Origin of the sequence: Pseudoalteromonas sp. SCSIO 43201 (assembly GCF_023716725.1) — a bacterium.
GTDB classification, from domain to species: Bacteria; Pseudomonadota; Gammaproteobacteria; order Enterobacterales; family Alteromonadaceae; genus Pseudoalteromonas; species Pseudoalteromonas peptidolytica.
Map to the genome: position 1 here is coordinate 831,544 of NZ_CP072684.1, position 115,343 is coordinate 946,886.

At 42.0% G+C, this 115,343-nt stretch carries 84 protein-coding genes and 2 pseudogenes (2 of these 86 only partly in view); 39 read left to right on the forward strand and 47 right to left on the reverse strand.

What is annotated here, in order from left to right; genetic code table 11:
* A protein-coding gene (locus J8Z24_RS20210; RefSeq protein ID WP_252095741.1) for a TonB-dependent receptor domain-containing protein crosses the window boundary here: on the forward strand, positions 1–2,106 show its 3' portion. The gene continues 930 nt to the left of window position 1, outside the view; the window shows 2,106 of its 3,036 coding nt (coding positions 931–3,036); the start codon falls outside the window, past its left edge; its stop codon occupies positions 2,104–2,106.
* A 220-nt stretch (positions 2,107–2,326) separates the two neighbouring features.
* Here the strand turns inward: J8Z24_RS20210 and J8Z24_RS20215 are convergent, their stop codons facing one another.
* The gene (locus J8Z24_RS20215) at positions 2,327–4,336 is read right to left on the reverse strand and encodes a beta-propeller domain-containing protein (protein WP_176033677.1); all 2,010 of its coding nucleotides are present in this window, start codon (positions 4,334–4,336) and stop codon (positions 2,327–2,329) included.
* Positions 4,337–4,706: 370 nt separating this feature from the next.
* On the opposite strand from J8Z24_RS20215, the gene J8Z24_RS20220 reads away from it, so the two are divergent.
* From J8Z24_RS20220 to J8Z24_RS20245, 6 genes and pseudogenes are all read left to right on the forward strand, one after another.
* Positions 4,707–5,582: a MipA/OmpV family protein gene (locus J8Z24_RS20220; protein ID WP_217704717.1), complete on the forward strand. Its 876-nt coding sequence runs from the start codon at positions 4,707–4,709 to the stop codon at positions 5,580–5,582.
* 22 nt (positions 5,583–5,604) lie between these two features.
* Entirely contained in the window at positions 5,605–5,961 is a 357-nt protein-coding gene (locus J8Z24_RS20225) for a DUF3019 domain-containing protein (protein WP_241651713.1), read from the forward strand.
* Positions 5,961–6,650 (forward strand): response regulator, encoded by a 690-nt coding sequence (locus J8Z24_RS20230; RefSeq protein ID WP_128732428.1) that lies wholly within the window; start codon positions 5,961–5,963, stop codon positions 6,648–6,650. Before J8Z24_RS20225 ends, J8Z24_RS20230 begins: the two co-directional genes overlap by 1 nt.
* Before the next feature lie 7 nt (positions 6,651–6,657).
* On the forward strand, positions 6,658–7,935 hold the full coding sequence (locus tag J8Z24_RS20235) for an ATP-binding protein (RefSeq protein ID WP_147389926.1): 1,278 nt from the start codon (positions 6,658–6,660) through the stop codon (positions 7,933–7,935).
* Positions 7,923–8,210 (forward strand): annotated as a pseudogene (locus J8Z24_RS20240) (transposase); the annotation flags it as partial. The gene J8Z24_RS20235 and the pseudogene J8Z24_RS20240, both read left to right, overlap by 13 nt.
* 25 nt (positions 8,211–8,235) lie before the next feature.
* A complete protein-coding gene (locus J8Z24_RS20245) occupies positions 8,236–8,673 on the forward strand; it encodes a nuclear transport factor 2 family protein (protein ID WP_252095742.1) in 438 nt (145 codons plus the stop codon).
* 106 nt (positions 8,674–8,779) lie between these two features.
* Here J8Z24_RS20245 and J8Z24_RS20250 read toward each other — a convergent pair.
* Positions 8,780–9,466 (reverse strand): annotated as a pseudogene (locus J8Z24_RS20250) (transposase); the annotation flags it as partial.
* Between the two features lie 810 nt (positions 9,467–10,276).
* On the opposite strand from J8Z24_RS20250, the gene J8Z24_RS20255 reads away from it, so the two are divergent.
* A complete protein-coding gene (locus tag J8Z24_RS20255; RefSeq protein ID WP_252095743.1) occupies positions 10,277–19,813 on the forward strand; it encodes a tandem-95 repeat protein in 9,537 nt (3,178 codons plus the stop codon).
* Between the two features lie 336 nt (positions 19,814–20,149).
* Here the strand turns inward: J8Z24_RS20255 and J8Z24_RS20260 are convergent, their stop codons facing one another.
* The 15 genes from J8Z24_RS20260 to J8Z24_RS20330 all read right to left on the reverse strand — a co-directional run bounded on the left by J8Z24_RS20260 (position 20,150) and on the right by J8Z24_RS20330 (position 39,971).
* Positions 20,150–21,049 carry an SMP-30/gluconolactonase/LRE family protein gene (locus J8Z24_RS20260; RefSeq protein WP_176032677.1) on the reverse strand — a complete coding sequence of 300 codons (900 nt, stop codon included), beginning with the start codon at positions 21,047–21,049 and terminating at the stop codon, positions 20,150–20,152.
* Between the two features lie 11 nt (positions 21,050–21,060).
* Positions 21,061–23,451, reverse strand: coding sequence for a family 20 glycosylhydrolase (locus J8Z24_RS20265; RefSeq protein ID WP_252095744.1), 2,391 nt, complete (start codon positions 23,449–23,451; stop codon positions 21,061–21,063).
* Positions 23,435–24,415 carry a sugar kinase gene (locus tag J8Z24_RS20270; protein ID WP_252095745.1) on the reverse strand — a complete coding sequence of 327 codons (981 nt, stop codon included), beginning with the start codon at positions 24,413–24,415 and terminating at the stop codon, positions 23,435–23,437. The genes J8Z24_RS20265 and J8Z24_RS20270 overlap by 17 nt, the downstream gene beginning before the upstream one ends.
* A complete protein-coding gene (locus J8Z24_RS20275; RefSeq protein WP_252095746.1) occupies positions 24,412–25,839 on the reverse strand; it encodes a sodium:solute symporter family protein in 1,428 nt (475 codons plus the stop codon). Before J8Z24_RS20275 ends, J8Z24_RS20270 begins: the two co-directional genes overlap by 4 nt.
* Before the next feature lie 31 nt (positions 25,840–25,870).
* Positions 25,871–26,263, reverse strand: a complete 393-nt coding sequence (locus J8Z24_RS20280) for a RidA family protein (protein ID WP_252095747.1) — start codon at positions 26,261–26,263, stop codon at positions 25,871–25,873.
* A 28-nt stretch (positions 26,264–26,291) separates the two neighbouring features.
* Complete coding sequence (locus tag J8Z24_RS20285; protein WP_252095748.1) at positions 26,292–27,752, reverse strand: N-acyl-D-amino-acid deacylase family protein; 1,461 nt, start codon at positions 27,750–27,752, stop codon at positions 26,292–26,294.
* A complete protein-coding gene (locus J8Z24_RS20290) occupies positions 27,752–28,624 on the reverse strand; it encodes a MurR/RpiR family transcriptional regulator (protein WP_176032672.1) in 873 nt (290 codons plus the stop codon). Before J8Z24_RS20290 ends, J8Z24_RS20285 begins: the two co-directional genes overlap by 1 nt.
* 62 nt (positions 28,625–28,686) lie before the next feature.
* Positions 28,687–29,904, reverse strand: coding sequence for an alanine racemase (locus J8Z24_RS20295; RefSeq protein WP_252095749.1), 1,218 nt, complete (start codon positions 29,902–29,904; stop codon positions 28,687–28,689).
* A 56-nt stretch (positions 29,905–29,960) separates the two neighbouring features.
* A complete protein-coding gene (locus tag J8Z24_RS20300; protein WP_252095750.1) occupies positions 29,961–33,179 on the reverse strand; it encodes a TonB-dependent receptor in 3,219 nt (1,072 codons plus the stop codon).
* Positions 33,180–33,906: 727 nt separating this feature from the next.
* Positions 33,907–34,320 (reverse strand): alternative ribosome rescue aminoacyl-tRNA hydrolase ArfB, encoded by a 414-nt coding sequence (arfB, locus tag J8Z24_RS20305; RefSeq protein WP_125252563.1) that lies wholly within the window; start codon positions 34,318–34,320, stop codon positions 33,907–33,909.
* A gap of 88 nt (positions 34,321–34,408) precedes the next feature.
* Positions 34,409–35,617, reverse strand: a complete 1,209-nt coding sequence (locus J8Z24_RS20310) for an ABC transporter permease (protein WP_252095751.1) — start codon at positions 35,615–35,617, stop codon at positions 34,409–34,411.
* 10 nt (positions 35,618–35,627) lie between these two features.
* Positions 35,628–36,959 (reverse strand): ABC transporter permease, encoded by a 1,332-nt coding sequence (locus tag J8Z24_RS20315; RefSeq protein ID WP_176032669.1) that lies wholly within the window; start codon positions 36,957–36,959, stop codon positions 35,628–35,630.
* A 9-nt stretch (positions 36,960–36,968) separates the two neighbouring features.
* Positions 36,969–37,658 carry an ABC transporter ATP-binding protein gene (locus J8Z24_RS20320; RefSeq protein WP_125252560.1) on the reverse strand — a complete coding sequence of 230 codons (690 nt, stop codon included), beginning with the start codon at positions 37,656–37,658 and terminating at the stop codon, positions 36,969–36,971.
* Between the two features lie 12 nt (positions 37,659–37,670).
* Entirely contained in the window at positions 37,671–38,942 is a 1,272-nt protein-coding gene (locus J8Z24_RS20325; RefSeq protein ID WP_128731473.1) for an efflux RND transporter periplasmic adaptor subunit, read from the reverse strand.
* A 222-nt stretch (positions 38,943–39,164) separates the two neighbouring features.
* On the reverse strand, positions 39,165–39,971 hold the full coding sequence (locus tag J8Z24_RS20330; protein WP_176032668.1) for a chromosome partitioning protein ParA: 807 nt from the start codon (positions 39,969–39,971) through the stop codon (positions 39,165–39,167).
* A gap of 92 nt (positions 39,972–40,063) precedes the next feature.
* On the opposite strand from J8Z24_RS20330, the gene J8Z24_RS20335 reads away from it, so the two are divergent.
* Positions 40,064–40,963, forward strand: a complete 900-nt coding sequence (locus tag J8Z24_RS20335; protein WP_128731475.1) for a response regulator — start codon at positions 40,064–40,066, stop codon at positions 40,961–40,963.
* Here the strand turns inward: J8Z24_RS20335 and J8Z24_RS20340 are convergent.
* Both J8Z24_RS20340 and J8Z24_RS20345 read right to left on the reverse strand, forming a co-directional pair.
* Positions 40,955–41,398, reverse strand: a complete 444-nt coding sequence (locus J8Z24_RS20340; protein WP_128731476.1) for a hypothetical protein — start codon at positions 41,396–41,398, stop codon at positions 40,955–40,957. The genes J8Z24_RS20335 and J8Z24_RS20340 overlap by 9 nt on opposite strands.
* Before the next feature lie 345 nt (positions 41,399–41,743).
* Positions 41,744–41,983 carry a hypothetical protein gene (locus J8Z24_RS20345; RefSeq protein WP_241651649.1) on the reverse strand — a complete coding sequence of 80 codons (240 nt, stop codon included), beginning with the start codon at positions 41,981–41,983 and terminating at the stop codon, positions 41,744–41,746.
* 207 nt (positions 41,984–42,190) lie between these two features.
* Here J8Z24_RS20345 and nhaR point away from each other — a divergent pair, with 207 nt between their 5' ends.
* Positions 42,191–43,081, forward strand: coding sequence for a transcriptional activator NhaR (nhaR, locus tag J8Z24_RS20350; RefSeq protein WP_128731477.1), 891 nt, complete (start codon positions 42,191–42,193; stop codon positions 43,079–43,081).
* A gap of 12 nt (positions 43,082–43,093) precedes the next feature.
* On the opposite strand, the gene J8Z24_RS20355 is transcribed toward nhaR, so the two are convergent.
* Positions 43,094–43,807, reverse strand: coding sequence for a LytR/AlgR family response regulator transcription factor (locus J8Z24_RS20355; protein ID WP_147390719.1), 714 nt, complete (start codon positions 43,805–43,807; stop codon positions 43,094–43,096).
* A gap of 286 nt (positions 43,808–44,093) precedes the next feature.
* On the opposite strand from J8Z24_RS20355, the gene J8Z24_RS20360 reads away from it, so the two are divergent.
* From J8Z24_RS20360 to J8Z24_RS20375, 4 genes are all read left to right on the forward strand, one after another.
* A complete protein-coding gene (locus tag J8Z24_RS20360; protein ID WP_128731479.1) occupies positions 44,094–46,937 on the forward strand; it encodes a TonB-dependent receptor plug domain-containing protein in 2,844 nt (947 codons plus the stop codon).
* A 353-nt stretch (positions 46,938–47,290) separates the two neighbouring features.
* The gene (locus J8Z24_RS20365; protein WP_252095752.1) at positions 47,291–49,090 is read left to right on the forward strand and encodes a tetratricopeptide repeat protein; all 1,800 of its coding nucleotides are present in this window, start codon (positions 47,291–47,293) and stop codon (positions 49,088–49,090) included.
* Between the two features lie 18 nt (positions 49,091–49,108).
* Positions 49,109–50,269 (forward strand): aspartyl/asparaginyl beta-hydroxylase domain-containing protein, encoded by a 1,161-nt coding sequence (locus J8Z24_RS20370; RefSeq protein ID WP_252095753.1) that lies wholly within the window; start codon positions 49,109–49,111, stop codon positions 50,267–50,269.
* A 385-nt stretch (positions 50,270–50,654) separates the two neighbouring features.
* Positions 50,655–50,933: an Rdx family protein gene (locus J8Z24_RS20375; protein ID WP_125252550.1), complete on the forward strand. Its 279-nt coding sequence runs from the start codon at positions 50,655–50,657 to the stop codon at positions 50,931–50,933.
* A gap of 526 nt (positions 50,934–51,459) precedes the next feature.
* On the opposite strand, the gene J8Z24_RS20380 is transcribed toward J8Z24_RS20375, so the two are convergent.
* Complete coding sequence (locus J8Z24_RS20380) at positions 51,460–51,942, reverse strand: GNAT family N-acetyltransferase (protein WP_176032664.1); 483 nt, start codon at positions 51,940–51,942, stop codon at positions 51,460–51,462.
* 133 nt (positions 51,943–52,075) lie between these two features.
* Here J8Z24_RS20380 and J8Z24_RS20385 point away from each other — a divergent pair, with 133 nt between their 5' ends.
* Both J8Z24_RS20385 and J8Z24_RS20390 read left to right on the forward strand, forming a co-directional pair.
* Positions 52,076–52,597 (forward strand): chalcone isomerase family protein, encoded by a 522-nt coding sequence (locus tag J8Z24_RS20385; RefSeq protein ID WP_176032663.1) that lies wholly within the window; start codon positions 52,076–52,078, stop codon positions 52,595–52,597.
* A gap of 2 nt (positions 52,598–52,599) precedes the next feature.
* Positions 52,600–53,136, forward strand: coding sequence for a DUF3833 domain-containing protein (locus J8Z24_RS20390; RefSeq protein WP_147391280.1), 537 nt, complete (start codon positions 52,600–52,602; stop codon positions 53,134–53,136).
* An 88-nt stretch (positions 53,137–53,224) separates the two neighbouring features.
* Here J8Z24_RS20390 and J8Z24_RS20395 read toward each other — a convergent pair whose 3' ends face one another.
* Entirely contained in the window at positions 53,225–53,692 is a 468-nt protein-coding gene (locus J8Z24_RS20395; protein ID WP_125252546.1) for a GNAT family N-acetyltransferase, read from the reverse strand.
* A 1,282-nt stretch (positions 53,693–54,974) separates the two neighbouring features.
* Positions 54,975–56,726, reverse strand: a complete 1,752-nt coding sequence (locus J8Z24_RS20400) for an ABC transporter ATP-binding protein (protein ID WP_252095754.1) — start codon at positions 56,724–56,726, stop codon at positions 54,975–54,977.
* A 125-nt stretch (positions 56,727–56,851) separates the two neighbouring features.
* Here J8Z24_RS20400 and J8Z24_RS20405 point away from each other — a divergent pair, with 125 nt between their 5' ends.
* The gene (locus J8Z24_RS20405; protein ID WP_176032661.1) at positions 56,852–57,742 is read left to right on the forward strand and encodes a TetR/AcrR family transcriptional regulator; all 891 of its coding nucleotides are present in this window, start codon (positions 56,852–56,854) and stop codon (positions 57,740–57,742) included.
* Between the two features lie 152 nt (positions 57,743–57,894).
* Here the strand turns inward: J8Z24_RS20405 and J8Z24_RS20410 are convergent, their stop codons facing one another.
* Positions 57,895–58,965: a LamG domain-containing protein gene (locus tag J8Z24_RS20410; RefSeq protein ID WP_176032660.1), complete on the reverse strand. Its 1,071-nt coding sequence runs from the start codon at positions 58,963–58,965 to the stop codon at positions 57,895–57,897.
* 193 nt (positions 58,966–59,158) lie between these two features.
* Here J8Z24_RS20410 and J8Z24_RS20415 point away from each other — a divergent pair, with 193 nt between their 5' ends.
* Together J8Z24_RS20415 and J8Z24_RS20420 are read left to right on the forward strand one after the other, a co-directional pair.
* Positions 59,159–61,903: an ATP-binding protein gene (locus tag J8Z24_RS20415; RefSeq protein ID WP_176032659.1), complete on the forward strand. Its 2,745-nt coding sequence runs from the start codon at positions 59,159–59,161 to the stop codon at positions 61,901–61,903.
* Positions 61,900–62,256: an Hpt domain-containing protein gene (locus tag J8Z24_RS20420; protein WP_125252541.1), complete on the forward strand. Its 357-nt coding sequence runs from the start codon at positions 61,900–61,902 to the stop codon at positions 62,254–62,256. Before J8Z24_RS20415 ends, J8Z24_RS20420 begins: the two co-directional genes overlap by 4 nt.
* A gap of 531 nt (positions 62,257–62,787) precedes the next feature.
* On the opposite strand, the gene J8Z24_RS20425 is transcribed toward J8Z24_RS20420, so the two are convergent.
* The gene (locus J8Z24_RS20425; RefSeq protein WP_176032658.1) at positions 62,788–63,312 is read right to left on the reverse strand and encodes a DinB family protein; all 525 of its coding nucleotides are present in this window, start codon (positions 63,310–63,312) and stop codon (positions 62,788–62,790) included.
* 299 nt (positions 63,313–63,611) lie between these two features.
* Between J8Z24_RS20425 and J8Z24_RS20430 the strand changes: the two genes are divergently transcribed.
* Entirely contained in the window at positions 63,612–64,340 is a 729-nt protein-coding gene (locus tag J8Z24_RS20430) for a glutathione peroxidase (RefSeq protein ID WP_125252539.1), read from the forward strand.
* A gap of 139 nt (positions 64,341–64,479) precedes the next feature.
* Positions 64,480–65,940: a dihydrolipoyl dehydrogenase gene (locus J8Z24_RS20435; protein WP_176032657.1), complete on the forward strand. Its 1,461-nt coding sequence runs from the start codon at positions 64,480–64,482 to the stop codon at positions 65,938–65,940.
* Positions 65,941–65,998: 58 nt separating this feature from the next.
* Here J8Z24_RS20435 and J8Z24_RS20440 read toward each other — a convergent pair whose 3' ends face one another.
* The 4 genes from J8Z24_RS20440 to J8Z24_RS20450 are packed head-to-tail and all read right to left on the reverse strand — an operon-like array spanning position 65,999 to position 69,262.
* Positions 65,999–67,732, reverse strand: a complete 1,734-nt coding sequence (locus J8Z24_RS20440; protein WP_252095755.1) for an EAL domain-containing response regulator — start codon at positions 67,730–67,732, stop codon at positions 65,999–66,001.
* Between the two features lie 11 nt (positions 67,733–67,743).
* Entirely contained in the window at positions 67,744–67,974 is a 231-nt protein-coding gene (locus J8Z24_RS21930) for a response regulator (RefSeq protein ID WP_353507002.1), read from the reverse strand.
* A gap of 2 nt (positions 67,975–67,976) precedes the next feature.
* A complete protein-coding gene (locus J8Z24_RS21935; protein WP_318671595.1) occupies positions 67,977–68,162 on the reverse strand; it encodes a hypothetical protein in 186 nt (61 codons plus the stop codon).
* Positions 68,163–68,173: 11 nt separating this feature from the next.
* A complete protein-coding gene (locus J8Z24_RS20450) occupies positions 68,174–69,262 on the reverse strand; it encodes a PAS domain-containing sensor histidine kinase (protein ID WP_176032655.1) in 1,089 nt (362 codons plus the stop codon).
* Positions 69,263–69,488: 226 nt separating this feature from the next.
* Here J8Z24_RS20450 and J8Z24_RS20455 point away from each other — a divergent pair, with 226 nt between their 5' ends.
* Entirely contained in the window at positions 69,489–70,412 is a 924-nt protein-coding gene (locus tag J8Z24_RS20455) for a GGDEF domain-containing response regulator (protein ID WP_176032654.1), read from the forward strand.
* 32 nt (positions 70,413–70,444) lie between these two features.
* Here the strand turns inward: J8Z24_RS20455 and J8Z24_RS20460 are convergent, their stop codons facing one another.
* The 3 genes from J8Z24_RS20460 to J8Z24_RS20470 are packed head-to-tail and all read right to left on the reverse strand — an operon-like array spanning position 70,445 to position 74,847.
* A complete protein-coding gene (locus J8Z24_RS20460) occupies positions 70,445–72,871 on the reverse strand; it encodes an ABC transporter permease (RefSeq protein WP_176032653.1) in 2,427 nt (808 codons plus the stop codon).
* Positions 72,864–73,553, reverse strand: a complete 690-nt coding sequence (locus J8Z24_RS20465; protein WP_147390666.1) for an ABC transporter ATP-binding protein — start codon at positions 73,551–73,553, stop codon at positions 72,864–72,866. The genes J8Z24_RS20460 and J8Z24_RS20465 overlap by 8 nt, the downstream gene beginning before the upstream one ends.
* A 46-nt stretch (positions 73,554–73,599) precedes the next feature.
* Positions 73,600–74,847, reverse strand: a complete 1,248-nt coding sequence (locus J8Z24_RS20470; protein WP_176032652.1) for an efflux RND transporter periplasmic adaptor subunit — start codon at positions 74,845–74,847, stop codon at positions 73,600–73,602.
* A 175-nt stretch (positions 74,848–75,022) separates the two neighbouring features.
* On the opposite strand from J8Z24_RS20470, the gene J8Z24_RS20475 reads away from it, so the two are divergent.
* From J8Z24_RS20475 to J8Z24_RS20485, 3 genes are all read left to right on the forward strand, one after another.
* Complete coding sequence (locus J8Z24_RS20475) at positions 75,023–76,396, forward strand: sigma-54-dependent transcriptional regulator (RefSeq protein ID WP_252095756.1); 1,374 nt, start codon at positions 75,023–75,025, stop codon at positions 76,394–76,396.
* On the forward strand, positions 76,386–77,690 hold the full coding sequence (locus J8Z24_RS20480; protein ID WP_176032650.1) for a sensor histidine kinase: 1,305 nt from the start codon (positions 76,386–76,388) through the stop codon (positions 77,688–77,690). Before J8Z24_RS20475 ends, J8Z24_RS20480 begins: the two co-directional genes overlap by 11 nt.
* 757 nt (positions 77,691–78,447) lie before the next feature.
* Complete coding sequence (locus J8Z24_RS20485; RefSeq protein ID WP_252095757.1) at positions 78,448–79,125, forward strand: LiaF domain-containing protein; 678 nt, start codon at positions 78,448–78,450, stop codon at positions 79,123–79,125.
* A gap of 53 nt (positions 79,126–79,178) precedes the next feature.
* On the opposite strand, the gene J8Z24_RS20490 is transcribed toward J8Z24_RS20485, so the two are convergent.
* Positions 79,179–81,344, reverse strand: a complete 2,166-nt coding sequence (locus J8Z24_RS20490) for a M3 family metallopeptidase (RefSeq protein ID WP_176032648.1) — start codon at positions 81,342–81,344, stop codon at positions 79,179–79,181.
* A 275-nt stretch (positions 81,345–81,619) separates the two neighbouring features.
* On the opposite strand from J8Z24_RS20490, the gene J8Z24_RS20495 reads away from it, so the two are divergent.
* On the forward strand, positions 81,620–82,204 hold the full coding sequence (locus tag J8Z24_RS20495) for a DJ-1/PfpI family protein (protein WP_147390969.1): 585 nt from the start codon (positions 81,620–81,622) through the stop codon (positions 82,202–82,204).
* Positions 82,205–82,388: 184 nt separating this feature from the next.
* On the opposite strand, the gene J8Z24_RS20500 is transcribed toward J8Z24_RS20495, so the two are convergent.
* The 3 genes from J8Z24_RS20500 to J8Z24_RS20510 form a co-directional block, all read right to left on the reverse strand.
* On the reverse strand, positions 82,389–85,796 hold the full coding sequence (locus tag J8Z24_RS20500; RefSeq protein WP_176032647.1) for an ATP-binding protein: 3,408 nt from the start codon (positions 85,794–85,796) through the stop codon (positions 82,389–82,391).
* Positions 85,797–86,292: 496 nt separating this feature from the next.
* Entirely contained in the window at positions 86,293–87,276 is a 984-nt protein-coding gene (locus J8Z24_RS20505; RefSeq protein ID WP_147390971.1) for a glutathione S-transferase family protein, read from the reverse strand.
* A gap of 9 nt (positions 87,277–87,285) precedes the next feature.
* Positions 87,286–88,113, reverse strand: coding sequence for a pirin family protein (locus tag J8Z24_RS20510; protein WP_147390972.1), 828 nt, complete (start codon positions 88,111–88,113; stop codon positions 87,286–87,288).
* 255 nt (positions 88,114–88,368) lie between these two features.
* Here J8Z24_RS20510 and J8Z24_RS20515 point away from each other — a divergent pair, with 255 nt between their 5' ends.
* The 3 genes from J8Z24_RS20515 (at position 88,369) to J8Z24_RS20525 (ending at position 90,645) form a co-directional block, all read left to right on the forward strand.
* Positions 88,369–88,878, forward strand: coding sequence for a DUF2141 domain-containing protein (locus J8Z24_RS20515; RefSeq protein WP_125252522.1), 510 nt, complete (start codon positions 88,369–88,371; stop codon positions 88,876–88,878).
* A gap of 152 nt (positions 88,879–89,030) precedes the next feature.
* Positions 89,031–89,918 (forward strand): ABC transporter ATP-binding protein, encoded by an 888-nt coding sequence (locus tag J8Z24_RS20520; RefSeq protein WP_176032646.1) that lies wholly within the window; start codon positions 89,031–89,033, stop codon positions 89,916–89,918.
* 1 nt (position 89,919) lies between these two features.
* Positions 89,920–90,645: an ABC transporter permease gene (locus J8Z24_RS20525; protein ID WP_125252520.1), complete on the forward strand. Its 726-nt coding sequence runs from the start codon at positions 89,920–89,922 to the stop codon at positions 90,643–90,645.
* Positions 90,646–90,730: 85 nt separating this feature from the next.
* On the opposite strand, the gene J8Z24_RS20530 is transcribed toward J8Z24_RS20525, so the two are convergent.
* The 3 genes from J8Z24_RS20530 to J8Z24_RS20540 form a co-directional block, all read right to left on the reverse strand.
* Positions 90,731–91,174, reverse strand: coding sequence for a DoxX family protein (locus J8Z24_RS20530; protein ID WP_252095758.1), 444 nt, complete (start codon positions 91,172–91,174; stop codon positions 90,731–90,733).
* Positions 91,175–91,463: 289 nt separating this feature from the next.
* On the reverse strand, positions 91,464–91,817 hold the full coding sequence (locus J8Z24_RS20535) for a hypothetical protein (RefSeq protein WP_128730577.1): 354 nt from the start codon (positions 91,815–91,817) through the stop codon (positions 91,464–91,466).
* Positions 91,818–92,113: 296 nt separating this feature from the next.
* The gene (locus J8Z24_RS20540; protein WP_252095759.1) at positions 92,114–92,707 is read right to left on the reverse strand and encodes a uracil-DNA glycosylase family protein; all 594 of its coding nucleotides are present in this window, start codon (positions 92,705–92,707) and stop codon (positions 92,114–92,116) included.
* A gap of 606 nt (positions 92,708–93,313) precedes the next feature.
* Between J8Z24_RS20540 and J8Z24_RS20545 the strand changes: the two genes are divergently transcribed.
* Entirely contained in the window at positions 93,314–94,897 is a 1,584-nt protein-coding gene (locus J8Z24_RS20545) for a PepSY-associated TM helix domain-containing protein (RefSeq protein ID WP_252095760.1), read from the forward strand.
* The gene (locus J8Z24_RS20550; RefSeq protein ID WP_128730573.1) at positions 94,897–95,229 is read left to right on the forward strand and encodes a DUF3325 family protein; all 333 of its coding nucleotides are present in this window, start codon (positions 94,897–94,899) and stop codon (positions 95,227–95,229) included. Before J8Z24_RS20545 ends, J8Z24_RS20550 begins: the two co-directional genes overlap by 1 nt.
* Positions 95,230–95,817: 588 nt before the next feature.
* On the opposite strand, the gene J8Z24_RS20555 is transcribed toward J8Z24_RS20550, so the two are convergent.
* The 3 genes from J8Z24_RS20555 to J8Z24_RS20565 all read right to left on the reverse strand — a co-directional run bounded on the left by J8Z24_RS20555 (position 95,818) and on the right by J8Z24_RS20565 (position 100,183).
* A complete protein-coding gene (locus J8Z24_RS20555; RefSeq protein ID WP_252095761.1) occupies positions 95,818–97,488 on the reverse strand; it encodes an Aq_1262 family (lipo)protein in 1,671 nt (556 codons plus the stop codon).
* Between the two features lie 62 nt (positions 97,489–97,550).
* Positions 97,551–99,464, reverse strand: a complete 1,914-nt coding sequence (locus J8Z24_RS20560; RefSeq protein WP_125251221.1) for an alkaline phosphatase PhoX — start codon at positions 99,462–99,464, stop codon at positions 97,551–97,553.
* Between the two features lie 182 nt (positions 99,465–99,646).
* Entirely contained in the window at positions 99,647–100,183 is a 537-nt protein-coding gene (locus J8Z24_RS20565) for a lipocalin family protein (RefSeq protein WP_176032641.1), read from the reverse strand.
* A gap of 168 nt (positions 100,184–100,351) precedes the next feature.
* Between J8Z24_RS20565 and J8Z24_RS20570 the strand changes: the two genes are divergently transcribed.
* Positions 100,352–100,894, forward strand: coding sequence for a DUF6942 family protein (locus tag J8Z24_RS20570; RefSeq protein ID WP_176032640.1), 543 nt, complete (start codon positions 100,352–100,354; stop codon positions 100,892–100,894).
* Positions 100,895–101,183: 289 nt separating this feature from the next.
* Here the strand turns inward: J8Z24_RS20570 and J8Z24_RS20575 are convergent, their stop codons facing one another.
* The 4 genes from J8Z24_RS20575 to J8Z24_RS20590 all read right to left on the reverse strand — a co-directional run bounded on the left by J8Z24_RS20575 (position 101,184) and on the right by J8Z24_RS20590 (position 107,038).
* The gene (locus J8Z24_RS20575; RefSeq protein ID WP_147390537.1) at positions 101,184–101,849 is read right to left on the reverse strand and encodes a class I SAM-dependent methyltransferase; all 666 of its coding nucleotides are present in this window, start codon (positions 101,847–101,849) and stop codon (positions 101,184–101,186) included.
* Between the two features lie 10 nt (positions 101,850–101,859).
* Positions 101,860–105,513: an SbcC/MukB-like Walker B domain-containing protein gene (locus J8Z24_RS20580; RefSeq protein ID WP_176032639.1), complete on the reverse strand. Its 3,654-nt coding sequence runs from the start codon at positions 105,511–105,513 to the stop codon at positions 101,860–101,862.
* Positions 105,503–106,717: an exonuclease SbcCD subunit D gene (locus J8Z24_RS20585; RefSeq protein WP_176032638.1), complete on the reverse strand. Its 1,215-nt coding sequence runs from the start codon at positions 106,715–106,717 to the stop codon at positions 105,503–105,505. The genes J8Z24_RS20580 and J8Z24_RS20585 overlap by 11 nt, the downstream gene beginning before the upstream one ends.
* An 81-nt stretch (positions 106,718–106,798) precedes the next feature.
* Positions 106,799–107,038: a hypothetical protein gene (locus tag J8Z24_RS20590; protein WP_125251227.1), complete on the reverse strand. Its 240-nt coding sequence runs from the start codon at positions 107,036–107,038 to the stop codon at positions 106,799–106,801.
* 449 nt (positions 107,039–107,487) lie between these two features.
* Between J8Z24_RS20590 and J8Z24_RS20595 the strand changes: the two genes are divergently transcribed.
* The 5 genes from J8Z24_RS20595 to J8Z24_RS20615 all read left to right on the forward strand — a co-directional run bounded on the left by J8Z24_RS20595 (position 107,488) and on the right by J8Z24_RS20615 (position 113,497).
* Complete coding sequence (locus tag J8Z24_RS20595) at positions 107,488–109,914, forward strand: M1 family metallopeptidase (protein WP_502934634.1); 2,427 nt, start codon at positions 107,488–107,490, stop codon at positions 109,912–109,914.
* Positions 109,911–110,405, forward strand: a complete 495-nt coding sequence (locus tag J8Z24_RS20600) for a DUF6702 family protein (RefSeq protein WP_252095762.1) — start codon at positions 109,911–109,913, stop codon at positions 110,403–110,405. Before J8Z24_RS20595 ends, J8Z24_RS20600 begins: the two co-directional genes overlap by 4 nt.
* A gap of 99 nt (positions 110,406–110,504) precedes the next feature.
* Positions 110,505–111,380 (forward strand): hypothetical protein, encoded by an 876-nt coding sequence (locus tag J8Z24_RS20605; protein ID WP_252095763.1) that lies wholly within the window; start codon positions 110,505–110,507, stop codon positions 111,378–111,380.
* A gap of 481 nt (positions 111,381–111,861) precedes the next feature.
* A complete protein-coding gene (locus J8Z24_RS20610; protein WP_176032634.1) occupies positions 111,862–112,563 on the forward strand; it encodes a protease inhibitor BamI-like protein in 702 nt (233 codons plus the stop codon).
* 187 nt (positions 112,564–112,750) lie between these two features.
* Entirely contained in the window at positions 112,751–113,497 is a 747-nt protein-coding gene (locus J8Z24_RS20615) for a zinc-dependent metalloprotease family protein (RefSeq protein WP_252095764.1), read from the forward strand.
* 455 nt (positions 113,498–113,952) lie between these two features.
* On the opposite strand, the gene J8Z24_RS20620 is transcribed toward J8Z24_RS20615, so the two are convergent.
* On the reverse strand, positions 113,953–114,573 hold the full coding sequence (locus tag J8Z24_RS20620) for an arylesterase (protein WP_128732374.1): 621 nt from the start codon (positions 114,571–114,573) through the stop codon (positions 113,953–113,955).
* Between J8Z24_RS20620 and J8Z24_RS20625 the strand changes: the two genes are divergently transcribed.
* Together J8Z24_RS20625 and J8Z24_RS20630 are read left to right on the forward strand one after the other, a co-directional pair.
* Positions 114,572–115,285, forward strand: coding sequence for an ABC transporter ATP-binding protein (locus tag J8Z24_RS20625; protein ID WP_125251234.1), 714 nt, complete (start codon positions 114,572–114,574; stop codon positions 115,283–115,285). The two genes, J8Z24_RS20620 and J8Z24_RS20625, sit on opposite strands and share 2 nt — an antisense overlap.
* Positions 115,275–115,343: the 5' end (the start) of an ABC transporter permease gene (locus J8Z24_RS20630; RefSeq protein WP_252095765.1), read on the forward strand. The gene runs 2,433 nt beyond the window's last position; 69 of the gene's 2,502 nt are visible here — the first part of the coding sequence; it begins with the start codon at positions 115,275–115,277; the stop codon falls past the right edge of the window. The genes J8Z24_RS20625 and J8Z24_RS20630 overlap by 11 nt, the downstream gene beginning before the upstream one ends.

Consider the following 115,343-nt stretch of genomic DNA (forward strand, 5'->3'; position numbering starts at 1 on the left):
TTTTGGTACGATGGCACTACGTTAAGAAACGATTGGCAAGAGGAACGCCACGGCATTAACTTCAACCAATTTACGATGTTAAAAGTGCCAGATAAAGATATTTCTGCAGCAGTAAAAACTGAGTATGAGTTTGACAATGAAGTAGAAGCCTACTTCCAATTACAATACAGCCGCAACACCTCACGCAATGTCAAATCACCAGAAAGTGAAGATGAGTGCGATGCGATAGTTACATACGATCCTGCAAACAATCAATTTGGCTCAGATTGTATGGGCCGTATCCCCTATGATAATCCCTATATGCCTGACGCTATCCGCGCAGAAGCAAGTTCAAAAGGCGTAAAATGGGATCGACTGTTCTCAGAAGTGGGAAATATCATCAACGACAATGAAAGAACCACGATTAGGACATGGGGTGGATTACGCGGCTACCTGTGGGATGACTGGGAGTGGGATGTCTCCGTAGGTTATGGCAAGTTCAAACAGGAGCAAAACCGTAGTAACGAGATTTTTGTTGCACGTGTCAAACAAGCACTCAACGCCGAGCGTCTAGCGGACGGCACCATTCAGTGTAAAGACGAACAAGCTCGAGGCCAAGGTTGTGTACCAATCAACTTATTTGGTGAAGGGTCAATCACAGCAGAAGCCGCTAATTATATTCGAGCTAATCCATCCATAACCACAGATATCGATCAAGTTACTGTATCTGGTTTCATCACCGGCGATTTATTTGAGCTCCCTGCAGGTGCTGTAGGCTCTGCTTTTGGTTTCGAATATAGAAAAGACAGTCAGAGTGTCGCTACCAATGTGCCTAATGGCGGTGTAACCTTCAACTATGTACCTACTTTTGATGGTGATGTGAGCGTGCGAGAAGCTTTTGCTGAGCTTTCGTTGCCGTTACTAAAAGATGCCCCCTTGGCTAAGTCTCTCAGTGCAGAAGTGTCAGCTCGTATTGCCGATTACAGCTGGGCAAATACAGGGCTTATCCAAAGTTATAAAGCTGGATTTATCTACGAGCCAATTGAAGGTTACTCAATCCGGGCCAATTGGGCCAGAGCGATGAGAGCACCTACTATCACAGAGCTAATGTCTCCGCCTCGTGGTGATTATGATAGCTTTGATGATATTTGCGATGGCGTTACTGCCACTTCAATGGAGCCGGGACATGATAACTGTCGAAAAGAGGCAGGGATCCTCGCTACCATTGCTGCAGAAGGGAAGTTTGAAGATGAGAATAATGGCTATTCTCCAAACTCAGGGAATAATGAGTTGTTTGAAGAAACAGCTGATACAATTACGCTTGGCTTGTCCCTTGCCCCTTCGTTTATTCCCAACCTTAGAATGGCGTTAGACTATTATGATATTCAAATCGATGATGCAGTTACGGCGCTGGGCAACGAAGATATCATCAAATTCTGTTATGCCTCATCCATGGAATATGGCAGCGAAAATGAATTTTGTCGCGACATCAAGCGTGATGAAGAAGGGCAGATCTTTGAAGTAAATCAGCGCGTTATTAACACTGATGAAATTCGCACCAAAGGTTACGATATTGCCATGGAGTATCTGTACGATGCCAGTGAATATGGCCGCTTTAAGGTAAAAGCGGATTGGACGCACGTCATTGAGTATTCAATCACCAGTACGGGTCCTGATGGCCAATATGAGGATTTATACGAAGGCTACTTAGGCGATGACATTTTTGAAGACAAGGGCGCTATTGCACTGACTTGGTACAAAAATGACTGGCGTGTGCGCTGGAGTACAAAGTACAAAGGTGCTGTGGAAGCAAGTCGCTCTCGATATGAAGATTGGCAAGCTGCAATGACGAAAAATGATGCCCGTTGTGCCGCTGGAGAGTCAAGCTGCATCAGTAACCCTGAGCCACTGTGGCAAGGTTCACTGCCATCGGTTGTCACCCATAGTATCAGTGTAAACTACAGCATGGATTTGAATAACGATCGCTCTTTATCGATTTATGGTGGTATCAACAATCTATTCGATGAAAAGGGACCGTTTATTGTCGGTGGTAGAGGTAACTTTGATAGTGCTTATGGTTCTGGTGTTGGACGCTTTGCGTTCATTGGTGCCAAGTACCAATTTTAAAGTAAATACTGTGGTTTAGGCCACGGTAATTACAAAAAAGCCCCACATTAGGTGGGGCTAAAATCATGATTTTATCGATACAGACTCAGCAAATGTAACGCTCTTACTGAAACGGTAGGCTGCGGTGCTACAGTTCACCGCTACACAACAAAACCATGTACAACAAGACTGTGAAATCCCCCTAAAACGACGTTAAGAGTTCAAACGGTAACCATCTGCTCTAATGTGGGCCGGTGTTATTTTGAGGTGTTAACCAATCGCTTTGCCACACATAGTTGCCATGTATGTACAAAAGTTTATCGCCTTGGATAAGCCCCCTATCCGCCTCGGTATATCCCAGCACTTTATCATTACTAATAGGCAAGGTGAGCGCTGCTCGGCTGCTACCACGGTAGGTCAACGTGGAGTCCACTCCTTGTACTACTTCAAATGCAGCCAGGTCATTAGCAGTATACCAAGTGGAGCTAGCGTCACTCTCTTGTTCGGTAGTCCAATACACAATAGGTAACGTAAATCGCGTCACTGATTCATTGTCTTTTAGCATCGCCAGCGTACGATAATCATACTCCAGTGGCGTAAATCCCCCTTCAAAGATATGTGCTTTTAACAGCTTAGGTGCCGCCGGATCAGCCACATCAAATAAACTCACTTGTGTACCTGAAGCGACTTCAGAGTTTGGCTCCGTTACATGTTGCCCAACGCCAAGCAATAAGCCTTCGCCAATTGGGTGTAAGTATGAGGAAAAACCGGGTACTTCTAGGCTGCCAACCATTTTAGGCTCTGTAACATCCGATAAATCTAAGACATATAAAGGGTCTGTTTGCCTAAAAGTAACAACATAGGCAGTATCGCCAAAATACCGCACGGCGTACACATCTTCATCTACTTGATTGGTTTGTGGGTTCACTTTACCAATTGGGGTGGGATATTTATCATTTGGTAAAGTGGCAACTGTTACCAATGTGTTGCCTTCTGGTTTTAGAATATGCAGCTTGTGGCTATTTCCCATGCTAGTGTCATATTTACTTGTGAACACTCTGAGCATACCGTCTTGTTCATCAAATCGCGTTGCCGCCATGTTACTACTCACCTGTGCAAGCTGACCTTCAACCTCTCCTGTCGCTTGATAAGTTACCCCTTCATTATTTAGTGTCAATTGGTGTAATACTAAACCATGAGGTTGCCAAATCGCGGTATTGACCTCATCAGTGTTATCGGCGAATGTGTAGTTATACAGATATAGCGCCGTCGCTGACATATAAAAGCCCGCGGTTCGGGTGCTTACGCATGTTGTTTTAAAGTCATCAGGAGTGTGAATATTCACTTGGGTTATGGTGGTTAAGCCATGGTAGCCATCTAATGCCGTTGCATCTGCAGGCAGATAGCAGCTATCTGCTGCGACTAATGGTGCTTCTGCGTTTGTTTGTAGGTTTTTAAAGGTAGGGAGCAGTGCGTTGACATCCATATCCATTAGTTGGTTATAGCTTGCTAATCTGTCATTGTCCGTATATCCACTGTAACTCAATGTATGTTCAGCTATTACATACAGAGTATCACCTATTAGGCGGCTACCAACTAGTGAGCCATCCATCCGAAAGCGTTTCTCGACGGCTGCTTGTTCGGGCATGGATACGTCACTGAAAGCCAGCTCTATAAAACCTTGATAATCCACTTGTGGCTGGATTGACTGTATCGATATGTCGTCTGCAAAGTCGTAATCATAATCCATCAATACACTGATTAACTGGTGATCCTGTAAATAGAGGTTTTGGCTAGCAAACGCTGAGTCCGACACAATAAGTTCATTCACTTGTACTGGCACTTCGTCAGCCACAGTATCTAACACTCTAACGAAGGTTTTACTGCTGTCCCCCTCGTAGGCAACCTCCGTCGTCCCAGTAATATACAAATAGCGCCCGTCAAACTTGATCCGGTCGCTTTGTGATACCCCATCCACAAGTTGGTTTGTCCCAGAGTATGGCGTTGTTACGGTAGTAGCGGCTGGGTTTTCCGACACGTCTTCGCCGTTTTTCCCCCCTCCACTTGCGATAAAAATACCATTTTTAACAAACTGACTAAATTGCGCTGTGGAAGATGCTTGTAGCGGTGCCGTACTGTTATTTAGCGCATTAAGCGCTGGCAACATCTTATTCTCTTCATTGTTGCTGCTACCACCACATGCACTCAAACCTGCAGCAAGTGGCAAGCTCAACCAAATTTTGTAATTCATAATGTTATCCTTGAAAGTTAAGCGTCAATTAAGCCTAAACTTTTACGCTGGCATTTCTGTTATCATCAGCGTTTGTTTTGTTATTTAATGTTACCCTTTCTGGTAATTTGTACCGCGACTGGTAAATTACACATTAGGGCAGGCTGACCACTCACCGCCAAAAAACGACTACCATTTTGTTTTAATACTGACTCAAGTTGAGGAAATCAAACACTGACGGCATTACCGCTTTTTATTTAACGTCACCAACATGGACACAAATGGCTTGGTGATAACAAAATGCAACAGTGGTGTTATCAACACTGCTTTCTGTCATTAAAATAGATCAGCTAACGAAACAAATTTGTATCACTCAAACTGGAGTTTCACATTGAAAAAGTTACTAGTGGCCTTAACTTTGCTGCTCGCCGCCAAGGTAAGTGCCAATACAGTGCCATGTGACGCCAATGACAGCGAATGTACAGCTATTGGCCAATGGCGTTTTGGTGTCGCACTCGGTGGCGGGGTGATCACCAACCCACTACATGGCGGTGATAACATACCTTTGATTGCAGTGCCTTATATCAGCTATTACGGCGAGAACCTATTTTTAGATAATGGAACATTAGGCTATACACTCTACTATCACGACCAATTTGACATCAGCTTAATTGGCACATTTAACACAGAACAAGCGTATTTTGAGAAATTCCACCCGAGTAATATTTTTGTACAAAAAAGTTTGTTAGATGCCAGTGCTGAATTACCTGGAGGTGAGTTTCTCGCGGAGCAACGTGTCATCTCACTTGATGATATTAAGTCAAGGAAATGGGCAGTTGATGGGGGAGTGCTAGCACATTGGATTATCAATGATAATGTCAAAGTAACAGCATCATGGCTGAGCGACATCACCAACACATATCAAGGTTATAATGCGGATATAGGTATAAGTTACCGATTCCGCTTCAATAATACACCAAATGCCCATGCACTCATCAAAGCAGGACTAAAATGGAAAAGTAGACAGTTAATCGATTACTACTATGGGATTGATAAAGCCGACACCCTTAACTCAGCCTTGTGGTATGAAGGTAGCTCAAGTTACCAGCCCTATTTGAGTTTTGCTTATTCATATCCCATAAGCAAATCGTGGACTTTCAAATTTAACGCGAAATATCAACAGCTTGACACTGTTATGACAGATAGCCCGATAGTCGAGGATAGCTATACCGCGACAGTCTTTGTCGGGGGAAAATATGAATTTTAGGTTGTACTTAATAATAATTATAATGTTTAGTGCTTCTAGCACCGCCTCAACCACACCTAGCAATGAAGTTAACTTTGAAATTAAACCCATTACTTGTATGGTAAAGCAAGCAGGACAACGCTGTGAAATGACCGCAAAAATAGCGTGGCAATCTCCCTTCCAAAGAAATTTGTGCTTATTTCAAGAAGAACAAAAACTACAATGTTGGGAGCAAACTGCTGAGGCAAAATCAACACAGACCATCTCGCTATCAAAATCCATGATTTTTAGCTTGAGGGATGCTAAAAATAACATGATTGCGAAACAAACTATCGAACTACACACAAGCGTCAACCAGCAATATCGACGCAAACTGAGAAGCGACTGGAGTGTGTTTTAATGGCAAAAGTATTACTAGTTGAAGATGATGTTAAGCTTGCGGAGTTAACCGCAAAGTTTCTTATTCACAACGGCTTTGAAGTCGTACAATTGCACAATGGCATCAATGCGATAAAAGCGATTGAAGCAGAAAAGCCCGATATTCTTATTCTTGATATCATGTTGCCCGGACTTGATGGTTTCTCCATTTGTAAAGCGGCTCGAAGTGAATTTAAAGGGCCAGTTTTATTTTTAACTGCCAAAGATAGCGACTTTGATCATGTCAAAGGACTAGAAATTGGTGCCGATGATTATATTATTAAACCAGTAGAACCCTATGTATTGCTGGCTCGGCTAAACGCCCTATTAAGGCGCACACAAAGCGAACAAGTACAATCAGACTCTATCGTGCTTGGCAAGTTACGGATCAATAAATCAGACAGAAAAGTCTATTTATCCAATCATGAAGTAGAGCTCACCAGTTATGAATTTGACTTATTGAAGACACTCGCAGGTCATGCTGGAGAAACCCTCAGCCGTGATTACATTTACAAACATGTAGTTGGACGTGAATACGATGGCTTGGATAGAAGTGTAGACGTACGTATTAGCCGTCTGCGTAAAAAACTCGGTGACAACTTAGAGCAACCGGCTCGACTCATTACCGTTTGGGGTAAAGGTTACCTTTGTTCAAAGTCTGCTTGGGATTAGTTTATCTGTGTTAAAGCTATTACTCAGCTTATATGTAGCTGTGTTTACCAGCATTGTTATTATTAACCAAGTAAGTGAAGCAATTTGGACGCATTGGGTGCATTCTGCACCTGACGAGTTGCGCCATGCAAAAACCATAGCACACACACTGAAGTCCAGTATTTCTCCAAATAGCTTACCCAAAGAGTCAGACACCATAAAAATACTCGATATGGATGATGTGGCTTGGTTGCCAGAACAAGCTAGTACCCTAAAACAGGGTGGTATATTAACGAGTTTTGATGATACCGGCAGTGCTTGGCTGACTTTCAAAATACCAGAGTCAACTTTATTGCTGCAACTAGGGCCGCTCGCCCCTGCAACCTCTGCGACCAACAAGCAATGGCTTATCAAGCTACTCTCTTATGCTGTATTGGCCTTTTTACTCATGTTGTGGATAAGGCCGCTCTGGCTTGACCTTTTACAACTTCGCTATATTACCGAATGCCTCGCTCAAGGTCAGGTGCCTAAAACGACGCGACGCTCTAGATTCTCTGCTATCTCTAATCTTACAGAGCAAATCTACCACTTAGCATCGCAAGTGGCACGACTGATTGACAATCAAAAGCTATTAGTCAACGCTGTGTCTCATGATCTGCGTACCCCTTTGGCTAGACTTAAATTTGCTCTTGCAATGCTACCTGAAAACAGTCGAGAGCAAGGCAATGATATGGCTGATGATGTGTTGGAAATGGAGGCCATGATAGATGAAATGCTGGCCTATGCGCGGCTAGAATTTGAAGTAAAAAAGCTGGAGCTGATCCCGCTTAGCCTTAATGAGTTAGTTCAAGACCAAATAAGCAAGCTAAGTAAACTCACTGATAAACAGGTTTCCTTTCAAGGCAGCTGCGATGAAATTATCCTCCTAGCCAACCCACATTATTTATCTCGCGCTATCCAAAATATTGTGCAAAACGCAGACAAGTACGGCAACTCAGCCATCATGATCCGTACCGAAAGTGACAAAAAATATGCCTATATTCAGGTCGAAGATGATGGTAATGGGATCCCAAAATCACAGTGGGAATCCGTATTTGTGCCCTTTTCTAGACTTGATGCAAGCCGTAGCAAAGGCGGTGGAGGGTATGGACTTGGCCTTGCAATTGTACGCAAGATTGCCACTTGGCATAAGGGTAGCTGTCATGTTGGTTGCTCAACTGAACTTGGCGGAGCTAAGTTTACCTTTATTTTGCCACTCGCACATCGCACAAGCAGTTACTCTGGCACCAATGCGAAATTAGAGTAGATAATGGCCCAGAGTTTACTTCGACTATGCTGGAAACGTGGGCGACGGAAAACTGTATTAAACTTGAGTTTATAAAACCTAGTAGCCCTTATCAAAATGGCTTTGTGGAGAGGTTTAACCGAAGTTACCGTGAAGAAGTGCTAGATTTATACTTGTTTGAATCACTGCAAGAAGTACGTGAAATCATAGATGAGTGGTTAAGTATTTATAATTATGAGCGGCCTCATGATTCACTTGGTGATATGACACCAATTGGTTACCTTGAGGCAGCATAAAATTCTACGAAAGAGCTGTACTAAATTGGGTGGAGTTACAGATTTACATAACGCTAAGCTTGCTGTCGAATTTGTACAGCGCATCATGAATGATCACGACTTCAATGGCATACGCGAGCTTTTTTATGGCCAACAGTACATACAACATAACCGAAACATCGCAGATGGAATTGAAGGCGTCATTGAAGCTGTAAGCAGTCTTGTAAATAATGCCCCTGAGTTCAGTTACGACATCAAACATATTTTCGTTGATGGTGACCATGTCGTATTGCATTCACATGTAACTTTAAAGGCCAAACATCGAGGCATTGAGACCGAGGGGTTTAATATTGTGGATACATGGCGTGTGGAAAATGGGCGCCTTGTCGAACATTGGGATACCATTCAGGGCATTAGCTTTTCTATGCGCCTGTATGCACTTCTTACTGGTGGAAAAGTTAGGAACAAAAATAGCATATTCTAGCTGGTAGTATTTACGTATTTCTCGACGCCAAAATCAGTGTACCGCACACGAAAAAGCTAGCATGACTTGTATAGCTTGGAGAGTTGTAGCTAAAGGCTTTATTTGGTTAAACCAGCAAACATTCACAATTTGCCAGATTTGTGCGTCGTCGTTTTTTGAGTGTTTCACAGTAAGTTTTCAATACCTGCGCTCGACCTGCAGCCCTGCAAAAAACCCAACAAAATAGTGTTGTGAGCTTTATCCAAAAAATCAGGTTCGATGTTTAGTTAAGACAAAATTGGTTAAAACTCTAAAATAGCGCCTTTTTTATCGGTGCGTATACATTTACCCGTAAGCTCCACTAACTCTAAGTAAGCCTTGAGTTCGAAAGGCAGGACTTTTAACATGTGTTGTCGGGGCTGTCCGCAAACCTTACGTAATCGGCTGTTTGGTCATTTGCCTTGCATGGTCGGTGCGTTTTTTGATACTGGTAAAGTCAGCGGTTTCAGGCGTTGGAGCTAATTTAGCTCTATTGGGGTTTTAGTCGACTTATGCCATACAGGCAGCTAATGCGGCCTCGTCTAACAAGGGTTGAGATTTGAAATCTGCCTTCCCAAAATCTGCCAGTACATTCATCTTCTTTATTTGCCCTGCGGGCAATCTCCTCGTTGAGTACCCGCATAAACCAGCTAATATCTACCAATCTTAGTCTGTACTTGGCAATATATTCATAGAGTATCAGCTGTTCTAACTCGATTAGTGGCTCTTCCTCGATAAACTTCCACGTTATCCAATTACCTTTAAATAGCTTGTGTCAGCAAATGCGGTGCTTCTGCTAAAACTCCTTAGCTAGACAAGTAAAAAACTAAGCTGTGGCTTAGCAGCAATGGGTTGAAACAGTAACACCATGCTATCATTCTGTTATCATTTTTTTATCGCAAGTCATTAATTACTATAGATTTATGTAATACCCTGTAATGTATCTTTGTTTAGCAATTTGGTACACTAACTATATAGCTCTAACTTCCGGTCGCAATAACTTCTTTGTTGGCGACTAAGCCATTGTGAGAGGGCAATATAGGTATTTTTCTCTGCTCTGATAATCAGTCTTTGATAAAGATAGTGCGGACTTACTCGCACAATGAAAAACGACACAAACAACAACATGCTTTGAATGCAATAAGAGCCGTGATGCAAAAACAACAAAAAAGAAATGTTTTCCCGCCCGCGATTGACTATGTAAAACCCTCAGTAAAATGGCTACTGAAACATTCAACTTATACTCAACTTAAGTCTTTCTTGACGTTAAAAAGTACCATGTTTTCAAGCCTGCGATTTGACTTTATTGGCACCCTGCATGGGTTGTTCCACGGTTACCGCTTTGAGTGTTATTTGGATTGGAGGCCAGTATGAGTTTTCTACCTACAACCACCAAATAATGCGGTTAATTGGGGGCTTAACAACGGAGCTGAAAATCATTAAGCCCATTAAGTACCGCCATTTTATTGAATTTAATAATAAGTTTTATTTTATATAGAAATGAACACGGCATGGCTCACATGCCAGCTCATCGTTGTTTTAACTTTTTGGTTACCTCAGGGTAAAACCTGAATATGGAGTAAATATGAAGCTAACCAAATTGATCAAGGGAATAACATTCTCTTGGTTATTTACGTGCATGATGTACTCATCGAATCTTTTAGCTGAAGGTGTAACGCTCGCTTTCACTTCCCAGAATCAGGGTGATTATGTCACTTCTTCGTTTACTAATTCAGCTCAGCAACAAATAACCATTTTTGCTGATGCAGGAGAGGGAGAAACACTCGACGAAGAAAAAGTGACAATTTATAACACTGACTTTTACTCTGATACGGTGATATCATCAAAAGATGATAGTGGTCTTACACGTAATAGAGGGTATAAATTATATACAGAAAACAATACAGCGTTTAAGTTTCTAGGTTTTTCGATTTATGCTCAGTCAGGTTACAATGTTGTTAATGGTTATGCTTTGCATGTTGAGCTGACAGGTTATTCTGCCTCCGGTAAATTCGTCGAAACTTACTCAGTGGGTCAGATTGACCTAGAAGAGCAACGTCCAATTAACCCTGCGGGCGATGCTTGGAATAACGTCTATAGAGTAGATATACGCTTTCCAATGATCAACAGTAATGGTCGACGCAATGGAAAGTATGGCTATAGACACGTTATAGAATCTGTTCGTGTATCAGATGCTGTGGTTCCAGCTAACACCCCGCCTGTTTTCAGAAAGCTTATCGCCGGAGCAGCTTATCAGCTCGGTGGCGAACCGGTACAGATAACTTCGCAACTTGAGATATATGACAGCGAACTGTCAGCACAAGGTGACTATTTTGGTAGTACACTCACAATCATGCGTGATGGCGGCGCAAATCAGGAAGATGTTTTTTCACATCCATATACTAACTTGGCTGAAAACGGTAACTTCGAAATCTTTGGTCAACATTTTGGCAAGGTAGAGAAAAACTCAGAGGGCGTGTTAAGAATAAAGTTTGACCGTAAATCTGGCGATAGTTCCAAGCTTTCAAAAACTAGCTTAAACACCGCCATTGCTCAAATAAAATACAAAAACACTTCTCAGACCCCCTCAGATAACGTATCACTTAAATATACCTTTAATGATGGTATTTCCGATAGCCAAGGTGACAATACACTAGGGGTAAAAATTGCTTTTCCAAACCGCGCACCAACAGATATAACGCTTGCTAAAACGTCGTTTAAACATAGTGAACTTGGCACATCGAAAGTCTTAGGTGCGTTGTCAACGGTAGATCCAGATACTGGGGATACACATACCTATGAATTAGCCACAAGCGCAACACAAGCGACTGCTGGTACATGCTCACTGCCCAACGGTGACTCTGGTGACATTGACAATATGTACTTTACGATTGTTGAAGGGAGTTTGCATGGCAAATACAATATGACCGGATATAACGGGTTTAATGGTAACTTCTCAGTCTGTGTGCTAAGTAAAGACAGTGAAGGCGAAACATTTAAAAAACCAATCGAATTCAGCATTATAGATGACGAGGCACCAGAAGCGCCTTCAATACCTACTATGACTGATGCTTCAAACTCTGGAAGCAAGTCTGATCAGATTACCAATATAAAGGAACCAACATTTACAGGTACTGCAGAACCAAACTCGACTGTGATACTGTATGCTGAGCGGACTGTACAAAATCTTCAGATTAATACAACTGAGACGATTGAATTGGGTAGAGTGAGGCTGCCAGACTATCGCAATACTTGGGAAATAAAAGCCACAGGTATCCTTAAATACCCAAACCGTCGGGAAATTGATGAGACTTCGAAAGTCTACGCAACAGCAACAGACTTTGCTGGAAATACCAGTGCTGAATCAGCAAAACAGACTGTAAGGATAGATGCTGTCCCACCGAAAGAATATCCTGAAATCGTATTATCCTCTTCGAGTGATACTGGACTATCTAGTACAGATAAACTAACAAAAGAAAAGATACCAACATTTACCAGTACCAGTTCAGGGGATAGTAGCCACAGATATAGCTTGTATAAGGTTGGTAGTGGTACATCAACGTATGTCACCGATTTTAATACTGGTAGTTTTTGTTGCAGATTAACCGCAAGGCTTCCAACTAACCTAGCACTGACTGATGGTAGCCATACTTTTAAAATTGTCGTGAATGACGCAGCGGGTAATACCGCAAGCGGTTCTAGTAATACTATTGAGGTTGATACAACGGCTCCAACGGGCATCACTGCCGCGTTTGATCAAGACGACTTCACCAAAGAAAATGAAAAAACCGCGAGCATCACTATCTCTGGCTTAGAAAGCCAAGGTAAGATAACAGCAACCATTACCGTTGAAGGTCAAAATGCAACACCAATAGTTAGAGAAACACTGATCACTTCAACAACAGGTACGCAAAAACTAGAGAATATTGATTTAACAAGCTTACCTGAAGGTACGTTGAAACTGTCTGTGGTTGTGAGCGATTGGGCTGGTAACGAAAGCGCAGCTGCGACCGACACAGCTAAAAAACAATATAACGCCAAACCTGTGATCAGCGGCACGCCTGCGACTCAAGTAAATGAAGACAGCCCTTATTACTTTAAAGCCAGTGCGACAGACACCGACGCAGGTGATGCGCTTACTTTTTCTATCAATAAAAACCTAACTGATCCCAAGCTTTCGTGGCTAACCTTTGATACGCGCACAGGTGAGTTTAGAGGTACGCCGAAAAATGAGCACGTAGGTAAAATTGAAAACATCATTATCAGTGTAACTGATGAAAAAGACACTGTCAGCCTACCAGCGTTTACATTGGAAGTAGTTAACGTAAACGATGCGCCAACGGCCATTACCGCATCAGCGACAGAAGTTAATCAATCAATAACTGGCGAAAATAAAACAGTTATTACCGTTGAAACCACAGACGTTGATGCGAGTGACAGTCATCACTATGCCTTGGTAACAGCAGGTACAAGTGATAATGGTCGCTGTGCAGCGAACACGGATAACACAGCATTTACCATCACGGAAAATAAACTGCTTTCTAAACAAAAACTTGAAGCACGAGACTACACCGTTTGTGTACAGAGCAATGACGGAACGACAGCTTTTGAGCAAGCGTTAACGGTTAAAGTAAAAGATGATATTGCACCTGCAACGCCATCGGTTCCTGCGCTTCATGTTGACTCGAACTCGGGTATAACTACTGACAATATCACTAATGACCGCACTCCAACTTTTATCGGCACAGGTGAAAATGGTTCCACTGTTATCCTCAAACTTGCAAATGGTGATGAGATTGGTCGTGGCGTTGTGAATGAAGGAAAATGGTCTATTACCTCGTCGGAGCTAGCTGAGAACTCAGCCACATATGTCATTACAGCAACGGCTACTGATAGCAGCGAATTCAGTGACGATAGCCCAGCGTCAGTGGCGTATACGCTTATAATCGACACTGATAAACCAGTGACTCAACCAACAATCAAACTAAGCGGTGATTCAACTAGCAGTGAAAATGATAAACTGACTAACAAAACCACGTTTACTTTTTCAGGTACTGCTAGCACAGACGATACCGTAGAAATACTCGTCAATGGTGAAGTGGTTGGTTCTGCAAAACCGGGGAGCGATGGCAATTGGTCACTTCAGCCTGCAGGCACTTATAGCGATGGTGATCATACTTTTGCTGTGCGTGTGGTTGATAACGCGGGCAATACACTTTTCGGTGATAACATTACTATCACGGTTGATACCAAAGCTCCTGCGGGTATTACAGCGATGTTTGATCAAACACTGATCAACAAAGCCAATGAACAAACGACCAGCATTACGCTTACCGGCTTGGAAGAAAAAGGCACACTTAAGTTGACTTTCACAGGTCAAATGGTTGATGGTCGCATGCCAGAGCCAATTGTACTTACACCTGATTTTGCAGCGGTTAATGGCAAGCAAACTATCGCGAATATTGACTTATCTAGCTTTCCCGAAGGTGAAATTTCACTGTCAATACTAGTAACCGATGAAGCGGGTAACACCAGTGACGCCGTAACAGCCTCAGTGACAAAGCGTTATAACTTCAAACCTGAGCTATCTGGTCAACCAGCAACTACGGTAGATGAAGACAGCGAGTTTGACTTTACGCCGACATTAACAGACACCGACGAAGGCGATACTCATACCTTTACGATCAATAAAACACCTAGTTGGGCGAAGTTTGAGCCTACCACTGGACGCTTATTTGGTACACCAAAGAACGAGCACGTGGGTGAAACCACAGGGATCATTATTACCGTTAACGATGGTACAGATGAAACTAGCTTAGATAGCTTTGATCTAAAAGTGATTAATACTAATGACGCACCGACTGGTGAAAACGTAATACTTAACGTTAAAGAAGGTGAAACACTAGAAGTTAACGCGACAGGTGGCTTGATGGAGAACGGCAAAGACGATGACACTGCTAATAATCTTGATGAAAAGCTTATTGTGCTTGCAGGTAGCCAACCCAAATACGGCACGCTGACGTTAAACCAAGACGGTAGCTATAAATATATTCATGATGGTAGCGAAAACCATCAAGATAGCTTTACTTTCTACTACCAAGACAACGCCAAAGCAGAGTCTGATAAATATACTGCGACTATTACAGTTGAAGCCGTTGAAGACGCACCGACTGTTGCGAACGATGTGATTAACCTAACAGAAGACACGCCATCGGCAAAAGTGGATTTGTTAGCCAATGACACCGATCCTGAAAACAATATGGATAAGTCTTCGATGACTCTGGTGATTCAGCCAACCAAAGGTAAGGTAAACGTCGAAAACGGTATTGTAATCTACACCCCGAATGACAATGTTAATGGTGAAGATAGCTTTACTTACACTGTAAAAGACACTCAGCAGCAGGTATCGAAAGAAGCCAAGGTGCAAGTTAACATTAGGGCGGTAAACGACGTTCCAAAAGCAGCAGGCTTCATCGTTAACATTGATGAAGACACAACATCAGACGCGTTAGCGGTAAGAGCAACAGCAACTGACGTTGAAGACATCAACCCGAAAGGCGACATTCGTATTACTCAACAGCCAAGTAAAGGTAGAGTCACCATTAACCAAGAAGCAGGTACGCTTGTTTACGCGCCAAATGAGAACGCAAACAAAGAAGACAGCTTTAAGTATGTGATTGCCGACAACGATGGCGCAGAGTCAAACGAAACGGAAGTGTCTATCAACATTGGTGCAGTCAATGACCGTCCGACAGTTACAAACGACACAACGACGACCAAAGAAGATGAGTCAGTCACCTTAGCTATTTTAGCTAATGATGAAGACATTGAAGATGAAACATTCGCAGCTGCCAAAATTACGTTACAAGATGGTGGTGACTACGAGTTAGCCAAGGTTACTGTTGGTGATAATGGGGAACTAACTATTACGCCTAAGCAGGACAAAAACGGTCTACTTACCTTTACTTATACCGTAGCTGATAGCGAAGATTTGCGCTCAGAACCTGCTAGTGTTGAAGTGACAATTACCCCTGTAAACGACGCGCCTGTGGCAAAAGAAAACACAGCACAACTGCTAGAAGATGGCAGTGTTGAAGTGAATGTACTAGGTAATGACACCGACGTGGATAGTGAGTTGAAATCAACATCGGTGACTGTGGTTCAACAACCAAAAAATGGTACCGCTAAAGTTACTGTAAAAGGCGCTATTTTATACACGCCAAATGGCAACTACTTTGGTAATGACGAGTTAATATACACAGTTGAAGACACCGAAGGGTTAGTGTCCAACCAAGCGAAAGTAACCATCACCATTGAGTCGGTCAATGATGCACCGGTAATTTCAGGTACGCCATCTCAGTCAGTTGATGAGGATCAAGCCTATCGATTTACGCCAGCTGTTAGCGATGTGGATCAAGATGCGTTGACGTTTTCTATCGAAAATCAGCCTAGCTGGACACGCTTTGATGACGCGACGGGTACGTTAACAGGTACACCAACCGAAGGTCAAGATGGCAACTATGCTGGCATTGTCATTTCAGTAACCGATGGTAAAACCACAACCAGCCTAAATGCGTTTAGCATCACAGTGAATGCCGTAAATGATGCGCCTGTGATTTCTGGGACGCCAACACTTAATGTGAAACAAGATAAGCCTTATCGCTTTGCGGCGTCTGCGTCAGACATTGACTCCGAGTCGCTGACATTTACTATTACCAACAAACCAAACTGGGCTGAGTTCAGCACAGAGTCTGGGGTGCTGTCAGGTACACCAACACGTGATGATGTAGGGACTTACCGTGGCATTGTGATAAGCGTTAGCGATGGTTTGCTAAGCGACAGTCTTGCTACGTTTAACCTCGAAGTGTTGGCAGTGAACGCAGCGCCAATTGCTAACAATATGCAGCAAACGGTTAAAGAAGACGGTACAACCAGCTTTGTAGCCAACGTCAGCGATATTGACGGTGACACCTTAACTGTTGAAGTTCAAAACCAACCACAACGTGGCCAACTTTCAGTTCAAGGTAAGGTGTTCAATTACACGCCTCTACCTCAATTTAATGGTACAGATACATTCACTTATGTCGTCAAGGACGGTACATTCACCTCTACTGTCGCAACCGTAACGATGATAGTAACAGCAGTCAATGACTTACCCATCGCGATAGATGACAGCTATTCATTCACCGCGACTAATTCTGGCCAATATACTTTACCAGTCTTAGAAAATGATACCGATGCAGACGGTGATGCACTTCGTATTGTCGGTGCAAAGTCATCATATGGCAGTGTTGTCATTGAAGGTAACGCACTGAATCTGCTTGTAGAAGGAATGTCACAAGGACAGGCTGTGATCACTTATGCTATTGAAGATAGTAATAAAGGCAGAGATCAAGGCCGAGCAGAGGTCACGATTTCAAGTAATTCAAACAGCGACACCAGACCAACAATTATCGCGCCACCGGCAATTACAGTTAATGCTACAGGCTTGTTTACTAAAGTCGACCTAGGTACAGCCACGGCCAATGACAGTAATGGGGTTGCCCTGCCAGTCTCGCTTAATAAAGCTCAGCCAATATTCTCGCCGGGAAATCACCTTGTACATTGGAAAGCACAAGACAGCCAAGGTCAAGAAGTGGTTGCAAGTCAGGTGGTCAAGGTTAATCCTCTTGTCTCTTTGCAAAAAGACAGCCAAGTGAGCGAAGACCGCAATTACCATGTAAACGTTTACCTAAACGGTGATGCGCCAAGTTACCCTGTCACTATTCCGTATACAGTAACAGGTACGGCTGACGCAGCGGATCATGATTTACAGTCTGGTGAGTTTATTATTACCTCCGGAACGCAAGCGAGCATTGAGTTCAGCGTATTCGCAGACAGCGAAGTGGAAGGCAACGAAACCATAGTCATTAGCCTAGGTGATAGTGTAAATGCAGGTGCTAAATCAACCACAACTATCACAATTGTTGAAGACAATGTAGCACCAAACGTGCGTACAGTGGTTTCGCAAAATGGTGAGGAGCGCAGTCTAGTAACAGCAACCAACGCAGAGGTGTCGGTTACTGCACAGGTTGCCGATGTGAATCCAAACGACCAAGTAAACGTTGAGTGGCAAGCTTCAAGTGAGCTTGAAAACTTATCATTCACTGATAACGTATTTACATTCAATCCTCAGTCACTTGCGGTTGGTATTTACAAAGTGGTGGTGATTGCTTCTGACGATGCTACACCTAGCCTGTCAACTAAAACTGAAGTGTATATTGAAGTAGTCGATGCACTCGCAACCTTGTCAGACAGCGATAGCGATGGCGACTTGATCCCTGATAACCAAGAAGGCTACCAGGACTCAGATGGTGATGGTATTCCTGACTACCTAGATAACATCGATACCTGTAATGTAATGCCACAACACGTGGATCAATCGTCACAATTCTTAGTAGAAGGTGATGCTGGTGTTTGCTTGCGTAAAGGTGCCACTGTTGCACAAAACCAAACTGGCGGTATACGGCTGTTGGACAGTGAAGTTACCACTGACACTGAAGCGCTCAACATTGGCGGTATCTTTGACTACATTGCAGTAGGTCTGCCAAAAGATGGGGATGTGTACAGCATTGTGATCCCACAACGTAAACCTATTCCAGCCAATGCGGTATACCGTAAGTTCAAAGATGGCCAGTGGAATAACTTTGTGATTGATGCAAGCAACCAAGTGCTATCTGCACGTGGTGAGCTAGGCTTCTGCCCTCCTCCGGGGGACTCCCAGTGGACAGACGGTATGACCGAAGGTGATTACTGTGTGCAGCTGCGTATTCAAGATGGTGGTGCGAACGACGATGATGGCGTTGCTAATGGAACTGTGGTGGACCCAGGTGGTGTTGCAGTGCCAGTATCAGGCAATAGCTTACCGGTCGCAAACAGCGATGCCTTGACCGTATTTGCAGGCCAAAATGTGGTATTCGATGCACTAGCTAACGATACGGATACAGATGACAATACGCTAACCATTACTAGTGCATCAGTCGACTTTGGCCAAGTTGACGTGGTAGAAAACCAGTTAAGTTACTCAGCGCCCGCTATGTTTGTGGGAATTGCAACCATTCAGTACGGTATTACAGACGGAGTCGGTGGTACAGCACAAAGTGTGGTAATGGTTTCTATCGTCAATAACCAAGCGCCAAATGCGATCAATGACAGTGCCAACACAGATGGCACTACGATAATGCTAGACGTATTGGCCAATGACACCGATCCTGAAGGTTCAGCACTTACCTTAGTCTCAGCCACCGCTAAGTACGGTACTGTTACTATCGAAGGAGCAAAATTGCGTTATGTTCCAGCAAATAACTTTGAAGGTATAGATACTATTCGTTACGTAATTAGCGATGAATTTGGTACCAAAGCAGAGGCTGAAGTAAGTGTCACAGTCAAGACCACACCTCATGGCAAAGTTGAAAACAGTTCATCCGGTAGCATGGGTTTACTGAGTCTATTACTGATTTCTGCATTGGTGCTTCGTCGCAGCAAATCAGGTTTACCTGCATTTGCACTGGTGAGCAGCATAGCGCTAGTAACCACGTCAGCGATGGCTAGTGAATGGAAAGTTGCGGGTACTGTCGGTGTCACATCAGCGGACAGTGACGTATCAAACGAATCGTTCGCTACCACTTATCTAGATGAAAAAAGTACAAGCTGGTCTATCGGTGCTTTTTATCAATTAACTCCACAGTGGGATATTGGTTTGAGATATATTGATTTGGGTGAAGGAAAAGTTGAGTTCAGTGGTCTATCAGCAACACCCGGTGAAATACATAAAACACTGTCTTCTATAGCCCCAGCTCTTCCAAAAGGTGCTGCATTGCAGGTTGGCTATGAAACCAATCTAGCCAGCGAATTAGTAGGTAAGCTGTTTGTCGGTGTACTCAGTTGGAAATCTGAAATTAACAGTAGGCTGAACAGCAGTGCTAGCCTGTTACATAAAGAAAGTGGCGCCAACGGTTATGTGGGGGCTGGGCTGCATTACCAGCTGAATAGCTCTATTTACTTGGGTGTTGACTACAGTCATTATTTTATTTCAGAGAATAATATTGATGAAATTGCAGCATCAGTTAGCTATCGCTTTTAATTGAAATAAATTTACATAAAGAAGCCAAAAGCCCTATATGCCATATAGGGCTCAGGTTGTTGATAAACCCTGCTTTTTGAGCAGGGTTTATTTTTTCATACCATTACTCAAAAAGATTAATACCAATTTGCTTAATTAAGTGGTCTATTTTGAGGCAAGAAAATCTTGTCGATAACTCCGCTACCGCGTCCTGCTATCGCTAAGGTACCTACATCCGTGTAGGCAAGGCAAAAATTTTGCTATTTAGTTGTTCTAAATGAGAAATTTTTAACACTGTTAGCGTCAGATTTACTCCTTCAAATTGAGCACGTATTAAGTCAAATTGGTATAACCCCATTATCTTTCACGACCTGCAAACTCAACTTCGGCCATCTCAATGGCTCCACGTTTTTGCATCGTAATAAATAAACGCTTGCCATTGTTACCGCCAAAAGCAACATTGGTTGGGTGTTTGCCTGTCAATTTAATTTCTTTAAGTAATTCACCCTCTGGTGAGGCTACAGCAATAACACCTGCACCGTAACGAGCAATGTAGAGATTGCCTTGGTTATCTGCACGCATGCCATCCAAACCAAAATCATTAAACGTAATCAATAGTTTCTTGTTACTGATATTACCTTGTTCATCTATGTCATAGCGCCACACTTTGCGTTGTACGCTTTCGTTCACGTACAGGGTTTTATTATCAGGACTGACTTCTATGCCATTCGTCGTCCCCATACCCGCTTCGAGTAAAGTTACTTCTCCTGTCGTGTTTATACGCCATAAATTCCCGCTGCTGGCTTGCCAGTTTGGATCACTGGCAAACAGAATGCCATTATCCATAATCGCAAGATCATTTGGTTGGTTCATGCCATCATGGTGTGCAAATAGACTCACAAATTCTGATAAATCACCGCCTTGTTTGAGCGCGCTACTGGTGACTTTCAGAATATTGTGGTTGATGTAATCAGCAATATACATGTTCCCTTCTTTATCAAAACGAATACCATTACCAATAGAGCCATTTTTGAATGTCAGTAGCGTTTCTACTTGACCCTTTGCCGTTACCTTGCCAATACTTCCTTGTTGTTGATAGTTCACCGCATACAACACTCCTGCGCTGTCAACCGCGGGGCCTTCAATACCTTGCGTAAACACGCCATCAACGATCCAGTCCTCGGTATCTGCATTTGTATTGGCTATCACACAGCCGCTGCTTTGTAGTAACAAAAAGCTCAACAAAATTTTTTTCATGATGTTCCTATTCAATGCTTATTTACTGATTGGCAATGAAGATAGAGCGTTCGCATCGGATAAATACCGGTAATGACGATTTCATCCGTCAAGCTCTGTAATGCCAATAACTGTTGATTTAAGTTCGAAGTTTGTGAAGGTTGTAAAGCCCCTTTACACTCCTCCAGCACGTGTTGGCTAAGCTCAATCAATTGCAATACCTTGAGCGCAGTTGCGTGTACTTCAGTCAGTTCAGGGCTATGCCGTAATAAGCTTGCATCCTGTAGCTTCATTTGCCAGTGTTGTAACTGCTTCTCAATTTGGACTAATGCAGCGACATCTCCTGCAACATACCGTGTAACTAATTGGTCAAGTTCTCGGACTTGACGACTTTCAACGCCAAGATAGTCAACAAACCGATTGAGTGGTGCTATTTGATGATATTCGTCCTGTAAAAATTTAATATGATGACGTGTGTAGTAGTGACTTGGCTCAACAATCTGTGCAATATGGGTAAGTAACTCAAGTGTTTTAATACGCTCTGACTCTCCTAGTGTTGTGCTAATTAGTGAGTTAAAACCCAAGCGCTGTTGCACTTTATGCTTAAGCCCAATAACGCGATGCGAAAAGTCACTAATATGCTCGAGCCGTAAATACATGGCGTCGCTATCAGTGAAGCTTTGTGCAGACCATAAACGTTCAGCGATAACAAAAAGCCGTGGCCAAATTCTGACATCAAGATTATGCTCAGTAACCATTTCGCTCCAAATTGTCGCTTCTCCCCCTAAAATCAGGGCATGATTATCACGACTAAGTGAGGCCGACACATTTACAGGGGCAGGGTTACTTATGCTTGCAATAGTCAGAGGGTAGCGGCTGTTACCTATCATGATTGCACCGCTGTTTATGGTTCGGTTAAACTCAAATTGTAGTGGCCCCATCCAGCTGTCCATCGTCGCGATAAATTGCAGTGTCTCACGTGTGATTGGTTTATCCGTTTTAACCAATTGGTGCAGATTGCTATTTAGCTTGATCAGCACCTGCTCACCCAACACCACCAACTCTCCTTCAATTGCGCTGCCTTTTAAGCGTGGAACAGTAAAGGCAAGACTCATCACACGTGGCTGTGTGAGGTTAATTTGCGGTTTTTCTGGTAACGGATCGTTACGGTAGTGGAATGACGAATACTGGGGTTGATCGATATAAAAACCCGTTGACAATATGCCTGCATACCCAGCTTTTGCTACTGTATTTAACGAGTCATGACCGCGCCACGACTGTACTAAAATATCTTTAGGCAGTGCGGGGTGAAAAATTTCATCCCACCCCATCATCGTTCGCTGATATTTGGCGATTAGCTTTTGTACACGTATATTAAAGTAGTTTTGAAGATCATGGCCGTTTTTTAACTGATGCTGCAACATCATCGCCTGTATTTCACTATTTTCAAGCCAATGCGCAGGCTCAACTTCATCACCGCCAATGTGAAGGTAACTATCAGGAAATAAACTCACCATTTCAGCCAGTAAGTTATCAATAAATACATACACTTCAGGGTTAGCAATATTGAGTAACGGTTTGAAAACGCCCCAGTGGCGTTCCATCTCATACGATTTAACCTTGGCCATTAACTTAGGATACGCCACGGCTATAGCGCTCGCATGACCAGGCATGCCAAATTCGGGCACCACGCGAATACCTAAAAGGCTCGCGTACTCAATTACTTCCTTAACTTCAGATTGGCGGTAATAGAGCCCATCAGAGGCCATTTTGGTTAGCTTCGGGAACACCTTGCTTTCTATACGCCAACCTTGGTCGTCAGTTAAATGCCAATGTAATACATTCAGTTTTGCAGCAGCCATACCATCAAGTTGGCGCTTTATAGTTGCAATTGGCATAAAGTGACGAACGCTATCAATCAGCAGGCCTCGCCAAGTAAAGCGCGGAGCATCTGAAATACTGGTATAGGGAAACGACAGCGGCTTGAGAGGATCCCCCGTCGCCAGTTGTAGTATGCTTGAGATGCCGTGTTGCGCCCCAAAAACTGATGTTGCCAATAGGGTTATCCCATTTTTATCTATGTTTAGCGTGTAGTCTTCTGGCATCCCCAGTTGAGGCATGCTTAATTGGGTTTCAGCCTGTTTTACACGAATAGTTAAATCTGCTTTCTCCCCCTCAACAACGCGTAAAGCAATAGGCTTTCCTGCAATACGCTCAAAGTATTGCGCTACTCTAGCAAGCTGAAACGCTTTTCTCTGTGATCCAAAACCATGAACTGCTATTTTTACTTCGCTGTTGAGCGTGAGTGTGCCTGTGCCCATTTCGATTTGTTTTGGCATCGGCATAAGTGGCAGTGGCGCTGCCGCTACTGCAAATATGGGTAACAATATGCTAAATAGGATAATACTAAAGGGCATTTTCATAATGACATTCCTGCGTCTCTAGGCTCGGTAGTAAGTGCTCAGGGATCAGCGCACCGTGATGTTGAATAACCTTAGCCGCCACTCGGTGAGCAAAACGCGCAGCTGAACGCAACTCAGTGCCTAACAGCCACTGTGCCATAAACCCACCAGCAAATGCGTCTCCAGCGCCACAGGTATCTAGAATAAACGCTGGCTTTATATGTTGCGCTGCAATATAAATGACTGGAGTATCATTAGAAGAAACCAATAGACATGGCTTTGCGCCTTGACGTATGACTAAAATTTGCGGCTGCATGCTTCGTTGTTGGTGCAAAGATATAATTTCATTGACGCCTTGCGTGCCGTATACGGCATATTCATCCGCATCAGTCAAAAATGCAATATCTACTAGTGGCATCAGAGCCAAATAGCTCTGCTTTGCCTCAGAGCTAGGCCACAGCGCCTGGCGGTAATTATTATCAAAAAATATCATGCCACCGGCTTCTTTAAACATGGCTAATGCTTGGAATAAACATCGCCTTTGTGAATCACATAAAATGGCAAGACTTACCCCTGAGAGGTAAATCGCATCAACCTGTTTATCTTGTAGTGCTTGTATGAGGCGTTGCTCTTTATTGAAATACGCTTTTACTGGGCTTTTATCGCGGGCAAAGGTAAAGCGCCTTTCACCATTATTATCAAGAGATATCCAATATTCACCCAAACAACTTTCTGGTGTGACTATAATATAATCTTGATTAATATGAGCGGCTGATAGCATCGCGGTCAAATCAGCACTGGCACCGTCGGTGCCCAAAGCAGTAGCATAACTTACTGTGATTTCGTCATGTTTGACTTGTCTGAGTAATTGCGCCAAATACCAAGCGGTATTAAAAGTGTCGCCACCAAACGCAGTCACCCCATCAGCATTGTGCTCCACCATACATTCACCAAAAAAGACTATCCGTTTTATCATTGACTTCATGAGGTTACTTTTACCTCTTCTGACAACTCGGCGTTTCTTGGTTTGGTCACTATGCTCGTCAATACCCCAAATAGTAGCGCACTACACAACGCCGGAATAATTGGGTTACCAAAAAAAGCCAACCAGCTGTCATTCGCCCCCACAAGCAACGTAGCAATAAAACCAGCAAGTAAAGTGGCCAAACTACCTTGCCAGGTATAGCTTTTCCAAAAGCGCCCTAACACTCCCATCACACAAAGCCCAGCCAATACAAGCGAAATCATCTTGGTGATATAGCTGATGATATTATTTGATAACACCGCAATAAATAATGCCAAAAAGACTGTAATCAACATGGCTATTTTTGATGTTAGTAGCAAGTTGCGCGGCGTAATATTACTTTTATACCACGCTAAATAGATGTCAGAGACCAATACACTCACACCAGCAATTGCATCTGAACTGGCACTCGACAGCGTTGCAGAAATCCCCGCCAGCAAAATTAAACCACCTATCAGTACGGGCATCGCCGTCAACGCTAAATAAGGAAAGGCAAACGCAGGGTTATCTAAATTCGCGTTCACGGCATAGGCTCCTATCCCTATCACCGCAGGAATAAGCGAAAACCCTAAATAAAGCACTCCTGAGATAAAAAATGATGTACGAATACTCGCTATACTTTTAGCCGAATAGATCCGCTGGCGAAACGAGGGGGTTGCTAAGACGCCAACCAGCACTGCAAGCGCCATGGAGATTGCTGGCAACATACCTATGTTTTGATATGAAAATAGCCCCGCATCTTTGGCAACAGTCACATTGGTTAAACTTTGCCAGCCGCCTACCACGTCAACAACAAAATAACTCATTAGCAAAAAGCCTGAGAATAAAATAATGGCTTGAATGGCATCCGTCCATACTACTGCAGAATACCCACCTAAGGTCACATAAACGGCAAGTCCTATCCCAATAATGAGCTTAGCACTGGTTTCATCAAGTCCTGTTAACCAAGCAAGGTACATGCCTCCACCAATTAAATGTGCGCCCAACCAACCAACGCTGGCAGCATAAATCAATATTGCTAGTATTTTTTTAACCATTTGATGGTTACCAACATAACTTGCCAACTCCTCACTCATCGTTGCAAAGCGCTCAGCCCTGACTGGAGCAAATAACCAGGCAAGTAATAAAATTCCCATTGCTCCACCAACTCCATAAAGCGTGCCTGCCCAGCCATGTTGATAAGCAAACCCTACCGCTCCCATCGATGAGCCAGTGCCAACCATAGTGGCAACGGTTGTACCTAATGTCAGTAATAGTGGCACTTTACGCCCAGCCAATAAGTAGTCACTATTTGAACGTTGCCATCGCGATGTCAACCAGCTCACTATTATCATCACCGACAAGTACAACAGAAAAATAAGCAAATACATTTGCTGGTTATCCATCATCTCTTCCCTCTTGTGCAGCTTTGTATGGCTACGCCTGCTGATCTTTATAACAAGTAACGTCAACCTCTACTTTGCAATCCACGACCAAATCAGCCACCATACAGATCCGTGCAGGAGGGTGTGCTGAAAAGTACTCAGCAAAGACCTTATTAAAAGATTGGAAGTATCTTGCATCCGTTAATATCACCGACACATGAGTGACATGCTCAAGGCCATAGCCTGCTTCAGTCATAATCGTGATGCAGTTTTCAATCGCTAGGCGTGACTGCTCAACGATCCCGCCTTCGACAACTTCCCCATCTCGCATCGGTGTTTGCCCTGAAACCTGAAGCCAACCACCAGCCTCAACTGCTCGTGCAAAGGGTAAATGTTGCCCTCCGGTTCCTGTACCGCCCTCAGCACCTATTCTTCTTATTGTCATATTAACCTCTTGATGATTTTAATGAGTTTTAACGATTTAAAAATCGCCCTGCACGACCAAATTCGCAGATGTTATCTAGTGTCGTGCCTTCCACATAGCTAAGGGTACCGTTCACCCACACTTTCACTATCCCTGTCGCCAGTTGTTTTGGGTTGCTGTAGCTTGCTCGATCTAACACCCGCTTGGGATCAAACAAAACCAGATCAGCAAAGTAACCCGTTTGTATACTGCCACGTTGTTTTAACTTAAAGCGGGCAGCTGGCAGCGCTGTCATTTTATGGATGGCCAATGCCAGCGGCAGCGACTTTTGCTCTCTACAATAATGTCCAAGTACTCGGGGAAACGTCCCCCAAAGCCTTGGATGAGGATGAGGATCGCAGGGTAAGCCGTCAGAGCCAACCATACTGTGCTCGTAACTTAGAAATTGCCGCACATCACCTTCCAACATACAATGATACACCGCCCCTGCGGGTTGCAGACGTTTTGCGGCGTCAAGTTGCGATACTTGCCAATGCAAGGCTATGTCTGCCAAGCTCTGCTGTGCCAGCTCAGGGTACGGCTCAGACCAAGTAATAAAAATATCCGTATCACCTGTCACTTGATTTAGATCTAAAGTGCTAGCGCTTGCGGCATAAGGATAACAATCACAGCTTATTTGATGGGTTTGCCGATGTTGCTCAAAATGGGCTAAAACTTCAGGCGCTCTTCCCCAATTTTCTTGGCCTGCACATTTAATATGTGAAATAACCAGCGGTAACTTGGCATGCTGAGCTGTAGAAAACGCCTCATCCATTGCCCGCAGCACCCCCTGAAACTCTGTACGCAGATGTGTGGTATAGATGCCACCAAATGGTGTAACAACCTCGGCCAGTGCGTTGACTTCGGCTTTATCTGCTCCTTTGGCATTATAGTAAGCAAGCCCAGTGCTAAGACCTATTGCCCCTTGCATCATTGCCTTGTGCAATAAGTCTTTCATCTGATTAATTTCTTGTGTCGTGGCAGCGTGAGATAGGTCATCCATTACCTGCGCCCTTAGTGTGGTATGTCCAACTAGCATGACCAAATTCACACTTGGCGCAGCCTCACTGAAAGCCCGCTGATAATCCTTTAGTTCACAGTAGACAAACTCAGCGCCTTCACCTAGAAGGTTAATTGGGTCTACGGGTGTAGAAGTTGGACTATAAGGCACAGCACTGATCCCGCAGTTTCCAGCAATAACCGTAGTCACACCTTGACTTACCTTGCTTAGCATGTGCGGCGCTCGCAGTACCTCAAGATCATCATGAGTATGCACATCAATGAAACCGGGTGCCAACACTAATCCCATGGCATCAATATACTCTCTTGCAATAACATGAGCACAATCACCTAAAGCAACAATTTTATCTCCATCAATGGCAACATCGACTATTTGCGCCTTTGAGTGTGGCGTAAAGTAAACCGTTGCACGCTGAATAAGAGTATCCACATAGTTGGAAGCGCCAGTCATTAATCCCCCAATGGAAAACGTTTATCTGCAGGTGGTGAGTTACTACTTTTATCTCTATGTTGATCTAGCTGAGTCTTTAATCGTCTGAGCTTCTCCCTTGAGCGCTTTTGATTACGAATAGCAACTTCGCTTGATAGAATATCTATCGCAGCCATCATGGCATAACGTGCCGCGCTCGGTTTGAAGATATAATCACTTTCTTGGGTTTTGATTGGTAAATGGTGATCAGCTATATTCGCTAAATCACCGTTCGGACAAATTGCGATAATTTGCGCACCATATTCTTTCGCTATCAAGGCGGCATCTCTCACATCAGGAGAGACGCCACTTAGCGATAAACAAATCACCACATCTCCTTTGTTTACCGTCGCAGCAACCATGCGCATCATCATCGGGTCGCAATGGGCATTGCTGAGCACGTCTAAACGAAATAATCGATTTTGACACTCTTGTGCCATCAAGCTACTGCCACCGCCAACACCAAAAATGAGGCAATGACGTGTCGCACAAATTATCTCACTGGCTTGCTCTACCGTTGCTTCGTCGATTAATCCAGCATTGAGGGTCAAAATCTCTTGGATCGAGGTATAAACCTGAGAGATTTTTTCTTTTTCGATAGGCTCAGCACTCGTAAAGCGCTCTCCAATTGCCGCTGATTGCGTAAGCTTAAATTTAAGGTCACGTACGTTATGACACCCTAAACTACGTGCAAGGCGTGTAATACTGGCATGACTCACTTGCGCTTTTTCAGCTAACTCACCAATAGTAGCGCTCGCTGCAAAGGTCAATTCAGCCAAAATCAACCGTGCGACTTTCTCTTCAGCCGGACTAAAATGACCCAAACCTTCTTTAATTTTGCTAATAATATCCACTACGTCGCCTTATACCATTTGTCTTAATACTTACTCAATTTGAAGGAGTAATTGGGTATTAATTAAAAATAGGTTGAAATAGTATGAGTGATCACCCAGTCCTGCTCAACGACGCCAATTTCCCGCCATTTATCAAAAGTAAGGCAAGGGTGGGATGTTGAAAAACAAATCATATCGCCCACTGCCACTTCACATTCAGACTGCACACTGACCAGCGCATGTTGATCCATGATTTTTTCCACTTTAAGCGCGCCATTTATCTCTCGGAGCTGCTTTGCGTTTACAGAATACATCAGCTCAGGGGTTGGCATGCCAGCATCAAAAGCCACATCTCTTTTGCCCAGTCCAACGATTATCATGTTCGGCTCAGGTGTAGAAAGTACGTATGCCCAAATGCTTAAACTTGACTGCAAACTATCACCGATATCGCATGCAAGCTGGGATCGCGACAATACCGCATGTTGAGCATCCTGATAGATACCAGTATCGTGAATTAGGTAGCAACCCGGGCGCAGTACCAACTGAAATTGCTCAGCATATGGACTTTGATTAAAAGTACTTGCCACAACATCGTACCATGCAGAGCCTGCGCCCGAGATGATAGGCAAGGCCTCTGAAAACACACCTTGCTGCTGTAATTTCTTCGCCGTTTTCATCACCGCATCAACAAATTGCTGGATTTGCTCCTTGGCATCATCGCCATGGATCACTCCTTCATAAAATCCAATGCCTGCAATATTTAAATAAGGATAAACTTGGCATGCTTCAGCTAGCTTCCCTAACGTCTTAAGATCACGCCAACCAGCACGCCCTCCCATCACACCCACTTCCAATAAAATGGAAAGGCGCACCGAGTATGCACTAGAAAACGCCCCAAGCGCTTGGGCATTGTTAATAGAGTCCACAAAACAATAGAGTTCAACGTCAGTATCACGGAGCATGTTTGCAACTTGTTTAAAGTGGTACAAGCCGACAAGTTGGTTTGCTAAGATCACCCGCTGCACTTTGGCAGCGACGGCCACAGATAGCTGCGCTACCGTGGCTACGGTAATAGCCCACGCACCGTGGGCTATTTGCAACTCAAATAACTCTGGAGACATTGTTGTTTTACCATGAGGAGCTAAAAGGGCTCCACTTGCTTGGGTAAACTGTGCCATCCAATGGGCATTATGGGTTATTGCCTGCTGCCTAACTACCGCAACAGGCAAACTGACTTCTTCAGCCAAAATATCCCATCCTCTACCGTTTAGCTTGTCTAGATCTCCAGAGCCCTTTGTCATTACTCTCTTCATTGAGTTAGCTTCCTACTTAGCTCATACCAATCCAGGCCACAGCGTTAAAAAGTGGCACGTACACTTAAAGCAAAGCGTCTGTCGGTGGTGAAGTTGAGCGCTTGTGTCTTAGTACCACTCTGATCCATCTGATATTTAGTTTTGGTCTCTGTGTCCAAAATATTGCTAGCCTCAAAGCCAACTTTCCAATTATCGTTAATGGTGTAGTAGAGACTTGCATCTACCATCGCTGACGCCTCTGCGTATGCTGGTACATACTCTTCGGACTCTCTGAGTGTTAATAAGTATTCTGAGCGCCATGTGTAAGCAAGACGAAATGAAATGTCTTTATATTCGTACATACCAATGATATTGAAGTTTTGATCTGAGTATCCCTGTAGCGGCAAACCATTAAAAACCCTAAACGTATTACGGTTATCATCCAGCGGGTTGCCATCTTCGTCAAACCCTAGCGTGCCTTTCGATATTTCGTTTGGATCTTCCAAACCGTTTTGATCGATATAAGTGAAATTAAATTGTAGCCCTAGACCGCTCCACGCACCCGGTAACATGTCGTAAAATTGCGAGTAAGAAAACTCTACCCCTTTGATAGTGCCTGAGCCAGTATTGGCAGGGCCATAGGCTGATACATTGTATTCTTCACTGCCATAAGACACGTCAAGGTCGAACGCTCGGTCACGAATAATGTTATCTAACTTTTTGTGGAATAATCCCAAAGTCACGTATCCTGCGGAAGCAAAATACCACTCAGTGGTTAAATCTGTATTAATCGCTTCTTCAGGTTCAATATTTGGATTACCAGAAAGCGCCGTCAGGTTTATATCATCCAGCCCGACAATAGGGTTTGTGCCCTCATCGTAATCTGCACCAGGCGTCTGTAGCACAGGTACATAATCCAAGTTAAGAATACTAATATTTCTTGCCGCTACTAGGCTTGGATAATACAAAGCTTTTGACGCACCAAAGCGCACTACTACATCTTCGGACACGCCAAAACTAAGGTTTAAACTGGGTAACACTGCGCTGTAGTCAGTACCATCCACCGTACTCAGTTCCGACTCACCTCCAGCAATGTCGTAATAGCGCTTGTATTGCGGTTGCTGCATCACGTTATTTAATGAACTGCCCTCTGCTCCTCGCTTAATTAATGCTGGTTGAACCAATGCACCTGTTGACTCCAACTGATAGTTTACGTAACGCAGGCCAACATTACCGACAACCGGAATACCTTGAAACTCAATGTCAAAGTCACCACGAACATAAAACTCTGTGCGCTTCTCGTTCGTTGCACTGATATTATAGGCAGCAAAAGGTCCATCTACTCGATTAGGCTTATCTTCATAAGGTACATACGTGCCAGAACATACCCCATTATTTTCCGCACTAATGGTGGCATTATGCCACCCTTCACGACACCCTTGACGTAAAGATGCCGCATAATTTTTTACCAGCTCCATTCGAGGAAATAAAAAGTCATTGACCGTACCCATGAGTACTTTTCCATCGTAATAATCTGAAAAATCAATGCGCTCAAATAACTCAGGACGATTCACAGCAGCTGCCGCATTACGGTCATCTTGGATCCATGGTGTCCCAATGGCAGACCAGCCTTCATAGGCGGTATCACGAACGGTTAAGTCTTTATCTGACATATAAAAACCTGAACTTACACTGGTAAAGTGACCATCAAGTTCATATTTAAAATCTAATTTAAAGCTATCTGACTCTGCCGTATTTCGCTCAACCTGCTCCATGCCACTGCCTAAAAAGACGTTAGGCACAGGTCCGTTCCAATCTTCATTCGGTGACCAGCCAGCAGTGAGCAGGTTATCACTTAGAAACTCTACGGTAGGTCTTGAACCACGCATATCTAGGAAGTAAGGCGCAACAACATGAACATGATTGCCTCGGGTCTGTCCTGACATACTGTAGTTTTGTACGTCTTTATCAGAGTCGATGCGTTGATAGTCAAACTCTACCGTTAACCTGTCTATTGGTTTTAGGGTTAACTTAAATGAGGTGTCTTTGACTGTATTTTCATTATAGTTCCAGCGGCTACGGTAAAAAAATGGAGTTTCTGGACTCACACCTAACGCAATGCCCGATGTCACAAAGCCACCTTCGGTGGTAAGTGGGAAGCCATTTTCCACATCGTCCATCCAATTTTGTGACGAGCCCATATAACTTTTAAATCCTTGCGCCGCTTGGCCTATTTGACGTTCATTCCATTCAAGCGATGCCTCAGAATAAATATGCTCTATGGTTGCAACAATGGTTTCATCAGCGTTTGCCCACTGTAGCGATGACGTAACACCTGTTCTTTTGCGGTCATTCGTCGCAGTGCTCATATGTATAGCGACAGGCACATGCCAAACGCTACCTTCAGGTTGCCCAGGCAAAGCGGGGCCATCTACAGGAGATGAGGGGTCAACGCCTATTATGCCACCCCATTGATCTAAGGTAGGAACAAAGGAATCCCCTCGGGAGTGGAAATTACCTAAGCCAACACCATCGCCTCGAGTTTGATATTCTGATGTAGAAGCCGCAATAAGAAACCCAAATTTGCCCCCATTGGTTTCCCAACTATCTGAGAAAAGTGCAGAAAATGAGGGAGTTACTTCATCTCTAAAATCGCCATAGTTCGCTTTTGCATTAAAGGAAATAAGCTGCTCATCAGAGTCAAATGGTTTACGTGTAATGAGGTTTACCGTGCCGGATATACCACCGGAGATCAGATCCGCAGTTTGGTTTTTAACCACTTCTACCGCACCGAGTAGCTCGGCAGGAAAATCTTCATAACTTAACCCTCCTGAGGGATTGGCACTAAAAGCATCTCTGCCATTCACCTCAGATCGAACTCTATCCAAACCCCGAACCAATACGCCAGTACCTTCATCAGCATAATGCTTAGGGTCATCTGATGATGCAAATCGCTCTATGGTCACACCGGGAACTCGTTGTAATGCCTCTGTCACTGATTTATCGGGTAATGCACCAATATCTGAAGCTGTGATTACATCCTTTACGGTGTCAGCAAAACGCTTGATGTTTTGCGCACTATTAATGCTACCTCGGATCCCACGCACTTCGATAACTTCAATAGCTTCGTTTTGCGACCCAATACTGACATCGCTGTCATTTTTTGCCGCAGTTTCAGCGAGAACCCAAAAAGGAGTAAGTCCAAATAATATGGAGGATACAGCGACACTCAACTTACTACGCTTTGGGTTGTGTTTACCAATATCAGTGACTAGGTTTGACATTTTATTGTTCCTTTTCTTTTTTTAAACCAGTAGCAGAGCCGTTATTAATATTGCGACTCTGAGAAACTTAAAACTGCGGTACGTGCTACCAAGGCTGCGCAGCGAGTGTTACTTACTAACACAAAAAATAAATCTTATTGTTACTTTTTAACATTTCAGTGCAAAAAGTAAACTGCTGTTTTGTATTAATATAGGAAAAAATCTCTATCACATTGAAAAATAAAAGGTTAAAATTAATTACAAATTAACAGCGATAGAATAACAATCGAGCCTTTAAAGCCAAAAGATCTCTACTTATACCAATTTGACTTAATACTTGCTCAATTTGAAGGAGTTAATCTGACGCTAACAGCGTTAAAAATTTCTTTTTAGAACAACTAAATAGCAAAATTTTTGCCTTGCCTACACAAAGGTAGGTACCTTGGCGATAGCAGGACGCGGTAGCGGGGTTATCGACAAGGTTTTCTTCCCTCAAAATAGGCCACTTAATTAAGAAAATTGGTATTAAATTTAGAACGCTTAAACAATGGTGAAAAGTTTGAGGACGTTTTTACATTTTAAATCGGTTGCTAGAGAGGCATTGATTATCTGAAACTTAGACAGTTTAAGGCTTGGGTGAGGAGTGCACTAACTCACGATATACAAAATGAATAAACATAAAAACCAGTCTTTATTGAGAGCAAACTTTCAAAGGTCGAGATAGAATTGGCTCTGGTGAGCCTTTACCTCACCAGTTTACCGAGCCTCTTAACGCTTTGGTTTGACCGCGTTTGGTTTTTTGATTCAATCGCTTTTTTTGAGCACTTTTTGTTGGTTTAGTGGCTCTACGGGCTTTCTCAACTTTAGTTGCTTCTAGAATAAGCGCTTTAAGCCTCGCCAAGGCATCTTCTTTATTCAGCTCTTGGGTTCGAAAGCTCTGGGCTTTTAATACAATTACGCCTTCTTTGGTGATCCTTGAGTCTTTTAGCGCAAGTAAGCGTTCTTTGTAAAAAGCGGGCAAAGTAGAGCGATTCACATCAAACCTCAAATGAATGGCACTAGACACCTTATTGACATTTTGACCACCAGCGCCTTGAGCTCGAATAGCTGTAATGTCTATCTCCCAAGGGGCAAGCGTAACGTTATTTGAGATTTTAAGCATAATATTTTCAAGCCTCCATGCTGTATTCTAGCAAAATCATGAGGGTCGTAATATATAGCTCGTCACTTTATACCTATCTAGCCAACAATCAAGCAGCACGAGTTGCTATTGCCGGTGGTACTTTAGAAGCTGTCGTTGCTGGGTAGTAGACAGCTAGTTGGCCTGCAATAACCATGACAATGGCACCGCTAATTAAGTAATCACTTGGCACACTCGTTAGCCCAAAATAATTGACCAAATAGATGTTTGCAATAATAGCAACAATTGTACCGAGCAATACACCAAGTAATGATACAACTGCGTTTTCAATCATAAAATAACGCAGAATATCACCTTGTGTCGCACCTAGCGCTCTACGCGTACCTATTTGCTTTTTGCGCTTTAATACTGTGTATCGTGCTTGGCCAAAAATGCCCAAAATAGTCACGCATGCTAGTGCCGCTATCACCACTTTTAGGGTTTGGGATACCGCATAGTCAGCTTGCAAATTCTCGGCTTTTATCTGTTCGAATGACTTAAAGTTATCCACTTGCCTTGCTGGCTTTTTGAATAAAAGCTGATGCACTTCGCTCATCGCTTGCTCTCTTTGGCTCTCCACGGCTCTGACTACAATAATACTTTGCTCATAATGCTCTTTTACTGAACTGATCACAGCCATATCATACGCATACCAGAACCGCCAGGGAGATTTCATAGTCTCGACGATACCAACGACTTTTTGAGGTACAGATTGTACGTATATGGTTTCACCAACCACACTACTCCAATCATTAGGGCGAATTTTATAAGCAAGGTCTTGCGAGATAAGCACGCTTGCTGATGCTGTGTGGCCATCAAAATATTTGTGCACCACATCGTTATGCTGAAAGCTTCTTCCTGCAACAACCCTAAGCCCGAGCGTATCAACCACCGTTTCATCCGACCCATAATACCCTGCATGCGTGACTCTATCTTCATCCTCTGGAGTTAAGCCAACCGCAAGCGAGCGACCCCAATTGGTCAGTGGTAAACTGGTGATGGTACTTGCGCTCTCAACACTGGCCAGCGCTTGAATATCAGCTAAATCGGTATCTAATGCTGCGTGCTTTTCTTCGTCACTTCCCTCAAGATTTGTGCTGAAACTAAATAGCTGACTCTCACTTAATCCTGTTGGCTGAATTAGCTCATTTTCTTTTGTTACCATCATAAAAATGGCATTCACTAGAATGGTAAAAGTTAAGGCTATCTGAAGTATCAGCAGCAAAGGAGAGACTTTATTTTTTCTAAAGGTTTTTAAAATTGGTAGTAAGTCTTTCATATATAGGCTCCTATAGGCTTTTCAGCTGACTAGATGGTTGCACCTTTGCTGCATGCAAAATAGGTAACAAGCCAAAAGCCATCGCGCTAGTAATAGCCAATACAATAGTCATCACCACAATACCAAATGTCATTTCTAACATTTCGGCATATAGATGACTATAGAGCTGAGCCGTTACCACCAAACCAAATTGTGCCAGCAACAACCCTAAACCACCGCCAAGCAGTCCCACAATGCAAGTCTCGATGGAAAATTGCGCGACAATATCTTGTTTAGATGCACCAACAGCCCTGCGTAAACCAACCTCACCTGTCTTAGTGTGAAATTTTGCTACCATCATCGCCATGCAGTTGAGTAAACATACACCAAGAAACGCAAACGCAAGCCACAGTGCTATATTGCCGTCCTCTTTCTGTACTTTTCTATCAACTAGATCTTCTTTGACGTTGAACAACTGATGTAGTGGCTCGCGAAGAAAACGTCCGTACTCTCGCTGCTCCATCGAGTAGCGGTGCAAAAAATCAAGGTAGCGACTTCGATCCGCCTCAGACGCTAGCTCCACCCAATATGAAACCCACACACATTCTGATGCTAATATTGCTGAAAAAGAATCGTCAGATGGTTCTTTCCAGCATAAGAATGAGACGTCTGAACTTGTCCACAACTCATTATTAATTTGAGTATTAAATGGAATAATAATATCTCTTGGTTTGTTATATGCTCTCACTCGATAGTCAAAAAACTTTGGAATAGGATACCAATCATCAGTCACACCAACTATTTGATAAGAGGACTCACCAATAAGTAAAGACTTACCAACTGAGTTTTCTCCAAGGAACAGCTTGTCATTCAACTCTTGGCTAATCACTGCAACTTGTAATCCTTCTTTATCAGCAACTTCATCCCATGCCCCGCCAAATTTAAACGGTACATCAAACATGCTGAACATATCGCGATATGCACTTCTGATGGCAGTCATTTTTGCTTCAGTGACAGGTTGCGTAATGCCGCGAGTCATCATCTTAAAACCACCAAGTGGGGTCTGTCGCACACCTTGCTGAGCATTTTGCAAATTCATTGCATCTTGGTAAGTAAGAATCGTTGGAGGGACTTCCTTACCTTTGGCAATATTAAATGGCTTATCTGGTCCAAAACTATTCAGACGAACATTAAATAATTTTTCACTCTTGGAAGGGATCGGGTCTTTCGCCAGCAAATAGCTTACCGTATACGTCGTCATTGCAGCGCCAATGCCAATAGCAATAGTGATAATCATTAAGAAGGACAAAAACGGCGTCTTTTTTAAAGAGATAAGCGCTAATTTAAGATAATATCCAAGCATAGTTATTCCTTACGCTATCGCTTTTTCAATTCTCTTACCTTCGCTCAATATACCATCGCGGATCTCAATAACCCGCTGTGCTCTGGCTGCTTGATTAGGGTCATGGGTAACCATCACAATACTGGTGCCTTGGGCATTAATATCTTCAAGTAATGCCATGATCCCTTCTGCCATTTTGCTATCTAAGTTACCCGTTGGTTCATCTGCTAACAAAAATGATGGTTTACCTGCAATTGCCCGTGCTATCGCAACCCGCTGCTGTTGCCCACCAGATAACTGTGCTGGGTAGTGATCCCTGCGCGATGCCAGCCCCACTTTCCCAAGCGCATCCATAATACGTTCATGGCGCTCTTTTGAAGATAATTTACGGTAACGTAGCGGCATATCTACATTGTCATAGAGAGTTAGCTCTGGAATTAAGTTGAAGCTCTGAAATATAAATCCTACTTTTTCATTTCTCAGCTTTGATTTTGCTTTATCACTTAAGTGTTCAACATTAACGCCATCGAGCTCATAACTTCCCTCACAAAAATCTTCCAACAGCCCTGTAATATTCAAGAAGGTGGTTTTACCTGAACCAGAAGGGCCTATTATTGCCACAAACTCACCCTGCTCAATTGTAAGGTCAAATGGCTGTAACGCTTGAGTTTTTATGGTGTCAGTATGATAAGCTTTTGAGAGATGACGCATCGACAGCATAGTGCTAATCCTTTATTGAATAATTTTCACACTAGGGGCATCTTTAAAAATCCGAGCATCTGACGTAATGACCTGATCTCCGACATTCAACCCCGAGAGCACTTCAACCTGACCAATACTTCTCAATCCTATCCGTATTGGTGTTTTAATCGCCGTGTTTTCCTTTACCACATATGCAAACTGGCCATTATATGCTTCTAAATACTGCCCATGCGGCAGATAAGCAATATTCTGTTTTTGTTCTATTATAATGCGGCTGGTTAATCTTTGATTTTGCCGAAGCCCTTGAATAGCACCTTCTTTGAATCTGATTTTCCCAGCAACGCGGCCGTTTTCTATTTCCGGAGAGATGGCAACAATTTCTCCCTCGTATAACTGACCGCTTAAGTTGATTTCAGCGAGCATCCCAAGCGCTAAATCGTCAGAGTAGCTCTCTGGTATTTGCACTTCGATTTCATATTTTGAAAGGTCTACTACACTTAGCAAAGGTTGATTTTTCGCGACAGAGTTCTTCTGCTCTACCGCTAAGTTGCCTATCAAGCCACTGACAGGTGACACTATCTTTAAAGCGTCAACTTGACGCTCCAACTCTGCCACTTTTACTTTTTGTGCTTCAAGCTCAAGTTCCTTAGTTCGGATCTCAAACTTTTGACTTTCTTTTTGTAAATCAACTTCTTTTAAAGCCAGAAGATACTCACGTTTAGCATTTTCCAGATCATCTTTCGCTTTTTGATAGTCAATATCACTTACAACTTGTGTTTTCAGACCGTCTTCTGAACGACGCATCTCTCGTTTTGCAGCATTGAGCACAACGGTTGCTTTGCCCAAATAATTCTCTTGCGCCAGCTCTTGCTTTTTAGCTTGAATGATCTGTCGCTGCAACTCGGTATCAAGCCGATTTAACTCAGCTTGATGCTGAGCAAACTCACTTTTTAGCTCTGGGCTATCAATCACAGCTAAAGTCTGTCCTTCAATCACACTATCGCCTGACTCAACCAAATAAGTCACCGTCCCCTCAGCAGGGCTATAGATAGTTGGACGCCTTGCGGCAACGACCTTACCTTGAACAGAAATATCGCGAACAAAGTCACCTTGCTTAACTGCTGAAATATGTATTTTGTCACTGGAAATTGCACTCTGACCACTAAGCCACTGACCAACAATCGGCTCAAGCAAAAAAAGAAACGCTACGATAAAAGCGCAGACTATGCCGATAACTATTTTATTTTTTTTAGGTTTTTCAACTACCGAGTCTTGTGCACTCGTATCGGGAATATAAGCCATGTATTAATCCTTTTACCAACACCTACGTACTTACAACACACACAATCGCAAAGTTGCCATATAGCCCGCTTACAGCTTTGATATCGGCTCTATAACATGTTTATTTTTAAGACCTTTTTTAATGGTAATGTGTTATGTACCGACGGTAATTTAGGTAATCTAAGTTAGTAAACCTTACATAAACCCGAAGCAAAAGTCACGCATAATAAAACATTTTGTTAACTATTTAGTTTGATTTTTGACAACTTCTAAATATCTACTTTCTATGAATTTCTTTTCTTTGGATAGGTGCTCTAGCGCATCTCTTGTCTGCTCGAGTTCTTTTTGGATAGCTTGAAGTTTTGGACCGTCTTCAACTTCCTGCTCTTGAACCATCAATTGTTGGAGAGCTTGGCTTTGCTCTGCAATTTGCCTTTTATATTCATTAATAGTTTGAGCCATATCTTGGCGCTCTTTTTCAAAAGTAGCTACAAGCTGCTCTAGCTCCTGCTCAGCTCCCCCACCTGACGTTTTAGACGCTTCTAACTGCTGCTTAAGGGACTCATTTTCTTTTTGCAGTTCATCAGTCGACCTATAATGATCGTAAAGTTTTTGCCGAGTTTCTTTTAGTCTATCTAGGCTCTTGGCAAGGTCTCCCCTTAATTTTTTAATTAACCGATGGGATTTCACTAATTTGCTGTTGAGGTCGTCTATTTTAATTTGCTCTTCAGCTGTGATCTGTCCTTGTGTTGATAGGCGAAGTTCCGCAAGTTGCTGCTCCAGATTTACTTGCAAACTAGCAAGCTCATGAATCGTCTGCTGATTATCTTCCACAAACCTCATTGATTTATTAATTGCTTCTCTACAGTGCTGCAATAGATATTGTTGTTCCGCATTGGTACTAACATTAGCACCACTTGTCTTGGTAGCAAATAACCTAAACTCTCTTAGAATAAGTAATAGAATATAAAACCAAAAAGCTAATATTAGTAATCCAAAGTTTACCGCCAAGTATACGAGTACATCGGTAGGTAGTTTGTCAAATAGCATATCGGACACCTATTTATTTCTCTTATACATTTTAGTATTGGTTAAAAATCGTGCCTATAATAAATCTATATTTTTCAATAAAGTGGTTTTTTGTGAAGATATTGCTCGTAGACGATAGTGCTGCAACGCTGGAAATTATAAGTCGCGGCTTGGCGCGCTTTAGATATCGTAAACTGTTGATTAAAAAGGCTCAGAGTGCAAAAGAAGCATTAAAAATTATAGGTGCTTGGCAACCTGACATTGTACTTACCGACTGGCACATGCCAGATATTTCTGGGTTAGCATTAGTTAAGGCGATAAAACAAAAACGACTCGATATAACCATGGCGATGGTAACCACCGTAGACGACCAAGCGCAAATTAAGCTCGCCTTAGATTACGGTGCAGAGTTTGTGTTATCTAAACCTTTTGCAGATGACGACCTGCACAACAAAATAATGCCACTGGTTATCGCCGCGGAAGAAAACAACAAAACAAGACAGATCCATACACTGCATAAGGGAATCCCACTTCCACAAGTCGGTCAATTAGAAAAGCTAATGAATAAGCATATTGACTCTGAACTAAGACTCTATCAAATTATGAAAATGGAATATGATGCTGACAACTTACCTTGCATGATGGTGGCATACGAAGATCCCAGCAGCCAAAAAGTACGCGCTATCGGAGTGTTTGATGTTTATGCTATCTGTGTATTAGCAGCCTCGGCAGGGCAATTATCGGATCAAGCGGGTTACCAAGCAGTCCATCAGCAACAAATTACCGATGATATACTTAGCGCTTGCCATTCTGCCTTAAACTCAACGTCATACGCTTTTTTAGATAGTATTACCAGAAGAAGCTTACGGGTAAAAACCTTACAACTGGTTTCTAAACCATTTCCCAAACTTAAACGCTTATACAAAACAGCTGACAACATGAGAATAGACTTATGTTGTCAGCGTCCCAACATGGCTCAAGGTAAAATATTATTGGTAGGGTTACTAGGCTAGCGCTTTTAACAAAATGCCAGGGTCAGTGATCCCCGCTTCTTTAAGCGCATCTTGGATGTTTTTCGTCAGTTCAATCACCTGATTCTGCATCGCCATGATGTATTCAAGCTTTTGTGTCACTAATTCAGCTTTCATTTCTTCGGGATATGAATCGCTCGCTTTGAGTTTATCTAGCAATTCTTGTTCTTCTTTTATTTTCTCTCTCAACTCTTCAAGCTTTTCAACCATTTTTTGAATATGTTCAGGTAAGGCAGCTTCATCTTGCTCCTTTTTCGCTTCTTCTCCAGATAATTTAGCCATTTCCTCTTCTGATAACCGAACGGGCTGGGCTTGACTGGGTTGTTCTGCTTGAGATGACTTTTCAGTGTCTGGATCAAGTACCTTTTCAGGTATTGCAGAGCGCGCGGGACTGTGAATTAAAAAATTAACACTCATTGTTACTGACCGATATGATTTCCTTGAGTATATATTATCGGTAATTATTCTGAGATCTTTAGAAAAAAATAGTTGACTTTTACCTTACTAACAAATTAAAACTTGCTTCAAAAAATTGAAGGAATTAAACGGTGAGAACTTTATTCCTTCTCACAAAACAAAATATGTCGCTGGAGGCTCAGGTTCAGTCGGTTGCAATCACCGTTCAGAATTCAAGCAAAGTTGCTGGATAAAGTAAGTATCTGAGGTAAATGCGGGATTAATTTAGCATCCCGCGTGCTACAAAAAATTGCGTGGCATCCTTGCCACTGCAAGTGCTTGGGAACGGAATAACTTAATCTTGGGCTAGCGACTAAGTTTAAAATAATTCTCTTTCAATATTTTTTTACTATTCTGGAGTGCGCGAGTGAGCGCTTGTAACAAGGTTTTTCCCTTCGCTTTTACCTTTAACGTCGGTAGTCCCGGCAGCAACAGTTCTACGTGACACAGCGTAAAGTTACCTGTATGACCTTGCTTTTCGACTTTTACATTCACCTTGCGTATATTCTTTGTGTAGCTGTGTAACGCACTATTTATGAGTTTCATAAATGCTACTTTGTTTGATGCCGCTATTGGTTCATTGACACCTATCAGGTTTAATTTCATTGTTACCTCAGTCCACCAAATCAACTATCCATCACAAAACGTCAAGTTCAATAACGAATACTTGCGCTGTATGCCTAAATCTACTAATGTTCAAAAAAAGATAAAAGCTGATTATATCTAACTAAGCATAAGGTTTTTACGAACAGTATGAATATTAACTTCAACCATCTTTATTATTTTTGGCAGGTCAGTAACGAAGGTAGTATCGCGGGTGCAAGTAAAGTGCTACACCTCACACCGCAAACGATTAGTGCCCAACTATCAAGCCTAGAAGAAAGATTAGGAAAACCCTTGTTTATCAGAGAAGGGAGAGGGCTCAGATTGACGGATTTTGGTATTTTAACCAAACAATACGCAGATGACATGTTTTCAATAGCAAAAGAATGGCTAGAAACGACCCAAGATGGTGCAGCGGCTATGCACAGAACGTTGAAAGTAGGTATCTCAGATGCAATTCCAAAATCGCTTGTGTCAAAATGGCTCGCACCATTAATTGAAAATGAACAAGTTGCCAACCTCCACTGTATTGATGGTCAACAGTCAGAGCTATTAGCGCAAATGGCTACACATAAGCTTGATATTGTACTTGCTGACAAACCACTAGACAGTCACTTACCGTTTAAAGTTTTCTGTCATGAGATTGGCAAGAGTCAAATCGGCCTTTATGGCTCTGCTGCAATTTGCGAGCGGCTCCGTGAAAATTACCCTTTTTCTTTACAAGCACAGTCTATCATACTACCCGCGAAAAACAGCCCTGTGACCAACTCTATTCAATACTGGTTGCAAGATCAGAATATCGAAGTCAAAGTATCGGGTCATGTTGACGATAGTGCGCTAATGAAGGCTCTAGGTCAGCAAGGTTTTGGCATTTTTCCAGCGCCGCTTTCTATCAAGGCAGAATTGCAACGTCACTATGGCGTAACACTGCTAGGTACGATAGAAAACACCTTTCAAAACTATTACGCGTTTACCCCTGATAGACTGGTAAAAGACTCAATATTTAGCGAATTTGTTCATTTTGCAAAAGGTGTTAGCTAACCGTAATGTCTGCTAACTATTCACCTGCAGCAATGCCGCTAAGTTTTGCCTATAACGTCTAGATAGATGGAGCAAGTCACCATTTTCTAATATGACATCATAATCACCATTGTCTCGCGTCTTTAGCTCTGTAATGGCGTTTAAATTGACTAAAGACGACTTATGGATCCTTGAAAAGCCGTAGGTTTTTAAGTTTTTTTCCATCGCAGACATGGTATCACGGTGTAAAATAGAGCGCTGTCGATTGAGCATATGTAATTCAACATAATTCCCAGCCCCACCAACCCAGGCTAACTCCTCTACTTTGATTACGTGGATATGACCTGAATCTTTTACTATCAATCGTTTGGCTGGTAGGTAGTGATTTTCTGACTCGCTTGATACTTGCATCAATGCAGCGTAGGTGAGGTTAGCTATCAAGGAGTCCTGTTTTGTCTGGCCTTTAAATGTCAGTTCAGACTGGCTTTTTAAGCTGGTATTTACACCAAATTTAATCGTAGGTATTTCAACTCCCTGCTCAGTCAACACCAACAACATGTCTGACGCTTCTATTCCAGAGTCAAACAGAAAGCAGCTTATTTCACCCCCTCTTATTGTTTCGATAATATCAACAACATCATTATAATATACAAACCGAGAGCTAATATCGGAACTCTTTAATCTTGTACTCATTTCAGCCCCAAGCTCAGATATACTGGAGGGCATCAAAATTGTCATACTTTTCATCTGGCACCTTATATACGCAAAACCGAGTAAAATAAGATACGTTTCCTTATATCTCACGTCACAAATATTAACATATTATTGTTATAAATTGTCATAATGTAATATGCAAATAAATTTTGATCTTTTTTTTCTCGCCTGTTGTCACTACTTTCCTTCACCTTGTGGATCTCAGCTAGCATAATCTGAACTTCCATCATAGCCTCGACCTGATACTAATAAGCCTTTGTAATGAGTTTGCAAGCTCAACAGAGGTATCAAAAACAAAACATACTAATCAGGGGATATCATGAAGCAATTTAAGCGTTCTAAAGTGAGCATGCTTATCACTTCTGCGTGTCTGATAGGCGGAAGCTTAGGCTTGCAAGCATCAGCAGAAGAAGCAAACGACGGTGCAGTAGAAGAAGTAGAAAGAATTTCGATTACGGGCTCTCGTATTCAACGTGTGGCGTTAACAGCTAAGACACCGGTTATCGAATTAGACGGTACAGAGTTTGCTATGTCTGGAAACCTCAACGTCGAACAGAAGCTTGCTGAGCTGCCGCTAACTGTACCTTCTTTTGGACCAAGTTCCAATAACCCTGGTGATGGTACCGCTCGAGTTGACTTGCGTGGTCTGGGTGATGAGCGTACCTTGGTTTTGGTAAATGGTCGCCGCTGGGTTCCAGCAACACAAACAGGGGTAGTTGACTTAAACACCATTCCTGCTTCTTTGATTGAGGGTGTAGATATTATTACCGGTGGTGCTGGTGCGGTATACGGTTCTGACGCACTTGCTGGTGTTGTAAACTTCCGTTTGAAAGACGATTTTGAAGGTGCTGAAATTTCAGCGCTGTATGACATCACAGAAGAAGGTGATGGTGAAAAATTCAACACTGACCTAACTATTGGTGGTAATTTTGCAGACGATAAGGGCAATGCAACAGTATATATCGGTTACGCAAAGCGCGAATCTATTTTCCAAGGTGATAGAGACTTTACCAGTGTAACACTAACGGAAGGTGAAAATGGCTTAGTTCCTGGTGGTTCATCAGGTATTCCTGGCACTCGTATATTTGCAGGCCCAACTTTACCTAATGGTGATACATTAGGACGTTTTGGTCCAAATGGCGAAGGCTTACCTTACACATCAGCAGACGCATTCAACTATGCACCAGATAACTACCTTCAGTTGCCTCAAGAGCGTTTAACGCTTAACTCCTTTGCACATTATTACGTGAACGACGATACACGTTTATACAGTGAACTGTCCTTCATCCGTAATGAGGTACCTTCGCAACTAGCACCTACACCAGCTTTTGTAAACAATCTTGTAGTCAACCCTGATAGTCCATTCTTTGGTGCTGATGTACAAGCCGCAATGAAAGCTTTGGTCCCTGAGCTTGATGATGAAGGCGAACCAACAGGCAACATGATCAGCCAGTTAGACGCAAATGGTAACTTCACTTTTGCAACTATCGGCCGTCGTATGGTTGAAAACGGTCCTAGACAAGTAATTGACACACGTAACGCCATGCGTTTATTAGTTGGTGTTGATGGCTTTATCGGCGATTGGGCATATAACGCTTATTATAGCCGCTCAGAGCTTGACCGCTCGAACCTTTTAAATAATGACGTTTCTGAGTCTCGATTCAGACAAGCGATTTTAGTTACTGACGACGGTACTGCCTGTCAAGACCCGTCTGGTGGCTGTGCACCAATAAATATTTTTGGTGAAGGTAATATTTCGCAAGCAGCCATTGATTTCGTTAATGTTGGTGCATCTAACGTCACAAATATCAAGCAAGAAATTTTCCACTTTGATATTGCTGGTGAATTGCCATTCACAGTTCCATCTGCGGATATGCCTGTAGGCTTTGTAATTGGTTATGAGAGCCGCTTTGATGACTCAAGTTTCCGTCCAGATGAGTTTTTGGCATCTGGTGATGTACTAGGCTTCAACGCTGGTGAACCGACTGTAGGTAACTACAGTGTCGATGAAATTTTCACAGAAATTGATATTCCGTTAGTTACTGATGCTGCGTTTGCTGATGATATTACACTATGGTTTGCAGGTCGTGTTTCTGATTACTCTAACATTGGCAACGCTTCCTCATTTGCGACAACCATTAACTGGACGGTAAACGAGTACGTGTCATTCCGTGCAGGTTATCAAGAGTCAGTACGTGCACCAAATATTTCTGAACTATTCCAAGGTGCAGCTAACGGCTTCCCAAGTGCAACTGATCCTTGTAGTGTTGATGGCTTCGTAGAAGGTCAAACAGACAGAGCACTATGTGAAGCGCACGGTGTTGCTGCATCTCAAGTAGGTGTATTTGAACAAGCAAATGCGCAAATTGAAGGTAGCTTTGGTGGTAATCCAGACCTTAAAGAAGAAACTTCTGAAACGGTTACGCTAGGTCTCGTTATTACGCCAACTGAAAATTTTGACGTAACAATTGATTACTTCGATATCACGATAGATGATGCAATTGATGTGTTAGGTGGTGGTGTAAATAACATTCTAGATGTTTGTTACAACCAGCTTAAAGATCCTAACTCAGAATTCTGTAAAGCAATCGTACGTCGTCCTGACGGTAATGTTGACTTAGTAACAGCGCTAAATGCTAACATTGCAGAGCTAGGTACTAAAGGTTATGACATTAACTTTAACTGGACAACTGAGCTTGGTTTTGGCATCGGTAATAATGGCTCGGTGCTGAACATTAACTCTAAGAACACTATTCTTGACGAGTACTTCCAAACTGCTAGTGTAGGCTTTACCGATACTGTTTATTGTGAAGGTAAGTTCGGTAACACCTGTCTTGTACCTCGCCCAGAATTCCAGAGTAATAACCGCTTCACGTGGACATCTGGTGATTTAAGCCTGTCGGCGCTAGTTCGCTACATGAGCGAAGTGGATGAAGATACGGGTACAAATACCATTGTACCTGTGTCAAAAGCCGAATGGTATGTCGATCTGAGTGCCAGCTATCACTTCAGCGACAATGTTCAAGCAACATTTGGTATTAAAAACGTGCTAGACACTGAGCCAACACCACTAGGTGATGCTCAGCAACAAGCGAATACCTTCCCTGAGCTGTATGATGTAATCGGCCCTCGTTACTTCATGAGTGCGGTTTACACATTCTAACCAGAACGTAATGTATTGAAGGGAGCTAAGGCTCCCTTTTTCATTATTTGATTTAAACTTAAGCATATTGACATGAGCCTAACTTTTCTTCACGCTTATTTTTAAAGCTGTTGGTTTATTCCAACTATGCTAACGCTCTAGTCAATACGAAGAAGCAATACTCTTTTAGATTCATTAATTTCTTATGTAGCCTGTTTTCGGGGTAAGAAGTTAGTTAATCAACCTTGAGCTGAGGCTAATCCTAATGTGTAAATTGGCTGAGGTAGTTACAACAGGGAAAGCCGCTGTACTAATGTGTGGCGAATTCACCTATTTTGCGTGCCGAAACGACTTTTAAAATAACAACAATACAAATGCAAACGAATGAAATGAACACCACGCTGAAAAACGCGCTCAATCACATTCAAGCAAATCAGCCAAGTCAGGCTTTATTTATGCTTGAAAAATTTGCCCATTCCAACCACCCAGACATTCACTACCTTATTGGTATTTGTCATAAAGCCCAAGAAAACTGGCCTCTAGCTATTTCATCTTTAAGCACCGCGTATAAGTTATCCCCCCAAAAATCAGAAATCCTAAGCCATATTGCTAAATGCTACTGGTTATCGGCCCAATATACTCAAGCCGAAGCGCATTATTTACAAATAGCGAGCAACCAGCCCACACACCAAGAAACAATAAAAAACCTTGCACTACTTTATCTTGAGCAAAATAAGTTCTCAGCTGCTGAAAAATGGGCTATGAAAGGCCAAGGTGCCGACCGTAGTGGACAGTTTACGAAAATCCTTGGAGACATACACAAAGCCCAAGATAACCTTAATGAAGCGATAAAGTGCTACTTAGCGGTACCACAAGATGCACCAGTAGCTTTTCGAGCCATTCATAATCTTGGTTTATGTTACAAGTTACAGACAAAGTTTGAGTTGGCTATCCAATGTTTTCAGTTTGTACACACACACGCGCCAGAGCAATATGAGCCACTGTACAACCTAGGCGATTGCTATTTTGCCAACGGTCAATTTCAGCTTGCACAACAAGCCTACCAACATGCCTTAAAAGTAACACCATATAATACGACAGTGCACAAAGCACTCAATGAGCTTTATTGGCAAAATGGTCAGCATGAACTATTTGCGATAAGTATAAAGGAAGCGTTGTATACGGCGACAGATAACAAACGTGAACTGAAGGAGTGTTTAGCAGAGCTGTATTGGAATACTAACCAATATCAAGCATGTAAAGCTTGTATAACAAATTCAGGGTTTGCTTCTTCATCATCTCTAATGCAGACACTTCTGGGTCGCTTAGCTGCCAAAGAAGAGCGTTTTGATGATGCCTTTCAACACTTAGATAACGCCAACAAAATAACACCTGAGCATGACCGATTATGTGAGCAAGCTAAATTTGCGCTGCAGTTGGGAAATTTTGATGTCGCTAATCAATTACTTTTAAATGTACTCAAACAGCGGCCAGACTCACAACTTGCGCTTGCTTGGCTGAGCGTGCTTTATCGGGCAACGGACGAGCAGAAGCACCAGCATTTATGCGATCCAAACTTTGTACTTACCACAACCCTATCAGCGCCAAAGGGTTATGACAGCAATGAAACCTTCTTACAAGAGCTTGAAGCTTGCCTAATTGCGCTTCATCAGGGAAAGCAAGCTCCCAGTGAGCAGACCTTGGTCAACGGTTCGCAAATATCGGGAGGCCTCCTAAATAGAGACATCGATATTATTGCAAAAACTAAAACACAATTATTAGCCGATGTCGATAGGTGCCTTAACCAGCTAAGTGCAGAGCAAGATCATCCTTTTCTAGCTCATTTGCATAGTGAGAGAAAAATTACAGGCTCTTGGTCTGTTAAGCTCAGTGAGCAGGGGTTTCATGTTAGCCATATTCACCCTGCAGGTTGGATAAGCGTCGTGCTATACATCAATACACCCGAAGACGATAGTAACAGCGGTCTCATTGAATTTGGCCGCCCACCATTGGCGCCACCATATGATTTTCCGCCATTCAAATCGGTCAAACCGAGGCGAGGCCAGATTGTTATTTTCCCTTCTTATTTTTGGCATGGGACGCAACCTTTCCAAGCAACAGACAGTAGTTATCGCATGACGCTACCTCTTGATATTGGCATTTTAAAAAATTAATACAGAGATAATATTTTAATGACAACTAAGCCTGCTCAAACGCTCAACATCGACGCTCTGCTAAAGCCGATTTTAAATCTTGAACCACAAACTAAGTGGCCAGCACTATTAGGTAGCTTACTATCACAGCATCAAGACAATGCTGAGTTATGCTATCGTGTCGCCGTGATTCTAGAGCAAATCGAGGCTTTCAAAGAAAGTGAAGCTGCCTATTTTCAATGCCTTGAACTCGCACCAAACAATTATTTACTGTACTTATATCTTGGCAATTTACTCGAGCAACGGGGCGAAGAACATACAGCGTTAATTTGTTACGCACTGTGTGAGAGGTTAACTGGCAATTTTAAACAACTACAGCTTCCAAAGAATATGACGCCACAAACGGTAGAACGCTTTAAAAACGCTTGGCAGTGTATGGAGCGTAACCTCGCTGTCCCCAAAGGCTACAGAGCGGCCAGATGGGTACAATACTCCAGCACTCCCTTTACAACACCTCAAGCACCACATTTGTTCTATGTAACGGATCTCGATGCTCGACCTATATGGCCTGCTGAAACATTTTCTTGGTATCAGGAGTTTATGGATTGTGTGCCCGACATAATTACTGAGTATAAACATGCAATTCAATCGCTTTCTTCGCATTTAACCCCTTATTTATCCGGCAAAATATATGAAAATGAATTTCCAAAGCTCGCTAATAGCGATAATTGGCAAGCGCTTTCTCTGTTTAAAGATGGTAGCGAAAACCATGCAATCTCTAGTCAGTTTCCAAAGTTAAAGCAAGCACTAGAGAATGTGCCATGCTACGGCCTAACCAATACACCTTATGAAGTATTCTATTCAAAGTTAGCAAAAGGACAGACAATTACACCACACTATGGACTTTCTAATCATAGTTTGACCGTTCACTTGGCAATTGATATACCAGACGCGTGTTACTTAGAAGTCAATGGCGAACGTGTACTATGGCAGGACAGCTCTCTTACGATATTTGACGACTCGTACTTACACATGGCACATAATGGTGGCGACAAAGACCGTATCGTCCTTATTTTTTCAATATGGCATCCGGCGCTTACCTTGGCTCAGCGCTCGGCGATTCAAGGCGAGTTCAGTACTAGGAGCGAATGGAACGCTAACCTAACAAAAAGATTAATTAATTATAAAAATAATCACTAAATTAGCAACATTCGTCACGATTTGACCACAGCTCAACACAAATGGGTTGTTAACATGTAAATTTTCCGTAACTTATAGTTTGACCTTAACATTGAGGTCTCCCTGGATAATTGCGGGGGGAGTCCCCCCGTTTTTTTCTCGACATTATTATTTTCATCTCATACTTTTTACTTTCCTGCAATTTAATGTGTTACATAACTCAAGGTGTGATTAAGCTGCTAGTCAATCTATATTGATAAAAATTATGTTACTGCTCACTTTACCTCACGTTCATCCTAGTATTGTTTGTGACGCTCAACAGGGAGTCTGGTAAACTTACCCAAGCCAGCCTCAATGCAACTCCCAGCACAGGCACATACACAAACAATCAGAAGTAAAGTCAACTATGAATAAACCCACTATCACTATTCACTACTGCGTGCTCTGTCAATGGATGCTCAGAGCAACATGGCTAGCCCAAGAGCTGCTATCAACTTTTTCTGACGACCTTCAGCAAGTTGCCTTGGTTCCTGCGAGTAAAGGCGTATTTGAAATCTATTACGACAATACATTAATTTGGTGCCGTAAAGCTGATGGTGGTTTTCCTGAAGCCAAAATACTAAAACGAAAGGTTCGTGATTTGTTAGACCCTTCACGTGACTTAGGCCATGTCGATAAACACTGAGACACGGCATAAACATTAACGGCTTCACCTAACTGAGAGTCTCTAAGTTGGTCTGGTGATCCGTAAAAAATATCAGAACACTCATTGTATTTTATTTAACCTAAGACTGGATGAGGAATGTTTTAGCTTATTGCTTCTGCAGCACATCTTCATTCTTCTCCTTGTCTAGCCAGAGAGTTTTAGGGGAAATACCACGTCCTCTCTGGCCAATGTATCAGCAGGCACTGACTGCTAGAAAGGCATTTAATTATCCGCAGCTCAGGTTACTTAATACCAATTATTTTAATTAAGTGGTCTATTTTGAGGCGAGAAAATCTTGTCGATAACACCGCTTCCGCGTCCTGCTCACGCCGAGGCACCTACGTCCTGTAGGCAAGGCAAAAATTTTGCTATTTAGTTGTTCTAAATAAGAAACCTTTAACTTGGTTAACGCAATGTTTACAACCTCAAATTGAGCAGGTATTAAGTCAAATTGGTATAATATAAGATGCCCGTGAAAGAGAGCACAACTTGTCCAGCCCCCAGACTATTCGTCTTTTGCAAAATCGAGCAACGCCTGTCCTGATAAACGATAAATAATCCATTCACTCTGGGCTTTAGCACCGATACTCTCATAAAAGTCTATTGACGGCTTATTCCAATCAAGTACTACCCATTCAAAACGACCGCACCCTTTCTCTAACGCTAACTGTGCTAAATACTTCATGATCCCTTTACCTGCCCCACTGCCACGTTTATCTTGAGAGACATACAAATCTTCGAGATATAAGCCGTGTTTACCGAGCCATGTAGAGTAATTAAAAAAGTAAACAGCAAAGCCGATAGCGACCCCTTCTGACTCGCAGATCACACTGTGTGCTCTGGCATCTGCGCCAAATAGCTTATCTTCAATTTCAGCTACGGTATTCAATACAGCATCAGGCTCTTTTTCATACGCAGCCAGCTCATTGATAAAGTGTAAGATGGTTTCTGCATCTGTGATTTTGGCAGGGCGAATAGAGATGTTCATTGTTACTCCAATAATCAGGTTTCACCCAGCTTAACAAATAATATGAAAAGATAACAATGAGACAAGCAACCAAAGTGAACAAAGCAGCACTTTCATACGTAAAGGTAAGCATTGTTGAAATTGGAGAAAATCAATGCGAAGGACGATCCTTTTTACTTTGTTGCTGCTACTTAGCAAGTTAGCCACTGCCAGTGAAAATGTAATAGCAAACTTTATCGAAAACCCAAAACAAGTTGGTCAAACTAGTCGCATGACATATCTTTTTTGGGATGTGTATGACGCGAGTCTTTTTGCTACCCAAGGTAACTTTTCTGCCACCCAACCATTCGCGCTCAAGTTGCAGTACCTTCGCTCATTAAATGGTGAAGACATTGCCAAACGTTCTCTCGAAGAAATGCAAAAACAAGGCTTTAATGATGCTGAGCTCGGTGATCAGTGGCTCACAATAATGAACAATATATTCCCTGATGTGAAAGATGAAACGGTGCTTCTTGGAATTAAAACAGCACAAGACCATACTCTGTTCTATCACAACAACGAATTGATAGGCGAAGTCAAAGATCCAGCTTTTACCACCTGGTTTTTTAATATCTGGCTCGGTGAAAAAACCACAGAGCCGCAAATGCGCAACGAGCTGTTAGGCCTAAGGAGATAGTTATGCGTTTAATTTTCAGTTCACTGATAATATTGTTTTTAACCGCATGTAGTACAGGAATTGAGGGGGCTAAATACACCTCACTGACGCCAAAATTTGACCCTTATGACTTCTTTTTAGGAGATGTAAAGGCCTGGGGCATAGTTCAAGACAGAGATGGAAATTTAGTACAACAGTTCACCGTAGATATCAAAGGCTCAATCAATAACAGCGGCCAGCTCGTACTCGACGAATATTTTGAGTACCTACTCGGGGACGGTGTAAAAACAAGAGTTTGGACCATTAGTAAAGAAGCTGATAATCAATATTCCGGTGTTGCTGGTGATATTCTTGATAAAGCAACCGGTGGTACATTTGGCAACGCCATGAATTGGCAATACAGAATGGATCTCCCTGTTGGAGACACGAGCTATGAGGTTAAATTTGATGATTGGATGTGGTCATTCGACCAATCAACACTCATTAATCGCTCTTATATCGAAAAGTTTGGGATTGTCATGGCTGAAGTCACTATCTTCATGCAAAAATCAAAGCCATAAAAACCACGCCAAATACGGAGCTTTAGTTTAAGTAGCATTGACAACATGGTTAACGTAATAGCGGTTACGTTAACCACTTTCCTACCATTTAGTTGCCAGTATTTAGGGATAGCGACATAAACACACTAAGTGGGTTGTCGCGATACATACCAAAACGTTCACAACGCTCAAAACCTAAAGTTTCATACAAGTTGATAGCACTTGTTTGCTTTGAACCTGTTTCTAAGCGAATAAGTGGAATTTGCGCTTCACCAGCGTAATGAAGTAAAATCTGCATAATCCGTTTGGATAGCCCCTTCCCCCTATAGCTCGGCTTTACGTACAGCCGTTTAATCTCGCCATAAAGCGTTTTATCAAACTGCTTAACGATAGCTCCACAAGCAACTATACCGTCATCATTTTGTAAACCTACAGCGTAGACATTAGGTTGATTGATCTCTTCCACCGATAAAGATTGTGCACTTGCGATTGGATATAAGCTATTCATAAGCTTATCTATTTCAGAAAACACCGACATTACTTGTGGATCATCTGATTTTAGCTGAATTAATTGCATACCTGCCTCTGAAAACTAAGGCCTATTTTATGATGTCCATATAATATGGACGATATTTTCCTAACCTGAGATTAAGGTAAAGAGGTAATAAAAACGTTGTTTTTAAAGCTCACTTTAAACAGCACTTTCGTCCACTAAAATGCGTTTTATACCAATTTACTTAAATAAACTATTTTGAGGTAAAGCAAGCATATTGATCACATCAAACCACTGCTGCTTTCGCCAACGTACTTATGCCCATTCAAGCTCGGGTAAAAGTTGCTATTTAGTGGTCCCAAACAAAAAGCTTTTCACATAGTAAGCCCCAATTTTACTCCCTCAAATTGAGCAAGTAGTCTGACAGCATAACTAAGTCGTCACCGTTTGCTACCAATACAACCAGTTTGTCATGGCGGTTTGGTGTTAAAAATACGTTTACTACCCAAGCTCAGGTTTACTTTATTTGGCCAGCGTTAAACTATACCGAGTTGAGAGCAATAAGCAAATTATCGCGGCCAGAATTACACCACCAAACAATTGAATTACGTTACCCGACTAACAAAGAACCATAAGCATTTGTTTTAAATATTAAATTTGACGATATAAAAACTGTTACAAAGTGTGGAACAAGCTCAGCTGAGGTTGTTTTGTTGATTTATTGGAGCAAAGGTTTGAATCGTAAACTACGTATTCCGCCCAAGTTTACTCCAGTTTGGTTCTGTATCTAACTGTATAAGTTTAATAGAGGCACCGAAACGATGTGCTAATTTCACTATGGCGTCGACATTTGAAAAAGCTCGAGTTATATCGAGATGAAAAGCGATTGGAGGTGCACTCTACGCGGCATTTCAGGTAGCTTCTACTCATTAAGGAAAATGCAAAAACGTAAACACTAACAACAACACGGTCATGAGCAGCACAAGAGGTAATGATGTACGTGAATTGGGGTGTAAAGTTTTACGAGACATAAGCAAACCTATACGTATCAATTAAATAACTTACCCTCCTGGTGATTCCTCCCTTTACAACCAGCCGAAAAATATGAACTTGTTTAACTCATAAAAATATTCAAGTTAAAATATACCGTACCTACTACAGCAACTTTAATCTAAGGCAGAGGTTGTTTATCACGTTAACTGTATTACAAACCACCAAAAAGAACCAACACTAAAATAAAAATTAATACAAAATAATTACCAAATATTAAAGTAGAGTGATGCCCCCTCAAAAACAAACGCGAAGGCTTTGTTATAGTAAGGGGGCAGATGTGTATTCGCAGTTTAATTACAAACAGGTACACAGCTTAAGAGCAAGCTACAGTGATGTCCCTGTTTGTTTTTAATCCGAACTGCTTACTTATCAGTTGGCTGTAAAACTCACTGCTTTGCATCAATTCATCATGCTTACCTTGTGATTCAACTTTTCCATTTTGGATTACCAAGATATTGTCAGCATCTACAACCGTACTTAAGCGGTGCGCAGCAATAATCGTAGTTCGGCCGGCTTGCGCTTTGTGTAATGCAAGTTGAATAGCAGCTTCCGTATGTGCATCAAGATTAGCTGTTGCTTCATCTAATAAAAGTACAGCTGGCTCCTTCAATAATGCTCGCGCTAACGCAATACGCTGCCTTTGCCCTCCTGATAGAGTGACGCCGCGTTCACCAACTTGAGTATCTAGCCCAACTGGCAGGGTATCGATAAAATGCTTGAGATCGGCATCAATAATAGCCTGCCTCAGTCGCTCCGGATCTGGTTGTTGCTTTGCACCATAAACCAAGTTCTCGTATATTGTCGCACACAATAGTGGGCTGTCTTGTGCCACATACCCAACTTGTGATCTAAGACTCTCTTTGTCTATCTCATTCAAATTTGAACCTGCGACTTCGATACATCCACTTTTAGCCTGATAAAAGCCCTGTAGCAATGCGAACAAAGTAGACTTACCTGCGCCAGATGCTCCAACAATGGCTGTCGTTTTTCCAGCCATGAACCTACAATTCAATGTATCAAATATCATTTTGTCATCACGGTAACCAAATGATAACTCTCTGACAATGATTGACTCATTGATCAAACTTAATTTCACCCCCTCTTCTATTTGTAAAGGAGTAGTCAATATCTCATTGATCCGAATAGCAGCGCCTTTTGCTTTATTGAATGCAGCGACTACCATACTTAGCTGACCCATAGGTAAGACTATATTTAATAAAAACATGATAAAAGCGACAAAAGCACCAAGTGTCATCGCTCCACTTGCAACGCGTGAAGCACCAAACCCTAGTACCAAAACAATAGACCCCATAATAACCAAATTGACTAATGAACCAATCGTAGCAAGTAAGAAATGCTCTTTCATTGCGGTATGATAAAGCCCATTTAACTGGCTATTATTGTGATTAATTTCAAATTCTTGAGCACATTGTGTTCTGAGTAGTCGAATATTAGAAAACAGCTCTGTTAGTCGCCCTAACAAAGATGCTTCCGTATCTTGTAGGTGCTTTGAAAGCATGGTGAGCCTCATTGAAAAAGGTAAAATCAGCATAAAGCTCACCATAACAGCCCCGAGCATTACCATCGTCATTTGCCAATCTAGAAACCATAGAATAATAAAAGACCCCAGTAATGACACCACACCAGAAAGAAATGAAACTGATTGCTCACTCACCAGATTTTCAATAATTTCTGTATCTTTCACGATACGGTTTGCAGGCTCTCCAGCCCGAGTGTTATCAAAGAATGACATCGGTAAAGCTATAATGTGGTTAAATAAATCTGCACGCAACTTGCGTTTTTGCTCATTACCTATCTTCCCCATAATATAAGTCATTACCCCAGCTAATATCGCAGAGCCTATTAGTACCGAGAGCAAAACTAGCGCTTGTTCATTGGTAAACGCCCCTGCCTCACTCAGCTTATCTAGTAGCGCTTTAGTTTGTAGCGGGACTAATAATCCTAAAAGACTAGACATCAAGGTCACTACAAAAAGTGTCGACAACAACAGCCCACTAGGCCTTGTGCGACGCACTAATCGAATTAATGATGCTGTACTATTCATATTTATATATTCCTGTTGATTTCATAGCAACATAATTGACCAAATTTCAATCTCAGTCAAATTAAAAATGACCTATTGGTCACTTTTAATTTGACTGTATACTATTTACGATTACAGGAGGCATGATGTCTGATAAGCGAAAACTAATTTTGGAGTGTGCAGAAGCACTGTTGGTTTCTGAAGGAGACTGTGCGTTTAGTATGCAAACTATCGCCGACTCCGTAGGGATCTCAAAAGGGGCTATTTATTTGCATTTCAGGTCAAAAGAAGATCTACTATTAGCTGTATTTCAAAGTCAAACCAACAACTTACTGGAAAAAATAACCACGGTTTTGAAAAACGCCACACTCACCCCCGACGAAAAGCTGCGGCAACAAATTCGCTTTCAACATGAAGATTTACAGCAATATCAGGCGATGTTTAACCTGTTATTACAAGAGGAGTCTCTAAGTTTGAACCACAGCCTACTCATGTTTTACCAAGAATTCCGCTTGACTTGGTTGACCTTACAAGTAGGGTTTTTGAGGGAGAAGTATGGTGACCAAATTCAACGCTGGGAAACCGACTTGGCGATGACGTTAGACGGAATAATCGCTAATTACCTTTCCCTTTCGGTTGTCGAGGGAATTGACTTTGACACTGAAAAGCTGGTCAATTGGGTTGTATCTTGCTTAGACTCAATCTGTACACAGCTACCAAAGCAGGGTCTACCGCCCGTATTGACCGAAAGAGATCTCCCTTCACTCAAAGAAATTGAAGCGAAAAAGCAGCAGCTACAACAACAACAAGTTCAGCAAGCATTTTCTCAGCTCAAAAATAAAGCGCAAAAGCTGAAGCTATCCGAACCAAAGCGAAAAATAGTTGAACATACCCTCACACTGTTAGAGAACCAATTACAAAATAACAACCCAGATACAATATTACTAAGAGCATTAATCGCTGGACTAAGAGATTATCGAGGCCTCAACAATGAGCGTCAATTACTCGCAGAAAGACTAGATGTAGAAGTAGTGTAGGTAATAGGATAACCAAAAATACTTATTTCTGGTTATCCCGTTAAATCACGCAGATTTATTTTTTATGAGATGAGCACCGTTTGTGCAACTAAAATTAGATATTAACTCATTTTTTTACAAATCTTCGGCTATTTTATTTCATCAGCTTCCGATTACTCGCCTTTTAACGCCGCGAGCTCCGCTTTTAGATTCAATATTTCTTGATTAAGTGTAGATATATGAACATCTTTTTGAGCACTCTCCTCTAACAGTAACATATTACTATTTTCTAGCTCTGTAATTTCTTGCTGCTGATTTTGAGTAGTATGAGTCAATTCCGAAATTGTTTTATTTAGGCTGTCATTTTCATTGACTAATGACGCCACTTTATTTTCTAAAATGTTAGATAAGTTTCTTAAATTAACAATCTGAGTACTAAGACTACTGATACTCAATTCCGCTGAGTCTAGTTGGCTCTTGCATAGTTGCAAAGTGCTTTTAGCAAAAAGACCACCTTGACTAAGTCGAGCAATTTCAGTTTCACTGAGTGCCCTACTATATATTTGAACATCATCCAACACTGATGCGCTGTGACTATATAGAGTCGACTTTTCCCACGTTGCAAACCGTAACCTTCTGCTAGTATCTGCTATTGAGCCATTCCCCACATACTCAGTACCTCTTAACTCACCGTTTCTATATAATTTTATATATTCACCTTCACGCACACCTGTAATAAAGTACCACTCATTGAGTGTAAGCGCTTCATAATCTCTCACGCTGACGGACTGCTTGTCTACTTCAACTCCAAATGTAAGTCCTTTGGAGCTTCTACCGCTACAGATAGATAAATGCCACTCATTTGTTCCCGGCTTATCTCCGCTGTGCCACTTATTAACTGCGGCACATCGGTTCCAATTACTCGTTGTAGGTTGGAGCTTTTTAACCCAAAACGCGACGGTAAAATCACCATTGCCAAAGTTTAAACTTTCACTATCAGGTATAATAGCGGTATCATTTACACCATCAAATTTTATTCCAAGATTATTTTTCCCCTGCGTAGTTACAGGGCCATTGTAAAATGTACCGTGATTTTCACCAACAGAGTCGATAACAGCCTGAGCATTGTCTAGCTTCCACAAACTTACAAGTCCATCTGGGTTTTTATCTAATGCGTAAGAAAAGAACGAGAAAAAAGATATAAAAATAATAAGAAGCCTTGGGAAATAACCAGTTAAAAGCATAAATATCCTATATAAAGTTTTTAATTTATTATAATACATTTCAAAATTAATAAATCCAACTAAAATCTCATTCCTATATATGCAATAAATTCAGGAGATATGAAAACCACCTATTTCCCCTCTCAACACTGTCGTAACATAAGCAACACACCAATAAGCTGCTATATTATTGAGGGGAACTCAGGAGGATAAGATGTTAACAGCATTGAAAAATAGCATGCCTGTGCTGATCGTGACAGCTGACTGGAAGGTGAGCCACTCAACCACTGTAGCTCAGCAGCTACTTCACTCTCCAGATACACTTATCAACCAACACCTAGAAGACCTATTCATATTTCCTTCTTGTACCACCGAGCATCGTTCACTGTCGGAAGGTGCACTCATACAGGTATCACTTCGCGGATCCCCAACAGTACAATTTTTATTGTCTTTTTATGATGTAAAAAGCAATGAAATATTTGTTCATATTGCAGAATTATCAACGTATTACTGCCAGAACCCATTGGAAGATGAGCAAACTCGAATTTTAAGGCACGCTGTAAATAGCGCCAACCTTGGTGCTTGGTGTTACGACTTAGTCAATAAAAGTGCCTATTTTTCACCAAAATTTAAATCCCTAATTGGCTTACCTGTGTCAGCAGCTTTGGATTGGGGATCACTACAAAACATGATCTATGATGAAGACCGGCCACTGTTTACTGAATTTTTATCACACCATATAGAACTCGGCTTGATGTTACACTTTGAATTTAGGATTGAAGTTAAAGGAAAACTGAGGTGGTTTGAGTTAAAAGGCGAGCAAGTAAAGTACTGCGTTCGTACCCATAGCATATATGGTATTTTGGCAGATTGTACACACGAAAAAGACATGTTAAGTGCTTTGCATGATGCAGAAGAAAGTAAAGCCCTGGCAATGCAAGCAGGAAAAATAGGCACATGGCGAGCGACTAGAGTTTCAAAGCAGTGGCTTTGGAGCTGGGATCATCAAGCGAATAAAATCTTCAAACTTCCAGAAGATGCTATAGGTCAATTAAGTCAGTGGGAGCAAAGCTTACACCCTGAAGATAAGCCTCGTGTTATCAAAGCACTTGAACACTCGCTATTAACTGGTGAAGTGTTTGAACAACGTTATCGCGGTTTGCTCAATGATGGAGATATTATCGTCGCCTATGCTAAAGGTGTAGTAGGGAAAAATGAAGCTGGAGAGCCTGCTCGTATCGACGGTGTGGTTATCGATCAAACTGATGTTTATATCGCGCAAAAAAAATTACAGCACATTAATCAAGAATTGGAACAACGCGTCGCTGAACGTACCGCAGACTTGCAAGCGGCAATCAGCAAGGCTGAGCAAGCAAACAGCACCAAATCCGACTTTTTATCAATGATGAGCCACGAGCTAAGAACGCCTATGAATGGCATTATCAGCTCGCTAGACTTAATCGGATTGTCAGAGCTTGATGAAGATAACAAAGAGCTGTTAGAAACAGCACAGATCTCTGCTAATAACTTAGTTGCCATTTTAAATGACATTTTAGATCTCGCCAAAGTGGAACAAGGAAAAATGGAGCTCGAAAGCTACCCATTTTCACCTTCGAAAATGATTCACAATATTCTTAAGACATTCGAGGCTCATGCCAAAGAGCATCGCGTACAGCTCCTTGTACTTGAAGATCAGAGCCTTCCACTAGAGGTAGTAGGTGATGAAAACCGTACTCGGCAAATTATTTTTAACATTCTTAGTAATGCCATCAAATTTAGCATGCCCGAGCGTGACGAGGGGGCTTTTGTCAAAATATCGGTTCATTGGGAGTCTGAAGGCGTCGCGTTGTCTCACCTTATTTTTGAGGTAGAAGACAACGGTATAGGCATCGCAGCTGAAGTACAAAAAAAACTGTTTACCCCCTTTACACAAGCAGAACGCTCCACCACAAGGAAATATGGCGGAACAGGGTTAGGACTTGCAATTTGTGGCAAACTAATCGATTTAATGGGTGGCAAAGTGGCATTGGAAAGTCAATTAGGTAGTGGCTCTACATTTACTATTAGTATTCCCGTTTGGCAAGCAAGCCCTGAGCAACCAAAAAATAAGATTTTCGAAACGTTATATTGGTTTTGTGATATTTCGTGGCAAAGCCAAGTAACGCTTAAACAACTTTATCAGGCATGTTTACATTGCTGCCATAAGCTAGTCGTTATTGATGCAATAGAGCAAATGGAAGAGACAAACAATTGCGCATTAGTTCACGTTATCGTTGGTAGAAACAATACCGGCAGTAATATAGATTGTTATCAAGTGCCGACATTACTGTTTGTTGATGAGCGGTCAATGCGGTCTGCTGCTAATTGCCCACCTTTGTCTCAACCGTCCAAACCCGTATCGCCTCAAACATGTTATTCAATAAGGCAATTGTTAGAAAAGCTCGCTGAAAAGACAAAGCAATGTGAAGTAACAAAGCTAGAAAATTTGAGCGATTTCAGCGCCATTGATGAGTTTTTATTGCATCAAGATGCTGCTGTTCAAAGCGGCTGCGCAGCTGTCGACAATAAGACAGCCGTTCATATTTTACTTGCTGAAGATAATCCATTTAACCAAAAGCTCCTAGTCAAGCAGTTAACTAAGCTCGGATTATCGTGCGATATTGCCAACAACGGCAGCGAAGCGCTAGCTATGTTTAAAAAACAAAGATATCAGTTATTGCTTACTGATTGTCACATGCCTGAACTTGATGGTTACGAGCTTGCTAAGTTGATACGTGCATTTGAGTCTGCCAACACGCTCAACCCAACTCCCATCATTGCTGTAACTGGTGCTGCAATGAAGGGTGATAAAAAGTTGTGCCTTGATAGTGGTATGAATGACTATGTCAGCAAACCTGTCAGGTTAACAGAGCTTCAAAGTACATTGGGCAAATGGCTAAAGATGGAATTAAAGTTATGAGTAAAACCCTCAACCCTAATGTGCTGATCGAACTAATCGGCGATGACTTTATTACGGCTAAAAAGTTTTATACTGACTTTTTAATTCAATCAAAATCGAGCTTTGCAAAAATGAGGGCAACGTATCAAGATAACGATTTAAAGCGCTTGAAAGATGAAGCGCACTATCTTAAAACCTCAGCAAAAGCAGTCGGTGCTGAGTTATTAGCAGACTATTTACAGGAGCTAGAATATGCTGCAATGGACGGCAACAGCAGCCTATGCGCCGAAAAGATAAAAGCTATCCACCATGAAATTGGCAGCGAATTTGTAAGGGAATTAAAGGCATACCTCTCCTCTCACCCCCATAGTTAATACCTACTAGGTAACCTGAGGTTTGGGTAAAGAATGTTCCAACTCATTGTTGCTAAAGCACAACTTAGTTTTTCCCCTGTCTAGCCAGAGAGTTTTAGGGAAAACACCGCTCCCGCATCCTGCTCTCGCTAAGGTACCCACATCCTGTAGGCAAGGCGAATTTATGCACCAATAGCTGGCTATTGGAAGTGAATTCAACGCAGTTAGCGCTAAGGAGTAAACCTGGCGCTAACTACGTTAAAAGCTTCTTATTTAAAAATACTAAATAGCAAAATTTTTGCCTACCTACATATACTTAGGTATCTTGGCACTAGCAAGACGCAGAAACGATGTTATCGACAAGATTTTCTCGCCTCAGAATAGATCTCTTAATTAAGGCACATTGTATAACCTGCTCAGCCTCGAGCTGCAATATTACGAGTCCTACTTTATTACCATCAGCCACACTGTTGCTGTGCGGACATTTTATGATGGTTTGAGACTTATAAAAGTTACTAGTGACACCAACTAGCGATTGAAGATGAGCCTAATTCACTGGGGGATCCGTGCCAATAAATCAGTTTCTCCCATATCGATGTCGATTTGATTAAGCAATGTTGTTACCTGTCCTCTATGGTGTGTCTGATGATTAAATAAATGGAGTAGTAACAAGCTTAATTTGCGAGCAAAAGTCTTACCTTTTGTGTTCTGATAGTGAAGCTCTGTTGCTAGGACTTCATCTGTTACCTCTTCAACAAAATTTATAATGATTTCATCCATTGCTACCCTCGCAGCCCTCAAGGTCGCAAACTCATCATATAGTAGGTCGTCTAATTTTGATGGTATTGTCATATCTAGTAATGGATGCAATGTTTTGAATTGATGGCTACTTGTAGAAAATCGTTTGAGCCAAATAACATCTGCAACAAGAATGTGATTTAACGACCCTATGATAGAACTAAAAAAAGCCCCCCGAGATTGGTGTAATTCAATGTCGCTTAATTCTGCAATTGCCTCAAACATCCTTTCATTCATCCAGCGATTGTAATCTGCCATTAATTCAAAATGTGATTTCATCTACTATTCTAATTCCCTAAAAAAGCCTAACTTGAGTTTTTGGACAAGAAGCAAACAACTTCTCTTACCAAGGTATGAAAAGGAGGCTTGCTCTCACTAAAATAGCGCCTACACTTGCAACAAGGCGGGCATCAACTATCCAAAATTCAGATTAACAATGTTCATGAAGTAGATCAAAGTTAACGGTGTTCAAAGTCCCAACCAATCTATTTTACTGTACGATTCAATCAAAACAATCAATTATACAAATAGATAAACTCTCGGCATACTAGCCACATCAACTTAAGAAGGAAAGCAAAATGTTAAAGAATATTGAAGGTCAACACGTACCACAGGTTACATTTCCAATCAGAGAAAATGATCAGTGGAAGCACATCACCAGCGATGAAATCTTTAAAGGTAAAACCGTCGTTGTGTTTTCATTACCAGGTGCATTTACACCAACATGTTCATCGACTCATCTGCCTCGCTATAACGAACTTGCGAGTGTATTTAAGCAAAACGGCGTTGACGAAATTGTATGTTTATCTGTGAATGATACCTTTGTAATGAATGCGTGGGCCCAGTATCAAGAAGCGCAAAATATAACGCTACTCCCTGATGGTAATGGCGAATTCACTGACGGCATGGGGATGTTAGTCGATAAAAATGATTTAGGCTTTGGTAAACGAAGCTGGCGCTATTCAATGCTAGTTAAAGATGGTGTGATTGACAAAATGTTTATTGAGCCAGAAAAGCCGGGAGACCCATTTGAAGTGTCAGACGCAGACACCATGTTAGAGTATATTAACCCAAGTCAAATAAAGCCTGAACCCGTGACTATTATCAGCAAAATTGGCTGTCCGTTCTGTGAAAAAGCCAAGGCATTACTAACGGAAAAAGGGCTAGCATACGAAGAGTTAGTACTAGGTCAACAAGCATCACTAACCAGCCTTAAAGCGCTGTCTGGACGTGAAACTGTACCACAGGTATTTATTGGCGGTAAGCATATTGGTGGCTCAGACGACTTAGCCGAATATTTTGCGTAAATAACTTCAATAACCTTATTACACAGTGACTTGGTATATACAGATATCAAGTCATACTGCGCCCCCCAACACGAGCAAATAAGACAGTGAATCATATATTGTCAAGGGGGTTTACACTTTCAAATTTTGGGATCAACAAATGAAAAAGATAAACACTGACGTAGTCGTGATTGGTGCGGGAACTGCTGGTCTTAGCGCCTATAGAAATGCTAAGAAATATACATCAGAAGTATTAATGATCGAATCAGGTGTATATGGAACTACTTGTGCTCGCGTTGGGTGTATGCCCAGTAAGCTACTAATCGCAGCGGCAGAAGCTGCACATCAAATTGAAACTGCGCCAAAGTTCGGTGTAAAAGTACCACCAGCCACAATTGATGGCAAAGCAGTAATGGCAAGAGTAAAAAGCGAGCGTGACCGCTTTGTAGGCTTTGTTGTGGATGCCGTTGATGAATTACCTGAGCACGATAAACTCCAAGGTAAAGCCAAATTCATAGACAATCACACGGTACAATTAGATGAGCATACGCAGATCACAGCCAAACGTTTCGTCATCGCCACAGGCTCTAGACCAAGTTACCCTGAGGCGTTTAATAACTTTGGAACACGCTTAGTCATTAATGACAACGTATTTGACTGGGACGACCTGCCGCACTCTGTCGCTGTATTTGGACCTGGAGTAATTGGCTTAGAGCTTGGCCAAGCGCTGCACCGCCTAGGTGTGAAAGTCAAAGTATTTGGCGTTGGCAAAGGCCTTGGCCCTTTGACGGATCCCATTGTGAAAGATTATGCTACTACTGTATTTAGCAACGAATTTTATCTCGATACCGATGCCAACGTCTCACAGATGAAGCAAGTGGGCGATAAAGCCGAACTCACCTATATAGATAAGCAGGGTTACCCACAAACAGAGCAGTTTGATTATGTGCTAGCTGCCACGGGGAGAATTCCTAATGTTGATAATTTGGGGCTAGAAAATACTAGCCTTGAACTTGATAGTAGAGGCGTTCCTATAGCTGATCCACACACTATGCAATGCCTTGATGGCTCAGGTAACGCGCACATTTTCATTGCTGGCGATGCCAGTGATCAAATCCCATTGTTACATGAAGCTGCGGATCAGGGCACCATTGCAGGTGAAAATGCCGGTCGCTTTCCGGATGTTAGAGTCGGACTACGCCGAGCCAAACTTGCAGCAGTCTTTAGCGATCCGCAAATAGCGATGGTAGGGGCAAGTTACAAGGATCTAGAAAAACAATACGGTGATTGTGGCTGTTTCGCCATCGGCGAGGTGAGCTTTGAAAATCAAGGCCGCAGTCGAGTCATGCTAAAAAATAAAGGACATATGCGCGTTTATGCTGAGCAGGGGACTGGGCTATTCTTAGGTGCGGAATTTGTTGGCCCTGCGGCTGAGCATATCGCTCATTTACTGGCTTGGGCGCTGCAAAATAAGATGACAATACCGCAAATGCTTGAGATGCCGTTTTATCATCCAGTGATAGAAGAAGGCTTAAGAACTGCGCTTCGTAATCTCAATGCCAATCTAAAGTTTGGACCCGACATTATCGCTCATTGTTTAGAGTGCGGACCTGGTGCCTAAGCATTTCTTGATTTAATAGCTGATCGGCGGGTAAACCACTACTTCACTGGTTTACCCGTTAACGTCTTGCATCTACTTCTCTGGCGAGATCTTTGTTTATTGCTCTTATAGTATTGATAACTGAGGACTCAGACACAGGACTTGAGAAATAATAGCCTTGAACTTTATCAACATTAGCCTCTTTACAAGCATAATACTGCTGATATCTTTCAACACCTTCCACCACAATACTTAACTGCAAGCTTTTCAACATATTTATTAAGCCAAAGAAAACTCTTTCCCCTATTTCATCTGCTTCTATTCTATCGGTAAGGGATTTGTCTACCTTTACAATATCAATTGGATAATTTAGCAGGTGAGAGATAGACGAATAACCGGTACCAAAATCGTCTAAAGCAAGTTTACAACCAATATCCTTAATGCGATTTAAGCTAGTCATTACTCGCTCACTATCATTAAGCAGCGCGGTTTCGGTCAGCTCGAATGTGAATAATCCCCCTTCCATGTTTGCACGCTCAAGACAGTCATTGATAAAAGCAGGTAAGGACATATCCACCAGCTGCAACGGTGAAAGGTTAATGGCTAAACGGATCGGATAGCCGAATTTCGAGTTAATTTGTTTTAATGTGTAGATCGCATGCTCAATAATCCATTTTCCTAAAGGCTCTATTAACCGTGACTCTTCCGCTACCAAAATAAATTCCTGCGGACTGCTAGTGAATTTAGCAGTAGGCCACCTGATCAGCGCCTCAAGTGATACTACCTTCCCTTGGCGAATATCTACGATAGGTTGAAATGCAAGCTCGAGCTCTTGTTTGTCGATTGCTCCTCTTAGGTCTTGCTCAACGTTATATTTCATTTGAAATTCAGTCTGCATGTTATCTTCAAATATACATGCCGCACTGCTCTTAGCTGATTTCGATCTAAAAAGTGCAATATCAGCGAAGCGGATAAGGTCATCTGCTCGCTTACCGTTTAGAGGATAAAGCGCTAGCCCCATTCGTACTTGGCAGCGAATATCCTTAGACATAATAGAATAGGTACGACTTAATAGCTTTATTAACTTTTCTGCCTCAATTTTTATTTGTAATGGGTTGTCGCAAGATACCAGCAAACAAGCAAACTCATCCCCCCCAAAACGGCTTACTATATCTTCGGGTTTGGTATGCCGGTTAAAGCTTGCACCAAGCTCAACCAGCAATTGATCGGCTGCCTCATGACCAAACCGGTCATTGATTTTTTTAAAATCAACAATATCTACAATCAAAACCCCAGCACAGCTATATCGACTTTTGCCTGCTTGCATCAGCCGTTGACAAGTTTCTTCAAAGTAATAACGATTATACAAGCCGGTGAGCGCATCCAGCTCAGCCATTTCTTTTACTTGTAAATAACTATTGTGGAGCTGGCTTTCAAGTTCAAAGCGCTTTCTCGCTTGAATAATTGAGCGACTCAATATTGAGGCTGTGACTTCTTCTTTTAATAAAAAATCCTGAACCCCTAAATCAAGGCACTTTAATACCAGCTCATCAGATTGCGCATTACTGATCATAACGATAGTTAGATCTCGAATATGGTTAATCCGTTTCAGCTCTATCAATAGGTCTAAGCCATTCTTTGCTGGCATATTGTAATCAAGAAGCAACAAATCAAACGAAAGCTGCTCAAGAGCAATTATCCCCTCTTCAACACTCTCCACTTCGGTAAGTTGATGCTCGATACCTCCCTTTATTAAAGAGCGGCGGATCATTTTCCTATCAACAATATCGTCATCGACCAGCAATATATTCATATATGCACCATTTACTTCGCCGGAAACTGCACAATCCGCCAATACCCATCCAACATACCCACTAAACTCGACATCGAGTCACTAGCCTGCTCTTTTAAAAAATAACCGGCAACATTATTTGCATAGCTGTGGTGAATATCATCCTCGTCTTTTGACGTAGTAAGCACAAATACCACCGTTTCTTGTAACTGACTATCTGCTCTTAACTTCTCTAAAAATTCAAGCCCGCCCATCCGTGGCATCTTTAAATCAAGAAGAATAATAAACGGTAATCAACTTGGCCACCTCGCAGTAATTCGAGTGCTTCAACGCCGTCAATTGCTCTAACCATAGGATTCATGATTTTGCGCTTTGCGAAGCTTCTTTTTACTGTCATATAATCAACGTCGTCATCTTCAACAACTAACACTGTAATATCGTTATTTTGCATCTCTTATTCGCCTAAATAGGATTCACTCTGGTGTCTACTTTTGGCCACTTAATTACAAATTCGGCGCCTACACCTGTATCCAATATCTCAATACTACCACCATAATAATCTAGTACTTTTTTAATAATCGCGAGCCCCATACCACTGCCTTCTTGTTGGTCTCGGGGTTTGAGTGTTTGAAACATTTCGAATACTTTTTCGCGATACTCTTTGGGGATCCCGGGGCCATCATCAGTAAAATGCAACTGGTATAATTCTGGCGTCTCTTTGATGTCTATGATCAAATTACCACTCTCACAATGGTGATGTTTCAGTGCGTTACTGATCAGGTTTCGCGTGACAACCTCAAGGGCTGTTTTTGGTAAAGTGACCATTAGTGACACACATTGCAGTGTTAGCGTTGATTCGATATCAATTGAGTCATAAATTTCTTGTGAAAACTCACTAAATTCAAAAGTTTCGCATTCACTATGCTTGCGATTAACCCGTGAATATATCAACAAGTCATGCAACAGCTTATTCATTCTAGAGACGCGCTGCTGGATCAACGCAAAGTTTTCTTTTGCCCCTTCAGGTAATTCATCTTCATCAATCCAAGTTACTAGTTTTGAAATCGCATTGAGTGGTGCTTTTAAGTCATGTGAAGCTATATATGCAAATTCATCTAATGCGTCATTTGAGCGTCTGAGCTGCACAACCAAATGCTCTCGCTCGGTAACGTCACTCGAGAGCCCCAATATAAACGCGGCACCATTGGCATCATAAAATCGCTTCTTGCGAGTGAAGAGTGTACGTACGCCGCCATCTGGAAAGGTTACCGTCTCATAGCATTCGGCATATCCGCTAGCAAATGCAAGCTTGTCGTCTTTGATAAACGCTTCCACCTCCTCAGGGTGATACGACTCTAAAGTGGTGTAGCCGATAATTTTCTCACGGGCAGACTCTGGGTACATTGAACGAAAAGCGTCATTTGCTTTCACAATCCTGAACTTGTCATCTTTAATGAAGGCATAGTCAGGAATATTGTCGAAGATTAGATCAGAGAGCGAGTCATCACCAACAAACCGCTCTGCTTTGGCGAGGGGGACTGAATTTGTCATCGTTATTCCTTTAAATCACGTATACTTTTGTATAGTAAAAATCGCCGTTTATTCAAGCAAAAACCGCTCTTTTGTTATAAAAGTGTTTTAATTCATGAATAAAGCGTATACTTATATTAAGGTACAACCTTGGTATGACGTTGACATCGCAGCAAAGCAGGTTTAACGCTATATTAAACCTTGAGCCATCATGATTGGCAGCCTCGCGTAGGAGTAGAGCAACACAATGTTTGAAGAAGTGACTGAGCTTAATGATTGCACCGTGGTCATTATTGAAGACTCCCCGCTGACACAAAAAGTATTAACAGCTTGCCTTGATGATATGTGCACAGTGGTTGCATTTGAAGGCGCTGAAAAAGCCATTGACTATATTAAACTCGCTCTGCCGGACTTAATCCTAATGGATTGGATGCTCGATGGGCTCACTGGCATTGACGCCTGCAAAGAATTGCAAAAGGATCCGATCACAGCGCAAATTCCGGTTGTATTTGTTACTTCAAATATAAAAGAAAATCAGCAAGAAATGTGCTGGGACGCGGGGGCGGTCGATTTTATCAGTAAACCTATTGTTGCTCGAACACTGGTAAACCGCGTAAAAACCCATTTAAAGTACAAAAAACAGGCTGATCAGCTAAGAGAATATTCTTATGTTGATGGGTTAACAAAAGCATTTAACCGTCGGCTTTTTGAGTCAGATCTTGAAAAACATTATCGCGGTGCAAAGCGAGCCGAGCATGCTTTGAGTGTTATTATGCTTGATGTTGACTACTTCAAACTGTACAACGACGAATATGGACATCTTATGGGAGATGACGTATTAAAGCATGTGGTTAAGTCTGTCAAAAGCCATATCCGTCGCCCAATGGATGCCGTGTACCGCTACGGTGGCGAAGAGTTTGTGATCTTACTCCCAAGCACCCCGTACGACTCGGCAATTAAGATCACCGAGCGTATTATCAAGCATTTTTTCGATGCCAAAATCGAGCACAAGCATTCCCCTTTTAACTATGCGTCCATCAGCGCTGGAGTGGCAACTTACAATGCACAAAGCCATCACGAGTCAGCTGCCTCGCTGGTACAACAAGCTGATGATGCACTGTATGAAGCAAAATATGGCGGAAAAAACAAAGTCTGCGGCGCAAACAGATAAAAGGCCTCATTTAATGTGAGGCCTTAACGTTTTTATTCATATCGCAATGAATTGATAGGCCTTGCCTGCGCAGCTACCATAGTTAAAGAACCTACTGTCACCCAAGCTATTACAAAGGCTATCACGGCAGCGGCCAAAAATGGGACAAAAGATAGCTCAATGCGATAAACAAAATTATTCAACCACTCTCTCATCACAATGTATGCCAACGGCCAAGCAATCAGGTTTGCAATCAAGACTTGTTTTGAAAACTCTTTGTTGATCAATAAGACAATGTCCATCACCGAGGCACCCAACACTTTACGCACGCCAATCTCTTTTGTCCGACGTTTCGTTGTAAAAGAAGCAAGGCCAAAAAGTCCAAGGCACGCAATGAAAATGGCAAGGAGAGAAAACAAGTTAAACACAGTGATTTCTTTATCCTCTTGTTGATACATCTGTTCAAACTCAGTTTGAAGATATGTCAACTCCATCTGTTGCTCGGGTATCAGCTTACGCCAAGTCGCCTCTATAAAATCGCGAATAAGCGACGCATCTCCTTGGAATTTAATTGCCATAGCATTCCCCTCTCCTTCCCTTAACAAGTGATAGGTTGGACTTATTTCTGTTCTGAGCGACGAGAAGTAATAGTTCTGTGTGACGCCAATGATGGTCGCTGTTGCGCTTGAGTGTCGAGTTAATCTCACTTCAAACGTTTTACCGATAGCCTCATCAGAGCTGAACCCAAGACTCTGTGCTGCTTTTTCATTTATCACAACAGAAAAGTGAGGGTGTGGATTGGTCTCACTAGGCAGAGTAAATATATCCGCAGGAAAATCACGGCTAAACCCACGGCCAGTTAGTAGTTTGATGTTGTAGCTGCTAAAGTAATCTTCATCGACTGCTAAAGTAGGCATGGTTTGCGATAATTGAGTCTTAGGGTTAACCATTCCAAAGGCATCAACTATGCTTTGTGTTGGTACAGCAGAGCTTGCCGTTACACTGTTAATATTTGGATGTGAGAGCAGTTCTGTCTTCAGTGCACTGCGTTGCTGGCTTGCAATATCGGTATAGAGACGATTCAGTACAAAAGTGTTGTCTTTGTCATAGCCCAACTCTATCGCTCGGGCGTATTTTAATTGTTGGTTTGACACTACAGTGGCAATAATAAGCACGATGGCAACACTGAATTGGAACACCACTAGCCCTTTGCGTAACAGTGCCCCTGACCTACCTTGTGTGATTTCTCCTTTGAGTACCTTGGCGGGTTTAAAGCCGCTCAGATAAAAAGCAGGATACGAACCTGAAATGATCCCAACGACAAAGCCTAGTAGCAATAGAATAGCTAAAATAACGGGCTGTGAATAAAAATCAAAACTAAGTGGTTTACCAATAAAGCTTGCGAACATAGGTAAACAAGCCTCAACCAGTGCCACGGCTATGATCAAGGCAATATAACTTAACATCATCGCTTCAACGATGAACTGTACAACCAAATGCTGCTGCTTCGCACCCAAGGTTTTACGCACCCCAACTTCTTTTGCTCGCTTAGTAGCAGTCGCGGTAGATAAATTCATAAAGTTAACACAAGCAATAAAAAGAATAAGTGCCGATATCACACTAAATGAATATACCGTATTAATGTCACCGTTTTCTTTCATCTCGCCATACATTTGAGAGTGAAGATAAATATCGCTGACAGGCATTAATGTAAAGTCTAACGTGTCACTTGCACCCTGGCCGTAGCGGTTCTCTAAATAACTTGGGATTTTTGCCTCTACGTCGTGCCCCGACACGCCATCAGCAAGCCTAACATAAGTGAAATAGTTAAAACTTGGGTCACGCTGCCAACTGGTATCACCATAATAAGTTGTTGCCGTTTCCATACTGATTAGTGCAAACACATTCAAATGAGTGCGCTGTGGTAAATCTTTGATAACCGCAGTGACTTTCAGAGGTAACTTTCCATCACCTAGTAACGCTTCGCCAACAACAGAGGTGCGGCCAAAATAAAGCTCTGCGGCAGCTTCTGTTAGCACGATGGAATTAGGATTATTGAGCGCAGTTTGGCCATTACCATGTAGTACTTGCAAAGAAAAAAAGTCTATAAAGTTCGCATCAGCAAGCAGTACACCTTCATGAATAAAGCTCTCCCTACCTTCACCAAGTGCTACCGTCACCTGTCTAAATCGAGTGGCATCGACGACTTCTTCAAAATGTGTTTTGTAGTTTTGGGCATTAAACACTTGCCCCTGAGCATAATAAATTTCAGGCGCACTGGGAGGCATCCACTTTACTGACGAACGATACACTTGCTCGTGGTTCTGGATAAACTTGTCGTAGCCAAGCTCAGATTCAACAAAAATTGCCATACTAATACAAATAGCAAGACCAATCGCCAAACCCAAAATATTAATAGCCGAATAAAGCTTTTGTTGTAGCAAGCTACGATACGCAATCAAGAGATAGTTTTTAAGCATAACGTACCTCCTGCATTTGGCTGGAAACGATATGCCCATCCAAAACGTGAATCGTTCTGTGTGCATAATTTGCATGGTGCTCAGAGTGCGTTACCATCACAATTGTCACGCCTTCTTGATTGAGTTGAGCCAGCAACCCCATCACCTCTTCACCATTTTTGGAGTCTAGGTTACCAGTTGGTTCATCCGCTAAAATCATTTTTGGCTTGGCGACAATGGCTCGTCCAACTGCAACTCGCTGCTGCTGACCACCGGAAAGCTGTTGTGGGTAGTGATCTTTACGGTGAGCAATATTCACTTTCTCTAATACCGCAGTGACACGCTGCTGACGCTCCTTTTTTGCAACTCCCTGATATACCAAAGGTAGCTCAACATTTTCGTATACTGTTAGTTCATCAATCAAGTTAAAGCTTTGGAAAATAAAACCAATATTGTCTTTGCGAATATCCGCCAATTGTCCCTCTGTTGAGTGGCTGATGTCACTACCATCAAAAATATACTCACCACCATCAAGCTGATCTAGCATGCCGATAATATTCAGTAGGGTAGATTTACCTGAGCCTGATTGCCCCATAATGGCCACAAACTCACCGCGCTCAATTACCAGCGAGACGTCCTCTAGCGCGTAAGTTTCAACCAATTCTGTACGAAAAACTTTATTTATTTTTGTTAGCTGTATCATATTCTTGTGCCTTCTAAATCTTGTTAACTTGGGGTTTGGCTTACACTTAGTGCGTCAGGCTTACTGACTGCATATCCTTAAAGCTACCGTAACTTGAGGTGATCACTCGGTCACCCACTGCCAGTCCATCTAGTACTTCAATAAATTTGTTATTACGCAGACCAAACGTCACCGGCTTTTTCACCGCCACTTGACTGCCTTGCTCTAACACAAACACCCATTGACCGCCGGTATCTTGATAAAATCCGCCATTTGGCAACAATGTTGCTGACTTAGCATCTGCCAGTAATAAATCCAACTGTAAGCTTTGCCCTCTGCGGATCCCACTCGGTAAGGCATCATTAAAGGTTAACTCTACCTCAAATCGACCATTTGACACCTCGGCATACACTTTTGCTAGGGTTAACTCATATTGTTGACCTTGCAAAGACAATCTTGCAGCTTGCCCTGCATACACACGGCCAAGGTAAAATTCATCGATTTGTGCCGACACTTTATATTGAGAAACGATATCAACTTGACCTAACCGCGCTCCCCTTGCTTTAGATGCACCCAACTCTGCACTGAGTGCAGTCAACTGTCCATCAATAGGCGCTTTGATTATCAAATTCTCTAAGTTCTTACGGGCAAACGCTAAGTTTTTATTTAATTGCTTAACACTGTCTTCTAGCTGCGCAATTTGTGCGGTACGGATCTTTTCATCTTGTTGTTGCTGCTCAATAATTAGTTTGCGGCGATTTTTCAAATACACGGTTTCGTCTTCGGCGGCTTGCAGTTCATCTTTTGAAACCAAGTTACCATTACCTAGGCGCTTAAACTGAGCAAGCTTTCGTTCACTTTGACTAACTTGAAAGTCCAACTCCAATAGATCCCGTTTTAAATTTAAGCGATTTTGATCTATTGCTAAGCGTGTATTGTGCAAATTATTCAGCTGCTCTGAAATTTGCGCCTCGCGAGAAATAACATCAAGCTGCAAGCTGGTATTGCTTAGCGCAAGTAGCTTGTCGCCTTTTTTTACCATGGCTCCCTCTTCTACAAAGCGCGCCTCTACTCGCCCTCCTTCTATGGCGTCTAAGTACACTGACTTACTTGGGGTAATATTACCTCTTAGAGGGATCAGATCATGAAACTCCCCTTCTGTGACAGTGCTTATTTTGATCCGATTGATATCAACATTTAATCGATTTCCGCTACTCGTCGCAGCACTACCGAATGCAAAGTATGCGACTACAACCATAGGCAGAGCCAACCACCAAAGTCGGAATTTTTTGTTAGGTGTTATTTTTCTATCCATTTTGTCACTCACTTGAATTTAGTTGGATTTAATAACTCAAGTTACATGCCAAATAAAAAACAGCATAAAAATCATAAAGATAAGTTTAAACAATAAAATAAAGGAACAAAAGAGTGTAAAAAAATTAAACACCTAGTGTACGATATCGTACAGTTTTACGAGGTAAGGAGATCCTATGGCGGTCAATAACAAAGCGATTTTAGTTGTAGACGATAACACCGAAATACTTGTCGCCACGAGAATGTTGCTCAAACAATATTATAAAAAAGTGGTAACGTTAGATAATCCCCATGACATTAAAAAAGCGATGTCTGAACAAGACTTTGCGCTAGTACTGTTAGACATGAACTTCACTCGAGAGTCTACCTCGGGTGCTGAAGGTTTTTATTGGCTAAAGCAAATAAAAGCAATAGATGAAGATGCTGTCGTTGTGCTCTTTACCGCCTACGGTGACCTAAACATGGCGGTTGATGCTATTAAACTTGGCGCCAATGATTTTGTACTTAAGCCTTGGCAAAATGAGAAACTTCTGGCCACAGTCGCAAACTGCATTGAACTGAGCGAACAAAGACAAAAGTCCAAAAAACTGACGCAGCTCGCACAAATTTCAATGGCTGCACAACATAAACCGTTTGAACACTTAATTGCGTCAAGTCCCGCCATGGAGCAAGTCTTTCAAACCATAGAAAAAGCGGCAAAAACCGATGCCAATGTGCTTATTTTAGGTGAAAGTGGCACAGGGAAAGAAGTCGTCGCGAGGGAGCTACACAAACAATCATTGCGACAAGAGCACACCTTTATGTCTGTGGACATGGGGACGATTGCCAGCTCGTTATTTGAGAGTGAACTGTTCGGTCATGTCAAAGGTGCATTTACTGATGCCAAGAGCAATAAGCCAGGCCGTTTCGAATTGGCAGACTCCGGAACTTTGTTTTTAGATGAAATCGCAAATATTCCCTTAGCATTACAAGGGAAACTACTTACCGCTATCCAAAATAGAATAGTCACGCCTGTAGGTGGCAGCAAGCAAGTTGAAGTCGATTTACGGCTGATCACAGCAACCAACATGAACCTATATGATATGGTTCGTGAAGGTAATTTTCGTCAAGATTTATTATATCGCATCAATACAGTTGAGTTGACGCTCCCAGCGCTCAGAGATAGGCCTCAAGACATTCCGTTACTTATCGAGTTTTACGCCGATTTATATAGTAAAAAGTACAAGTTAGCGCGCAAAGCGATCAGCGATAAAGTGATGGCAGATCTAGTACAGTACCAGTGGCCAGGTAATATCCGTGAGTTACAGCATTTAGTGGAGCGTGCCGTTATTTTGTCTGACTCGGCACAGCTCGAGTTCCAACTCACTACATCAAAAACACATGCACCTGACAACCTAGTGACAGACTCTTACAACCTGGCAGAAATTGAGCAAAAAGCCATTGAACGCGCGATTAAAGACTTCAAAGGCAACATCAGTCACGCTGCTAAAGCGCTTGGCATAACACGCGCATCGCTTTATCGAAAAATGGAGAAGTACGATGTGGAATAAGCCTCTTACTCGAATGATAGCCTTTCAACTTGGGGCTATTTTATTCGCGACGCTTGGGGTTTTAGGCCTACTTCATAGCTACGCTCACCTGTTTAGCATGCTGGCTGTCGCTATTGCCGCAGGGTTCTCTGCTTTATCTATTTCCACATTAAAAAGCCAAAAACAACAATTCGAAGAGGTATTTACTGCGCTCAAATACCAAGATAGTAGCTTTCGGATTAATCATGCACACCCTATTAGTGAGCAAGCGCTCACTGTTTGTCACGAAATGATGCAAAAGGTGCGAGAAGATAAAGTCAAACAAGATGAGTTAGTGACCACTTATGAAACCATGTTACAACATATTGAGGCTGGCCTCATCCTCATAAAAAATGGCCATACTATTATACTCTGTAATAACAGCGCAAAGCAGTTACTCGATATTCGCGGTGCCGAAACAGGAACTTCATTGTTAAAAGTTCACCCAGAGCTTGAACAGGCCAAAGTAGGTAGTCATATTACTGCCGATCTACTATTTAAATACTTCACTTTTTCTAATCATAATAATCAATACGAGCTTTGGCTGTTTACCGCTATCTCAGAGCAGCTTGAAAGTACGCAAATTGAATCTTGGCAAAAGTTGATCCGAGTACTTATTCACGAAATTGGCAATTCAGTTGCGCCCATCTATTCACTCTCTAATACACTTGTGAACATGACTAACAATCATCTCGCAGGTACAGTAGCAGACAAAGAGCTTGTTGAAGACTATCTTCAGAGCTTACAAGCCATAGGGATACGCAGCCAATCTTTGCTCGGGTTTATCGATAATTATAGAAAGCTCACCCATATTCCAGAGCTTGAGCTGAGACCAGTTACAGTCAAAGCACTGTTTGATGATATTGCTCCCCTTGTCCAAAACGAATTTAATGAAGCCAAAATCTCTTTGTCCTTTGATGTTTCCCCTGCGTCACTGACCATCAAGATCGATAGAAAAATGATAGAGCAAGTGCTATTGAATCTCCTCAGCAACGCCAAAGAGGCGCTTAACGCAACATCTAACAAGCAAGAAAAAGTAGTCCAAGTAACCGCTACTATTAATCGCTACGGCAAATGTGAGATAAAGGTCACAGACAATGGTGTAGGAATAGAGCAAAGTGCCATTGATAAAATTTTCGTGCCGTTTTTTACTACCAAATCCAATGGCTCAGGAATAGGACTTGCACTTAGTCAACAAATTCTTCATCGTCATAAAGGCCGAATTAGTGTCTGCTCCGAAATCGAAAAAGGCAGTTGTTTTAGTTTATTGCTATGAAGCGACATCACAAGGCAAGTAGCTTGAGGTAATGGTCTGCGCCCGCATTCGGCATCAGTGTGACTAGATTGAATTACAAAAATCAAGGCACACTGATGGTGCTGCGGCTATGCCTTTTTAATCGCCTTTTTCAGCTTTTTGATTTTAGCTTCATGCTTTTCAATCTTTGCTTTACGGGCTTTTATTTCCTTTTTAAGTTGCTTTATATCGTCTTTTTTCGCCATGAGAAAACTCCTTGATTAATTGATTTTAGTCCACTTAATATCAACTAATTCCTAGCTCAGTTAAGCCAACTAGTTGAGATTATACCAATTTGCTTAATTAAGTGGTCTATTTTGAGGCGTGAAAACCTTGTCGATAACACCGCTTCCGCGTCCTGCTATCGCTTTGGTACCTACGCCCTGTAGGCAAGGCAAAAATTTTGCTATTTAGTTGTTCTAAATGAGAAGTTTTTAACGCTGTTAGCGTCAGATCTACTCCTTCAAATTGAGCAAGTATTAAGTCAAATTGGTATTACACCTTAGCAAATGCCACTGTGATTTCAACCTCATTGAAAAGGCCAACCAGCGAGGAGTGAAATTCATTTGCTTAATCAAGTAGATTATTTTGCCCAAATAGTAGGCTCATTCGTTAAGTTTTAGTGTTTATCATAAAGTCACGCTTTGTTGTTATTTTAACCATTTGATTTTATTAAAAGCTTTCAGTGGCTTAATAATTGCTTAATACCTAGCACATCAACGAAATGGAACCTCATGTTATGTCTGTACCACTACAAGATAGGTCTCTCGAGTCAGTTAGAGAGGAAATCATCGACCAGCTAATACTCAACTATAGCCATGGTGAACTATCAGCTGAGGCGTTCGAGAGAAGATTAGATCAAGCCTACAATTTACAAGAACACCAAAAAATTGCCGCATTGAGTGCCGACTTACCACTCAAGTCAGACCCCAGATATCACAGTGAAAAAGCAGCTCGGTTGGGACCAAAATTTACCTCATCGACTGAGGATGTCGAAAAAATGCACATGACTTCAATGTTAGGGTCAAGCCACCGCAGCGGTGAATGGGTTGTTCCCAAGGAAATTCATTTAAAAAATTATCTCGGTAGTATTGAGTTGGATTTTACTTGCGCTATTTTTAGCCACCCTGAAGTGCATATTTACATGGACTGCATTCTAGGCAGTGGCGAAATCTATATTCCTGATTCAGTGGATGTGATAACTGATATAAACAATATTATGGGTTCGGTCGAAAATACACGAAATACCTTAGCGACAAATACCCAAGTAAAACAACGCCCTCGCATATATATTAAAGGTAGAACCATTTTGGGAAGTCTTGAGGTCAGTGTAAAACGCTCAATGAAAATGCAGTTAAAACAGTTTGCAGACGGGCTAAAGTCTTTGTTCAGTGATCAATCTAACTCAAAATACTAAATGAAAAAGCCCCTTAGTTGGTCACTAGGGGGCTTTGGTGTGCATATTCAGTGTTACTTTTCTACTGGAAAACCTCTATCACGCATTAATGCTTCAACTTTGGCATCACGACCTCTGAACTTTCTATACGCCTCGGCTGGATCCATTGCGTTACGTACCGAGAACAGATAATCCACCAGACGCTGTGCAACGTCTTTATCGTAGAAACCGCCAGGAGAGTCAGCAAAAGCTTCTGCAGCATCAGATGTTAATACCTCAGCCCATAGGTAACCGTAGTAGCCTGCAGAGTACCCTTCACCAGAGAATACGTGACCAAAATGTGTCGTGCGATGACGCATAACCACTTCACTCGGCATGCCAAGCGTATCTAACTGTGACTTTTCAAATGCAACTGGGTCGCCAATTTTGTCTGGATCCGTTGTGTGGAACAACATATCCATAATCGCTGAACCTAAGTACTCAGTCGTTGCAAAACCTTGATTAAAGGTCGCTGACTTTTTAATTTTCTCGATAAGTGCCTTAGGCATAGGCTTGCCTGTTTTGTAATGTACTAAGTAACGGTTAATTACTTCATCAGTTGCAAGCCAGCGCTCCAATAGCTGTGACTGGAACTCTGTATAGTCACGCACACCAGAGTTAGAGCTTGGGTATTTCACATTCGATGATAGTGCATGAAGTGCATGGCCAAACTCATGGAAGTAAGTTTCAGCATCAGACCAAGAAATAAGTGTAACTTCTCCTTCTGGTGCTTTTACAAAGTTAGAGTTATTTGAGCTCAACACATTGGTTTTACCATCAAATGTGGTATGACTGCGATACGATAAAGCCCACGCTCCAGAGCGCTTACCTTTACGTGCAAATGGGTCTAGGTACCACAGGCCGATATTTTCACCTGATGTTTTGTCGGTCACTTCCCACACTCGAACATCTGGGTGGAAAACAGGTACCGACCCATCGGTGATTTCAGTAAACTCAAAGTTAAACAGACGACCCGCAACATAGAACATCGCCTCGCGCAGGTTATCCAATTGTAAGTAAGCCTTCACTTCATTTGAATCTAACTGATATTTAGCTTGGCGTACTTTTTCAGCGTAAAAACGATAATCCCATGGCTTAATAGTGATCTTGGCTCCTTCTTTATCAGCGATAGCCTGCATATCCGCAACTTCTTCTTCTACACGAGCAATGGCTGCTGGCCACACTTTCTTCATCAGTGCCATGGCATTTTCTGGCTTTTTGGCCATACGGTCTTCAAGACGCCACTGAGCATAATTCTCGTAGCCCAGTAAATTAACACGTTCGTGTCTGAGCTTTAAGATTTCAGAAATAATAGCTTTATTGTCAAACTCACCGCCATTGTTGCCACGGTTATAGTAGTTATTCCAAACTTTTTCACGTAGCTCACGTTCTGTTGAGTAAGTTAAAAATGGATCCATCGAAGAACGAGAGTTTGTAATCGCGTACATCCCTGACTTACCTCGCGCTTTCGCTGCAGCCGCTGCAGACGCCACAAATGACTCAGGCAAACCTGACAGCTGCGCTTCACTGAGGTAAACAACATAGTTTTCTTCGTCAGCAAGTACATTATTCGCAAATTTTGTGTGTAGTTTTGACAATTCAAGATTAATGTCTGCATAACGCTTAGCGTCATCACCTGTGAGGGTTGCACCATTACGTGCAAAGCTATTGTAGCGCATCCAAGTAATACGCTGCTCTTCCGCAGTTAGCTTTTTATACTCTGCGCTTTCATACACCGTTTTCACTCGTTCAAACAGCTTTTGATTTTGTGTGATCTTAGAGCTAAATTCAGAAAACTTTGGTACTACTCGCGACTGAATTTCTCTAAACTCAGGACTTGAAATATTTGAACTCCACAGACCGTAGTAGGTAAAAACACGATCTAAAGCTGCACCAGTGCGCTCTAATGCCACAATTGTATTATCGAAATTAGGCTCTGCTGGGTTGTTCGCAATCGCTTCAATTTCTTTCAGATTATCTGCCATACCGATTTCAAGAGCGGCTTCTAAATCACTCAGTTTCATTTTATCGAACTGAGGAACACCTTGATAAGGACCTGAAAATTCCTGTAACAGCACATTATCATACTGTTTGTCTTGAACTAATTTGACCGGCTCAGCCGTTTTGTTAGTAGTACCTGCGCAACCAGCAAGGGCTACACACACTGCAGCGCTTAATAATGTGATAGAAGGTTTGAACATAATATTTCATCGCTTGTTGTTATCTTGAAGGGAAATATTACGGATTGCCTTCAAAAGTGCAATTGCTTTGCGGGTAAAACCTGATTCTACGCGATAGAGCAGCAAGAAGTGCACTCATCGGCTGCAAAATGGGTTAATCTCAACAGTTACGCTGCATAAATAGCCCAACGCTTAGTGCAAAACCAAAAGCTTTTTTCATGGATTGTTACAATTTACCTTGAAAAATTAGCTGAAATCAGCCAAGTTAGTAAAAAACTGATCTGTGAGAATAGATAATGGAAGTAGGCATTTTCATATACGATGGCGCAGAATGTTTAGACTTTTGTGGTCCATTTGAAGTATTCAATACAGCAAAACGCTTTATAGATACCCCCATTAACGTCAGCCTAGTTGCACCTACTCATATCCCCGTCACAACAAGGGGTGGAATGAGTGTAAACCCCCATTACAGCATACATTCACATCCTAAATTCGATTTACTTATTGTCGTTGGAGGACTTCACCACAAAATTTGTGGAAACCACAATGTGCTCAATTGGCTTGCAGAAACCGCAAATCATACTTCACAGTGTGCATCAGTTTGTACTGGCATATTTTTGTACGCAGAGGCCGGTATTATAGATGGCAAACGTGTCACAACACATTGGCAAGATCTCGATGATTTACGTGAGCAATATCCTAGCCTAGAAGTCATTGAAGACACACGATTTGTGATGGATCAAAATTTTACTAGCTCAGCGGGTATCTCTGCTGGTATCGATATGAGCCTGGAGCTTGTGAAAAAGCGCTTTGGGCAGGCTACCGCTCGAAAAACCGCGATGCAAATGGACTACGACTGGCCGAAATATCCTAACGAATAGTTCAGCCTAACTTTATACCAAACCCATTGTATCGCTTTGGTGCAATGACGCCAGAATTTACGGAAGATTTATACACAATAAATTTTGTTAATTAACCCCTTGTGAGCGATAAAACCTCGTGATAGCGCCATCCACGTTTCTTGATGGCAAAAGGGGAACTGTATCCATACAACCAAACATTTTACTAACTCTTGGCGTGTTGTTGTTCTAGCTCTGCAACTCGATTTTTTACAAACTTAAGTACATTCTCATACTCTATTTGCGCAGCTGCGAGGTGGGACTTACATTGACCAGCCTGATGGTTTCGGGCGTATGTTTCAATATTATCGAGCACATCAAACAACTTTTGAGCAGCCAAATCTCCAGCTTGCCCTTTCAGGTAATGACTGTATTTTACAGTTGCGTCACAGTTACTATTTTTAATGCTTAGTATTAGTTGCTGCATTTTACTTTCAGAGTCTTGTAAAAACAGCGCATAAAGCTGTTGTAACAGCTCGTAGTTTCCTGATAACCGCGCAATTACCTCACTCTCTGAAATGGGGAGTTGTTGCCGTACCTCTTCATCGTCTTGGTTGCCAAAATCAAATGGTTGGATAAGCACCGAATCATCTTCTTTAGCATAGATGTTGAGGCTCTCTAGCACTGAAAATAGCTGCTCAATTACAACTGGTTTGGTCACAAATTCGTCCATACCTGCACTGAGACAGCGCTCTTTTTCTCCCGCCAAAGCACTTGCTGTCATCGCAATGATTGTTGTATTGCAAAAACACTCACCACCTTGCCCTTGACGAATAGCTCTTGTCGCTTGGTAGCCATCCATTCCAGGCATATTGCAATCCATAAAGATGGCATCAAAATTAACCCCTTGATCCTCAAATAATAATAGTTTATTGATAGCATCCTGACCATCTACTGCAAATTGCACTTTAGCACCTTGTCCTTCTAAAATACCTTTAGCAACAATGCGATTAATTTGGTTATCATCAACCACAAGAAACTCGCACCCTGCTACCAAGTTGCCTGTAAGCGTTACTGCCTCTCCTGATTTCTTTAAGCTCGGCTGAAGGGTCACAGCTTTATTGAGGTCAAACACAGAGACAAACTCGCCCAACCTCACAGGTGCGGATATATGCACAATATTGTCAGAATCATTGATATGTTGCAGTTCATCGCCAACCAAAATCACCTTTTTGAACTCACTTGCTACTTGCTCTACCTGAGAAAACGCTTGTTTACTGGTTGCAATACAAATATCGCTTGGGCGAGCATGATCAACATGTTGCCCGCCAAACTTCGTGATGAGTTTAATCATGTAGTCCAACTCAACAGTCGTATCGCAAAAAACAGACACGGTTTTTCCAGCAAGAAAACTGGGGAGGTTGATAGCCTTAGCTTGTGATTTAGCAAACGGTAGCTCGAACCAAAATGCACTACCTTTATGCTTTTCACTTTCAAAACGAATATGCCCCAGCATCTTTTCAACTAATTGTTTACAGATAGAAAGACCTAGGCCTGTACCTCCGAACTCATTTGCGGTGTTGGTTGACTCTTGGCTGAAAGACTGGAACAGTTTATTATGGTTTGCTTTGTCTATACCTACACCAGTATCTTCCACTGCAACTTTAAGCCATACCGTATCGTCTGTCAGTTCAGTGGTGGCACTTAATTTAACATAGCCTTCTTTGGTAAATTTAATTGCGTTACTAAGTAAGTTATATACAACTTGTTTGACTCGCGCAGCATCCCCACATAATTCGATGTATTCGAGACCTAGTTGGTCGACTATGTAAATTATCTCTTGCTCTTTGGCTTTGGTAGACATAGACAAGGCTACATGCTCAATCACAGAAAGTGGATTAAAAGGTTCATTATCAATCTCTAACTTTCCAGCTTCTATCTTTGATAAATCAAGCACATCATTGATCAGTGACAACAGTGTGGTTGAGCTAGTTTCCATCATTTCTAAATATTTTTGCTGATGCTTTGTTACAGGCTCCTTTCTAACCAAATTCAGCGACCCCAAAATACCGTTGAGTGGCGTTCTCATCTCATGACTAATAGTTGAGATAAAGGCACTTTTCACTTCTGAGGCTTTATCAGCTTTATCACGCGCATCTACTAGCTCCTTGGTACGCTCTGCGACTTCATTTTCAAGACGCTCATTCGCCAATAGCAATTGTGTTTCAGCCTCCTGTTGTGCGGTTATATCTTCAACAAACAATGCCACACCTTGGATCACTTGTTTACCACCATAAATTGGCGATAAATTCAGCGATAACCAACTGTTATCTTGACCGCTTTGAGTCAGCTTAATCGAGCGAGACTCGACTTCTTTGCCTTCAAGTACTTTACTTGCATTAGCATAAATAAATGCAGATACGGGGTCAGGTAGAAACTGCGGTTCACTCCTGAGCTTGGTATTATTCAATTTGTTAAAAAAAGATGTGGCCGACTCATTAAAACTTGTGAGCCGTAGAGTTTTGTCAAAACCAAGCACCCCATCTGATGCTCCATCTAAAATAGCTTTGAACTCTGCACGCGTTGAGTCAAGCGCTTGTAAACTTCGGGTATATTGCCAAAAAGCAAAGAAAATCAACGCAAATACACCACTGGCAACTGCAAGTAAACTATATGTTGTGAGTCGTTTTTCATTCAAACTTTGCTGGTAAATTGAAAATGAGATCAGATTGACTAATTTCGCTTTCAAGCTGCCAACGTTTACCCCTTCCACTTCATTAATTAATGCTAAAAAGCGTGCATTCGTTTCTTTGTCTTCCACTAGCTGTAGTTTGTTGTTCCATGGCTGCACTTGATAGCGGCTACGAAAATCTATATCCGGATTGAGATCTCTGCTGTAACGCAGAGCAAAGTCTGGATGATAAATAAATGAGTCGCCCTCTCCTAGCACTATCACTTTTTGCGTATTGGGTGCTTGTGAGACAATTTTATTTATCATTTTTTCTGCATTGGTGTTGATCACTAATATGCCGAACAAATCGTTATCAATATCGTAGGTGGGTAAGGTAAAACGCTTCGTGGGTTGAAACGGCACAACAATTTGACCGCGCTCTTTGTTCAAATTAATTGACGTTGAGTAGATAGTTCGCTCAGGCAGTTGCAGTGACTGCGTAAAATAATCATATTGGCTTTTATTTTGCAACTTGCTATCTAAAACCGTAATAACTTTTCCGAGTTGTCGCTCCACTCTGACTAGCTCCAGTCCAGTGTGTGCATCCAATAACCGGATCTGAATCAGACCGTCGTAAGAATAAAGCATAGATCTAAAAATTGTGCTTAGTCGCGCTCGCCACACTTGTAAAGGCGTATTCTCCTGCGGGTCGATGCCATTATTTTTTTCAGCTCTGGCAATACCTTGGATAGGGGGCGTATCAAGTAGAAAGTACAAAAACCTTCTACTGGCATCAATTTCACTTAAATAGATATTATTTTGAGCTAAGTGCACTTGCTCCAAGCGCTGATAAAAACTGTCATTGAGGTCGTCTTGAATGTTATTTTCAAAATATAAAATAGCCCCGAGCAGAACCGCCAACAATAATACAATCGCACTTTTAGCAATATTGGAAGAAGACACGCTTTCTCCTTGATTTTGTGACCGCAGCATGTACTCCCTGCATCACCACTATAGCTCTATACCTAGACAGGCATTGATTTATACCAATTTGACTTAATACTTGCTCAATTTGAAGCATTAACCCTAGCGCTAAATGCGTTGAAAATTTCTTATTTAAAACCACTAAATAGCAAAATTTTTACCGTGCCCGCACAAATGCAAAAACCTTGGCGATAGCAAAGCGTGGTAACGAGACTATCGACAAAGTGTTCTCGCCTCAAAATAGAAAGCTTAACTAAGCGAATTGGTATAACTTAAAATCGCAACTTATCTCGCTTTTTATCCAAATTCAACACTACGCAAAGCTGCGACTAACATTACAATAAACAATCGTATGTGTTGACGCCAACACCGCCTCTCAACTTTCAGAATAGACGATGACGACACCATAAAGCCACATAATCATCGCCTATTTAACTCTAGTCTAAATCAATACAAAGGCAATGTTGGCTCTCTTTTACAATGAAAGTCTGTGGCGGTTATGGCCACTCAGATAGTCAATATTGGGTCCTTCCGGTACTACCTGGGTCGGATTAATCATAGTGTGGCTAAAATAATAATGCCGTTTTATGTGCTCAAAATTGACGGTTTCAGCTATCCCAGCATGTTGATATAAGTCCCGCAAATAAGCACTAAGATTTGGATAATCTTCTATCTGCTTAATATTACACTTGAAATGCCCATGATATACGCTATCAAACCGGAGCAAAGTCGTAAATAGTCGCCAATCCGCTTCCGTTAATTGCCCTGCAACCAAGTACCGAGTGTTAGCAAGCCTAGTTTCAATTTCGTCTAATGCCTCAAACAAATCATGAACAGCAATGCGATAGGCATCTTGCGTTGTAGCAAACCCTGCTTTATATACACCATTATTAATATTGTGGTAAACAAAGTCATTGATTTCATCAATTTCACTTCTCAGCGCATGTGGATAATAGTCGCTACTATCTCCTGTGATGTGATTGAACGCATTATTGAACATCCTGATGATTTCACTCGACTCATTACTGACGATCTGTGCAGTTTGTTTATCCCAAAGTACGGGAACGGTTACTCTGCCTGAGTAGCTTTTATCATTTTTTGTATACAGCTGGTGCATAAATTCAAGCCCGTACACTCGTTCTTCAACCTCAGGGCGTTGACTTAAGAAACTCCAACCTTGGTCAAGCATATCAGGATCCACAACCGAGACATCAATATGCGCTTCTAACTGTTTGAGCTTTCTAAAAATAAGCGTACGATGTGCCCAAGGACAGGCTAGCGATACATACAAGTGATAACGACCAGACTCAGCTTTAAATCCACCCTTTCCTGTTGCTCCCTCACGACCATCGGGCGTGATCCAATTACGTAGCTTTGCAGATTCCCGTTCAAATTTGCCTTTGCTGCGCTTGGTGTCATACCATTTGTCGTGCCATTGACCATCAATTAATAGTCCCATGTAAACCCCCTATACAATGTCGCCAAAGCGACCCATTTGGTAGTCTCTCACCGCCTGTTGCAACTCTTCTTGCGTATTCATAACAAACGGTCCCATATGCGCTATTTTCTCGTTAATCGGTTGTCCAGCGAGGAGCAAGAAACCGACGTTATTTGTCGCCACCATATCAAGCAAAAAGTCTGAGTCTAATTCGATAAGCGTTTGCTCACCATAACTTTCCAATTGTCCGGTATGGATATAGATCATCACTTTAGCAAATTGAGTAATATCTACCTGTAAATGCGCTCCTTTTTGTAGCCACACATCAGCAAGTGCACTTTGACCAGCTAACTCTTGTAGCGCCGTCTTTAGCTGCATCTCTCCAACCTGCCATGTACCCGCTAGCGCTGTAAAATAACTTGTTTCGTCGAGCATTACTTGTTTTGCAGGTTGCTTTGTTGAATCTTGGTATCTGGGCGCCCGCATCTTTTCTTTAGCTGGCATATTCAACCAAAGCTGAAACCCATGCATCCCCTCTTTATCACTTAACGGCATTTCACTATGTATTACGCCACGCCCCGTACTCATCCATTGAACATCTCCGGCTTGGATTGCCTTACGATTGCCCATTTGGTCTTGGTGCTCAAATCCACCTTTTCTGATATACGTTAATGTTTCTATACCGCGATGTGGGTGAGGTGGAAAACCAGCCATAAAATCCTTCGGATCTTCCGACCTTAATTCATCAATCATTAGAAATGGATCTAAACTTTTTCCATCGAAACCTGCCACTCGGTTAATCTTTACACCAGCTCCGTCACTTGTTGCTTGTGCTTTTTGTATTCGACGTATCTTCATAATAATGTCTCAATATCTTTGTTGAGAATTAGCATAACAAAGCTGAAAAAGATTAAAATTAGTCAAATTTGGTTAGTACGTTCGATTTAATAGAATGGAATAAACTTAGCCTATAATTAGATTAAATACTCAGCAGCACTTCACTCTGGTCTGAACAGTGATAATGCACGTCACAAATAACAATTTTTAACAGTAATAACACAATTATCTGACAAGCTTGAGAGGCTACAATTTAACTGCTACTAGGAGCAAAGGATGAAGTCTCTAATTATTTTGATGGCGCTAGCATTACTTACGGCGTGTAGTTCTACCAGCCCTGTCAGTGTAAACGCTGTTGCAGGCCCACCAACTAATCTAACTGTTGAAATTACTGAAGTAAGTAACACTAAAGGACAAATGCTGGTATTGTTATTTGACAACAGCGCCGACTACCACAGTGACAAGAATGTGAATGATCCCGATGCACACTTTTTTCGAAAACTGGTTGTCGCCCCAACTTCTCCCTTAACCACTGTTACTTTTGAGTCGGTACCAGCTGGTAAGTATGCCATTCATGTTATTCATGACGAAGACAGTGATGGTGGCATGGATCGAATGATTTTCCCATTTACAGGCATGCCCAGTGAGCCTTACGCCTTATCCAATAATATTCATGACAGTTTTTCAAAAGGTGATTTTGAAGAAGCGTTATTTACGGTCAAAGCGCCCAATACAAAAATACAACTTACGCTCTCTACACATTTATCAAAAGTCACAGGCCTTTAATATCTGAGGTTTTAACAGGTGTGGTGTTCGTCACACCTGTCTTGCGTTTTCCACCTCTGACAATTGTCATTTTATTTTCTGACAACACTCACTGATATTCATTCCGTTACCTATACATACTGCAAATATACCTAGTAAATGGAATCAAGACCGTGAATAGCGCAATCGATTTATCAAACATCAATTTTGGATACCGAGACAGTAACCCCCTTTTAGCGGGGCTAAACCTTACCCTTCAACAAGGCCAAGTGCATGCTATTTTGGGGCAAAATGGTGCAGGGAAGACTACTTTAATAAACATCATGCTCGGAAGAATAAAGCCAACATCGGGACAGGTTCGTGTACTTGGTCATCCTCCAGACTCATTATTTTGTCGCCAGCGTGTTGGCGCTATGATGCAGTTGGGCGGGCTGCCTCTGCATATCAAAGTGCGAGAGTTTATCGAGCTTTTTTCAAGCTATCATCAACACCCTACCCCATTGGATGACATTATCTCACTCTGTCAGCTCGAAGGTTTTTTACAGCAAACCTTTGATACGCTCTCTGGAGGGCAGAAACAAAGATTATTTATGGCCATCGCGATGGTGGGCGATCCGGATGTTATTTTTTTAGATGAGCCAAGCGTTGGTATGGATGTAGAATCGCGACAACAACTTTGGCAAGCCATTTTCGCGCTAAAGCAGCAAAATAAAACGGTGTTGCTTACCACACACTATCTTCATGAAGCTGAGACACTGGCTGATGAATTATTGGTGTTAAGGGAGGGTAAGTGTACAAACCTAACCGATATACCAGAATTAGCTAACATCTACCCCCGTGCTCAAATAAAGTTTACCTGCGATTTGCCTGAGGTCACACTTCTTGACGCTCTCCCTATGGTAAATCTTAGTGTTGAAGGCAATAAGTTCACCATACTAACGAACGAGCCAAACCCCATTCTACAGCGACTATTAACGCAATTTGATGTTCACAATTTACAGGTAGCACCAATGAGCCTAGAAGAGGCTTACCTTTCTTTAATGAATAATGGAAATGCTTAACATGATGAATACAACGTCTTTTTTACTAGAAAGCAAAGTTGAACTATTGAGTATTTTTAGAAGTAAGGGATTTGTGATCCCTGCATCAGTCTTTCCATGCTTGTTTTATCTTTTCTTTGGCATCATGTTCAGCCATGACGACTCTCACAATTATATGTTTATCAACTATTTGATATTTGGAATGATAAGCCCGGCGTTATTTTCATTTGGTGTGAACGTGGCTATTGAAAAGCAAAATGGCTGGTTGGTTCTTAAGCAATTATCCCCTGTTTCTGCATACCAATACCTCTTCGCAAAATGCGTAAGTGCCTCGGTTTTTTCATTAATTGTGGCCTGTTTAATGAGTATGTTAGCTTTGTTTTCAGGTGTATCATTAGCCTTGGAACAGTTTCTTATAATTGTGTTAATCGCCTTATTAGGTACCTTTCCTTTATGTCTGTTAGGGCTCGTAATTGGCTTGTGTGTGTCGGCAAAAGCAGCGCCAGCTGTCGTCAACTTAGTCTACTTACCACTTTCACTGTTGTCAGGTCTTTGGCTGCCAATTACTCTTTTTCCTGAGCCTATGCAGTGGTTTGCTTGGCTTTTACCTACCTTCCATATTTCGCAGTTAGCGCTTGGTGTTATTGACGCCGCTTTAGGTTTTGCAATTTATTACCACCTGAGCATATTCACCCTACAAACCTGTCTCCTGTGCTTTGTTGCACATACCAAATTTAAACAAGCCTAGCATTGATCCCACAAGCGCACAGACCCTACCCTGTGCGCTTCTTTTACGACATTCGGCAATTATTTTTGCAAGGGCAGCTTTAGTTTTATGACTCGCCTTTTACCTTAATCAAACGTGAGTTATTTAGTTTTTTATCAACACTAAAGTCACCAGCGCCAGTTGCCGCTAATGCCAAAAAGCCTCCGGCCATGGCTATATTTTTAAAAAACATTAAAAACTGGATTTGATCCGCAAGGTCAAAGTGAAACAGCAAAGCACTAACTAAGCTAAATCCGGCAAAAGCGAGCGCTGTTAGTTGAGTAAAAGCGCCAATCAAAATGAAGAGCCCTCCAATTAACTCAAACGCAATAACCAAAGGTAATAACTCACTAGGCAAACCACTGGAGGCCATATACGCCGCGTTGCCTTCGTAAAATTGGATCTTATTAACAGCGGCTAAGATGAAAATCGCTGACAACCCAACGCGGCCAAACAAAGATGCTAACGATGAAAACGTACTACTTGGATTGATGATATTAATGATGTTCATGATACTTTCCTCAGTTGATAAAATTGGGAGCTCTTTATTGAAGAGCCGATGAGGAGAGTATACATTCCATTTTATAATATAAAATTTGTAAAAATCACTAACTTCATTCTTATTATAAGAATGAAAGCGAGTCTTAGGCTGAGATAAGGAAGAAACTGATTTAACCTTTAAGCTCGGACTAACTAGTATAATATATAGCCGTCCCCAAACAGAGAGGACATAACTCATACACAACATCATTCAATACCAGTCTAATTAACCTGATGTAACAGCTGCATGGCGTTAAGCATTATCGATGGTTTTCAAGAGTTGAAATCAGTAAGTCTCTACTCACCAAAAATCCACAGATGCTGACCACGACGAGAAAAATCCCATACATAGAACCGATATACACCCAGTCGCTTTGTCCAAGTAATAAGCTGGCTCGCGTGCCATCGTTAACCAATAGTATGTTAACGAGTGATATGCCTATCGCCCCGCGAAAATAAATAGGCCTGTCCATGTGGCTCGCGAATGCAGCAATAATGAGAGAAAACAAACAAAGGTAGAAACCAATAACAGAATACGCACCAGGCTGCATACTTGGATATAATGCAACGATAGAAAGGAGCACGGCGGCCCAACCGGTAGCTTTATAAATCATTATCAAGTCCTTTGAAAATGTTAAAAAGTGTATGTGATGTAAACAGAGTGAAGTATGGAGTAATACACTTAATTACGCAACCAAATGATGAGAAATATTCACGCAAATTACTGCTTGGAGCAGGCTCAGATCACCTAAGCTGGTTTACTTCTGCCACTATGGCTCCATTGAACGAGCTAATTATTGACCACATATAAGGTTACAAAAAATAAAATTATATGGAATATCTTATTCCCAAAAGGGGTATTTCAAATAAATGTAAAGTTTCGGTATTTGAAACAAACAATGACACGAATCTATCGCCCACTTTTTATCGCCGCTTCATGCCCATCTAATGCCTTCCTTACCTTTGCTTGCAGTTGTGGAATAACACACTCTTCAAACCAGTTATGCTTTTTCAACCATATTTGGTTTCTAGGGCTTGGGTGAGGTAGCGGGATCATGTTTTGGGTTTCATAATTTGCTGCTTTTACCACGTCTGTCACTGATGAGTACTGCGGTAAATAATATCGCTGTGCGTATTGACCGATAAGTAAGGTCAAAGACACTTGTTTCAGAGATGCGAACACCTGTTGATGCCACTTTGGCGCGCACACTGCCTTTGGTGCTAAATCACCTGATTTACCTTTACCGGGATAACAAAACGCCATTGGCATGATGGCAAAGAGATCTGGATTATAAAATTGCGCCCGCTCCACAGCGAGCCAACTGCGCAATCTATCGCCGCTAGGATCATTAAACGGTAACCTGCTGTTATGCGCTTTCAATCCCGGAGCTTGTCCAATGATGAGTATTTTCGAAAGACTATTTCCCTGAATAATTGGGTTAGCCCCAAGAGGTAACTCAGGTTCGCAGAACCGACATAAGTTCACTTGTGTAAAAATATCCATTTTAGCTTGCTGGTTTTGGCAATAAAAAACAACCAAGATTATCGCATAGCAACGCTTATCCCCCAATGCACTGAAGCTTTTATTTAATACTTACTTAGTTTAACTCCATTTGAAGCCTGTTGTGTAACCGACTCCCACCATAACAACTAGACGAAATATACAAGTACAGAATATCACCCAACGGTAGCAGCTCAAGTTATGTCAATTGAGTAGCAGGCCATGAAAACAAGTGCGAATCACTATCATTTAGATGCAAATTATTGGATAATAATCTATTACTCTTGTTGTAATTTTAAGGGGTACTATGCCTAATCAGGATAACACTAAAATTGAGGCAGCTTTATACAAATCGCAAGTAATTTCACGTTTTTTAATCGCTATAATCGGCGGCTATTTTGTCACCGTTATGGCTTCGTCTCTGCTTGCTTTAACCTTACCAATAAAGCGCTTAGATGCGCTTTTATACGCATTAACAACAGGCATTCTTTTTTATCCTATCACTTTTATATGGGTATTCGGATGCAGCTCTTTTAGAAAGGTATTGCTTAGCATGATTGGAGTACTTTGTATTCTTTACGGCACGTTGACACTGCTTGGAGGCAAGCTGTGAGGGAGTCATTTTTTCGTAGTATGACTTGGTTACACACCTGGGTTGGTTTACTCGTTTGTTGGTTGCTATTTTTAATCTTCTTTGCTGGGACTGCGAGTTTTTTCAGACATGAAATTAGCTTATGGGCGCAGCCAGCGACACATCATTTACCGCAATATAACCATGCTTTTCAACAGCAAACCGTTACAAAAAGCATAGAACGGTTTCAACACATTGCTCCCACAGCCGAATCTTGGCGTATAGAACTGCCAACCGAGCGCCGCCCGAGCCTTTTACTTATGTACTCTGAGAAACCCGAAGAAGGAGAAAGAAGAGGGAAGCGCCATTCAGAATACTTGGATCCGATCACGTTAGATGCGCTACCTGAGTTTAGAGATACAAAAGGAGGCAACTTCTTCTATCGCCTTCATTTCGACTTACATTATATGAATGCAATAACCGCACGGTGGATTGTATGCTTCGCGACCTTATTCATGCTGATTGCGCTAATCTCTGGTGTGGTGATCCATAAGCGTATTTTTAAGGATTTATTTCAATTTAGAAGCAAAAAAGGTCTTCGAAGTTGGTTAGATGCACATAATGTCTCATCCGTCATTGCTTTGCCTTTTCATATAATGATCACCTACACCGGTTTGGTTACGCTAATTTTTATGCTGTTACCACAACCTGCGCAGCAACGCTATGAAGACAAACAAACGCTAAGAGCCGAGCGCTATCCTCTACTTGCGACAGCACCTGCTACAGGGCTGCCGCTTCAGGAGCTTGCGTTAAATAAAGCATTGGATCACTATTATACTAACTCAGGCAATGCGCCACTTCGCCGTGTCGTTATTTCATCACCAAACGATGCAAGCGCAACTATAAAGCTTTATGCCAACGCGGGGCGTGCTGTACAGGATGATCCACCGAGCTGGATGTACAATGCCGCATCTGGTGAGTTATTAAAAACACACAATGTCACCTTATCTGGTGCAGAAAACCTCTACGGCGGCATGATAGCACTACACACAGGACGGTTGGCAGAGCCGACCCTGCGATGGCTGTACTTTATTGCAGGACTCGCAGGCTGCGTAATGATAGCAACAGGTGCTGTCATGTGGGCTAAGCGGCTACGCCAAAAGCTTAAGAGAGATGAAAAGCCAGGCTTTGGCCTTAAACTGGTAGAGTCTCTAAACTTAGGTACAATAATGGGTCTACCAGCGGCAACGGCAGCATTTTTCTATGCCAATCGTTTATTACCCACGGAGCTTGTTGCACGCGCAGACAAAGAGGTACTCGTATTCTTTATTGTCTGGGCTATCGTTGCCATCGCTGCCTGTTACAAATCGGATAGATTAGCTTGGCAACTGACGGCTAAAGTAAACGCGCTCGCATGGGCGGGACTTCCTGTAGTGTCCATGCTCACGATTGAAGGGAACTTGGTGAGTTATTTAATACATAAACAGTGGGTATTATTTGGTTTTGACGCACTGGCTATTGGTATTGCCGTAAGCTTTTTGGTGCAAGCTAGGAAGTTAGGTCGCTCCCAAGTAACACCAGCAGCACCCTCCCGCCGCTCTCAACGCGAGGTTAAGATCTGATGCAATGGCTGATATTTTTATTTTGTCTACTTGCCTTTATGGGATTTGCCATAGCGAAACCCAACCACTATAAAGAAGTACTAGGCAAACGCCCAAAAGGTAATATAACAAGTCACTTAAATATTGCCAGCTGGCTTTGTCTTATAGGCAGCCTGATACTGTCAATCGTAACTCAAGGCGCATATGGTAGCGTACAATTTATTGGTTACATGACAGTAGCAGTGCTGCTACTGGTGGCTATTTTTGCAACCAAGCCTCACTATTTCAGATCACTATTTTACCTAGTGAGCTTTAGCATCGTATTGTGCTCACTATATTGGATCATTATTTAACTAAGGCGCTGCTTGCAGCGCCCTTTTCAGATCACTATTTTACTAAGGTTTCTTAGTTAACCCTTTGAAAGAACAACATTTAGAACAAAATATCGCCAGCACTCCACTTCAAGACGCAAATTTACTAACTCAAACCACATACACTTAGTAAAATTCTGATCCAATTCGCTCTTTTTGATTGGTTAGTTAGTAAAAATATGATCTATATATTTTCTCTTTGCATTAGCTTAGTAAAAATCTGATCCAAACAAGGGAACATAGCCCTAAAGTTACAAACCAACAGAGATGAGGGATGTGCTAACTCATGGCTTTTAAACTCACAGCATATTATTCCTTTATCTAGCGTGTCTATTTTAGATAATTGAAAAGCTGATGGTGAAAGTTAACTTTAATGTCACTGTCCAACTCAGTTAGTAAAATTACGATCTAATACATGATGGGAGTGATGATAGGCCTTGAAGCCGCTATTATTTCCACCGATACGATATTGAGGAATAACAGCGGCTGAAGTCATTGCCTACTGCGAAGCTTACGTACTAGAGTAAACTCACAATGTATCGCTTAACTCTTATGAAATGAGTACCCTTTTTATCGTGAGACATGCTGGGTTGTTGCCTTCCAGTCTAACTGCATATCCCAAACATATCGGTGTTGGGGGGCGAGTGGTTGCTGCGAGTCATCAACTTGCTCAAGCACGTTTTTTGCTTTCACTAAGGTAGCATCGCGACCAAATAAGTAGCTTTGCTCATGCACAATCGTCAAGTATGCTTTATTCAATGCCAATGCACGCGCTTTTGAAGGTGTAATTAGCTCATATATATTTTCAATAGCATTCACTTTCTCTGTATTTAGCGAGCCATCCTTGTTGAACCAGCGCATTAGCATTTCTTGATTTTGCCTAAACTCATCCCCTCCTCCGACACGCATCATATAAGTTAAAAACTCTCCTTGTACTTCACCTTTATTTGGCACATCTTTTATATCGTGTAAATTGATATAACCCCAACCAAGCTTACCCTCAACTTTTCGCGCAAACGAGAAAGTCTGATCATACGTAGAGCCGATCGTCTTGTGGCAGCCATTACAAAACGCTAATTCTTGCTCATGCTGCGGACGAAGTTGCCCCGACTTGTCTTCGATGTATCCGTTAATGGTCCAGCCGAAGTTGTTGTTAATCCCTAAATCACCAAGGTAAAGTGTTTGAGGGTAGTTTTCAAAAGACTTTTCTTTTGCTTCACGATAATAAGCGGCTCCCAGAGATTGTTTTGACTTAAAGTTATGCTTTTTCATATAGCGTACTTCTTTCATTCTGGGCGCGTTAAATATCTGCCCATTATCGTCTACTCCTATGTAACGAACAGTATGCAAAAACTCAGTATCTTCAGGGTACAGCTGATGGGCAAGTTGGATGTGCTTCGCATCTCCAACATAATGTAGGCGGCGTTTTATTTTATTTACTTGTGCTATTTTGCCATCGCCATTTAAATCCTCACCAACTCGCAATTCTGAAATTAAGGGCGTAGATATTTCGTCAAGCCCCTTTACAGCCAACTCCACTAAACTCAGATTTGTTAAGTACACATCTTGGTTATACGTATCACCTTTTTCTCTGAAAGCGTCGGCAAGCCTTATCATCACATCCCCAGTTGAGCCGTTGGTTGGCCAAAAGGTGCTAGGAAAAGGTTTATAATTAAATGCCACCCAACCACTATCGTCATTCGCTATCCCTAATTCATTGAATGCTTTATCTGGGTATGCCAAATCTTTGATTGGTGTTATTTCGCCTTTCCAGCTTGGGTCATTTTTAAGCTTTTCAATAAAAGGTGTGTAATTGTCTTGATTAACCCAGTTAGTAATATCTTGATCTGAAATACGCTTAATAAGTGCAGAGCGGTCTATAAACAAGTTTTTCCAGTGGTTTTTGAACCCCAAATCAGAAAACTCATAGGCACCTTGTAAGTTTGCATCTCGCATCATGTTCGGCCTACTTTTATCGTCGTATGACTGATGACACGCGTAGCATGGGTTCTTCACGCCATCTGTTTTTGTGTAACACTGAGGTGGGATAACTGATTCAGGGTTATAAACTTCATTATGTTCCATATATGCAGTAGCGGGAATATCATCTCCTGGCTGATAAGGTGGCGAAGCTTGCGCTACTTCTAACAACGTATTGTTCACTATGTTAGGTTGCTCATTATCGCAACCAACTATGCTAATACAACTAAAAAGTACGGTAAAAAGGCTAACGTATTTCACTTTTATGACTCCAAAATTTGGACAAAAAAATGCAGTGCATCGATAAATGCACTGCCATCTATTTAGTTATTTTGCTTTGGATCATAAAGCCATAGCGTATTGTTTTCTTGGAAGCCATCTTCACCGATAATGATGCGACCATCTTCCATCACAATCACGTTGTCAGGTTGTGAGAGTTGATTCACATCACAGCGCTCAGCACCAGTAAGTGAAGAGCGGTACGTCGATCCCATCACAACTGGCTCAATACGTGTTAAGTTATAGTTATTGTCGATATGTGCTCGATATACACCGCCACAATCTTTCACCCGTGCTGAAAGTTGAATATCACCCTCACCATCAATCATGGTTTTATCTATATCTGCAATCCCGATATACATATACGCTTTATCAACGACTTCTCCAGGCACCACATCTTGTCCGGTTACAGCCTCCAAAACGCGGTTATGATTAATACTAATGCCCTCAAGCTTGCGCCATTCAGCCGTTGCGCCCTTTTGACGTGCAGCTTGTCGTGACTCAAGGAAAATAGCTCTGTTATCCATAGGTTTACCAGCTGTTACTTTGCCGCCACCATTTTCTATGGTTGGATAGGTTGCAGCCCCTGTCGCCCACGCTTTAACGTCCGCAACAGACAAGTAGCTTGTTTGCCCTTCCACATAGTCTGATGTATTAATACCATCATACTCAGCAATCCAAGTTTCAATTTGCGCATTACTACCTCGGCCAAGCTCCACCCAAGAGATGTCAAACCCGGTAACAGCAGGATCTGTCAATCCGCTATCTTGCTTTAATTTTGCCGCATATAGCACACCTGCACTTAAATCTTCAGGTTGATCGGCAATAAACTTAAACAATACTCCACCGGTATCATCTTGTGATGAATAAACAGTGCGACGATCCGGCATCACGACTGAGTTTTCATGTTCATATCGTCCGATTGTGAAGTGCTTCACCACATCTGGAGTGTCTGTTGTCGGGTTTTGGATCTCTGCAATATAGCCGTAGCGATATGGATTAGGAAAGTCAGGTGCTGTCAACGCTTCCATCGTGTCATTCCCTGTTTCGGCAGGGTTATTCCACTGTGGATCTTGTGTCGTATCAACCGCGGACCATACAATCCACTCTTCAGAAGTTAGCGGAGTTCCCCAAGGAGAAACTGAGCCAAAGCAATTCGCCGCAGTGCCTTTAACACCATCAAAATCAACCATCATTGCTTCTTCAATTGACCACTTACCAGTTGTCGATTTGCTCATTTTTAAACGGCTTACGCCACCAGGGTAGGCTTCCCAGTTTGTAAACAGGTAACCAGAATCCGCAGTTACTGGAATAAAGCCATTAAAATCAGGATTGTCGTTTTTAATGATTTCTTCACCTGTGGAGATACTGTAATGTACCCCAAGACCGCCGGCTAATCCTTTGTCACCTAGCTGCGAGAACTTATCACCTGTTTGCCCCAAAATTTGGTATTGGCCAATTGCAGAAACCACCGTTTGTTGCTCCATGGTTGATGCAGGTACTGGAGCACTGGGTATATTAGATGGCAAGTTATTAAAATTCACACCTGTGAGGACACCCACTGTACCTGTATTAAAAGGCGTGTTGTTAAAGTTATCTGTCTCAGTGTTTGTGTCATTTGGATGTTGCACATTAAAGAATAAATCACCACCTTGAGAGAGGAAAAGACCCGTTACCTCTGCACCTGCTGGTACCGTTGCGATACGGACTAGACCAGGAACACTATAACTACCGTCACGACCATCAGTACCGTCAGTACCATCCACACCGTCCTTGCCGCTGGTGCCATCAGTGCCATCGACACCATCCTGACCATTGGTGCCATTTGTTCCATCTTGACCCGCAGTTCCTTGCTCACCTTTCGGGCCCGTGGCGCCTTGCGCACCATCGTCACCGTCACAAGCTGTCAGTGCCATGGCAACTGCCGCTGCTATTAAAGAATATGCTACACGCTTCATGAGTTACTCCAGTTCCTAAGTATTATTGTTTTGAAAAGCGTGCAACAGTGTGAAGTGTTCCTGTTACAGTTGACTGAATGATTTATTAACCATTTCCTACAGGAATAAGACACGATGGCCGTTGTCTCACGACCATTGAAATAAAAACCCAAAAAGGGTACTTGTTGTAAAGGGGGTTTACACTACTCTGGCTCTATTGCTTCATGCTCCATATAAATAAGTGCTTCAGTGTCAAAGCCATATCTATCAGATGTCGCTTTAAATTTATTCATAACAGCTTCAGACACTTTCGGAGTTCTTGAAAGTAACCATAGATAATCTCGGTTATAGCTTGTTACAAAAGCATATTGATAGTCTTCATCTAATTCAAATACCACATAGCTTCCATAAAATGGTCCAAAAAATGATACTTTAAGGTGCGCTATTTCCTTATTTGCAACAAACTTGGCCTTTCCTATCGCTTCTTTCCACACTCGCTCTTCTGTTACATACCCCCGATTAACAACCTTGATAGAGCCATCCGAATTTTGGCTGTAAGTCGCGGTAACATTTTGCATTCCTCTCTCAAATGCGTGATCCAACCTTGCAATTTCGTACCAAGTACCTTGGTATCGCTCAACATTAAATTCTTTGACCGGTTCAATTCCATTTGGCAGTCCGGTGCAGGCCGCCATCGATATGGTCACGATCGCACCCAAAAGTAGCTGTCTTAATTTCATTATTGTCTCCAATTTTGTCATCCTAATCATACGCGCTTATTAATGTTGTAGATTAGATCAAAATATAATTAGTACTTGGTATGTAAAGAAAGTAGTGATTTACCGTTTAGCATGCCAATTTTTCCCGATTTATTTTACACTTATAAAAATTTATCTCAGCAATGCCCCATGGATACAACACAAAACAAAAAAATACTAACTCGTGGCTTTGGTGCAAAGACAGGTCATGTTGCCTTTTATATTGAACATCCACCAGCCATACTTTCCTATAAGAACATCAGTAAAATCATACCCCTAGAGGGTGGAGAGATTGATTATATCAACAACCAATGTGGTAATGGCTGGCGGAAAATATTTAATGTTTTTGCCAAGTTTTTGTTCGCTGCTCAGTTGCCAGATCACAATATTACTAACTTCCCAAGTTGGCAGTCATATCGAGATAGCGCTTTATTACAAGCCTCAAGCCAAGAAGCCCTACTCTTTTCATCACCAGATTTTTCAATAAAATCATACAACTGGCATATAATTGCAGGGCGAACATATGCTAAATCGCTATTGAAAGATCAGATTTTTACTAACAGCTTGATATGGTTAGATGATGAGTTTGCAGTAGATACAGAGTTAAACCTGATCGTTTCACCATTTTTAGACTATCGCCAGCTAAGTAATATAAAAATCAATAGGTTAGCAAAGATAATTAAGGGAAACTAAGCTCATTCCTGCCATCATTGACGTTAACTTCACACTCTTAGATCACACTTTTACTAGGTAAAAATGTGATCTAACGTAAAGCGCTTTAGTATCAGATCATCATTTTACTAACCTAATTAGCAGTTATATTGCTTACAAATCGGCTTCTTAACGTCGAAATATGGGATAAAACAACAGAAAGCGAGCAATCTAGATCAATATTTTACTAACACCTCTTATACCAATTTGCTTAATTAAGTGGTCTATTTTGAGGCAAGCAAATTGGTAGTAGACTTGGTAAAAACTTGCTCTATTTTTTGGTTGCAACAACACCTGAAAAACCAAGTGCCTTGAAATAGGGTTTAGCGACCCCAAACCCTGCTGCATCGAGTAATTCCGCTAAGCGTATTTTATCGACTGGAAAAAACTCATGTTCTAAATTGACTCGCATGTGCTGCTCACCTTTCTCAGATAGCCCCAGTTGCTTACAAGCGATAAGCTGTGCGTCACGTTCAAAGGGCGTCACCGGCTTCTCCAAATCAGCAATAAAAAGGTGACCATTGGGTTTTAGCTGCTCACTCATTTGTTTAAATAACCGAGCCTTATCGCCATTGTCTTTCACAAAGTGCATCACCAATAAGCACAGCACAGCATCAACTTGATAGGCCGAAGGCGAAAGCGCACCATAGTGAAGTTGAACACGTGAGTTGATTTTCAGCTTAGTAAAATATTGATCTGCTATTTCTAACATATCAGCAGATACATCCTGCGCGATAAAACGCCACGTATGATTAAGCTTTGCTAACTCAACCACTTCCTTTCCTGTTCCAGCACCAACGATCAGAATTGTCGCATCATCAGGATAGAGCGCTAATAATTGAGCGCTACTTAACTGATGAAGTAACTCATAACCTGGTACTAGTTTAGTGATTCTTGAGTCGTAGTTTTGGGCTTCTTCGCCCGTAAAAGTCGGCATCCAAATTTCCTTATGTTTGTGGTACCAAATGTAATGATGAATAGCCTCCAGGCTGCTTATCGACATGGATCCGCGTTGCGATCCGCTCACTCATTTGCGCTACGTGTGAGATCACACCAACCTTACGCCCCTGAGATTGCAGCGCATCTAACGCGTCAATCGCGACTCCCAGTGTTTCTGGATCTAATGTCCCAAAACCTTCATCAATAAATAGAGAATGTATACTCACCTGATTGGAAGATAATGCGGCAAGCCCCAGAGCTAAAGATAACGACACCAAAAACGACTCACCGCCTGATAGCGTATTGACACTTCGCTGCTCATCCGCCATGTCCTTGTCTATTACCGCGATTTCTAATGACTGCTCAATCGTCGTCAACAGATAGCGTCTAGACAGTGTCCGAAGTTGTTGATTAGCGTACTGTAATAATATTTTTAATGTTTGTGTTTGCGCCCAATTGCGTAATTTTTTGCCCGTTGCATCGCCAAGTAACTTATCTAGTAAATGCCAGTGCTCATAGTCTTCTTGCAGCTGAGCCAAAATAGTTGCTTGGTCTGAAAATTGTTGTTTATTCTGCGTATCAATTTCCAAAGTGCTCTGCACTTGTAGTAATTGATTTTGTACTTCCTCGAGTGCTTGGTTGCTCACCTCAAGCTCAGCCTGCACGCGCTCTTTATCTATTCCATCAGGAAATTTTTGTTGTAGCTGTAGCAACTCCTCACGTTGATGTGACAAAAGTATTTTTGTGTCATCGCACATACGCTGGATTTGATGATACTGATCCAACTCGGTACGTGCCTCCTCTGAGCAAGCATCGAGTAATATTAATACCTGTGCATGTTCTAAGCGATTCTCATTTAACCAGTGTTCAAATCGCTGTGTTAGCTGCTGCACACGTTCGCCGTACTCAGCAAGTTGCTCTGTTAATTGTGATTTAGCTTGTGAGGCACTTTCACGTTTGGCTTCCGTCTGACTAATGTCAACTCGCAATTGTATGAGCGATTCTTGGGTCGTATTTTGCTGCGATTTTAACGCAGTAACCCACTCATCTAATGTCGAATGTTGTGATGGTAGATGCTTTTGCCTTTCACACACAATATCTTGTATGTGCTGTTGATGCTGCTGTAGCACATCTTCCAACTCAGCTAGCCTCAGCGCTTCGTCTTGCTTTTGCTGTGCCAATAAATTGCACTGATGCGTCAAACTGTCTTGATTTTGTAACAGCTCATCATAGCGCTTAGTGGTGGTAAGCCAACGTTGTACTCGCGCTTCCAACTCAGCCAAACCGGTACTGCATGATAAATCAAATTGCTGCCACCACTGTTTATCATCAATTAATGACGCTAACCTGTCTCTTAATGATTTGGACTTTTGCACAAGTTTCTCATGTTCAGTACGTATATGAACGATCTGATTATCTAGGTCATGATGCTGTTGCTGTATCGCCTGCTCTTGATCTTTAGCTTTCTCAAGTCTTTGCTGCGACAGCTGAACATGTTGCCACTGTTCGTCTATCTGGCTTCTCAAACGTGTTAATTCAGCGATCTGAGACTGAATTTGGAGTAACTTTTGTTCGGCTTGCGTCGCGTTTTCTACCTGATAGTTGTTCGGTAACGTCTCTAAATATTTGCGACTTTCATCAATCTGCTTAGTGCAATGAGCAATCTCTTGGTTCACAGATTGCCACAACGCATTCTCACGCTCTTTTTCACCCACTTGTTGATTATACCGCTGCAACACTTGTTCGCGAGCTCGCTCCGCAGCCTGATATTGAGCACGAAAGTCCCGCAATAATTGCTCCCAATGTGTATCAATATGCTCAACACCATAGGGGTGCTCTTTTGCACCACACACCATACATTCTTGGCCGGCTTTGAGTTGTGAACGTAAGTCACTGATCCGCTCACTAGCTCTGAGTTGCACTTGTTCTAAATTATCTCGGGTGAGTGCTAGGCGCTGTTTTGAAAGTTCGTCCTGCTGTTTAGTATCTTTTATCTGTAATTCTAATCGCTCTAAACCAATATGATGTTGAGTTTGCTGCGAGCGCAGTTGATGTAAAAGTGCCTCTCCTTCATTGATACTCTTGTGCGCTTGAACACACGCCGTCCAGTTTTGCATATCTTGAGTTAAGTCTCGAGCCGTTAACGGGGCTAAGTTTGCTTTCAACTCTTCAAGCGTTTGAACATCAGTAAGATAGGCTGAGTTTAGGGCTTGTGCTTGTACTTGGCATTCCTGTAAACGCGTCGCGAGTTGTTGCTGCTGCTCCGGTAAGCTATCGAGTAACGAAGTACATTCTTTGAGCTGTAACAATAATTGCTGTAAGTCCTCAAACTGAGGCAGTACTGTGTGCCACTGCGATGCTATGTTGGCAACCGATTGTAAGCCTGTTTGCTGCTGTTTAAGCTGGGTAAGTTCGCTCTCAATGTCTTGACGCTGCGATAGCTGCTGCTGTAATTCAAAGTCATACTGAGCTGCCAACTCAGTGTGTTTTGCAATGATGGGTTTAGTTTCTTGCTCCTGAGCACGATGCAACTTTAATTTGTCATCTAATTGCGTGATTGCATCAAATTTTGTCGCTTGCTGGGTAAAGTGCGCCTGCTGCTGGGCAAGTTGCAATTCTAACGCTTGCTCATGTGTTCGTAACGTATCCAAGGTAGTCTCAAATTCTAGCTCTTGTAGTTCTGAGAGCTGTGTTTGGCACTTTGTTTGGCGTAATTGTACTTGCTCTAGCTGCTCTCTATTATCTCGGATCTCATTCGCTTTGAGTACTTGCTCTGCGTGTTTTTGCTGCGGTTCACTCTGTATCAGTTGCTGTTCTTGTTGCTGCAACCTCTGTTCAATATCAATAATTTTTTGTTGTCGTGTTTCAATATCAACTAACCACTGAAGCTGGGTGTGAAACTGAGTGCTTTTGCTTTGTAGTTGATTTCTGTTTGTCAGCAGTGAGTCTTTTTGTGTTTTAAGCTCGGCACGCTGCTCTGCTGATAACAAGACAATCTGCCCTAACCTTTCTTGCAGTGCAGTTAACTCTTGTTTTTTTACCTTATGCGCTTCAAAAATTGCTTTACCGATCTGGCTGAACTTTTCGGTGCCGGTTAGGCACTCGAGTAATTGCGCTCGCTCATCACCTCCCGCTTTCAAAAATGCGGAAAATTCATGCTGAGCAAGTAATACAGCCCGAGTAAACTGGGTAAAGGTCAGCCCGACTAACTGTTCAATTTTTTGCTCAGTGTCTTTCTTCTTTTCGCACACCAGCGTCATATCAGGTAGACGAAATAGCTCTATCGATGCCGGTTTTAGATTGCCTTTTGGGCTTTTCCTGGCACGCTCAACAGACCAAACCACTTGGTATCGATTATTATCTTGTGCGACAAAAACAACCGATGCCGATCCTGCTGTACAGCCTCTGCGCAGCAAATTTCGGGGATCATTGAGTTTTATGTTGTCGCCGTTAAACGCTACCTTTTCTTTGTCATCTGATTTTAACCTTGCGGTTTTACCATAAAACGCAAGACAAATGGCATCAAGTAAGGTGCTTTTTCCCGCGCCGGTGTCACCTGTGATTGCGTAAAGACCGGTATCTTTGAGAGGCGCTTTCGTAAAGTCTACTTCAGCACTTTCAATGGATGCAAGATTGGTGATCTGTATCTTTTCAAGTTTCATCGTTTAACTCTTCCATGTTAGCGATAACTTCCGCAAGCTTATTGTGTAGACTTACAGGCGCTTTTTCTTCATCAGGCTCAAGTTCTCTGTATGCAATATCGAGTAAACTGGTAACAGACAGTGATTCTACTTTGGCTAGGTCCTCAAACAAATCCTCTACGGTGTCGCGCGCCTGTGTTACACGCTCAATTCCGCAAAACTTTATCGCTTTGCCTTTTAATGCAGCATCAATTTCAGCACGAAAGCGACTACTCGTCTCTGCTGAGGAAAGCCTTAACCTAATATAAGGAGCACTGTCGTACTGGCTAAAATCGTTTGTCGTGATTTCCTCACATAACTCGCGAAGACGCTTTGATCCCGTATCAGGAATATAAAGTACATCTTTGAAGCGTGGAACGTAAAGGGGATTTACAGCCACCAGCCTGTGTTCACTGAATTCGGCCAACAGTACTTGGTGGCTATAATGTCGTTCAGAAAAAGACATAGGTAAGGGTGTGCCGCAATATCTAATCGCATCGTGCTTTGCCACCTTCTGCGCTTTATGCAAATGACCCAATGCAACATAGTCAAACTGCTCGCCAAACACACCAGCTGAAATTGAGTCGAAGCCACCTATATTGAGGTTGCGCTCTGAATCCTCCGAAATAGCGCCACCTTTGGCATGCAAATGCCCCATCAATATAACCGGGCCTTTGCGTTTGGGTATGGTATCAATCGCCTGTTGGTAAGCGAGCTTAACACCTGTTTGATAATCAAACTCTTCATCTGAGGGTTTAGGAAGATCGGCACTACGCAGAAATGGCATTGCAACGACGTGTAGTTGCTGGGCTGCGACTGTCAGCTCTATCACCACTTTCTCTGGTGCTAATTTGTCAAAGCGACCAATTACATGTGTGTTGAACAGTGTTAATAGAGGTTTTGCAGCTTCAATACGATTAGCTGAATCGTGGTTGCCAGCAATAATTATGATGTGCAGCGCAGGGCACAATTGAGTGGCTTTTTGAATGAAAGTATATAGTTGTTTTTCTGCCGTAGCTGGCGGCGTAGCAGTGTGGAAGATGTCACCACTTACCAATAACACATCGATTTGGTTTTTGACCAACTCATCACATAACCAGTCTAAAAAGCATTGGTGCTCTTCTATCCGATCATGTTCGTAGAATGTTTGCCCTAAGTGCCAGTCAGATGTGTGTAAAACCTTCATTTAGCGTTCCTTTTTCTCAAGAAACGCTAATATAACATCGTCAAGCAATATTCGTCTTGTGAATATTGGCGCTTTACCTACTTATCGAGTTAATTGCCACCACGCAAAAATGATCACCGGTAGAGCGACTAAAAAGAATTTTGCCGGCAGCTTCAAAACGCGACTGTGTTTATCTTGCACACGTTTGATAGCCGATTTTTCATTACATGCTGCTACTTTATCAACGTAAAAATAGCCATCATCTAGATAGTCTTTACAGTTCTGTTCGTCTGCAGGAATTGCAACAAACTTCTCTTGTTTTTTTAGTATGTAGAAATCCATACTGCTCACCACATTAGATTCGCTAAACGGGTATTTAGTACTGAGCAAAACTAACGCCAGTTTTACTCAAATATTGTGAAGTGCGCGATTTTAATGACAAACTTAGGTCAATATCAACAACTAATTTTGATTTCTTTATTTATTTATAAAATGTAGACAATAAATTGGCAGAATACCTTTATGGCATGCAAATTAATTTATCCTAATTTGCCACTTTTCCTTATCAAAAACAAAGAATTGAAAAGTATGAAAGTCATCGGTTATCGGAACTTGTTACTTTATCTCAAAACTTTGATCTCTGGTTTTTTCTTTGTCAACTTATTGGCATTGACCGAGCGCCTTCATCACCACGTGTCGACACACTATTCGCTTCGGATTCATATAATATAAAACATTGAAAAATAGGACTTATCGATCAGAGTTTTGGTACGGTAAAACAGGAAATAATAATGAAAATATCAACACGTGCCATCCCTTTGATGGCAATACTGGCTTTATCACAGGTCGCGCATGCTAGTGCGATTGCTCAGACCAAAGGCCATTTCGAAGATAAGTTCCGCCAACTTGACGAAACACTCCCCACCCCCAACATATATCGCAGTGCAGCAGGGGAGCCAGGTGAACACTATTGGCAACAAAAAGTGGATTATGATATTGATGTTCACTTAGATGAAAAGGCTAAAAAGATAAGTGCGAAGCAAACTATCCACTATAAAAATAACTCACCCCATACCCTCAAATATTTATGGCTACAATTAGACCAAAATATTTTTAAAACGGATTCAATTGCAGAGCGCAGCACCACATTTGAGAATAAATTACAGAGTAATCCTGTTGCAAACCCTGCAAAAATTTCACTCAATCAACTCAAACGCCAGCAATTTATGGATGATAACGAATTAGGGTTTATCATCGAAAAAGTTACAGATAAGCACCATAAACCGCTCAATATAACCATTGTAGACACCCTGATGCGTGTGGACCTAAACGAGCCACTAAAACCAGGAAAGGAAACACAGTTAAACTTAGCGTTTGCCTTTAATATTGTTGAAGAAGATGCCGTCGGCGCACGTTCAGGATATGAGCATTTTGATAAAGATGGTAACGATATATTTTTACTTGCTCAGTGGTTTCCACGACTTGCGGCCTATACCGACTACGAAGCGTGGACAAATAAGGCTTTTCTTGGCAGTGGTGAATTTACACTAGAGTTTGGTGATTATAATGTTGAAATTACTGTGCCAGCGGATCATATCGTCGCCGCAACAGGAGCGCTTGAAAATCCGCAAGAGGTATTAAGTCAGTCACAACAACAACGCCTAGTTCAGGCAGAAACAGCATCTCGCCCAGTTTTTATAGTCTCTGAAGAGGAGGCAGTTGCCAACGAAAAAACCGCGACGAATGAAACTAAAACATGGCATTTCAAAGCTAAGAATGTGCGTGACTTTGCTTGGGCATCCTCACGAAAGTTTATGTGGGATGCAAAAGGCTATCAGCAAGGTGGTAGTGAGCAACCACTCGTCATGGCCATGTCATTTTATCCAAAAGAGGGTGGGGAACTTTGGAAAAAGTATTCAACAGAAGCAATTATCCATACCATGGAGGTCTACTCTCGGTTTTCATTTGATTACCCTTATCCAACCGCACAGTCAGTTAATGGACCTGTTGGAGGAATGGAGTATCCGATGATTACCTTCAACGGACCAAGAACTACACTACAAAAAGATGCTACCCGGACTTACTCACTTGCTGAAAAACGCTTTTTGATTGGTGTTGTTATTCATGAGATTGGGCATATTTACTTTCCTATGATAGTCAACTCAGATGAACGCCAGTGGACTTGGATGGATGAAGGTCTAAACAGCTTCTTAGATGGCGTGGCGGGAAGAGAGTGGGATCCCACCATCCCCTGGGGAGTCGAGCCAAGAGACATTGCAGCCTACATGAAATCTGAAAACCAATCTCCCATCATGACTCAGTCTGATAGTGTACTACATTTAGGACCAAACGCTTATACCAAGCCAGCCGCCGCATTGAACATATTACGCGAAGTGATTTTAGGTCGTGAACTATTTGATTTTGCCTTTAAAGAATATGCGCTGCGTTGGAAGTATAAGCGCCCAACCCCAGCTGATTTTTTTAGAACCATGGAAGAAGCTTCAGGCGTTGATTTGGATTGGTTTTGGCGCGGCTGGTTTTATAGTACAGATCACGTCGACATCTCACTGGATAAAGTCTATCAGTTACGTTTGGATACCAAAGATCCAGACATAGACTTTAATCGCCTAAGAGAATTTGAACAAAGCAAGCCCGTGTCGTTGTTTGTTATGCGCAACCAAGAAGAAGGCCGTGAGCTGTGGGTTGATAAAAACAAAGACATTCGTGACTTTTACGATGACCATGATCAGTTCACCGTAACGAACGAAGAGCGCAATGAGTATCAAGAGTTCTTATCAGAACTAAAACCTTGGGAGAGGCGAACCCTTGAGCGCGCAATCAAAGAAGACAAAAATTATTACGTACTCGCTTTTAGCAATCTAGGTGGACTGGTGATGCCTATTCTCTTGGAGCTAACCTATCAAGATGGGACAAAAGAGTCGCGATATATTCCAGCTGAAATTTGGCGCCGTAATGCCAAAACGGTGAATAAATTAATCATCACCGACAAAGATAAGTTACTTGCATCAGTCACAATTGATCCGCGCTGGGAAACCGCTGATGTTGACATTGAGAATAATCATTATCCGAGGCGGATTATAGAGTCTCGTTTGGAGCTTTATAAAAAGAAAGCCCGTGAAGGGAAGGTATATCGTGACATTATGCAAGATGTAAAATCCAAACTGAAACCACTTGACGAAAACGAGGATAAGCCATGAGGATCTGGTATTTCAGCTGTGTTTTAATACTACTAATGCTGTCTTCATTATGTCATGCACATCAACTAAAAGCGGCAATCACTACTGTGTTATTTAATGAGCGAAGCGGAAACATTGAAATAATGCACCGCTTTTACCTACATGACACTGAGCACGCAATTGAGCACCTTTTTAGTCAAGATGCTGACATTTTTAACAATCAAAAAGATAGAGATAACTTTGCAAGCTATGTCAGTAAACGAGTTGAGTTAAAAGCAACTAACGGTAAAACGCTCCCATTACAATTAGTGGGTGCTGAAATCGACGGTCAGTTTTTTTGGGTATACCAACAGACCCCTTTATTCTCACCAATTACTGCGCTGAATATGCGTCACGGTGCACTCAGAGATGTCTGGCCGCAACAGGTGAACCTAGTTAATTTTGAAGGTAAAGGAAAAGTTAAGTCCTTACACTTCGATGGCAGCGATGACTGGCTCAAAGTGACATTTTAACCTAAAGCGCTACGGCGCTTTTTACTTTCCCCGTAAATATCCTAGACTAAAACTAACTATAAATTTATCCGATAGTGAGGGCAAGGAATGAACGCCTAAGTGGTATATATACTTATCTTTATTTTGCTAGCGCCTCTTACTTCTGTGGCAAAAGATGTGGTTCGCTACAATATTTCCAAAGAATTTGCCGATCCTAAACAAGATTATTATATCGCCTTGTTGCGATTGGCACTTAATAAAAGTCGTGATCAATATGGCCCAAATCAATTAATCGAAAACTCCTTTGATCAAACACCTCAAGGTAGGACATTGGAGATTTTAGAACAAGGGAAGTTACTAGGTGTCCACTGGAGTATGACATCTATTCAACGAGAACAACACTTAGGCACCGTGTATATCCCGCTTCTAAAAGGGATGATGGGGGCACGGCTTTTCCTCATTCACAAAGATACCGCAGCTAGCATAGCATTACTCAACTCCCCCGTGCAGTTGGCAAGCCTTACCATAGGAAGTGGCATTGACTGGCCTGATACCGCAATCTATGAAAAAAACGGCTTTGATGTTGTTACCAGCGTTGCAACACTATTACCTAAGATACTTGAGGAAAAACGTTTTGAGTTATTTCCAAGGGCACTGCATGAGCCCTGGACCGAGCTTGCGCACATAGATAACGCAGTAGTAGAACCTCAGTTTGCATTTTGCTATCCCGCTGCCATGTATTTCTTCGTTAATAAAAATAACACACGTTTAAAAGAGCGACTCTCTTTTGGCTTGAAAAAAGCCATTGATGATGGGTCATTCGACAAACTATTTTTTAGTCACCCAGTAACTCGCGAGGCAATAACCAAAGCAAAATTCGAGGACAGGCAGGTATTAAAACTCCTCAACCCAAATCTAAGTGGCCATACAAGAGATACACTTTTTAATCCACGGTTCACTTGGCAACCGATCCATCAATGTATATCCCCTCATTGACCGAAGGCTTGTTTGTAGTCCTCAACTCACTACTCTGATATTAGCGTCAATGCGCTTTCAACTACGCGAATAGAAATGAGGTTTCACATGAAAATTGCAGCTGTTCTGAACTAAAAATAGGAACAGAAATCCCCGTATTGCTCATGCAAAAAAATTACAGATGAATCAAAATATTTTAAACATAAGAATCAATAAGATAAAAAAATACACTAGATACAATTATCAAATACTGAAATAAAAGCTAAACGAATCAACCACTTTAACGCAACACACTTTAGTTACATTTGTTTGACAAAAAGGAGATTCAACATGATAAAAACACACACATTGTAAAGATTTGTTAATGAAAAATATACATACATATCATGAAGATATTTAATCTCAATGAATCCATTTGAAAAAACATCGTAAATTATAAGTTGATCAAGATCCCGCATCATGAATAGTATTTCACTAATTATTAACGTCGTCGTGGTGAATTATGCGGTTACTGATTATTGCATTACTTATTGGTTTTATTGGTATTGCTGTTTGGAAAATGATGCCTGAAACGGGGCAATCACATACAAATTTAATTCAAGTAGAGAATACTCAGAGCAATGAACAAAGTGATGAAATAAGTTCAACTTTAAAGGTCATAGTACCCACATCAACGTCTCAAAAAGACTTACAAGCAACTTCACAACACAAAGACAGTGATTTTTATGCTGTAAACAAAGTATCAGACAAAGCAAAAGCTGTACTCGAAGCCGCAAAAGTGCTGCCAAAAGATCTCAATAACGAAGCTTATATTGAGTTTGATTTAGCATCGCTGAGAAAACTCGAAGGTGGTGATAACTTTGAGCTGCTGATCCCACAAACGCAGGAGTCATTTATTGCCGAAGTTACCGGAATTTCTTCAGCTGAAAATGGCGATAAAAGTGTGTTTGGTAAAGTAACGGGTGCAGATGGGCGCTTTCACACCACAGTATTAACCGTCGGCAAAGATGCTGTTTACGGTCAGCTTACTGCACCTAGTGGGAATTACGTATTTGAGTCCAAAGATCAATACGGCTGGATTGCAGCGAAACGAGATCTGTATCGGTCGCATCAAGAAGAAGAACTTCACCCCCATGATCACCACAAGGACACGAAACAAGACTTAGTTTCAATAGAAGAAGATATTTTTACACCCAAAAAGTAATACCTATTTGCTTATTTAACTGCTTTATTTTGAAACGAGAGGGTCTTAACTAAAACTTGACGGTAAACTTTCTATCTATTTGTTTTAAATAGAAAGTTTTGACTCTTTTCGCGTCTAATTCGCGCACTGAGATTGAGTAAGTATTATGGCAAATTGGTATAACGTTCACTAAAAGAAAGGAAAAACAATGAAAACAACAGTAAAGGTAGCATCGCTGGCAACAACACTCGCACTATCAGCAAGCGCATCAGCAGTTACAGTCGATATTGGTATTTTATATACTGACCAATCAGCGGCTGCAACATCAAACATCGATACAAAAATCAACCAATTAATTGCTTTCACAAACCAAGTGTATAGCCAAAATGGTATTGATCTACAACTACGTCTTGCAGGCAAACAAAACCTAGGTAACTACAACATTACTCCAACGAGTGGGTGGTTAGACTCTGTGACTAACAGTAGCTATGTGGCAAACCTGCGTGATACTTGGCGTGCAGACATGGTCGCAGTACTTGGCACTGGTGAACGTGATGGTAACTATATTACCTGTGGTTTAGCGTGGGTAGGGCAAGGTAGTAGCAGCACAGGTAACCTGCACTCATATATGAGTGACCGTATGTTTAGTATTACAGGTATTGATTGTGGCGCAACAACATTCGTACACGAATTAGGTCACAATCAGGGCTTAACTCACTCGCGTGAGCAAGGTGATACGAGTGGCGGTGTTTATGTCGATGGTATGGGCTACGGTGTAAAAGACAAGTTTGCTAGTATTATGGCATACCCACATGTATTTGGTAATGCAACGCAGTATGACTATTTCTCTAATCCAAATTGGTCAGTAGGCGGTGAACCTTACGGCATCGTTGGTAAAGCGTTTGCTTGGAAAACAGTAGATGCAACAAAAACGAGCATAGCAAACTTTAAGTAATACCAATTAGCTCAACCAACTAGGGCCTGCTTGCGAGACAAATGATATTGCGTAAAGCAAGCATGTCCTGATTGGCTTGAGACGAAAAGCCATGAATAATACCAACTTCCTTAATTAAGCGGTCTATTTTGAGGCGAGAAAATCTTGTCGATAACGAGGCAAAAATTTTGCTATTTAGTTGTTCTAAATAAGAAATTTTTAACGCTGTTCGCGTCAGATTTACTCCTTCAAATTGAGCAAGTATTAAGTCAAGTTGGTATACGTACCTTTTTCACCAGCGTCTCAGGTTATTAATAAGGCTGTATTTCCTTGGCACAAGCTAAATCAGTGTAGTGGTATCCGCTATCTATGCTGCCCAAAAACTAAAACACCACCAAACCCGCAGGATTGCGGGTTTTTTAATACAGTCAACCAACTATCCGCAAAGCGATAAGCATCATGCAAAGCGGGCTGTGCTACTCAGCTAACCATTGGTTAATGGCATTATACATAAAGTCTCTGATGATCGGCTGTGCTGCTTTATTAGGGTGTAAATTATCATCTTGCATTAGTTCGGGCTTACCTGCTATCTCAAGCATAAAATAAGGCATCAGGTGACTCTTTGTTTGTTCTGTTACTTGTTGGTAGCTTTGCGTAAACATAGTGGTGTAGCGCGGCCCTAAATTAGGAGGAATTTGGATTTCCATTACAGCCACTTTCGCGCCGAACTGCTGGCTCGAAACAACAAGCTCAGTAAGATTGGCTCGTAATCGCTTGATTGGGAACCCTCGTAGCCCGTCATTCCCACCTAATTCAATCAGTACATGGGATGGGGCAATAGTTTGTAATTGTTGATCAATTTTAGCTAGAGCATTACCAGTTGTTTGGCCGCTGACACTCACATTGATAATTTCGATCGGATTTTGTTCTGCTTCGTATTTATTTTGTAACAATTTAACCCAGCCATCGTCTTGTTTCAGGCCATAAGCGGCGCTTAAGCTATCACCAACTATCATGAGTTTTTGCTTGGCATTTGCGCTAATAGGCGCCATTAAAATAACAAGTATGAACAACAACTTTAGGAAATAGTACTTCATGTCAGTGCTTTCTCAGTTAAATATGATCCAAGTAAAAGACCTTACTAAACAGGTCTCTACAGTTGAAGGTAATCTAACTATCCTTAGTGATATAAATTTCACTGTCAAGTCTGGCGAGTCCGTCGCCATCGTCGGAGCCTCAGGCTCAGGCAAGTCTACCTTGCTAAGTTTACTCGCAGGGCTAGACATCGCCTCCAAAGGAGAGGTTCACTTGGACGGTGAGCCGCTGCAAACAATGGATGAAGAAGCCAGAGCGCAACTACGCGCGGAAAAGGTTGGCTTTGTATTTCAATCTTTTATGCTGGTTCAAAGCCTAACCGCTCTTGAAAATGTCATGCTTCCTGCAGAACTAGCTGGGGACAAAGGTGCAAAAAATCAAGCAACAGAGCTATTAGAAAAGGTCGGCTTATCACACCGCTTAACCCACTACCCATCACAGCTTTCAGGTGGTGAGCAGCAACGAGTGGCCATTGCGAGAGCCTTTGTTGGCAAACCTAAAATTCTATTTGCTGATGAGCCGTCGGCTAACTTGGACAGTAAGAATGGCCACCTTATCGAGCGCTTACTATTTGACCTAAACAAAGAAAATGGCACGACCTTAGTGTTAGTTACACATGATGAGCAACTCGCCCAACAATGCGATCGAATCATTCATATTGAAGCGGGTAAGCTGGAGGTAATAAAACAAGGAGCATCGGTTAATGTGGTTTAAGTTAGCACTCACTTTATTCTCTAGAGAGTTAAGAAGAGGCGAGCTAACCATCATTCTT

What these genes read in the sequence shown, in the direction of transcription:
- J8Z24_RS20415 (WP_176032659.1), top strand. Translation starts at nt 59,159, where the DNA reads ATGTTAACAGCATTGAAAAATAGCATGCCTGTGCTGATCGTGACAGCT.
- J8Z24_RS20365 (WP_252095752.1), top strand. Translation starts at nt 47,291, where the DNA reads ATGCAAACGAATGAAATGAACACCACGCTGAAAAACGCGCTCAATCAC.
- J8Z24_RS20475 (WP_252095756.1), top strand. Translation starts at nt 75,023, where the DNA reads ATGGCGGTCAATAACAAAGCGATTTTAGTTGTAGACGATAACACCGAA.
- J8Z24_RS20495 (WP_147390969.1), top strand. Translation starts at nt 81,620, where the DNA reads ATGGAAGTAGGCATTTTCATATACGATGGCGCAGAATGTTTAGACTTT.
- J8Z24_RS20615 (WP_252095764.1), top strand. Translation starts at nt 112,751, where the DNA reads ATGAAAACAACAGTAAAGGTAGCATCGCTGGCAACAACACTCGCACTA.
- J8Z24_RS20265 (WP_252095744.1), bottom strand. Translation starts at nt 23,451, where the DNA reads ATGAAAATGCCCTTTAGTATTATCCTATTTAGCATATTGTTACCCATA.
- J8Z24_RS20465 (WP_147390666.1), bottom strand. Translation starts at nt 73,553, where the DNA reads ATGATACAGCTAACAAAAATAAATAAAGTTTTTCGTACAGAATTGGTT.
- J8Z24_RS20560 (WP_125251221.1), bottom strand. Translation starts at nt 99,464, where the DNA reads ATGAAGCGTGTAGCATATTCTTTAATAGCAGCGGCAGTTGCCATGGCA.
- J8Z24_RS20410 (WP_176032660.1), bottom strand. Translation starts at nt 58,965, where the DNA reads ATGCTTTTAACTGGTTATTTCCCAAGGCTTCTTATTATTTTTATATCT.
- J8Z24_RS20420 (WP_125252541.1), top strand. Translation starts at nt 61,900, where the DNA reads ATGAGTAAAACCCTCAACCCTAATGTGCTGATCGAACTAATCGGCGAT.
- J8Z24_RS20550 (WP_128730573.1), top strand. Translation starts at nt 94,897, where the DNA reads ATGCAATGGCTGATATTTTTATTTTGTCTACTTGCCTTTATGGGATTT.
- J8Z24_RS20395 (WP_125252546.1), bottom strand. Translation starts at nt 53,692, where the DNA reads ATGCAATTAATTCAGCTAAAATCAGATGATCCACAAGTAATGTCGGTG.
- J8Z24_RS20585 (WP_176032638.1), bottom strand. Translation starts at nt 106,717, where the DNA reads ATGAAGGTTTTACACACATCTGACTGGCACTTAGGGCAAACATTCTAC.
- J8Z24_RS20440 (WP_252095755.1), bottom strand. Translation starts at nt 67,732, where the DNA reads ATGAATATATTGCTGGTCGATGACGATATTGTTGATAGGAAAATGATC.
- nhaR (WP_128731477.1), top strand. Translation starts at nt 42,191, where the DNA reads ATGAATATTAACTTCAACCATCTTTATTATTTTTGGCAGGTCAGTAAC.
- J8Z24_RS20230 (WP_128732428.1), top strand. Translation starts at nt 5,961, where the DNA reads ATGGCAAAAGTATTACTAGTTGAAGATGATGTTAAGCTTGCGGAGTTA.
- J8Z24_RS20600 (WP_252095762.1), top strand. Translation starts at nt 109,911, where the DNA reads ATGAGGATCTGGTATTTCAGCTGTGTTTTAATACTACTAATGCTGTCT.
- J8Z24_RS20425 (WP_176032658.1), bottom strand. Translation starts at nt 63,312, where the DNA reads ATGAAATCACATTTTGAATTAATGGCAGATTACAATCGCTGGATGAAT.
- J8Z24_RS20345 (WP_241651649.1), bottom strand. Translation starts at nt 41,983, where the DNA reads ATGAAACTCATAAATAGTGCGTTACACAGCTACACAAAGAATATACGC.
- J8Z24_RS20400 (WP_252095754.1), bottom strand. Translation starts at nt 56,726, where the DNA reads ATGAATAGTACAGCATCATTAATTCGATTAGTGCGTCGCACAAGGCCT.
- J8Z24_RS20300 (WP_252095750.1), bottom strand. Translation starts at nt 33,179, where the DNA reads ATGTCAAACCTAGTCACTGATATTGGTAAACACAACCCAAAGCGTAGT.
- J8Z24_RS20320 (WP_125252560.1), bottom strand. Translation starts at nt 37,658, where the DNA reads ATGCTGTCGATGCGTCATCTCTCAAAAGCTTATCATACTGACACCATA.
- J8Z24_RS20285 (WP_252095748.1), bottom strand. Translation starts at nt 27,752, where the DNA reads ATGACTGGCGCTTCCAACTATGTGGATACTCTTATTCAGCGTGCAACG.
- J8Z24_RS20385 (WP_176032663.1), top strand. Translation starts at nt 52,076, where the DNA reads ATGCGAAGGACGATCCTTTTTACTTTGTTGCTGCTACTTAGCAAGTTA.
- J8Z24_RS20510 (WP_147390972.1), bottom strand. Translation starts at nt 88,113, where the DNA reads ATGAAGATACGTCGAATACAAAAAGCACAAGCAACAAGTGACGGAGCT.
- J8Z24_RS20325 (WP_128731473.1), bottom strand. Translation starts at nt 38,942, where the DNA reads ATGGCTTATATTCCCGATACGAGTGCACAAGACTCGGTAGTTGAAAAA.
- J8Z24_RS20620 (WP_128732374.1), bottom strand. Translation starts at nt 114,573, where the DNA reads ATGAAGTACTATTTCCTAAAGTTGTTGTTCATACTTGTTATTTTAATG.
- J8Z24_RS20315 (WP_176032669.1), bottom strand. Translation starts at nt 36,959, where the DNA reads ATGCTTGGATATTATCTTAAATTAGCGCTTATCTCTTTAAAAAAGACG.
- J8Z24_RS20260 (WP_176032677.1), bottom strand. Translation starts at nt 21,049, where the DNA reads ATGAAAAAAATTTTGTTGAGCTTTTTGTTACTACAAAGCAGCGGCTGT.
- J8Z24_RS20375 (WP_125252550.1), top strand. Translation starts at nt 50,655, where the DNA reads ATGAATAAACCCACTATCACTATTCACTACTGCGTGCTCTGTCAATGG.
- J8Z24_RS20355 (WP_147390719.1), bottom strand. Translation starts at nt 43,807, where the DNA reads ATGAAAAGTATGACAATTTTGATGCCCTCCAGTATATCTGAGCTTGGG.
- J8Z24_RS20215 (WP_176033677.1), bottom strand. Translation starts at nt 4,336, where the DNA reads ATGAATTACAAAATTTGGTTGAGCTTGCCACTTGCTGCAGGTTTGAGT.
- J8Z24_RS20295 (WP_252095749.1), bottom strand. Translation starts at nt 29,904, where the DNA reads ATGACAAAGGGCTCTGGAGATCTAGACAAGCTAAACGGTAGAGGATGG.
- J8Z24_RS20575 (WP_147390537.1), bottom strand. Translation starts at nt 101,849, where the DNA reads ATGCCGACTTTTACGGGCGAAGAAGCCCAAAACTACGACTCAAGAATC.
- J8Z24_RS20535 (WP_128730577.1), bottom strand. Translation starts at nt 91,817, where the DNA reads ATGATTTATAAAGCTACCGGTTGGGCCGCCGTGCTCCTTTCTATCGTT.
- J8Z24_RS20460 (WP_176032653.1), bottom strand. Translation starts at nt 72,871, where the DNA reads ATGCTTAAAAACTATCTCTTGATTGCGTATCGTAGCTTGCTACAACAA.
- J8Z24_RS20370 (WP_252095753.1), top strand. Translation starts at nt 49,109, where the DNA reads ATGACAACTAAGCCTGCTCAAACGCTCAACATCGACGCTCTGCTAAAG.
- J8Z24_RS20270 (WP_252095745.1), bottom strand. Translation starts at nt 24,415, where the DNA reads ATGAAGTCAATGATAAAACGGATAGTCTTTTTTGGTGAATGTATGGTG.
- J8Z24_RS20360 (WP_128731479.1), top strand. Translation starts at nt 44,094, where the DNA reads ATGAAGCAATTTAAGCGTTCTAAAGTGAGCATGCTTATCACTTCTGCG.
- J8Z24_RS20390 (WP_147391280.1), top strand. Translation starts at nt 52,600, where the DNA reads ATGCGTTTAATTTTCAGTTCACTGATAATATTGTTTTTAACCGCATGT.
- J8Z24_RS20610 (WP_176032634.1), top strand. Translation starts at nt 111,862, where the DNA reads ATGCGGTTACTGATTATTGCATTACTTATTGGTTTTATTGGTATTGCT.
- J8Z24_RS20255 (WP_252095743.1), top strand. Translation starts at nt 10,277, where the DNA reads ATGAAGCTAACCAAATTGATCAAGGGAATAACATTCTCTTGGTTATTT.
- J8Z24_RS20570 (WP_176032640.1), top strand. Translation starts at nt 100,352, where the DNA reads ATGGATACAACACAAAACAAAAAAATACTAACTCGTGGCTTTGGTGCA.
- arfB (WP_125252563.1), bottom strand. Translation starts at nt 34,320, where the DNA reads ATGCTTAAAATCTCAAATAACGTTACGCTTGCCCCTTGGGAGATAGAC.
- J8Z24_RS20405 (WP_176032661.1), top strand. Translation starts at nt 56,852, where the DNA reads ATGTCTGATAAGCGAAAACTAATTTTGGAGTGTGCAGAAGCACTGTTG.
- J8Z24_RS20470 (WP_176032652.1), bottom strand. Translation starts at nt 74,847, where the DNA reads ATGGATAGAAAAATAACACCTAACAAAAAATTCCGACTTTGGTGGTTG.
- J8Z24_RS21930 (WP_353507002.1), bottom strand. Translation starts at nt 67,974, where the DNA reads ATGCCACGGATGGGCGGGCTTGAATTTTTAGAGAAGTTAAGAGCAGAT.
- J8Z24_RS20340 (WP_128731476.1), bottom strand. Translation starts at nt 41,398, where the DNA reads ATGAGTGTTAATTTTTTAATTCACAGTCCCGCGCGCTCTGCAATACCT.
- J8Z24_RS20530 (WP_252095758.1), bottom strand. Translation starts at nt 91,174, where the DNA reads ATGAACATCATTAATATCATCAATCCAAGTAGTACGTTTTCATCGTTA.
- J8Z24_RS20525 (WP_125252520.1), top strand. Translation starts at nt 89,920, where the DNA reads ATGATGAATACAACGTCTTTTTTACTAGAAAGCAAAGTTGAACTATTG.
- J8Z24_RS20625 (WP_125251234.1), top strand. Translation starts at nt 114,572, where the DNA reads ATGTCAGTGCTTTCTCAGTTAAATATGATCCAAGTAAAAGACCTTACT.
- J8Z24_RS20280 (WP_252095747.1), bottom strand. Translation starts at nt 26,263, where the DNA reads ATGACAATAAGAAGAATAGGTGCTGAGGGCGGTACAGGAACCGGAGGG.
- J8Z24_RS20580 (WP_176032639.1), bottom strand. Translation starts at nt 105,513, where the DNA reads ATGAAACTTGAAAAGATACAGATCACCAATCTTGCATCCATTGAAAGT.
- J8Z24_RS20485 (WP_252095757.1), top strand. Translation starts at nt 78,448, where the DNA reads ATGTCTGTACCACTACAAGATAGGTCTCTCGAGTCAGTTAGAGAGGAA.
- J8Z24_RS20455 (WP_176032654.1), top strand. Translation starts at nt 69,489, where the DNA reads ATGTTTGAAGAAGTGACTGAGCTTAATGATTGCACCGTGGTCATTATT.
- J8Z24_RS20330 (WP_176032668.1), bottom strand. Translation starts at nt 39,971, where the DNA reads ATGCTATTTGACAAACTACCTACCGATGTACTCGTATACTTGGCGGTA.
- J8Z24_RS20540 (WP_252095759.1), bottom strand. Translation starts at nt 92,707, where the DNA reads ATGGATATTTTTACACAAGTGAACTTATGTCGGTTCTGCGAACCTGAG.
- J8Z24_RS20480 (WP_176032650.1), top strand. Translation starts at nt 76,386, where the DNA reads ATGTGGAATAAGCCTCTTACTCGAATGATAGCCTTTCAACTTGGGGCT.
- J8Z24_RS20380 (WP_176032664.1), bottom strand. Translation starts at nt 51,942, where the DNA reads ATGAACATCTCTATTCGCCCTGCCAAAATCACAGATGCAGAAACCATC.
- J8Z24_RS21935 (WP_318671595.1), bottom strand. Translation starts at nt 68,162, where the DNA reads ATGCAAAATAACGATATTACAGTGTTAGTTGTTGAAGATGACGACGTT.
- J8Z24_RS20590 (WP_125251227.1), bottom strand. Translation starts at nt 107,038, where the DNA reads ATGGATTTCTACATACTAAAAAAACAAGAGAAGTTTGTTGCAATTCCT.
- J8Z24_RS20505 (WP_147390971.1), bottom strand. Translation starts at nt 87,276, where the DNA reads ATGGGACTATTAATTGATGGTCAATGGCACGACAAATGGTATGACACC.
- J8Z24_RS20275 (WP_252095746.1), bottom strand. Translation starts at nt 25,839, where the DNA reads ATGGATAACCAGCAAATGTATTTGCTTATTTTTCTGTTGTACTTGTCG.
- J8Z24_RS20595 (WP_502934634.1), top strand. Translation starts at nt 107,488, where the DNA reads ATGAAAATATCAACACGTGCCATCCCTTTGATGGCAATACTGGCTTTA.
- J8Z24_RS20430 (WP_125252539.1), top strand. Translation starts at nt 63,612, where the DNA reads ATGTTAAAGAATATTGAAGGTCAACACGTACCACAGGTTACATTTCCA.
- J8Z24_RS20490 (WP_176032648.1), bottom strand. Translation starts at nt 81,344, where the DNA reads ATGTTCAAACCTTCTATCACATTATTAAGCGCTGCAGTGTGTGTAGCC.
- J8Z24_RS20515 (WP_125252522.1), top strand. Translation starts at nt 88,369, where the DNA reads ATGAAGTCTCTAATTATTTTGATGGCGCTAGCATTACTTACGGCGTGT.
- J8Z24_RS20435 (WP_176032657.1), top strand. Translation starts at nt 64,480, where the DNA reads ATGAAAAAGATAAACACTGACGTAGTCGTGATTGGTGCGGGAACTGCT.
- J8Z24_RS20310 (WP_252095751.1), bottom strand. Translation starts at nt 35,617, where the DNA reads ATGAAAGACTTACTACCAATTTTAAAAACCTTTAGAAAAAATAAAGTC.
- J8Z24_RS20225 (WP_241651713.1), top strand. Translation starts at nt 5,605, where the DNA reads ATGTTTAGTGCTTCTAGCACCGCCTCAACCACACCTAGCAATGAAGTT.
- J8Z24_RS20565 (WP_176032641.1), bottom strand. Translation starts at nt 100,183, where the DNA reads ATGAAATTAAGACAGCTACTTTTGGGTGCGATCGTGACCATATCGATG.
- J8Z24_RS20450 (WP_176032655.1), bottom strand. Translation starts at nt 69,262, where the DNA reads ATGACAAATTCAGTCCCCCTCGCCAAAGCAGAGCGGTTTGTTGGTGAT.